Origin of the sequence: Streptomyces sp. NPDC048420 (genome assembly GCF_040651535.1) — a bacterium.
GTDB lineage: Bacteria > Actinomycetota > Actinomycetes > Streptomycetales > Streptomycetaceae > Streptomyces.
In genome coordinates, this window is record NZ_JBEZKG010000020.1 from 54,914 (window position 1) to 159,516 (window position 104,603).

At 69.8% G+C, this 104,603-nt stretch carries 96 protein-coding genes, 1 tRNA gene and 3 pseudogenes (1 of these 100 cut by a window edge); 68 read left to right on the forward strand and 32 right to left on the reverse strand.

Going from position 1 to position 104,603, the window contains the following annotated elements; translation table 11 throughout:
• The 10 genes from AB0D34_RS33230 to AB0D34_RS33275 form a co-directional block, all read left to right on the forward strand.
• Positions 1 to 1,519 carry the 3' portion of an FtsK/SpoIIIE domain-containing protein gene (locus AB0D34_RS33230; RefSeq protein WP_362668356.1) on the forward strand. The gene continues 722 nt to the left of window position 1, outside the view, so 1,519 of the gene's 2,241 nt are visible here — the last part of the coding sequence; its start codon lies off the left edge, out of view; it ends in the stop codon at positions 1,517 to 1,519.
• Between the two features lie 140 nt (positions 1,520 to 1,659).
• The gene (locus AB0D34_RS33235; protein WP_362668358.1) at positions 1,660 to 1,911 is read left to right on the forward strand and encodes a hypothetical protein; all 252 of its coding nucleotides are present in this window, start codon (positions 1,660 to 1,662) and stop codon (positions 1,909 to 1,911) included.
• 25 nt (positions 1,912 to 1,936) lie between these two features.
• Positions 1,937 to 2,125, forward strand: a complete 189-nt coding sequence (locus tag AB0D34_RS33240) for a hypothetical protein (RefSeq protein ID WP_362668361.1) — start codon at positions 1,937 to 1,939, stop codon at positions 2,123 to 2,125.
• 8 nt (positions 2,126 to 2,133) lie between these two features.
• Positions 2,134 to 2,736, forward strand: coding sequence for a hypothetical protein (locus tag AB0D34_RS33245; RefSeq protein WP_362668363.1), 603 nt, complete (start codon positions 2,134 to 2,136; stop codon positions 2,734 to 2,736).
• Positions 2,733 to 3,110, forward strand: a complete 378-nt coding sequence (locus AB0D34_RS33250; protein ID WP_362668365.1) for a MazG-like family protein — start codon at positions 2,733 to 2,735, stop codon at positions 3,108 to 3,110. Before AB0D34_RS33245 ends, AB0D34_RS33250 begins: the two co-directional genes overlap by 4 nt.
• Positions 3,111 to 3,197: 87 nt before the next feature.
• The gene (locus AB0D34_RS33255; RefSeq protein WP_362668368.1) at positions 3,198 to 3,935 is read left to right on the forward strand and encodes a class I SAM-dependent methyltransferase; all 738 of its coding nucleotides are present in this window, start codon (positions 3,198 to 3,200) and stop codon (positions 3,933 to 3,935) included.
• Entirely contained in the window at positions 3,932 to 4,822 is an 891-nt protein-coding gene (locus AB0D34_RS33260; RefSeq protein ID WP_362668370.1) for a bifunctional DNA primase/polymerase, read from the forward strand. Before AB0D34_RS33255 ends, AB0D34_RS33260 begins: the two co-directional genes overlap by 4 nt.
• A 346-nt stretch (positions 4,823 to 5,168) precedes the next feature.
• Positions 5,169 to 6,563 carry a phage/plasmid primase, P4 family gene (locus AB0D34_RS33265; protein ID WP_362668372.1) on the forward strand — a complete coding sequence of 465 codons (1,395 nt, stop codon included), beginning with the start codon at positions 5,169 to 5,171 and terminating at the stop codon, positions 6,561 to 6,563.
• 272 nt (positions 6,564 to 6,835) lie between these two features.
• Positions 6,836 to 7,030 carry a helix-turn-helix domain-containing protein gene (locus tag AB0D34_RS33270; RefSeq protein WP_362668375.1) on the forward strand — a complete coding sequence of 65 codons (195 nt, stop codon included), beginning with the start codon at positions 6,836 to 6,838 and terminating at the stop codon, positions 7,028 to 7,030.
• Between the two features lie 224 nt (positions 7,031 to 7,254).
• Positions 7,255 to 8,508: a site-specific integrase gene (locus tag AB0D34_RS33275; RefSeq protein ID WP_362668377.1), complete on the forward strand. Its 1,254-nt coding sequence runs from the start codon at positions 7,255 to 7,257 to the stop codon at positions 8,506 to 8,508.
• Positions 8,509 to 8,649: 141 nt separating this feature from the next.
• Here the strand turns inward: AB0D34_RS33275 and AB0D34_RS33280 are convergent.
• Positions 8,650 to 8,721, reverse strand: a tRNA-Arg gene (locus tag AB0D34_RS33280).
• A gap of 208 nt (positions 8,722 to 8,929) precedes the next feature.
• Between AB0D34_RS33280 and AB0D34_RS33285 the strand changes: the two genes are divergently transcribed.
• The 26 genes from AB0D34_RS33285 (at position 8,930) to AB0D34_RS33410 (ending at position 36,646) form a co-directional block, all read left to right on the forward strand.
• The gene (locus AB0D34_RS33285) at positions 8,930 to 9,370 is read left to right on the forward strand and encodes a response regulator (protein ID WP_362668380.1); all 441 of its coding nucleotides are present in this window, start codon (positions 8,930 to 8,932) and stop codon (positions 9,368 to 9,370) included.
• Positions 9,371 to 9,503: 133 nt separating this feature from the next.
• Positions 9,504 to 10,628: an ArgS-related anticodon-binding protein NrtL gene (gene nrtL, locus AB0D34_RS33290; RefSeq protein ID WP_362668382.1), complete on the forward strand. Its 1,125-nt coding sequence runs from the start codon at positions 9,504 to 9,506 to the stop codon at positions 10,626 to 10,628.
• 16 nt (positions 10,629 to 10,644) lie between these two features.
• Positions 10,645 to 12,036, forward strand: a complete 1,392-nt coding sequence (lysA, locus tag AB0D34_RS33295) for a diaminopimelate decarboxylase (protein WP_362668384.1) — start codon at positions 10,645 to 10,647, stop codon at positions 12,034 to 12,036.
• 141 nt (positions 12,037 to 12,177) lie between these two features.
• Complete coding sequence (locus tag AB0D34_RS33300) at positions 12,178 to 13,470, forward strand: homoserine dehydrogenase (RefSeq protein WP_362668387.1); 1,293 nt, start codon at positions 12,178 to 12,180, stop codon at positions 13,468 to 13,470.
• A 6-nt stretch (positions 13,471 to 13,476) separates the two neighbouring features.
• A complete protein-coding gene (gene thrC / locus AB0D34_RS33305; protein WP_362668390.1) occupies positions 13,477 to 14,535 on the forward strand; it encodes a threonine synthase in 1,059 nt (352 codons plus the stop codon).
• Between the two features lie 247 nt (positions 14,536 to 14,782).
• Positions 14,783 to 15,712 (forward strand): homoserine kinase, encoded by a 930-nt coding sequence (gene thrB, locus AB0D34_RS33310; protein ID WP_362668392.1) that lies wholly within the window; start codon positions 14,783 to 14,785, stop codon positions 15,710 to 15,712.
• 409 nt (positions 15,713 to 16,121) lie between these two features.
• Positions 16,122 to 18,182, forward strand: coding sequence for a transcription termination factor Rho (rho, locus tag AB0D34_RS33315; RefSeq protein WP_362668395.1), 2,061 nt, complete (start codon positions 16,122 to 16,124; stop codon positions 18,180 to 18,182).
• A gap of 133 nt (positions 18,183 to 18,315) precedes the next feature.
• Positions 18,316 to 20,118 carry a trypsin-like serine protease gene (locus tag AB0D34_RS33320; protein ID WP_362668576.1) on the forward strand — a complete coding sequence of 601 codons (1,803 nt, stop codon included), beginning with the start codon at positions 18,316 to 18,318 and terminating at the stop codon, positions 20,116 to 20,118.
• A gap of 207 nt (positions 20,119 to 20,325) precedes the next feature.
• A complete protein-coding gene (locus AB0D34_RS33325) occupies positions 20,326 to 21,435 on the forward strand; it encodes an LCP family protein (protein WP_362668397.1) in 1,110 nt (369 codons plus the stop codon).
• A 130-nt stretch (positions 21,436 to 21,565) separates the two neighbouring features.
• Entirely contained in the window at positions 21,566 to 21,784 is a 219-nt protein-coding gene (gene rpmE / locus AB0D34_RS33330; RefSeq protein ID WP_079311057.1) for a 50S ribosomal protein L31, read from the forward strand.
• A gap of 103 nt (positions 21,785 to 21,887) precedes the next feature.
• Positions 21,888 to 22,964 (forward strand): peptide chain release factor 1, encoded by a 1,077-nt coding sequence (gene prfA / locus AB0D34_RS33335; protein ID WP_362668399.1) that lies wholly within the window; start codon positions 21,888 to 21,890, stop codon positions 22,962 to 22,964.
• A gap of 41 nt (positions 22,965 to 23,005) precedes the next feature.
• Positions 23,006 to 23,851, forward strand: coding sequence for a peptide chain release factor N(5)-glutamine methyltransferase (gene prmC / locus AB0D34_RS33340; protein ID WP_356589158.1), 846 nt, complete (start codon positions 23,006 to 23,008; stop codon positions 23,849 to 23,851).
• A 52-nt stretch (positions 23,852 to 23,903) separates the two neighbouring features.
• Positions 23,904 to 24,551, forward strand: coding sequence for an L-threonylcarbamoyladenylate synthase (locus AB0D34_RS33345; protein ID WP_362668402.1), 648 nt, complete (start codon positions 23,904 to 23,906; stop codon positions 24,549 to 24,551).
• Positions 24,548 to 25,222: a protein-tyrosine-phosphatase gene (locus AB0D34_RS33350; protein WP_362668404.1), complete on the forward strand. Its 675-nt coding sequence runs from the start codon at positions 24,548 to 24,550 to the stop codon at positions 25,220 to 25,222. Before AB0D34_RS33345 ends, AB0D34_RS33350 begins: the two co-directional genes overlap by 4 nt.
• Positions 25,223 to 25,291: 69 nt before the next feature.
• The gene (glyA, locus tag AB0D34_RS33355) at positions 25,292 to 26,533 is read left to right on the forward strand and encodes a serine hydroxymethyltransferase (RefSeq protein WP_362668406.1); all 1,242 of its coding nucleotides are present in this window, start codon (positions 25,292 to 25,294) and stop codon (positions 26,531 to 26,533) included.
• A gap of 129 nt (positions 26,534 to 26,662) precedes the next feature.
• Entirely contained in the window at positions 26,663 to 27,970 is a 1,308-nt protein-coding gene (locus AB0D34_RS33360) for an MraY family glycosyltransferase (protein ID WP_362668409.1), read from the forward strand.
• A gap of 309 nt (positions 27,971 to 28,279) precedes the next feature.
• The gene (locus AB0D34_RS33365; protein WP_362668412.1) at positions 28,280 to 28,711 is read left to right on the forward strand and encodes a hypothetical protein; all 432 of its coding nucleotides are present in this window, start codon (positions 28,280 to 28,282) and stop codon (positions 28,709 to 28,711) included.
• A gap of 210 nt (positions 28,712 to 28,921) precedes the next feature.
• Positions 28,922 to 29,767, forward strand: a complete 846-nt coding sequence (gene atpB, locus AB0D34_RS33370; RefSeq protein WP_362668414.1) for a F0F1 ATP synthase subunit A — start codon at positions 28,922 to 28,924, stop codon at positions 29,765 to 29,767.
• A 77-nt stretch (positions 29,768 to 29,844) separates the two neighbouring features.
• Positions 29,845 to 30,075, forward strand: coding sequence for an ATP synthase F0 subunit C (gene atpE / locus AB0D34_RS33375; RefSeq protein ID WP_006381669.1), 231 nt, complete (start codon positions 29,845 to 29,847; stop codon positions 30,073 to 30,075).
• A gap of 42 nt (positions 30,076 to 30,117) precedes the next feature.
• Complete coding sequence (locus tag AB0D34_RS33380; RefSeq protein WP_030320299.1) at positions 30,118 to 30,669, forward strand: F0F1 ATP synthase subunit B; 552 nt, start codon at positions 30,118 to 30,120, stop codon at positions 30,667 to 30,669.
• Positions 30,666 to 31,481, forward strand: coding sequence for a F0F1 ATP synthase subunit delta (locus AB0D34_RS33385; protein ID WP_362668416.1), 816 nt, complete (start codon positions 30,666 to 30,668; stop codon positions 31,479 to 31,481). Before AB0D34_RS33380 ends, AB0D34_RS33385 begins: the two co-directional genes overlap by 4 nt.
• Positions 31,482 to 31,606: 125 nt before the next feature.
• A complete protein-coding gene (gene atpA, locus AB0D34_RS33390) occupies positions 31,607 to 33,199 on the forward strand; it encodes a F0F1 ATP synthase subunit alpha (protein WP_362668418.1) in 1,593 nt (530 codons plus the stop codon).
• Positions 33,200 to 33,219: 20 nt separating this feature from the next.
• Positions 33,220 to 34,134, forward strand: a complete 915-nt coding sequence (locus AB0D34_RS33395; protein WP_362668420.1) for a F0F1 ATP synthase subunit gamma — start codon at positions 33,220 to 33,222, stop codon at positions 34,132 to 34,134.
• Positions 34,134 to 35,570: a F0F1 ATP synthase subunit beta gene (gene atpD, locus AB0D34_RS33400; protein ID WP_362668422.1), complete on the forward strand. Its 1,437-nt coding sequence runs from the start codon at positions 34,134 to 34,136 to the stop codon at positions 35,568 to 35,570. Before AB0D34_RS33395 ends, atpD begins: the two co-directional genes overlap by 1 nt.
• Before the next feature lie 110 nt (positions 35,571 to 35,680).
• Positions 35,681 to 36,055 (forward strand): F0F1 ATP synthase subunit epsilon, encoded by a 375-nt coding sequence (locus AB0D34_RS33405; RefSeq protein WP_362668425.1) that lies wholly within the window; start codon positions 35,681 to 35,683, stop codon positions 36,053 to 36,055.
• Positions 36,056 to 36,199: 144 nt separating this feature from the next.
• Positions 36,200 to 36,646 (forward strand): DUF2550 domain-containing protein, encoded by a 447-nt coding sequence (locus tag AB0D34_RS33410; RefSeq protein ID WP_359033581.1) that lies wholly within the window; start codon positions 36,200 to 36,202, stop codon positions 36,644 to 36,646.
• A gap of 5 nt (positions 36,647 to 36,651) precedes the next feature.
• On the opposite strand, the gene AB0D34_RS33415 is transcribed toward AB0D34_RS33410, so the two are convergent.
• The 3 genes and pseudogenes from AB0D34_RS33415 to AB0D34_RS33425 all read right to left on the reverse strand — a co-directional run bounded on the left by AB0D34_RS33415 (position 36,652) and on the right by AB0D34_RS33425 (position 40,400).
• Entirely contained in the window at positions 36,652 to 38,472 is a 1,821-nt protein-coding gene (locus AB0D34_RS33415) for a glycoside hydrolase family 18 chitinase (protein ID WP_362668428.1), read from the reverse strand.
• 120 nt (positions 38,473 to 38,592) lie between these two features.
• A pseudogene (locus tag AB0D34_RS33420) lies at positions 38,593 to 39,234 on the reverse strand (response regulator transcription factor).
• Positions 39,231 to 40,400 (reverse strand): histidine kinase, encoded by a 1,170-nt coding sequence (locus tag AB0D34_RS33425; RefSeq protein WP_362668430.1) that lies wholly within the window; start codon positions 40,398 to 40,400, stop codon positions 39,231 to 39,233. Before AB0D34_RS33425 ends, AB0D34_RS33420 begins: the two are co-directional and overlap by 4 nt.
• A 152-nt stretch (positions 40,401 to 40,552) precedes the next feature.
• Here AB0D34_RS33425 and AB0D34_RS33430 point away from each other — a divergent pair, with 152 nt between their 5' ends.
• Positions 40,553 to 41,083, forward strand: coding sequence for a hypothetical protein (locus AB0D34_RS33430; protein WP_362668432.1), 531 nt, complete (start codon positions 40,553 to 40,555; stop codon positions 41,081 to 41,083).
• Here the strand turns inward: AB0D34_RS33430 and AB0D34_RS33435 are convergent.
• Positions 41,080 to 41,652 (reverse strand): cob(I)yrinic acid a,c-diamide adenosyltransferase, encoded by a 573-nt coding sequence (locus AB0D34_RS33435; protein WP_362668435.1) that lies wholly within the window; start codon positions 41,650 to 41,652, stop codon positions 41,080 to 41,082. The genes AB0D34_RS33430 and AB0D34_RS33435 overlap by 4 nt on opposite strands.
• Before the next feature lie 13 nt (positions 41,653 to 41,665).
• Positions 41,666 to 41,869, reverse strand: a pseudogene (locus AB0D34_RS33440) (ABC transporter permease); the annotation flags it as partial.
• Positions 41,870 to 41,979: 110 nt separating this feature from the next.
• Here AB0D34_RS33440 and AB0D34_RS33445 point away from each other — a divergent pair.
• From AB0D34_RS33445 to AB0D34_RS33460, 4 genes and pseudogenes are all read left to right on the forward strand, one after another.
• Positions 41,980 to 42,420: pseudogene (locus tag AB0D34_RS33445) on the forward strand (TetR/AcrR family transcriptional regulator); the annotation flags it as partial.
• Positions 42,421 to 42,557: 137 nt separating this feature from the next.
• Positions 42,558 to 43,406 carry a 3-hydroxyacyl-CoA dehydrogenase family protein gene (locus tag AB0D34_RS33450; protein WP_362668437.1) on the forward strand — a complete coding sequence of 283 codons (849 nt, stop codon included), beginning with the start codon at positions 42,558 to 42,560 and terminating at the stop codon, positions 43,404 to 43,406.
• Positions 43,407 to 43,594: 188 nt separating this feature from the next.
• Positions 43,595 to 43,918: an STAS domain-containing protein gene (locus AB0D34_RS33455; protein WP_030574316.1), complete on the forward strand. Its 324-nt coding sequence runs from the start codon at positions 43,595 to 43,597 to the stop codon at positions 43,916 to 43,918.
• A gap of 229 nt (positions 43,919 to 44,147) precedes the next feature.
• The gene (locus AB0D34_RS33460; RefSeq protein ID WP_362668440.1) at positions 44,148 to 46,682 is read left to right on the forward strand and encodes an ATP-binding protein; all 2,535 of its coding nucleotides are present in this window, start codon (positions 44,148 to 44,150) and stop codon (positions 46,680 to 46,682) included.
• Positions 46,683 to 46,760: 78 nt separating this feature from the next.
• On the opposite strand, the gene nucS is transcribed toward AB0D34_RS33460, so the two are convergent.
• Complete coding sequence (gene nucS, locus AB0D34_RS33465) at positions 46,761 to 47,432, reverse strand: endonuclease NucS (RefSeq protein ID WP_037721480.1); 672 nt, start codon at positions 47,430 to 47,432, stop codon at positions 46,761 to 46,763.
• A gap of 256 nt (positions 47,433 to 47,688) precedes the next feature.
• On the opposite strand from nucS, the gene AB0D34_RS33470 reads away from it, so the two are divergent.
• Positions 47,689 to 48,081: an SCO5389 family protein gene (locus AB0D34_RS33470; protein ID WP_362668442.1), complete on the forward strand. Its 393-nt coding sequence runs from the start codon at positions 47,689 to 47,691 to the stop codon at positions 48,079 to 48,081.
• 91 nt (positions 48,082 to 48,172) lie between these two features.
• Here AB0D34_RS33470 and AB0D34_RS33475 read toward each other — a convergent pair whose 3' ends face one another.
• Positions 48,173 to 49,201, reverse strand: a complete 1,029-nt coding sequence (locus AB0D34_RS33475) for an LLM class flavin-dependent oxidoreductase (RefSeq protein WP_362668445.1) — start codon at positions 49,199 to 49,201, stop codon at positions 48,173 to 48,175.
• 223 nt (positions 49,202 to 49,424) lie between these two features.
• Between AB0D34_RS33475 and AB0D34_RS33480 the strand changes: the two genes are divergently transcribed.
• Complete coding sequence (locus tag AB0D34_RS33480) at positions 49,425 to 49,766, forward strand: ATP/GTP-binding protein (protein WP_362668447.1); 342 nt, start codon at positions 49,425 to 49,427, stop codon at positions 49,764 to 49,766.
• A gap of 7 nt (positions 49,767 to 49,773) precedes the next feature.
• Here the strand turns inward: AB0D34_RS33480 and AB0D34_RS33485 are convergent, their stop codons facing one another.
• The 5 genes from AB0D34_RS33485 to AB0D34_RS33505 all read right to left on the reverse strand — a co-directional run bounded on the left by AB0D34_RS33485 (position 49,774) and on the right by AB0D34_RS33505 (position 55,391).
• A complete protein-coding gene (locus AB0D34_RS33485; RefSeq protein WP_362668449.1) occupies positions 49,774 to 50,643 on the reverse strand; it encodes an ABC transporter permease in 870 nt (289 codons plus the stop codon).
• On the reverse strand, positions 50,640 to 52,040 hold the full coding sequence (locus AB0D34_RS33490) for an ABC transporter ATP-binding protein (RefSeq protein ID WP_362668451.1): 1,401 nt from the start codon (positions 52,038 to 52,040) through the stop codon (positions 50,640 to 50,642). Before AB0D34_RS33490 ends, AB0D34_RS33485 begins: the two co-directional genes overlap by 4 nt.
• Positions 52,041 to 52,313: 273 nt before the next feature.
• The gene (locus tag AB0D34_RS33495) at positions 52,314 to 53,084 is read right to left on the reverse strand and encodes an ABC transporter permease (RefSeq protein WP_362668453.1); all 771 of its coding nucleotides are present in this window, start codon (positions 53,082 to 53,084) and stop codon (positions 52,314 to 52,316) included.
• 2 nt (positions 53,085 to 53,086) lie between these two features.
• Positions 53,087 to 54,043, reverse strand: coding sequence for an ABC transporter ATP-binding protein (locus AB0D34_RS33500; RefSeq protein ID WP_362668455.1), 957 nt, complete (start codon positions 54,041 to 54,043; stop codon positions 53,087 to 53,089).
• Between the two features lie 10 nt (positions 54,044 to 54,053).
• Positions 54,054 to 55,391: an MDR family MFS transporter gene (locus tag AB0D34_RS33505; RefSeq protein WP_362668457.1), complete on the reverse strand. Its 1,338-nt coding sequence runs from the start codon at positions 55,389 to 55,391 to the stop codon at positions 54,054 to 54,056.
• A gap of 94 nt (positions 55,392 to 55,485) precedes the next feature.
• Here AB0D34_RS33505 and AB0D34_RS33510 point away from each other — a divergent pair, with 94 nt between their 5' ends.
• Entirely contained in the window at positions 55,486 to 56,046 is a 561-nt protein-coding gene (locus AB0D34_RS33510; protein WP_362668458.1) for a TetR/AcrR family transcriptional regulator, read from the forward strand.
• Between the two features lie 67 nt (positions 56,047 to 56,113).
• Here the strand turns inward: AB0D34_RS33510 and AB0D34_RS33515 are convergent, their stop codons facing one another.
• From AB0D34_RS33515 to mce, 3 genes are all read right to left on the reverse strand, one after another.
• A complete protein-coding gene (locus tag AB0D34_RS33515; RefSeq protein ID WP_362668461.1) occupies positions 56,114 to 57,049 on the reverse strand; it encodes a cellulose-binding protein in 936 nt (311 codons plus the stop codon).
• Positions 57,050 to 57,232: 183 nt separating this feature from the next.
• Positions 57,233 to 61,144, reverse strand: coding sequence for a polarized growth protein Scy (gene scy, locus AB0D34_RS33520; RefSeq protein ID WP_362668463.1), 3,912 nt, complete (start codon positions 61,142 to 61,144; stop codon positions 57,233 to 57,235).
• Positions 61,145 to 61,376: 232 nt separating this feature from the next.
• Positions 61,377 to 61,817, reverse strand: coding sequence for a methylmalonyl-CoA epimerase (mce, locus tag AB0D34_RS33525; protein WP_020136539.1), 441 nt, complete (start codon positions 61,815 to 61,817; stop codon positions 61,377 to 61,379).
• Positions 61,818 to 61,967: 150 nt separating this feature from the next.
• On the opposite strand from mce, the gene AB0D34_RS33530 reads away from it, so the two are divergent.
• The 3 genes from AB0D34_RS33530 (at position 61,968) to AB0D34_RS33540 (ending at position 65,510) form a co-directional block, all read left to right on the forward strand.
• The gene (locus tag AB0D34_RS33530) at positions 61,968 to 63,170 is read left to right on the forward strand and encodes an acetyl-CoA C-acetyltransferase (protein WP_362668465.1); all 1,203 of its coding nucleotides are present in this window, start codon (positions 61,968 to 61,970) and stop codon (positions 63,168 to 63,170) included.
• A 25-nt stretch (positions 63,171 to 63,195) separates the two neighbouring features.
• Positions 63,196 to 64,152: a methylmalonyl Co-A mutase-associated GTPase MeaB gene (gene meaB / locus AB0D34_RS33535; RefSeq protein ID WP_362668467.1), complete on the forward strand. Its 957-nt coding sequence runs from the start codon at positions 63,196 to 63,198 to the stop codon at positions 64,150 to 64,152.
• Between the two features lie 125 nt (positions 64,153 to 64,277).
• Positions 64,278 to 65,510 (forward strand): MFS transporter, encoded by a 1,233-nt coding sequence (locus tag AB0D34_RS33540; protein WP_362668469.1) that lies wholly within the window; start codon positions 64,278 to 64,280, stop codon positions 65,508 to 65,510.
• 134 nt (positions 65,511 to 65,644) lie between these two features.
• On the opposite strand, the gene AB0D34_RS33545 is transcribed toward AB0D34_RS33540, so the two are convergent.
• Entirely contained in the window at positions 65,645 to 66,292 is a 648-nt protein-coding gene (locus AB0D34_RS33545; RefSeq protein WP_362668471.1) for a PepSY domain-containing protein, read from the reverse strand.
• A gap of 324 nt (positions 66,293 to 66,616) precedes the next feature.
• Between AB0D34_RS33545 and AB0D34_RS33550 the strand changes: the two genes are divergently transcribed.
• Genes AB0D34_RS33550 through AB0D34_RS33560 form a run of 3 tightly spaced genes read left to right on the forward strand, consistent with a single transcriptional unit; the run spans position 66,617 to position 69,965 of the window.
• Positions 66,617 to 67,858 carry a transposase gene (locus tag AB0D34_RS33550; protein ID WP_362668473.1) on the forward strand — a complete coding sequence of 414 codons (1,242 nt, stop codon included), beginning with the start codon at positions 66,617 to 66,619 and terminating at the stop codon, positions 67,856 to 67,858.
• Positions 67,859 to 67,896: 38 nt separating this feature from the next.
• The gene (locus AB0D34_RS33555; protein WP_362668475.1) at positions 67,897 to 68,565 is read left to right on the forward strand and encodes a response regulator transcription factor; all 669 of its coding nucleotides are present in this window, start codon (positions 67,897 to 67,899) and stop codon (positions 68,563 to 68,565) included.
• Entirely contained in the window at positions 68,562 to 69,965 is a 1,404-nt protein-coding gene (locus tag AB0D34_RS33560) for a HAMP domain-containing sensor histidine kinase (protein ID WP_362668476.1), read from the forward strand. Before AB0D34_RS33555 ends, AB0D34_RS33560 begins: the two co-directional genes overlap by 4 nt.
• Positions 69,966 to 70,051: 86 nt before the next feature.
• On the opposite strand, the gene AB0D34_RS33565 is transcribed toward AB0D34_RS33560, so the two are convergent.
• From AB0D34_RS33565 to AB0D34_RS33580, 4 genes are all read right to left on the reverse strand, one after another.
• A complete protein-coding gene (locus tag AB0D34_RS33565; RefSeq protein WP_362668478.1) occupies positions 70,052 to 70,528 on the reverse strand; it encodes a MarR family transcriptional regulator in 477 nt (158 codons plus the stop codon).
• A 92-nt stretch (positions 70,529 to 70,620) separates the two neighbouring features.
• Positions 70,621 to 71,418, reverse strand: coding sequence for an AIM24 family protein (locus AB0D34_RS33570; protein ID WP_362668480.1), 798 nt, complete (start codon positions 71,416 to 71,418; stop codon positions 70,621 to 70,623).
• A complete protein-coding gene (locus tag AB0D34_RS33575) occupies positions 71,415 to 72,065 on the reverse strand; it encodes an AIM24 family protein (protein ID WP_356246761.1) in 651 nt (216 codons plus the stop codon). Before AB0D34_RS33575 ends, AB0D34_RS33570 begins: the two co-directional genes overlap by 4 nt.
• A 1-nt stretch (position 72,066) precedes the next feature.
• The gene (locus tag AB0D34_RS33580) at positions 72,067 to 72,699 is read right to left on the reverse strand and encodes an AIM24 family protein (RefSeq protein ID WP_359033719.1); all 633 of its coding nucleotides are present in this window, start codon (positions 72,697 to 72,699) and stop codon (positions 72,067 to 72,069) included.
• Positions 72,700 to 73,408: 709 nt separating this feature from the next.
• Here AB0D34_RS33580 and AB0D34_RS33585 point away from each other — a divergent pair.
• The 9 genes from AB0D34_RS33585 (at position 73,409) to AB0D34_RS33625 (ending at position 80,364) form a co-directional block, all read left to right on the forward strand.
• Positions 73,409 to 73,753 carry a DUF3817 domain-containing protein gene (locus AB0D34_RS33585; protein WP_362668483.1) on the forward strand — a complete coding sequence of 115 codons (345 nt, stop codon included), beginning with the start codon at positions 73,409 to 73,411 and terminating at the stop codon, positions 73,751 to 73,753.
• Positions 73,750 to 74,046 (forward strand): MTH1187 family thiamine-binding protein, encoded by a 297-nt coding sequence (locus AB0D34_RS33590; protein WP_362668485.1) that lies wholly within the window; start codon positions 73,750 to 73,752, stop codon positions 74,044 to 74,046. Before AB0D34_RS33585 ends, AB0D34_RS33590 begins: the two co-directional genes overlap by 4 nt.
• Before the next feature lie 140 nt (positions 74,047 to 74,186).
• Positions 74,187 to 74,939, forward strand: coding sequence for a hypothetical protein (locus tag AB0D34_RS33595; protein WP_362668488.1), 753 nt, complete (start codon positions 74,187 to 74,189; stop codon positions 74,937 to 74,939).
• The gene (locus AB0D34_RS33600; protein WP_362668490.1) at positions 74,936 to 75,625 is read left to right on the forward strand and encodes a DUF4166 domain-containing protein; all 690 of its coding nucleotides are present in this window, start codon (positions 74,936 to 74,938) and stop codon (positions 75,623 to 75,625) included. Before AB0D34_RS33595 ends, AB0D34_RS33600 begins: the two co-directional genes overlap by 4 nt.
• A complete protein-coding gene (locus AB0D34_RS33605; RefSeq protein WP_362668493.1) occupies positions 75,622 to 76,272 on the forward strand; it encodes a TetR/AcrR family transcriptional regulator in 651 nt (216 codons plus the stop codon). Before AB0D34_RS33600 ends, AB0D34_RS33605 begins: the two co-directional genes overlap by 4 nt.
• 27 nt (positions 76,273 to 76,299) lie before the next feature.
• Complete coding sequence (locus tag AB0D34_RS33610) at positions 76,300 to 77,205, forward strand: SMP-30/gluconolactonase/LRE family protein (RefSeq protein WP_362668495.1); 906 nt, start codon at positions 76,300 to 76,302, stop codon at positions 77,203 to 77,205.
• Between the two features lie 468 nt (positions 77,206 to 77,673).
• Positions 77,674 to 78,183: a MarR family transcriptional regulator gene (locus AB0D34_RS33615; RefSeq protein WP_362668498.1), complete on the forward strand. Its 510-nt coding sequence runs from the start codon at positions 77,674 to 77,676 to the stop codon at positions 78,181 to 78,183.
• A gap of 66 nt (positions 78,184 to 78,249) precedes the next feature.
• Positions 78,250 to 78,588, forward strand: coding sequence for a DUF3817 domain-containing protein (locus tag AB0D34_RS33620; RefSeq protein ID WP_362668500.1), 339 nt, complete (start codon positions 78,250 to 78,252; stop codon positions 78,586 to 78,588).
• Positions 78,589 to 78,663: 75 nt separating this feature from the next.
• Positions 78,664 to 80,364, forward strand: a complete 1,701-nt coding sequence (locus AB0D34_RS33625) for a methylmalonyl-CoA mutase family protein (protein ID WP_362668502.1) — start codon at positions 78,664 to 78,666, stop codon at positions 80,362 to 80,364.
• 116 nt (positions 80,365 to 80,480) lie between these two features.
• Here the strand turns inward: AB0D34_RS33625 and AB0D34_RS33630 are convergent, their stop codons facing one another.
• On the reverse strand, positions 80,481 to 81,107 hold the full coding sequence (locus AB0D34_RS33630; protein WP_362668504.1) for a TetR/AcrR family transcriptional regulator: 627 nt from the start codon (positions 81,105 to 81,107) through the stop codon (positions 80,481 to 80,483).
• 230 nt (positions 81,108 to 81,337) lie between these two features.
• On the opposite strand from AB0D34_RS33630, the gene AB0D34_RS33635 reads away from it, so the two are divergent.
• From AB0D34_RS33635 to AB0D34_RS33650, 4 genes are all read left to right on the forward strand, one after another.
• Positions 81,338 to 82,315, forward strand: a complete 978-nt coding sequence (locus tag AB0D34_RS33635) for a tetratricopeptide repeat protein (protein ID WP_362668507.1) — start codon at positions 81,338 to 81,340, stop codon at positions 82,313 to 82,315.
• A 663-nt stretch (positions 82,316 to 82,978) separates the two neighbouring features.
• Positions 82,979 to 83,632, forward strand: coding sequence for a DUF6230 family protein (locus tag AB0D34_RS33640; RefSeq protein ID WP_362668509.1), 654 nt, complete (start codon positions 82,979 to 82,981; stop codon positions 83,630 to 83,632).
• Between the two features lie 131 nt (positions 83,633 to 83,763).
• Positions 83,764 to 84,327, forward strand: a complete 564-nt coding sequence (locus tag AB0D34_RS33645) for a DUF6114 domain-containing protein (RefSeq protein WP_362668511.1) — start codon at positions 83,764 to 83,766, stop codon at positions 84,325 to 84,327.
• A complete protein-coding gene (locus AB0D34_RS33650) occupies positions 84,317 to 85,648 on the forward strand; it encodes a hypothetical protein (protein WP_362668513.1) in 1,332 nt (443 codons plus the stop codon). The genes AB0D34_RS33645 and AB0D34_RS33650 overlap by 11 nt, the downstream gene beginning before the upstream one ends.
• A gap of 97 nt (positions 85,649 to 85,745) precedes the next feature.
• Here the strand turns inward: AB0D34_RS33650 and pyk are convergent, their stop codons facing one another.
• From pyk to pta, 3 genes are all read right to left on the reverse strand, one after another.
• Entirely contained in the window at positions 85,746 to 87,173 is a 1,428-nt protein-coding gene (pyk, locus tag AB0D34_RS33655) for a pyruvate kinase (protein WP_362668515.1), read from the reverse strand.
• 73 nt (positions 87,174 to 87,246) lie between these two features.
• Positions 87,247 to 88,452: an acetate kinase gene (locus tag AB0D34_RS33660; protein ID WP_362668518.1), complete on the reverse strand. Its 1,206-nt coding sequence runs from the start codon at positions 88,450 to 88,452 to the stop codon at positions 87,247 to 87,249.
• Positions 88,449 to 90,557 (reverse strand): phosphate acetyltransferase, encoded by a 2,109-nt coding sequence (pta, locus tag AB0D34_RS33665; protein ID WP_362668520.1) that lies wholly within the window; start codon positions 90,555 to 90,557, stop codon positions 88,449 to 88,451. The genes AB0D34_RS33660 and pta overlap by 4 nt, the downstream gene beginning before the upstream one ends.
• 209 nt (positions 90,558 to 90,766) lie before the next feature.
• Here pta and AB0D34_RS33670 point away from each other — a divergent pair, with 209 nt between their 5' ends.
• Positions 90,767 to 91,792, forward strand: a complete 1,026-nt coding sequence (locus AB0D34_RS33670; RefSeq protein WP_362668523.1) for an ATP-dependent 6-phosphofructokinase — start codon at positions 90,767 to 90,769, stop codon at positions 91,790 to 91,792.
• Positions 91,793 to 91,804: 12 nt separating this feature from the next.
• Here AB0D34_RS33670 and AB0D34_RS33675 read toward each other — a convergent pair whose 3' ends face one another.
• Positions 91,805 to 92,509 (reverse strand): helix-turn-helix transcriptional regulator, encoded by a 705-nt coding sequence (locus tag AB0D34_RS33675; protein ID WP_362668525.1) that lies wholly within the window; start codon positions 92,507 to 92,509, stop codon positions 91,805 to 91,807.
• A 187-nt stretch (positions 92,510 to 92,696) separates the two neighbouring features.
• On the opposite strand from AB0D34_RS33675, the gene AB0D34_RS33680 reads away from it, so the two are divergent.
• Entirely contained in the window at positions 92,697 to 93,170 is a 474-nt protein-coding gene (locus AB0D34_RS33680; RefSeq protein ID WP_362668527.1) for a PPOX class F420-dependent oxidoreductase, read from the forward strand.
• Here the strand turns inward: AB0D34_RS33680 and AB0D34_RS33685 are convergent.
• The 5 genes from AB0D34_RS33685 to AB0D34_RS33705 all read right to left on the reverse strand — a co-directional run bounded on the left by AB0D34_RS33685 (position 93,160) and on the right by AB0D34_RS33705 (position 99,065).
• Positions 93,160 to 94,002 (reverse strand): carbohydrate ABC transporter permease, encoded by an 843-nt coding sequence (locus AB0D34_RS33685; protein WP_362668529.1) that lies wholly within the window; start codon positions 94,000 to 94,002, stop codon positions 93,160 to 93,162. The two genes, AB0D34_RS33680 and AB0D34_RS33685, sit on opposite strands and share 11 nt — an antisense overlap.
• A 2-nt stretch (positions 94,003 to 94,004) precedes the next feature.
• The gene (locus tag AB0D34_RS33690; RefSeq protein ID WP_362668531.1) at positions 94,005 to 94,865 is read right to left on the reverse strand and encodes a sugar ABC transporter permease; all 861 of its coding nucleotides are present in this window, start codon (positions 94,863 to 94,865) and stop codon (positions 94,005 to 94,007) included.
• Positions 94,862 to 96,235, reverse strand: a complete 1,374-nt coding sequence (locus tag AB0D34_RS33695) for an extracellular solute-binding protein (RefSeq protein WP_362668533.1) — start codon at positions 96,233 to 96,235, stop codon at positions 94,862 to 94,864. Before AB0D34_RS33695 ends, AB0D34_RS33690 begins: the two co-directional genes overlap by 4 nt.
• Positions 96,236 to 96,333: 98 nt before the next feature.
• Complete coding sequence (locus tag AB0D34_RS33700) at positions 96,334 to 97,023, reverse strand: response regulator (protein WP_362668535.1); 690 nt, start codon at positions 97,021 to 97,023, stop codon at positions 96,334 to 96,336.
• A complete protein-coding gene (locus AB0D34_RS33705) occupies positions 97,020 to 99,065 on the reverse strand; it encodes a sensor histidine kinase (RefSeq protein ID WP_362668537.1) in 2,046 nt (681 codons plus the stop codon). The genes AB0D34_RS33700 and AB0D34_RS33705 overlap by 4 nt, the downstream gene beginning before the upstream one ends.
• Before the next feature lie 151 nt (positions 99,066 to 99,216).
• Between AB0D34_RS33705 and AB0D34_RS33710 the strand changes: the two genes are divergently transcribed.
• Entirely contained in the window at positions 99,217 to 100,596 is a 1,380-nt protein-coding gene (locus tag AB0D34_RS33710) for a cation:dicarboxylase symporter family transporter (RefSeq protein WP_362668539.1), read from the forward strand.
• A gap of 365 nt (positions 100,597 to 100,961) precedes the next feature.
• Here AB0D34_RS33710 and AB0D34_RS33715 read toward each other — a convergent pair whose 3' ends face one another.
• Positions 100,962 to 101,579: a TetR/AcrR family transcriptional regulator gene (locus AB0D34_RS33715; protein WP_362668541.1), complete on the reverse strand. Its 618-nt coding sequence runs from the start codon at positions 101,577 to 101,579 to the stop codon at positions 100,962 to 100,964.
• Positions 101,580 to 101,689: 110 nt separating this feature from the next.
• Here AB0D34_RS33715 and AB0D34_RS33720 point away from each other — a divergent pair, with 110 nt between their 5' ends.
• Together AB0D34_RS33720 and AB0D34_RS33725 are read left to right on the forward strand one after the other, a co-directional pair.
• The gene (locus tag AB0D34_RS33720) at positions 101,690 to 103,360 is read left to right on the forward strand and encodes an MFS transporter (protein ID WP_362668542.1); all 1,671 of its coding nucleotides are present in this window, start codon (positions 101,690 to 101,692) and stop codon (positions 103,358 to 103,360) included.
• 76 nt (positions 103,361 to 103,436) lie between these two features.
• The gene (locus AB0D34_RS33725) at positions 103,437 to 104,204 is read left to right on the forward strand and encodes a DUF2127 domain-containing protein (RefSeq protein WP_362668545.1); all 768 of its coding nucleotides are present in this window, start codon (positions 103,437 to 103,439) and stop codon (positions 104,202 to 104,204) included.
• Positions 104,205 to 104,603: the final 399 nt, after the last annotated feature.

Genomic DNA, 104,603 nt, shown 5'->3' on the forward strand with positions numbered 1-104,603 from the left:
GCTGGCCACGCGTGCGGTCATCAAGACCGAGGTGCAGAAGCTGACCAGCGACATCGTGGTCAAGGCCATGGCGTCGATCGGCATCGGGCAGATCGCCTCCGCGGTCGCCAAGGGCCAGGACGGCATCCGGTTCGTCGCCCCGATCACCCGCGAGGGTCCGGGCTGGCGCGCGGACATCGACCTGCCCTTGGGCGTGACCGTGGCGGACGTCGCCGACCGGCGTGCCCGACTCGCCTCCGGCCTGCGCCGCCCGCTCGGGTGTGTGTGGCCCGACGCGGACCCCAACGAGCACGAGGGACGGCTCATCCTGTGGGTGGGGGACCGGGACCTGTCCAAGACCGGCATCGTCAAGTGGCAGCTGGCAGGCGCCCGTCGGCACGACATCTTCAAGCGCAACCCGTTCGGCATCGACCCGCGAGGGCGCGCTCAGTCGGTGCCGATGATCCAGCACAACATCCTGATCGGCTCGCTGCCCGGCCAGGGCAAGACCGCCTCGGTGCGGGTGCTGGCCTGCGGTGCCGCCCTGGATCCGTCGGTGGAACTGTGGCTGCACGAGAACAAGGGCACCGGTGACCTGGACTCCCTCGAATGCGTCAGCCACCGGTTCGTCTCCGGCATCGACGACGACTCCATCAAGTACGCGGCCGACTCGCTGAAGCTGCTGCGTGCGGAGGTCATGCGCCGCGCCAAGGCGATCAAGATGCTGCCGCGGGACCTGTGCCCGGACAAGCGCATCACCCGTGCCATTGCCGACAAGCGGTCGCTGAAGCTGTGGCCGCTGGTCGGGGTGTTCGATGAGTGCCAGAACCTGTTCGCGCACCCCAAGTACGGCAAACAGGCTGGTGAGGACGCTGAGTTCATCATCAAGCTCGGGCGTGCGCTGGGTGTGATCCTGGTGCTGGCCACCCAGCGCCCGGACAAGGACTCGCTGCCGACCGGGATCAGCGGCAACGTGTCCATCCGCTTCGCGCTCAAGGTCGCGGGCCAGGTCGAGAACGACATGATCCTTGGCACGTCCGCGTACAAGAACGGCGTGCGCGCCACCTCGTTCCGCCCCGAGATCGACGCAGGCAACGGCTACCTCGCCGGAGCCACCGCGCTGCCGGTCGTGGTGCGCACCGCCTACCTGGACGACAACGCCACCCACGCCATCGCGCAGCGTGCGCACGCGCTGCGCAAGGCCGAAGGGACGCTGTCCGGGCACGCTCTCGGAGAGGAAGCCGAAGCCGCGTCCGGCCCGTCGTACGACCTGCTCGCCGACGTCGCCGCGGTCGTGCCCGCGAGTGAGGAGCGGGTGTGGAACGAGCGCATCGCCGTCCGGCTGGCGGAGCTGCGGCCGGAGGTCTACGACGGCTGGAAGGGCGAGAACGTCACCTCCGCGCTCAAGCCGCACGGCATCGCCACCCGCGGTGTGGCCGGGATGACCGACGAGGGCGAGCGCACCACCCGCCGCGGCATCGTCCGGAACGACCTCACCAAGGCGATTGCGGAGCGTGACGAAAGTCGGGGCGCCGCCTAGCCCCGGGTGACTGCTACCGGTAGCGGGGTGACCTGCTACCGGTAGCACCCCCGCTAGCACCCCAAACCGCTTCCCATCAGCGATCTAGCAAATAGCACCCCACCTGCAAAAATCCCGGAAACCGGCCCGGAGGGACCCTCGTGACCCCCATCGCCCTTGCTATCGCCTGCCTGGTGCTCGTCACGCTCTGTTACGTGAGCGTGTGTGCGGGCAGCCCGTTCGGCACCTGCCGCAGGTGCCGCGGCTTCGGCTTCGCCACGACCACCGACCGCAAGGGACGGCCCAAGCGCGGCAAGCAGTGCCGCCGCTGCAAGGGCCGCGGCAAGCGCGTCCGTGCCGGTCGCTGGCTCTACAACCGCGCCTCCCGAATCTACCGCGACGGCACCCGCTGACCCCCTCGGAAGGAGACCCGCCGGCATGGCCGTGACCGTCTCGCTCCTGCTCATCTTCGGCGTCCTGCTCGTCATCCTGCTGCGCTCCAAGGCGCTGGGCTTCGGCTCCGCGTTCGTGGCCGTGATGTTCGGCTTCTACCTCGCCACGAGCGGCGCCGCCACCACCGTCAACGCCCTCATGCGCGCCCTCGTGGCCGCGCTGCCCAACCTGTGAGGTACGCCGTGAACGAACCCATCGTCGCCCGGCACTGGCTCGCCATCGCCGCCCCCAAGGCCGCGCCCGCTCTTGCCACCACGACCGTGCTCGCTCTCGCCCGGATCTGGAACGCCAACGGCGCCGAACACTCCGTCGGAAACGCCGTCCTCATGGGCGCCCTGTCCCTGGGAGCCGCCGCCGCGGGCGTGGCCGCGGGCAACCACACCGGCGACTCCGTCCTGGTGGGCACCGCGTTCGCCGCCTCCGGCGCGCTCGCCTTCGCGGGCGTGGCCGGATACGCCGACGGCATGCCGCTGCCGCTGCTGCTGTGGTCCCTGGCCACCACCGGCGCCTACGCCCTCGCCGCCCGCTACTGGCGCACCGACCGCCGCGAGACGCTCGCCCACGAGCGGGACATGACCGACCGGCGCGAGGAACGCGCCCACATCGAGCGCGTCGAAACCCTCCGCGCCACCACCCAGGTTGAGGTGGCCCGCACCGGCGCCGCCTACGCCGAACAGCTCGCCGCCGCCCTGGTCCACCGCGCCACGCTGCCCGGCTTCGACCCCGCCGCCCTGCAACGCACGGGGCTGCCCGAACTCCCCACCACCGAGAGGAAGTCCGCATGAGCGCGATCCTGTGGCCCGTCGTCGGCCGCATCGTCACCGCCCTGAACGCCGCCAACGGCACAGGCGAGCACGAGAGGGCGATGCGCCTGATCAAGGTCGTTGAGGAAGCGGGCGAGGCATCCGCCGCCTACATCGGCATGACCGGCCAGAACCCCCGCAAGGGCACCACCCACACCCCGGCGGACGTGGCCGACGAACTGTGTGACGTCATCATCGCCGCCGCCGTCGCCCTGCACGCCTTCAGCGACGAACCGGCCGCCGTTCTGACCGCCAAGCTGGACGCCGCTGCCCGGCGCCTCACCCGCGATGCGGAGCACAACGCACTCGCCGCACTCGGCTACTCCGGCCCGACCGACGCCGACGACGACCTGTAGCTACGCCCGGGGCGGGCGCCGTCTCACCACAAGCCTGCGCCCGCCCCGGTCCTCCAGTCCCTCCAAGAGAGCAGGAGAACTCCCAGCATGACCCAACCCCCCGACATTCGGCGAGCACCCGCCGCGTTCCGCCCCTTCCGGGTCCTGGACGGCTGCTGCATCGGCGGCGCCACCGAGGGCTACCGGCGAGCGTTCGGCCCGAACTGCCACATCACCGGCGTGGACATCGAGCCCCAACCCGACTACCGGGGCGACGCCTTCCATCAGGGCGACGTCATCGAATTCATCCGCGCCCACGGCCACCAGTTCGACTTCATCCACGTCTCTCCGCCCTGCCAGGGCGAGGGCGCCCCCACCAAGGGCACCAACGCCGCGCGCAACGCGGCGATCGGCCGCACCTACCCCCGGCTCATCGCCCCCACCCGTGCCGCCCTGGAGACCACGGGCCAGCCGTACGTGATCGAGAACGTGGCCGGCTCCGAGGTGCGCAAAGACGTCCGGCTGTGCGGCGAGATGTTCGGCCTCGCCGTGCTCATGCACCGCTACTTCGAACTAGGAGGCTGGACCACCCTCCAGCCGACCCACCCCCGCCATCGGGGCCGCGTGCGCGGCTGGCGCCATGGCGAGTACTTCGACGGCCCCTACGTCGCCGCGTACGGCAAGGGCGGCGGCAAGGCCACCGTGGAGGAGATCCGCGCCGCCAAGGGCATCGACTGGTCCACCGATCACCTGAGGCTGCGGGAAGCGTTGCCGCCCGCCTACACGGAATGGATCGGAGCAGCGTTCCTCGCCTCGCTCGCCCCCACGCTCGGGGTGGCCGCATGAACAAGCACCTGCTGAATGCCGCGCTGGCCGCCGCCGCGCGCGGCTGGTACGTCTTCCCTCTGCGTCCCGGCACCAAGCGGCCCGCCCTGCACGGCGAGGCATCCTGCCCCCGCACCGGACCGTGCGCGAGCGGCCACCGGAAGTGGGAGCAGCGCGCCACCACCGACCCCGAGCACATCCGCGCCGCCTGGTCGCGGGCCCAGTTCAACGTCGGCATCGCCACCGGTCCCTCCGGGCTGGTCGTCGTCGACCTCGACATGCCCAAGGACAGGGGCAGTGCGGACGCGCCTTGCGGCGCGGCAACCTTTGGGGCGCTCTGCGAGCGCGCCGGCCACCCCGTTCCCGACACCTATCGGACGCGGACCGCGAGCGGAGGGACGCACCTGTACTTCGCCGCCCCGCCTGCCATCCGGCTGGCCAACACCGCAGGAACCATCGGCGAGTTGGTCGACACCCGCGCGTGGGGCGGCTACGTCGTCGCCGCGGGCAGCACCACCGACACCGGAGCGTACGAAGCCGTGAGCGACTCCGTGGCGGCTCCGCTGCCCGAATGGCTACAAACCATCCTGAACCCTGCTCCCGCGCGCTCTGCGGGGCCGCTGAGGCTGCCTGTAGTCGACGGGAGCCGCGCGGCCCTGTCCGCGCTGGAAGCTGAGTGCGCCGTCGTGTCCGCGGCGCCGGACAAGCAGCGCAACACCACGCTCAACCGGTGCGCCTTCAAGGTGGGGCGCTTCGTCGCGTGGGGCGACATCCCCCGGCACGTGGTGGAAGAGGCCTTCCAAGCGGCGGGGGAAGCGCGGGGACTCACCGCTGCCGAGTGCCGCGCCACCATCGGCAGCGCTCTGGACAGCTCCATCCGTAAGGCCCGGCCCCGGGAGGCGGCATGAACGCCCCCCGGTCCTCCCCCTTGGAAGGCCAACCCCCCGTGAGCGGAGGGAGTGTCGCCGAACTCGCCTCGCTCGCATCGGCCGTGGGCGACCCGAAGGGCGTCGCCGAAGGCGTCCGAACTGTCCTTGGCACTGACCCGCACGGCGACGACGGGCGCCGCCCCATCGCGTGGCTGAACATCAGGGCGCCCGGTCGCGGCACCATCCCCACCGCCACCTCGTGGTGCGCGTGCGGACACGACCGCTCGGCCGTCGGCATCCGCCGCGTAAACGCTCTGATCGCCGACCACACCGCCCACCGCGACGCATGCCCGCTCCGTAACCCTCAGGAAGGGAGGGCCGCCTCATGACGGACCACCCCGCCCCCGAGACCGAGGAACTGCCCCCACCCTCCAACCCGTTGGCCGTCGCCCGCCGCCTCCTGCCCGACTGGAAGAACGGGGACGGACAGCTTGTGTGCCGGCGCTGGCGCGGATCGTGGATGCGCTGGACCGGTGCCCACTGGCGGGAGATCGACGAAGCTCAGGTACGCAAGGCCATGTACGAGCGCCTGGAGCACGCCGTCTACCTCGCCCCGGTCAAGGACGGGGAGTTCGAGCAACGCGACTGGGCACCCACGAAGCAGAAGATCGGCAACCTGCTCGATGCGCTCGGAGCCATCACCCTGGTGCCCACCGACACCGACGCCCCCACCTGGATCGACGGACAGGGCGAGCGCGACGACGGGCCGATCGTGGCCTGTGAGAACGGGCTGTTGCGCATCCGGGACCGCGCCCTACTGCCCCACACCCCCGGCCTGTTCAACCTGGTCTCCGTACCCTTTGCCTACGACCCCGCGGCGAGCGCGCCGACCTGGGATCACTTCCTGTCCCAGATCTGGCCCGACGACCCCGACGCCATCGCCGCGGTGCAGGAGTGGTTCGGCTACGTCCTGTCCGGCCGCACCGACCAGCAAAAGATCCTGCTCATGGTCGGCCCGTCCCGTTCCGGGAAGGGCACCATCGCCCGCGTCCTCAAAGAGCTGGTCGGCAAGGAGAACCTCGCCGGACCGACCCTCGCCGGGCTCGGCACCAACTTCGGGTTGTCCACCTTGATCGGCAAGCCGCTCGCCGTCATCGCCGACGCCCGGCTGGACGGCAACAGCAACAACAGCCAGGTCGTCGAACGGCTGCTGACGATCTCCGGTGAGGACACGATCGACATCGACCGCAAGTACCGCGAGGTGTGGACAGGCAAGCTCCCCACCCGGCTGGTGATCCTGTCCAACGAGCTGCCGCACTTTGGCGACTCCTCCGGCGTCATCGCCCGCCGCTTTGTCCTGCTCAACATGCGGGTGTCCTGGCTCGGCAAGGAAGACCCCACCCTCTTCGACCGACTGGTCGCGGAGATGCCCGGCATCCTCAACTGGGCACTGGAGGGCCTCGCCCGACTCCAGCGCACCAAGCGGATCACGGAACCGGCCTCCAGCCGGGAAGCTGTCACGACCATGCAGGACACGGCCTCGCCCACATCCGCGTTCGTCCGCGAACGCTGCACCACCGGGCCGGCATGCAACGTGTCCGTCGACGCTCTGTGGAACGTCTGGCGGGAGTGGGCCGAAGACAACAACGTCCGGCCCGGCACGAAGCAGGTGTTTGGCCGCAACCTGCTCTCCGTCGTCCCGCAGCTCAACCGCTCCCGCCCCCGCGCCCCTTCGGGCGAGCGGATCGCCACGTACCACGGGATCGCCCTCAGCGGTTGAGCCCACAATCCGCAGGGTCGCGGCCCACCGCGACCCACGCTCCCTGACCTGGGGCTTTCCTGGACTCCGACCGCGGCCCATCGCGGCCCATCGCCTACAGGGGTTGGGCCGCGATGGGCCGCACAGAGGCTGCACAAAAGCCCAGGTCACAGCTTTGGGCCGCGATGGGCCGCGACCCACAGCATTGTGGCGGCAATGGCACGCCGCTGGGAGGTCCGGGCAGGGAGCCACCTCGCTTTGCTCCACATCACAACAAAAGAGAGGACGCCGGCATGAGTGCCCGCGTAGAGGACGAAAAGATGACCCTGAAAGAGGTCATCACGGATCTGAAGGTTCCTCCGTCGACCTTTTACCGATGGCGCCAACTCGGCAAAGGTCCCCGCTCCATAAAGCTCCCGAATGGTGACGTACGGATCCGGCGATCGGAATACGAGCGTTGGCTTACGGAGCGGGAGGATGCTGCGTGACCGAGAGCACGACTGGCGCGACTCAGGGCGCTCGTGGAAGTGAGAGCCCTGAGGGAAGTCAAGAGCGCATCTTCTCTAGTGACGTCCGAATCTGGGGTGTCAGTAAGGTAAGGAGTAAGAGCGCCCCCTATCAACTCCGTTGGCTCGTTGCGGGTAGTCGCTGCTATGCATCGTTTGCCACCTCTGCGCTTGCTGACAATCGCCGTACAGAATTGCGGCAAGCCATGCGGAGAGGTGAAGCGTTCGATGTGGAGTCGGGCCTTCCTGAGTCGGAGATCCGGCGAGCCGAAGCCGCGGCCGCGATGGCTGAAGAGAAGCCGGACCCCACTTGGTGGGAGTTCTCTCGGGAGTTCATGAAACGGCGTTGGCGTACGGTAGCGGCAAAGACCAGGGAGGGCTTTGCGGACAGCCTCGCCTCTGCCGCTCTGGGGATGATGGCGGACAAGCCTGGCGCCCCGGAGCTTCTTCAGGTGCGGCGGGCTGTGCGGTGGGTTGCCGTACCGGCTCACGAGGATGAGGAGCCCCCGGTGGACCTGGAAAAGGTCTGCGCGTGGCTCACGGAGAACACCCTCCGCTTGTCGGCGCTGAGAACATCCAGCATCGCCGAGGATGTTCACTACCGTCTGGCTTATAAGCTGGACGGGAAGCTGGCTGCCAAAGATACCTATAAGCGCCGCCGGCGTGGCTTCAATGCGGCGATCGCGTACGCAATCCAGAAGGGGTATCTGGACGAAAACCCGCTCGCCGGATTGGAGCGGCCTACTACTGCCGCCACCGGTCCTATCGACCCACGTGTCCTCATGAACGCAGTGCAGGGGCGTGAATTCCTCACTGCCGTCTCGTACGTCGGATCTGTACATCGAAACCGGGGGAGACGGTTGGTCGCTTTCTTCGGGTGCATTCTCTATGCCGCTATGCGCCCGGCGGAAGTCGTAGGTCTGCGGCTGGATGACTGTTACTTGCCAGAGGAGGGGTGGGGTGTGCTCACTCTCAAGGAAACACGCCCCGTTTCCGGCAAGAAGTGGACCGACTCCGGTAAGCGGCACGACAGGCGCGGGCTGAAGATGAGGGACCCCGAGACGGACCGTCCGGTACCCATTCCGCCCATTCTGGTGGCGATGCTCCGGGCGCATGTAAAAGAGTTCGGTACCGCCGCCGACGGGCGGGTGTTCCAGAACGAGCGTGGCGACCTGGTGGGCACCTCCAGCTATTGGCGCGTCTGGCAGGAGGCACGCCAGTACGCCTTCCCGCCTCACAAGGTGGCCTCACCTCTTGCCGGAAAGCCCTACGACGGGCGGGCTAAGTGCATCACGGACTGGCTCCGTTCCGGCCTCCCGGTGGCGGAGGTGGCCCGCCGCGCGGGCACCTCACCAGAGGTCATCGATCGCCACTACGCCGGCTGCCTCGACAACAGCGTGGAGGAGGACAACAGGAAGATCGAGAAAACCATGGGGTGGGCGTCCCCGGACTCTGAATGAGGGGTGCGTGGCTCACGCACCCCTCACGCACAACCAGTGAGAGACAGTGAGAAAGGGCGGGAGTCAGTGAGACTGACTCCCGCCCTTTTCTGTCGGCATCCGCCCTGGTCAGACCGTAGTTTTGAGTCTGTGACCGGCGAGTGCCCCCGGCAGGATTCGAACCTGCGCACACGGCTCCGGAGGCCGTTGCTCTATCCCCTGAGCTACGGGGGCGTGTCGGGCGCGGAGCTGGTGGCTCGCGGCGACGGGTAGAACACTACCAGCTCGCTCGGGGTGATCAGGAACGGGTTTCGTGGGGCGTCGGGGCGGTGCGTGCGGTGGGTGTCCCCCGGCCGGGGTGGAAGTGGGGAAAAGCCGGACGCGGTGGCCGGTCCGCACCTACTCTCGAGTTGTGCCAGGCGCGTCGGGTCGGGTGCTTGTTGTGGACGACAACAAGGTCATCCGGCAGTTGATCAGGGTCAATCTCGAGCTGGAGGGTCTCGAGGTCGTGACCGCGGCCGATGGTGTCGAGTGTCTGGATGTCGTGCATCAGGTGCAGCCCGATGTCGTCACCCTCGATGTGGTCATGCCCCGACTGGACGGGCTGCGGACCGCCGCGCAGTTGCGATCCGATCCTCGGACGTCCCATCTGCCCCTCGCCATCGTCAGCGCCTGTACGCAGTACGAGGTCGACAGCGGTCTCGACGTCGGCGTCGACGCCTTCCTCGCCAAGCCTTTCGAGCCCGCCGAACTGGTACGGCTCGTACGGCAGTTGATGGAGCGGAGTGAGGAGCAGCGGGGTGCGGCAGAAGGGGACAGCCCGCTTGTCGGGGGTGTCCTCGGGGGTGGAGAGGCCGAGCGGGCCGGTCACGCCGGCGCTTGATCGCTCAGAAGACCGGCCGCCAGCACACCAGCCGTCAGCCCGCCCGACCCCGCCGCACACCCACCGTCCACATCCCGGACCCCTGCCCAAACCCGCTCGCCCTCCCACCCCCCTCCTCCCATACGCTTGTCCCGTGACCCCCGTCGAGCTCTCCCGTACCGTGCTGCGCGCGGTGCGTCGTGCTGTTGATGGCGGGGAGCTGGACGTGGTCGTGCCGGGGCGGGCCAAGGTCGTGCCACCTGGTCCGGGTGGGTGTGGGGACTACGCCACCAACGTCGCCCTCCAGCTCGCCCGGCCGGCCGGACAGCCGCCGCTGCGGGTCGCCGAGATTCTCCGGCAGCACCTCGCGCAGGCCGACGGCATCGGTGACGTCGTCGTCACCGGGCCCGGGTTTCTCAACATCAGCCTGAGGGGGAGCCAGCCGGCCCTCGTGCGGGAGATCCTGCGGCGGGGGTACAGGTACGGCCACGCAGACCACCCCACCGGGCAGCTCGTGCAGCTGCACGCACCCCATGAAGTCCGTGCCGTCGTCGTGATGGACGTCGTCGCCCGTGTCCTCCGCTCCCAGGGCGCCCTCGTCCGCACCAGCTGCACTGAACCCCCCGCGCCCGAGTGGACCGACCTCCTCGGTGTCGACATCGATGCGTACGGCACCCCCGAGGGCCCTGTTTCTGCTCCCGCCCCGCTCCACGTCAACCTCCGGCCTGTGCCGGCGTCCCTCGACCCCCTCCACCTCGGCCGTGACGCCGCCCGCTGGGCCCTGCTCCACCCCGCCGCCCACGACCGCCCCCGCATCGCCGCCGACCACCTCGTCCAGCGCGAGAGCAACCCTCTCTTCCGCGTCCGTTACGCCCACGCCCGCACCCGGGCCCTCAGCCGCAACGCCGCCGACCTGGACTTCCACGCCGAGCCCGGCGACACGGTCACCCCGGGTCACCCGCACGCCGAGCCCGGCACTGCACACGCTGCCGGTACCGCCGTACAAAAGACGCAAGACATCAGGGCCCTCGAAACCGCGCTCGCCGATCACCCCCGGATCCTCGCCCGGTCGGCCGCGCACCACGCGCCCGACCTGCTCGCCCGGCATCTCGTCGCCGTCGCCGATGCCGTGCTGCCCCTCCTTGTCACCGTCCTTCCGCGCGGTGCGGAGAAACCCTCGGCCGCCCACCGTGCCCGGCTCGCGCTTGCCGAAGCCGCCGGGGCGGTGCTGGCCGGTGGCCTGTCCCTGCTCGGTATCGACGCACCCGAACACCTCTAGAGAGCCAGTCAAGAAGATGAGCCGTTCCGCACACCCCGCCGGGCCCCGTCACGCCGATGTCCTTCCTGAGGGGCATTACTCCGCTCCGCCCGCCGACCTCAACACCCTCGACCCCAAGGTCTGGGCGCAGACGGTCACGCGCGACGCCGACGGTGTCGTCACCGTCGGCGGCATTCCGGCCACCCGGCTCGCCGAGGAGTACGGCACCCCCGCCTACATCGTCGACGAGGCCGACTTCCGGGCCCGGGCGCGGGCCTGGCGCACCGCGTTCGGCCATGACGCCGACGTCTTCTACGCCGGCAAGGCCTTCCTCTCCCGTGCCATCGTGCGCTGGCTGGACGAAGAGGGGCTCAACCTCGACGTCTGCTCCGGCGGCGAACTCGCCACCGCCCTCTCCGCCGGTATGCCCGCCGACCGCATCGCCTTCCACGGCAACAACAAGTCCACCGAGGAGATCCGCCGCGCGATCACCGAGGGGGTTGGGCGGATCGTCCTCGACTCCTTTCAGGAGATCGTCCGCGTCGCGCACATCGCGCAGGAACTCGGCAAGCGGCAGCGCGTCCAGATCCGGATCACCGTCGGGGTGGAAGCGCACACGCACGAGTTCATCGCCACCGCCCACGAGGACCAGAAGTTCGGCATTCCGCTGGCCGGAGGTCAGGCCGCCGAGGCGGTGCGGCGGGCGCTGAAGCTCGACGGGCTCGAGCTCATCGGCATCCACTCCCACATCGGGTCGCAGATCTTCGACATGTCCGGCTTCGAGGTCGCCGCGCACCGTGTGGTCGGGCTGCTCAAGGACGTCCGTGACGAGCACGGCGTCGAGCTGCCCGAGATCGACCTCGGGGGCGGCCTCGGGATCGCGTACACCAGCGACGACGACCCCCGTGAGCCGCACGAGATCGCCAAGGCGCTGACCGAGATCGTGACGAGGGAGTGCGAGGCCGCCAAGCTGCGCACCCCCCGTATCTCCGTCGAGCCCGGGCGGGCCATCGTCGGGCCCACCGCCTTCACGCTCTACGAGGTCGGCACCGTCAAGCCCCTCGACGGGCTGCGCACCTACGTCTCCGTCGACGGCGGCATGTCCGACAACATCCGCACCGCGCTCTACGACGCCGAGTACAGCGTCGCCCTGGTCTCCCGCACCTCCGACGCCGAGCCCATGCTCACCCGCGTCGTCGGCAAGCACTGCGAGAGCGGGGACATCGTGGTGAAGGACGCCTTCCTCCCGGCCGACCTGGCACCGGGTGACCTCATCGCCGTACCGGCGACGGGCGCCTACTGCCGGTCCATGGCGAGCAACTACAACCACGTGCTGCGCCCGCCGGTCGTCGCCGTCAACGACGGTGAATCCCGGGTCATCGTCCGCCGTGAGACGGAGGAGGACCTGCTGCGGCTCGACGTCGGCTGAAAAACACCGGGGGTGGAAGATCTACGGTCTTCCACCCCCGTACAAATGAAATAGATGTCTCATCATCCGGACGAGGGGCAGAAACTCCCGTCCGGTGAGTGAGACTGGTTCCACCGTGACGGTATGAGGAAACGAGGTCGGATGATGCGTACGCGTCCGCTGAAAGTGGCGCTGCTGGGCTGTGGAGTGGTCGGCTCAGAGGTGGCGCGCATCATGACGACGCACGCCGACGACCTCGCCGCCCGGATCGGTGCCCCCGTCGAGCTCGCAGGGGTCGCGGTACGGCGGCCCTCCAAGGTCCGCGAGGGCATCCCGCAGGAACTCGTCACCACCGACGCCACCGCCCTCGTCAAACGCGGGGACATCGACGTGGTGGTGGAGGTCATCGGGGGGATCGAGCCCGCCCGTTCCCTCATCACCACCGCCTTCGAGCACGGGGCGTCGGTCGTCTCCGCCAACAAGGCGCTTCTCGCCCAGGACGGGGCCGCCCTGCACGCGGCGGCCCTGAAAGCCGACAAGGACCTCTACTACGAGGCCGCCGTCGCCGGTGCCATCCCGCTGATCCGCCCACTGCGCGAGTCCCTCGCCGGCGACAAGGTCAACCGGGTGCTCGGGATCGTCAACGGGACGACGAACTTCATCCTCGACAAGATGGACTCCACGGGGGCCGGTTACCAGGAGGCCCTCGACGAGGCCACCGCCCTGGGATACGCCGAGGCCGACCCGACCGCCGACGTCGAGGGCTTCGACGCCGCCGCCAAGGCCGCCATCCTCGCCGGGATCGCCTTCCACACGCGCGTGCGCCTCGACGACGTCTACCGCGAGGGCATGACCGAGGTGACGGCCGCCGACTTCGCCTCCGCGAAGAACATGGGCTGCACCATCAAGCTGCTCGCCATCTGCGAGCGCGCCGAGGACGGCCGGTCCGTCACCGCGCGCGTGCACCCCGCGATGATCCCGCTCAGCCACCCGCTGGCCTCCGTGCGCGGCGCGTACAACGCCGTGTTCGTCGAGTCCGACGCCTCAGGACAGCTCATGTTCTACGGCCCGGGCGCCGGCGGCGCCCCCACCGCCTCCGCAGTGCTCGGCGACCTCGTCGCCGTCTGCCGCAACCGGCTCAGTGGCACGACCGGACCCGGTGAGTCCGCGTACACCGCCCTCCCCGTCTCGGGCATGGGCGAGGTCGTCACGCGCTACCACATCAGCCTGGACGTGGCGGACAAACCGGGTGTTCTCGCCCAGGTGGCCACCGTGTTCGCCGAGCACGGAGTGTCGATCGATACCGTTCGGCAGCAGGGGAAGGACGGCGAGGCGTCCCTCGTCGTCGTCACGCACCGCGCGTCCGACGCCGCCCTGAACGGCACCGTCGAGGCGTTGCGCAAGCTCGACACCGTGCGGGGTGTCGCCAGCATCATGCGGGTTGAAGGAGAGTAACCAGCAATGACCCACCAGTGGCGCGGAATCATCGAGGAGTACCGGGACCGGCTGCCCGTCTCCGACACCACGCCGGTCGTGACGCTCCGCGAGGGCGGCACGCCCCTCGTGCCCGCGCAGGTGCTCTCCGAGCGCACCGGGTGCGAGGTCCACCTCAAGGTGGAGGGCGCCAACCCCACCGGGTCCTTCAAGGACCGCGGTATGACCATGGCCATCACGCGGGCCAAGGAGGAGGGTGCGAAGGCGGTCATCTGCGCCTCCACCGGCAACACGTCGGCGAGCGCCGCCGCCTACGCCGTACGCGCGGGCATGGTCTCGGCCGTTCTCGTCCCGCAGGGCAAGATCGCGCTCGGCAAGATGGGCCAGGCGCTCATCCACGGCGCGAAGATCCTCCAGGTCGACGGTAACTTCGACGACTGCCTCACCCTGGCCCGCGCGCTGAGCGACAACTACCCGGTGGCGCTGGTCAATTCGGTCAACCCGGTGCGCATCGAGGGTCAGAAGACCGCCGCCTTCGAGATCGTCGACATGCTCGGCGACGCGCCCGACATCCACGTCCTGCCGGTCGGCAACGCCGGCAACATCACGGCGTACTGGAAGGGCTACAAGGAGTACGCCGCCGACGGCGTCGCCGCCAGGACCCCCCGGATGTGGGGCTTCCAGGCCTCCGGCAGTGCCCCGATCGTGCGCGGCGAGGTGGTCAAGGACCCGTCGACCATCGCCACCGCGATCCGTATCGGCAACCCCGCCTCCTGGCAGTACGCGCTCGCGGCGAAGGAGGAGTCCGGCGGCTTCATCGACGAGGTGACGGACCGTGAGATCCTGCGCGCCTACCGGCTGTTGGCCGCTCAGGAGGGCGTCTTCGTGGAGCCCGCCTCCGCCGCCTCCGTGGCCGGTCTGCTGAAGGCCGCCGAGCAGGGCAAGGTCGACCCCGGCCAGCGCATCGTCTGCACGGTCACCGGCAACGGTCTGAAGGACCCCGACTGGGCCGTCGCGGGCGCCCCGCAGCCCGTCACCGTCCCGGTCGACGCGGCGACGGCGGCCGAGCGCCTCGGTCTGGCCTGAGGCGGAACCCCGGGTTCGACCGGGGAATCCCCGTAAGGGGTGCACAGGGGGCTTACGACACGCATCGTGCGCCTCCTGTGCGCCCTATGTCGCCACAGAACCTTCCTTCGATAGGCTGTACCGAACCCGCCCCCTGCATATGCCTCCGCGCATGGCAGGGAGCCGCGTAGTCTCCGCGGCCTGAGGGTCTTCAGGTACCTATCGAACGTCTTCGACAATCACGCAGCTCAAGGAGAGTCATCGAGAGATGGCCGGTCCCGCCTTCCGTGCCGCCGCCGTCCGGGTGCGCGTCCCCGCCACCAGCGCCAACCTCGGCCCGGGCTTCGACGCCCTGGGCCTCTCGCTGGGGCTCTACGACGACGTGGTCGTCCGGGTGGCCGACTCCGGGCTGCACATCGACATCGCGGGGGAGGGGAGCGAAACACTCCCGCGTGACGAAAAGCACCTTCTCGTACGCTCCCTGCGCACCGCCTTCGACCTGCTGGGCGGTCAGCCGCGCGGTCTGGAGATCGTCTGCGCCAACCGCATCCCGCACGGCCGGGGCCTCGGCTCCTCCTCGGCCGCCATCTGCGCCGGTATCGTCGCCGCTCGTGCCGTGACCATAGGCGGCGAGGCCCGCCTCGACGACACCGCGCTGCTGGAGCTGGCCACCGAGATCGAGGGTCACCCCGACAACGTGGCCCCGTGCCTGCTCGGCGGGTTCACGATCGCCTGGATGGAGGCCGGAGCGGCCCGGGCGATCAGGCTGGAGCCCGCCGATTCAGTCGTTCCGGTGGTTTTCGTGCCCGGGAAGCCGGTTCTGACCGAGACGGCGCGCGGACTGCTCCCGCGCACCGTGCCGCACGTCGACGCCGCCGCCAACGCCGGCCGCGCAGCCCTGCTCGTCGAGGCCCTCACCAGGCGCCCCGAGCTACTGCTGCCGGCCACCGAGGACCGTCTCCACCAGGACTACCGCGCTCCCGCCATGCCGGAGAGCGCCGCGCTGGTGGAGCGGCTGCGGGCCGACGGAGTCCCGGCAGTCATCTCAGGAGCAGGGCCCACCGTGCTCGCGCTGGTCGACGCCGACAGCGCCGACAAGGTGGCCCATCTGGCGGGCCCGGGGTGGGCCGCCAACCGGCTCGATCTCGACGCCCAGGGCGCCGGCGTGCTGCCGCTCGCGGCGGCCAGTGACATCTGAAGTCCGGCGTGTGCCGGATTTCGAGAGGGGGAATGTTTGTTGGATCCGGTAGTGTTAATCTCAAGTCTGCACCCGACCCCACCATGGCGAGGTGCTTCACGTCCCCGTCCGGGACAGACATTCTTCCGGGAGCCTCCCAAGCCGCACTGCGTTCCGTACGACGTACATGGGCAGTACCTCGTACGCGAGCACTGAGCGACTTGCCGGGCACGCTCCGGAACCGGTGCGACCAAGCCAACGTGACACGGACACTCAGTGCCACGGCTCTCGGAAGCGCCGTCACCACATTCCTCCGCCGTTCAGGCGGACCACCGCCCCGGCACGGTCCACAAGGATGGGACCGACGTCGGACAGCACAAACGGTCGCCGAGCCAGACAGGCCGACGTCCGCTCCAGGGAAGGACCCTTCGTGAGCGACACCACCGATCTGATGGGCGCACGTGTCGAGGAGACCGCTGCCGCGCCCGACACGGACGCCTCCGCGCCTGCCACCGGTGCAGGCTCCCGGCGGCGCCGCGGTACCGGCCTCGAGGGCATGGTGCTGGCCGAGTTGCAGCAGGTCGCATCCGGCCTCGGCATCAAGGGCACGGCGCGTATGCGCAAGAGCCAGCTGATCGAGGTCATCAAGGAGGCGCAGGCCGGGGGAGGTGCCGCGGCTCCCAAGGCGGAGACCGCCACCGAGACCAAGCCCAAGCGCCGCGCCACCTCCAAGGCCCGCACCGGCGAGGCCGCCGAGAAGAAGGCGGACGCCAAGGCCGAGGCCCCCGCGGAGAAGGCCGAGAAGGCCGTCGCCCAGCAGCAGATCGAGATTCCCGGTCAGCCGGCCCGTGCCGCCGAGACCGAGCGTGCGGCGGAGGACGCCCCCGTCGAGCGTCGCCGGCGCCGCGCGACCGCCGAGGCCGGTGCCCCGACGGGCAGCGCCGAGACGATCGTGGCCGAGGCGAAGAGCGAGCCCAAGGCCGAGACGCCCGCGCAGGCGCAGCAGCAGCCGCAGGGCGACGCCGGTGACGGCGACGGCCGTGGCCGCCGCGACCGCCGGGACCGTGACCGCGGCCGTGACCGCGGGGACCGTGCCGAGCGCGGTGACCGTCGCAAGAGCGACGACCAGCAGGGGCAGGGCGGCGGTCAGCGCCAGCAGCAGAATCAGCAGGGCGGCGGCCGTCAGGACCGCCAGGACCGTCAGCAGCGTGACAACGGTCCGCGGGCCGATGAAGACGGGGACGACTTCGAGGGCGGCCGCCGCGGTCGCCGGGGCCGTTACCGGGACCGCCGTGGCCGTCGTGGCCGTGACGAGATCGGTGGCGCGGGCGAGCCGCAGATCAACGAGGACGACGTCCTGATCCCGGTCGCGGGCATCCTGGACATCCTCGACAACTACGCCTTCATCCGTACGTCGGGCTACCTGCCCGGGCCGAACGACGTGTACGTCTCCCTCGCCCAGGTCCGCAAGAACGGCCTGCGCAAGGGCGACCACATCACCGGTGCGGTCCGTCAGCCCAAGGAAGGCGAGCGGCGCGAGAAGTTCAACGCGCTGGTGCGGCTGGACTCCGTCAACGGCATGGCGCCCGAACACGGCCGTGGCCGCCCGGAGTTCAACAAGCTCACCCCGCTGTACCCGCAGGACCGCCTCCGCCTGGAGACGGACCCGGGCGTGCTCACCACCCGCATCATCGACCTCGTGTCGCCGATCGGTAAGGGCCAGCGCGGTCTGATCGTGGCCCCGCCGAAGACCGGCAAGACCATGATCATGCAGGCGATCGCCAACGCGATCACGCACAACAACCCCGAGTGCCACCTGATGGTCGTCCTGGTCGACGAGCGTCCGGAAGAGGTCACCGACATGCAGCGGTCGGTGAAGGGCGAGGTCATCTCCTCGACCTTCGACCGCCCGGCCGAGGACCACACCACGGTCGCCGAGCTCGCCATCGAGCGCGCCAAGCGTCTGGTGGAGCTGGGTCACGACGTGGTCGTGCTGCTCGACTCGATCACGCGTCTGGGCCGTGCGTACAACCTCGCCGCGCCCGCCTCCGGCCGCATCCTGTCCGGTGGTGTCGACTCGACCGCCCTGTACCCGCCGAAGCGCTTCTTCGGTGCGGCCCGCAACATCGAGGACGGCGGCTCGCTGACCATCCTCGCCACCGCCCTGGTGGACACCGGGTCCCGCATGGACGAGGTCATCTTCGAGGAGTTCAAGGGCACCGGCAACGCCGAGCTCAAGCTCGACCGCAAGCTCGCCGACAAGCGGATCTTCCCGGCGGTGGACGTCGACGCGTCCGGCACCCGTAAGGAAGAGATCCTGCTCGCCCCCGACGAGCTCGCCATCGTCTGGAAGCTGCGCCGGGTGCTGCACGCGCTCGACCAGCAGCAGGCGGTCGAACTGCTCCTCGACAAGATGAAGCAGACGAAGTCGAACGCCGAGTTCCTCATGCAGATCCAGAAGACGACGCCGACGCCGGGCAACGGCGACTGACGTCCAGCGTTCGCGAAGAGGGCCGCCCCTTGTCACCGGGGGGCGGCCCTCTTCGGTTTAAGATCACGCTCTTCGGTCGGATTTTCGATCGCTGAGTTTTGAATCCCTAGGGGGGACTTGCATGGGCATATCCATGTCCGGAGGCGCCGGGCGTCTCAGACGCCGTGTCCGGATCGCTCTGCCCGTCGCCGTGGCCGCCGCGCTGCTGGCCACGTCGGCGAACGCAGCCACCGTCGTACCCGAGCCGCAGGCGCCGTCCGCGCCCGCCGCCGCGTCCACGCCGTCGCAGGCCGAGCTGAAGCAGCGGATCACCGAGGCAGCCGCGGCCGAGGACACCTCCCGCACGGTGACCCGGACGGCGAGCGGTGGCACGGTCGACTCCACCATCTCGCCCATGGTCATCGGCGGAACGACGACCACCATCAGCTCCGCCCCTTGGATGGCCCAGCTCTGGTACGTCGACAACAAGGGCACCACGGACACCAGCGACGACACCGGCTTCTTCTGCGGCGGAGCCGTCATCGCCCCGACGAAGATCCTCACCGCCGCGCACTGCGTGAAGGGCGCCACCTGGGCCAAGGGGGGCGTGGTGGTGACCGGAGCCACGCAGCTCCTCTCGGACGACGGCGACCTGCACGGCGGCGCCGCGGCCGGCGTGCTGCGGCAGTGGTACCACCCCTTGTACAACGAGGACACCATCGACAACGACATCGCGGTGCTGACCCTGGCGAAGCCCGTCAAGGCCACCCCGATCCGCATGACGACGTCGACCGACACCGCCTCGTACGACCCCTCGACGACCGGCGCCAAGAGCGCCAAGGTCTACGGCTGGGGCCGTACCAGCTCCACCAGTGACGCCGTCTCCCAGACGCTGAAGACGGCCACGCTGCCCATCAAGTCGGACGCGACCTGCGCCGCGGCCTACGGCTCCTGGTTCATCAAGGGGCACATGACCTGCGCCGGGCCGCCCGCCAGCGGCCGCGACTCCGGTACGACCGCGATCTGCAGCGGTGACTCCGGCGGACCGCTCGTCGTGAACGGCCGGATCGTCGGCGTGGTCTCCTGGAACGTCACGGACTGCGTCGCCAAGGGCGCCTACAGCGTCTTCACCAAGGTCAGCAAGTACGTCGGCGCCGCCTACCCGCGCATCGACGACACCAACCTGAACCTCGACCACAAGGCCGACGTGTGGGTGCGCAAGTCCTCCGACAAGGTGGGCTACGAGCTGGACTCCAAGGGCACCACCTTCGGCGCCAGGGTTTCCTGGGGCGACGCGAACGGGTTGAACCTCGTCCGGCAGACCGACCTCAACCGGGACGGCTACCAGGACCTCCTGTACCGCGTCTCCGCCACCGGTGACGTCTACTGGCTGCGGTTCGTCCCGCCGTCCGACGGGACCACCGGTTCTTGGGCCGCCCCGAAGAAGGTCTTCACCGACTGGAGGACCCGCACCCGGATCCTCACCCCCGGCGACGTCACCGGCGACTACAAGCCCGACCTGCTCTCCGTGGACTCCGCGGGCGTCCTGTGGATCTACCCCGGCAAGGGCGACGGCAGCTTCGCGACCCGGGTGCGGGTCGGCGGCGGGTGGAGCCAGTACAACCAGCTGCTCGGCCACGGCGACTTCACCGGCGACGGCAGGGCGGACGTGCTCGCCCGCAACAAGAGCACCGGCGACCTCTACCTGTACAAGGGCACCGGCAAGTCCGGCACCGGCGTCTTCGCGGCCCGGGTCAAGGTGCGCAGTAACTGGAGCGGCTACAACGCCTTCGACGCCGTCGGTGACATCACCGGCGACGGCAGGGCCGACCTGCTCGCCCGCACCCCGGGCGGCACGCTCTACCTCTACAAGGGCACCGGCAAGGCGACCAGCGAGATCTTTGCCACAAGGATCACCGTTGGTACCGGTTTCCAGCAGTACGACATCTTTGGCTGAAACCGCTGGTGAACAGGGCTCGCCCTGAGTCTCCTGTCACGTGCTGTGACCATCGCTTCACGGCGATGGTCACAGCGCGTTGTGCAACCCTTTCTCGAGTTTCGCCGTCTGACCAGGCGGAGCGAACATGGTGCGGTACGGGTCTTTTGTGACCACGTCTGACCCTGAAAACAGGGGGTAACCGACCGGACGAGATTCGAGGAGCGCATGTCAGCCGAGAGCACGCCGATACCCGGGAAACCGGGCGGCAAGGGACGCCGTCGAAAGCCCCGCAGCAAGGGACGCAAAGGCCTGCTCGTCACGGCCTGGGTCGCCGCGGGGATCGTGGTGCTGGGCGGCACCGGAGCCGGCTACCTGTACTTCAAGCTCAACGGCAACATCAAGAGCGTCGACATCGACCAGGTCCTCGGCAGCGAGCGCCCCGAGAAGGTCGACAACGGCTCCGAGAACATCCTCGTCCTCGGTTCGGACACCCGCTCCGGCTCCACCAACAAGGAACTCGGCGGCGGCGCCGACGACGGCAGCGCCCGCTCCGACACCGCGATGGTCATCCACGTGTACAAGGGCCACAAGAAGGCCACCGTGGTCTCCATCCCGCGCGACACCCTGATCGACCGCCCCGAGTGCACCGACACCGACGGCAAGGAGCACGACGCCGCCTCGGACGTCATGTTCAACTCCGCCTACTCCACCGGCGGCGCGGCCTGCGCGGTCAAGACCGTCGAGTCCATGACCGGCATCCGCATGGACCACTACCTGGAGGTCGACTTCAGCGGCTTCGAGAAGCTGGTCAACGAACTCGGCGGGGTCACGGTCACCACGACCAAGGACATCAAGGACACCGACAGCCACCTGGACCTCAAGGCCGGCACGCACGAGCTCACCGGCGCCCAGGCCCTCGGTCTCGTCCGCACCCGGCACGGCGTCGGCGACGGCAGCGACCTCGGCCGTATCCAGCTCCAGCAGGCCTTCATCAAGGCGCTGGTCAAGCAGGTCAAGGAGGTCGGCCTGCTGACCAACCCCAAGAAGCTGTACGACCTCGCCGACACCGCCACCAAGGCCGTCACCACCGACTCCGACCTCGGCTCGGTCAACTCCCTGGTCTCCTTCGCGAGCGGCCTCAAGGGCATCAGCCCCGAGAACATGACCATGGTCACGATGCCGGTCCGGTACGACCCGGCCGACCCGAACCGCGTGATCGTGCAGGAGACCAAGGCCCAGCAGATCTGGACGGCCCTGGAGAACGACCGGACGATCCCGAGGTCGGCCACGGAAGGCACGGCGACGGGCCAGGCCAAGGGCGTCGTGACCTCCTGAGGAATAGATCGGGGTGACCCCTGGTTTTGGGGGATGGCCCCAGTCCTGGCAGACTGGTACGTCGGCCCCGGTTCACGCCCCCGCAGCCCGCGGACGGCGACCCGGTGCCCTCCCGAAACTAGGAGACACCTTGAAGCGCGACATCCACCCCGAGTACGTCGAGACGCAGGTCAGCTGCACCTGTGGCGCGTCGTTCACCACCCGTAGCACGATCGAGAGCGGCACCATCCGTGCCGAGGTCTGCTCCGAGTGCCACCCGTTCTACACGGGCAAGCAGAAGATCCTCGACACCGGTGGCCGTGTGGCCCGCTTCGAGGCCCGCTTCGGCAAGGCTGCTGCCAAGAAGTAGCGAGCCACCAGCGCCGGTCCACGCCGCACTCCTCGGAGTGCGCCGGGACCGGCGTTTTTGGTCGCCCGCCCTCCCTCTTTCTTACGCAGTTCAGGAGCCCAAGATGTTCGAGGCCGTCGAGGAACTCGTCGGTGAGCACGCCGACCTGGAGAAGAAGCTCGCCGACCCGTCGGTCCACTCCGACCAGGCCAACGCGCGCAAGCTGAACAAGCGCTACGCCGAGCTCACCCCGATCGTCGCCACGTTCCGCTCCTGGAAGCAGACCGGCGACGACATCGAGACCGCGCGCGAACTGGGCGCCGACGACCCGGAGTTCGCAGCCGAGGTCAAGGAGCTGGAGAAGTCCCGCGACGAGCTGACGGAGAAGCTGCGGCTTCTCCTCGTCCCGCGCGACCCCAGCGACGACAAGGACGTCATCCTCGAGATCAAGGCGGGCGCGGGCGGCGACGAGTCCGCACTGTTCGCGGGCGACCTGCTGCGCATGTACCTCCGCTACGCCGAGCGCGTCGGCTGGAAGACCGAGATCATCGACGCCACCGAGTCCGAACTGGGCGGCTACAAGGACGTCCAGGTCGCCGTGAAGACCAAGGGCGGCCAGGGTGCCACCGAGCCCGGCCAGGGCGTGTGGGCGCGCCTCAAGTACGAGGGCGGCGTGCACCGCGTGCAGCGCGTCCCGGCGACCGAGTCCCAGGGCCGTATCCACACGAGCGCGGCCGGTGTCCTCGTGACCCCCGAGGCCGAGGAGGTCGACGTCGAGATCAACCCCAACGACCTCCGCATCGACGTCTACCGCTCCTCCGGGCCCGGCGGACAGTCCGTCAACACGACCGACTCCGCCGTGCGCATCACGCACATTCCCACCGGAGTCGTCGCCTCCTGCCAGAACGAGAAGAGCCAGCTGCAGAACAAGGAGCAGGCCTTGCGTATCCTGCGCTCCAGGCTGCTCGCGGCGGCGCAGGAGGAGGCGGAGCGCAATGCCGCCGACGCCCGCCGCAGCCAGGTCCGCACCGTCGACCGCTCCGAGAAGATCCGCACGTACAACTTCCCGGAGAACCGCATCTCGGACCACCGCGTCGGCTTCAAGTCGTACAACCTGGACCAGGTCCTGGACGGCGACCTCGACGCGGTGATCCAGGCCTGCGTCGACGCGGACTCGGCAGCGAAGCTGGCAGCCGCGTAAGAGGTACCTACGCACGACCGAGTACGACACGGAGGACTTGCGTGAACCTGCTGCTCGCAGAGGTGGCCCAGGCCACCCAGCGGCTGGCCGACGCCGGCGTGCCCTCGCCGCGCAACGACGCGGAGGAGCTCGCCGCGTTCGTGCACGGCGTGAAGCGGGGCGAGCTGCACTCCGTGAAGGACGCGGACTTCGACGCCCGCTACTGGGAGACCATCGCGCGCCGTGAGCAGCGCGAGCCGCTCCAGCACATCACCGGCCTCGCCTACTTCCGCTACCTCGAACTCCAGGTGGGCCCCGGGGTGTTCGTGCCGCGTCCCGAGACCGAGTCCGTGGTGGGCTGGGCCATAGACGCCGTACGCGCGATGGACGTCGTCGAGCCGTGCATCGTCGACCTGTGCACCGGCTCCGGCGCCATCGCGCTCGCCCTCGCCCAGGAGGTCCCGCGCTCCCGCGTGCACGCCGTGGAGCTGTCCGAGGAAGCGCTCAGGTGGACCCGTAAGAACGTCGAGGGATCCCGGGTCGACCTGCGCCAGGGCAACGCCCTCGACGCCTTCCCCGACCTCGACGGCCATGTCGACCTGGTCATCTCCAACCCGCCCTACATCCCGCTCACCGAGTGGGAGTACGTCGCCCCCGAGGCGCGGGACTACGACCCCGAACTCGCCCTGTTCTCGGGGGAGGACGGCCTCGACCTCATCCGCGGTCTGGAACGCACCGCACACCGGCTCCTGCGCCCCGGCGGTGTCGTCGTCATCGAGCACGCCGACACCCAGGGCGGCCAGGTGCCGTGGATCTTCACCGAGGAGCGGGGCTGGGCCGACGCGGCCGACCACCCCGACCTCAACAACCGCCCCCGGTTCGCGACGGCCCGCAAGGCGATGCCGTGAGCCACTTCCCCAAGACTTCAGAGCAGTACGTGTACGAGGAGGCCCGCTAGACATGGCTCGGCGATACGACACCAACGACGCGACCGACCGCACGACCGGTCTGCGCGAAGCCGCGTCCGCCGTCCGCCGTGGCGAGCTCGTGGTCCTCCCGACCGACACGGTGTACGGCATCGGCGCCGACGCGTTCTCCTCCGAGGCCGTCCAGGACCTCCTGGAGGCCAAGGGCCGCGGCCGCAACATGCCCACGCCCGTGCTGATCGGCTCCCCGAACACCCTCCACGGTCTCGTCACCGACTTCTCCGAGCTGGCCTGGGAGCTGGTCGACGCCTTCTGGCCGGGAGCGCTCACCCTGGTCGCCAAGCACCAGCCGTCCCTGCAGTGGGACCTGGGCGACACAAGGGGCACGGTGGCCGTCCGGATGCCCCTGCACCCCGTCGCCATCGAGCTGCTGACCGAGGTCGGCCCCATGGCGGTCTCCTCCGCCAACCTGACGGGCCACCCGTCCCCGGAGGACTGCGACGCAGCCCAGGAGATGCTCGGCGACTCGGTCTCCGTCTACCTCGACGGCGGCCCGACCCCCGGCAACGTGCCGTCCTCGATCGTCGACGTCACCCGTGAGGTGCCCCTGCTGCTGCGCGCGGGCGCGATCTCCGCGGACGAGCTCAGGAAGGTCGTACCCGACCTCGAGGTGGCGAATTGACGGCCCCTGACGCGGGGCGTGGCATATGGGACGGGGAAGAGACGCGGACCTTCACAGGGCTCCCGCGTGACAGCTTCCGCATCCTCCACGTCAGCACCGGCAACGTGTGCCGCTCGCCGATCACCGAGCGGCTGACCCGGCATGCCCTGGCGGACCGGCTCGGCGACCCGCTGTGGGGCGGGGTCGTGGTGGAGAGCGCGGGGACCTGGGGGCACGAGGGCGCGCCCATGGAGGCCAACGCGGAGGCGGTCCTGGCCGACTTCGGCGCGGACGCCTCCGGCTTCACCGGGCGCGAACTCCTCGACGAGCACGTCATCATGGCCGACCTGGTCCTGACCGCGACCCGCGACCACCGTCAACAGGTCATCTCCATGGGCCACTCGGCGGGCCTGCGCACCTTCACCCTGAAGGAGTTCACCCGCCTGGTGAAGGCGATAGACCCGGCGACCCTGCCGCCCCTGGAGGACGACGGCCTGGTCATCCGCGCCCGAGCCCTGGTCCGCGCGGCAGCGGCTCTACGCGGGTGGCTCCTGGCCCCCACCGCCGAGGCCGACGAGGTCTTCGACCCGTACGGCGCCCCCCTGACCTTCTTCCGCTCGATCGGGGACGAGATAAACGAGGCGCTGGATCCGGTGGTCACCGCTCTCACAGGTGTACCTGCAAGGGCGTAACGACCGAGCACCCCACCGGCCCCGGGCCTACATTGGGTGTACGTCATCGTCGACGCCCCGGAGCCCACCATGTCGGTCACCCATGCCCCTGAAACCGCCGACGTCCTCGCGCGGCAGGACCCCGAGCTGGCCGAGATCCTGCTCGGGGAGCTCGACCGGCAGTCGTCGTCGTTGCAGTTGATCGCGGCCGAGAACTTCTGCTCGCCCGCGGTGCTGGCCGCGCTCGGCTCGCCGCTGGCCAACAAGTACGCCGAGGGCTATCCGGGCGCCCGTCACCACGGCGGCTGCGAGATCGTCGACGTCGCCGAGCGGCTCGCGGTGGGCCGCGCGAAGTCCCTGTTCGGCGCCGAGCACGCCAACGTGCAGTCGCACTCCGGTTCGTCGGCCGTCCTCGCCGCCTACGCCGCTCTGCTGCGCCCCGGCGACACCGTCCTCGCCCTCGGCCTGCCCTACGGCGGCCATCTCACCCACGGCTCGCCCGCCAACTTCTCCGGCCGCTGGTTCGACTTCGTCCCCTACGGCGTCGACGCCGAGACCGGGATCATCGACTACGACCAGGTGCGCACGCTCGCCCGCAGTCACCGGCCCAAGGCCATCGTCTGCGGCTCCATCGCCTACCCCCGGCACATCGACTACGCCTACTTCCGCGAGGTCGCCGACGAGGTGGGCGCGTATCTCATCGCCGACGCCGCCCACCCCATCGGGCTCGTCGCCGGGGGAGCGGCGCCGAACCCGGTGCCGTACGCCGACGTCGTCTGCGCCACCACGCACAAGGTGCTGCGCGGCCCCCGCGGCGGGATGATCCTCTGCGGGAGCGAGCTGGCCGAGCGGGTCGACCGGGCCGTCTTCCCGTTCACCCAGGGCGGCGCGCAGATGCACACCATCGCGGCCAAGGCGGTCGCGTTCGGCGAGGCGGCGACGCCGGCGTTCACGGCGTACGCCCATCAGGTGGTCGCCAACGCGCGGGCCCTCGCGGCCGGGCTCGCGGGGGAGGGCCTGGTCGTCACCACGGGCGGGACCGACACCCATCTGGTGACGGCCGACCCGGCGCCCCTCGGCGTCGACGGACGGACCGCGCGCGGCCGGCTCCTGGCCGCCGGGATGGTGCTCGACTGCTGTGCTCTGCCGCACGCGGACGCCCGGGGCCTGCGTATGGGCACCGCCGCGGTGACCACGCAGGGCATGGCCGAGAAAGAGATGGCGCAGATCGCCGCACTGCTGGCAGGGGTGCTGCGGGGCGAGACGGAGACCACGCGGGCTCGTGAAGAAGTGCGGGATCTCGTCGGCGGATTTCCGCCGTATCCGGCCTGAGCGGGGGTAGTTGCACCAGGGTGCACAGGCATACGTGCAACCATCGGCCCTACCCGGAAGTCCACAACCATATGCGAGCGTCGCTAGGGTGTGGTGCTGAGATGGCCAGCGAGACCTGTGGGGAAGCCCGTGCGTGAATACCTGCTGACGCTCTGCATCACGGCCGCGGTGACGTATCTGCTGACAGGGCCGGTACGGAAGTTCGCGATCGTGGCCGGAGCGATGCCGGAGATCAGGGCCCGTGACGTGCACCGGGAACCGACTCCGCGGCTCGGCGGTATCGCCATGTTCTTCGGACTGTGCGCGGGCCTGCTGGTCGCCGACCACCTGACCAACCTCAGCGAGGTCTTCGAGAAGTCGAACGAACCGCGCGCGCTGCTCTCCGGCGCCGCCCTGATCTGGCTGATCGGCGTCCTGGACGACAAGTTCGAGATCGACGCCCTGATCAAGCTGGGCGGCCAGATGATCGCCGCCGGCGTGATGGTCATGCAGGGTCTGACGATCCTGTGGCTGCCCATCCCCAGCGTCGGCTCGGTCGCGCTGACCCAGTGGCAGGGCACCCTGCTGACGGTGGCGCTCGTCGTCATCACCATCAACGCGGTGAACTTCGTCGACGGCCTCGACGGCCTCGCGGCCGGCATGGTCTGCATCGCGGCGGCGGCGTTCTTCCTGTACGCCTACCGGATCTGGTACTCGTACGGCATCGAGGCGGCCGCCCCGGCCACGCTGTTCTCGGCGATCCTCATGGGCATGTGCCTGGGCTTCCTGCCGCACAACATGCACCCCGCGCGGATCTTCATGGGCGATTCCGGCTCGATGCTCATCGGCCTGGTCCTGGCCGCGGGCGCGATCTCCATCACCGGGCAGATCGACCCGGACGCACTGAAGCTGTTCGCCGGGTCCGAGAAGGCGGCCGTGCACCAGACGGTCCCCGTCTACATCCCGCTGCTGCTGCCGCTGACCATCATCGCGGTGCCGGCCGCCGACCTGATCTCGGCGATCGTGCGCCGCACCTGGCGCGGCCAGTCGCCGTTCGCCGCCGACCGCGGCCACCTGCACCACCGGCTCCTGGAGATCGGGCACTCGCACAGCCGCGCGGTGTGGATCATGTACTTCTGGTCGGCGCTGATCGCGTTCGGCTCGCTCGCCTACTCGGTGAACTCCGCGTCCATGTGGATCGTGCTCGGTGTGGTGTTCCTCAGCGCCATCGGGCTCGTGCTGCTGCTCCTGCCGCGCTTCACCCCGCGCGCCCCGATGTGGGCCCAGCACATCGTGCCGCCGCGCTACCGGCGCAGGCGTCCCGCGCTCGCGGAGGCCGTGGCGGAGGCGGAACAGCGCACCCCGGTCGCCGTGGGAGTGGCGGGAGTCAACGGCGCGACCGCTCTCAGCGCCCGTTCACACGTCCCGGAGAGGCGTAAGGCCGGATCGTCGCGCTGACGCCCAAGGTAAGAATCTGACTAAAGCATTGCCAACGCGTGGGAGTTCGGCGGGACGACAAACCGCCCTTATACCAGACAAGTCGACCGCGTTTCTGCACAGACGGGCGCGTTCACTCTCATGTGTGACAGCAAGCACACCTTCTAGGTAAAGACCGCATCAAATAGTTTGTGATACGGTTCACGAGAACCCAGGGCGGAGCCGAAGGACCGTGGTGCGACGGTCCATTGGCGTGAGGGTCACCCTCAGCCCGGGACTACGCTCGTCCATGACGACACCCTGCCCCCCTTTGAAAGCGGAGTTGCCGCCATGCCGTCCAACGACGTCCGGATCCTGGCTCAGGCCGCCGTGCCCACGGCTGCCGTCGGCGCTGTCGCCGCCGTCGTCAGTGGTGTGGTCGCCGGTGGCAAGGGGGCGATCGGGGCGGGTGTGGCGACGCTGATCGTCATTCTCTTCATGGGAATCGGCCTTTACGTCCTGCAGCGCACTGCCAAATCGCTTCCGCACCTCTTCCAGGCGATGGGCCTGATGCTGTACGCGGCTCAGATCCTGCTGCTGTTCGTCTTTGTCGCGGCGTTCAAGAACACCACGCTGTTCCACCCCAAGGCTTTCGCTCTCACGCTGGTCGTCGGCACCCTCGCCTGGATCGCCGCACAGACCCGCGCCCACATGAAGTCCAAGATCCTCTACGTCGAACCCGATTCGGGCACCAAGCCCGAAAAAACGGGGCACTCGTCGTGAGAGGTAGGGCCGGGATAAATGCGACCGAGAGACCCTGCTATCGTCCGGTGCCAACTGCGGCATCGCGGGCGCGGGCATCCGAGCTGACGCCTGCTCGAACGCGAGGCTCGATGCCCCCCGGCCGCCCCCACATCCGTTACACCAGTCCCGTGCCGAATCGCGGTCATGCGCCGCGCCGACACAACGAGGTTGCCGTTCCTATGCGCCACGATGAAGGAGCCCGCGGTGAGTGCTGACCCGACGCAGACGCTCGCTTTCGACACGAGCTGTCACCTGTTCGACGGGTGTGGCTTCGACACGGTCGCTCCGGGCCTCCACTCGTTCCTGTTCGAGCCGCTCATGGGCGACGCGGACGGCAGCGGCTTCTACTTCAACAAGCCGATGTTGCTGGCCCTGCTCGGCTCGGTCATCATCGTGGGCTTCTTCTGGGCCGCGTTCGCCCGCCCGAAGATCGTCCCCGGCAAGCTCCAGATGGTCGCCGAAGCCGGCTACGACTTCATCCGCCGAGGCATCGTCTACGAGACGATCGGCAAGAAGGAGGGCGAGAAGTACGTTCCGCTCGCCGTCTCGCTGTTCTTCTTCATCTGGGTGATGAACCTCTGGTCGATCGTGCCGGTCGCCGCCTTCCCGGTGACCTCGATCATCGCCTACCCGATGGTCCTCGCCGCGATCGTCTACATCCTGTGGGTCTCGCTGACCTTCAAGCGCCACGGCGTGGTCGGAGCCTTCAAGAACTTCACCGGCTACGACAAGTCGCTGGGCGCGGTGCTCCCGCTGTCGATGACCATCGAGTTCGCGTCGAACCTGATCGTCCGTCCGTTCACGCACGCGGTGCGACTCTTCGCGAACATGTTCGCCGGTCACACCCTGCTGCTGCTCTTCACCATCGCCAGCTGGTACATGCTGAACGGCATCGGTATCGCCTACTCCGGCGTCTCGTTCGTGATGGTCATCATCATGACGGCCTTCGAGCTCTTCATCCAGGCAGTGCAGGCGTACGTCTTCGTCCTCCTGACCTGCACCTTCATCCAGGGCGCGCTCGCCGAGCACCACTGAGCACCGCCCCCGCAACACCCCTAGAGACATCCGGTGGCCAACCCCCACCGGTCACTGAAAGAGAAGGAAGAACCGGCATGTCCGCTCTCCAGACCCTCGCTGCGGTCGAAGGCAACCTCGGCTCCATCGGTTACGGCCTCGCCGCGATCGGCCCGGGCGTCGGCGTCGGCATCATCTTCGGTAACGGCACGCAGGCTCTCGCCCGCCAGCCCGAGGCTGCCGGCCTCATCCGCGCCAACCAGATCCTCGGCTTCGCGTTCTGTGAGGCGCTGGCCCTCATCGGCCTCGTCATGCCGTTCGTCTACTAAGACGAACCACGACGACAGCCCCATTCGACGAAAGGCACTGATGTGAACCACGCACTGGTTCAGCTGGCGGCCGAGGCGGAGAAGGAGAATCCCCTCATTCCGCCGTGGCCGGAGCTCGTCATCGGCCTGATCGCCTTCGTCATCGTCTTCGGCTTCCTCGCCAAGAAGCTCCTCCCGACCATCAACAAGGTTCTGGAAGAGCGTCGCGAGGCCATCGAGGGCGGTATCGAGAAGGCCGAGGCCGCGCAGACCGAGGCCCAGAGCGTCCTTGAGCAGTACAAGGCACAGCTCGCCGAGGCCCGCCACGAGGCAGCGCGACTGCGCCAGGAGGCGCAGGAGCAGGGCGCCACGCTCATCGCCGAGATGCGCGCGGAAGGCCAGCGGCAGCGCGAGGAGATCGTCGCCGCCGGTCACGCGCAGATCGAGGCGGACCGCAAGGCCGCGTCCTCCGCGCTCCGCCAGGACGTCGGCAAGCTCGCCACCGACCTGGCGGGCAAGCTCGTCGGTGAGTCCCTTGAGGACCACGCCCGGCAGAGCCGCGTCATCGACCGCTTCCTCGACGACCTCGAGGAGAAGGCCGAGGCCGCGCGATGAACGGAGCGAGCCGCGAGGCCCTGGCAGCCGCACGCGAGCGTCTCGACGCGCTGACGGACAACACGTCCGTGGACGCCGGCTCGCTCGCCGACGAGCTGGCCGCCGTCACCGCGCTGCTCCACCGCGAGGTGTCGCTGCGTCGGGTCCTGACCGACCCGGCGCAGGCCGCCGAGGCCAAGGCCGACCTGGCCCAGCGCCTGATCGGTACGCAGGTCGGCGGCCCCGCCGCGGACCTGGTGACCGGCACCGTGCGCTCCCGCTGGTCGCAGTCGCGCGACCTGGTGGACGCGCTGGAGGAGCTGGCGAACATCGCCGACCTCACCGCCGCGCAGCGGCGGGGCACGCTCGACAACGTCGAGGACGAGCTGTTCCGGTTCGGCCGGATCGTCGCCTCGAACACCGAGCTGCGCGCCGCGCTGACCAACCGCGCCGCGACGGCCCTGGCCAAGGGCGAGCTGCTGCGCAGCCTGCTCGGCGGCCGTGCCGATGCGACGACCGAGCGTCTGGTGACGCGCCTTGTGGCCGCGCCCCGGGGACGTAGCCTGGAGTCGGGACTCGAGTCCCTGTCCAAGCTCGCCGCCGCGCGCCGGGACCGCATGGTGGCCGTCGTCACCTCGGCGGTTCCGCTGAGCGACCAGCAGAAGCAGCGTCTGGGCGGTGCCCTGGCGAAGCTCTACGGCCGCACGATGCACCTCAACCTCGACGTGGACCCCGGGGTCGTCGGCGGGATCCGGGTGCAGGTCGGCGACGAGGTCATCAACGGCTCGATCGCGGACCGCATCGAGGACGCCGGCCGCCGCCTGGCGGGCTAGCAGCAACTTCATAGCAGTACGTACTTACGACGGCCCTGGTTGGGCCGTACATGAAGAATCCTGGGGGTCGCCCCCAGACCCCCAAAGTGAAACTTCGGGCCCAACAAGGAGAGCAGGGAACCCAGATGGCGGAGCTCACGATCCGGCCGGAGGAGATCCGGGACGCACTGGAGACCTTCGTCCAGTCGTACAAGCCGGACGCGGCCTCGCGCGAGGAGGTCGGTACGGTCACCCTTGCCGGCGACGGCATCGCGAAGGTCGAGGGTCTGCCCTCGGCCATGGCCAACGAACTGCTGAAGTTCGAGGACGGCACCCTCGGCCTCGCGCTCAACCTGGAAGAGCGCGAGATCGGCGCCATCGTCCTCGGTGAGTTCAGCGGCATCGAGGAGGGTCAGCCGGTCTCCCGTACCGGTGAGGTCCTCTCCGTGGCCGTCGGCGAGGGCTACCTCGGCCGCGTCGTCGACCCGCTCGGCAACCCGATCGACGGCCTCGGCGAGATCGAGACCAGCGGTCGACGTGCCCTTGAGCTGCAGGCTCCGGGCGTCATGGCCCGTAAGTCGGTGCACGAGCCGATGGAGACCGGCTACAAGGCCGTCGACGCGATGACCCCGATCGGCCGTGGCCAGCGTCAGCTGATCATCGGTGACCGTCAGACCGGCAAGACCGCCCTGGCCGTCGACACGATCATCAACCAGCGCGACAACTGGCGCTCCGGCGACCCGAAGAAGCAGGTCCGCTGCGTCTACGTCGCCATCGGCCAGAAGGGCTCGACCATCGCCTCCGTGCGTGGCGCCCTCGAAGAGGCCGGCGCGCTGGAGTACACGACCATCGTCGCCGCCCCGGCGTCCGACCCGGCCGGCTTCAAGTACCTGGCGCCGTACACCGGTTCGGCCATCGGCCAGCAGTGGATGTACGAGGGCAAGCACGTCCTCATCATCTTCGACGACCTCTCGAAGCAGGCCGACGCCTACCGCGCCGTGTCCCTGCTGCTCCGTCGTCCGCCGGGCCGTGAGGCCTACCCGGGTGACGTCTTCTACCTGCACTCCCGTCTGCTGGAGCGCTGCGCGAAGCTCTCCGACGACCTGGGCGCCGGCTCGATGACCGGTCTGCCGATCGTCGAGACCAAGGCCAACGACGTCTCGGCGTTCATCCCGACCAACGTCATCTCCATCACCGACGGCCAGTGCTTCCTGGAGTCGGACCTCTTCAACGCCGGTCAGCGTCCCGCGCTGAACGTCGGTATCTCCGTCTCCCGAGTCGGTGGTTCCGCGCAGCACAAGGCGATGAAGCAGGTCTCCGGCCGTCTGCGTCTGGACCTCGCCCAGTACCGTGAGCTGGAGGCGTTCGCCGCCTTCGGTTCCGACCTGGACGCCGCGTCGAAGGCGCAGCTGGAGCGCGGTCAGCGTCTGGTCGAGCTGCTCAAGCAGCCCCAGTACCAGCCGATGGCCACCGAGGACCAGGTCGTCTCCGTGTGGGCAGCCACCACGGGCAAGATGGACGAGGTTCCGGTGGGCGACATCCGCCGCTTCGAGAAGGAGCTGCTGGAGTACCTGCACCGCAAGGAGCAGGGCCTCATGACCTCCATCAAGGAGGGCGGCAAGATGTCGGACGACACGCTCACCGCCATCGCCGACGGCATCGCGGACTTCAAGAAGCAGTTCGAGACCTCGGACGGCAAGCTTCTCGGCGAAGACGCGCCGGCCGCCACGGCCAAGTGACGACGGAAGGGACCTGACTCATGGGAGCCCAGCTCCGGGTCTACAAGCGTCGCATCCGATCCGTCACCGCGACCAAGAAGATCACCAAGGCGATGGAGATGATCGCCGCCTCGCGCGTCGTCAAGGCGCAGCGCAAGGTGGCGGCCTCCACGCCGTACGCGCAGGAACTGACGCGTGCGGTCACGGCGGTCGGTACCGGCTCGAACACGAAGCACCCGCTGACCACGCAGGCCGAGACGGTCGTGCGGTCCGCGGTGCTGCTCCTGTCGAGCGACCGTGGTCTCGCGGGTGCCTTCAACTCCAACGCCATCAAGGTCGCGGAGCGGCTGACCGAGCGTCTTGAGGCCGAGGGTAAGGAGGTCGACACGTACATCGTCGGCCGCCGCGGTCTGGCCCACTACAACTTCCGCGAGCGCAAGGTCGTGGAGTCGTGGTCGGGCTTCACCGACGAGCCCAGCTACGCGGACGCCAAGAAGGTCGCGGCTCCGCTGATCGAGGCCATCGAGAAGGACACGGCCGAGGGCGGCGTGGACGAGCTCCACATCGTCTTCACCGAGTTCGTCTCGATGATGACGCAGACGGCGCTCGACGACCGACTGCTTCCGCTCAGCCTCGAAGAGGTGGCCAAGGACGCCCCCCAGGGCGAGATCCTTCCGCTGTACGACTTCGAGCCCTCGGCGGAGGACGTCCTCGACGCCCTGCTGCCGCGGTACGTCGAGAGCCGTATCTACAACGCACTGCTCCAGTCGGCTGCCTCCAAGCACGCCGCCACGCGCCGCGCGATGAAGTCGGCCACCGACAACGCGGGAGACCTGATCACCAGCCTCTCCCGACTTGCCAACGCGGCCCGCCAGGCCGAAATCACCCAGGAAATCAGCGAGATCGTCGGTGGCTCCGCAGCCCTGGCCGACGCGACCGCGGGGAGTGACAGGTAATGACGACGACAGTTGAGACGGCCGTTGCCACGGGCCGCGTCGCCCGGGTCATCGGCCCGGTCGTCGACGTGGAATTCCCCGTCGACGCCATGCCCGACATCTACAACGCCCTTCACGTCGAGGTGGCCGACCCGGCCGAGGACGGCGCGAAGAAGACGCTGACCCTGGAGGTCGCCCAGCACCTGGGTGACGGCCTGGTCCGCACCATCTCCATGCAGCCCACCGACGGTCTGGTCCGTCAGGCCGCGGTCACCGACACCGGCACGGGCATCACCGTCCCGGTCGGCGACTTCACCAAGGGCAAGGTGTTCAACACCCTCGGTGAGGTGCTGAACTCCGACCAGAAGTACGACGGCGAGCGCTGGTCCATCCACCGCAAGGCCCCGAACTTCGACGAGCTCGAGTCGAAGACCGAGATGTTCGAGACCGGCGTCAAGGTCATCGACCTTCTCACCCCGTACGTCAAGGGTGGAAAGATCGGTCTGTTCGGCGGTGCCGGCGTCGGCAAGACGGTGCTCATCCAGGAGATGATCTACCGCGTCGCCAACAACCACGACGGTGTCTCCGTGTTCGCCGGTGTCGGTGAGCGCACCCGTGAGGGCAACGACCTCATCGAGGAGATGGCCGACTCGGGCGTCATCGACAAGACCGCGCTGGTCTTCGGCCAGATGGACGAGCCCCCGGGCACCCGTCTGCGCGTGGCCCTGGCCGGTCTGACCATGGCGGAGTACTTCCGCGATGTGCAGAAGCAGGACGTGCTGTTCTTCATCGACAACATCTTCCGCTTCACCCAGGCCGGTTCCGAGGTCTCGACCCTGCTCGGCCGGATGCCCTCCGCGGTGGGTTACCAGCCGAACCTGGCCGACGAGATGGGTCTCCTCCAGGAGCGCATCACCTCGACCCGTGGTCACTCGATCACCTCGATGCAGGCGATCTACGTCCCCGCGGACGACCTGACCGACCCGGCCCCGGCCACCACCTTCGCCCACCTCGACGCGACGACGGTTCTCTCCCGTCCGATCTCCGAGAAGGGCATCTACCCGGCCGTGGACCCGCTGGACTCCACGTCCCGGATCCTGGACCCGCGCTACATCACGGCGGACCACTACAACACGGCCATGCGTGTCAAGGGTGTCCTCCAGAAGTACAAGGACCTCCAGGACATCATCGCCATCCTCGGCATCGACGAGCTCGGCGAGGAGGACAAGCTGGTCGTCCAGCGTGCCCGTCGCGTGGAGCGCTTCCTGTCCCAGAACACCCACGTCGCCAAGCAGTTCACCGGCGTCGACGGGTCGGACGTCCCGCTGGACGAGTCGATCGCGGCCTTCAACGCGATCATCGACGGCGACTACGACCACTTCCCGGAGCAGGCGTTCTTCCTGTGCGGTGGCATCGAGGACCTGAAGGCCAACGCCAAGGAGCTGGGCGTCTCCTGAGCCTCGCGCTCGTCTGAGGGGGCGGGGCACGTCCCGCCCCCTCATTCACGCCCACTAGACTTGTAACCAACACCCGGCAGACCCGCCGGGTGGTGACCCGAGGAGCCACCTTGGCTGCTGAGCTGCACGTCGCGCTGGTCGCGGCCGACCGAGAGGTCTGGTCCGGCGAGGCCACCCTGGTCGTCGCGCGCACCACGTCCGGCGACATCGGCGTCATGCCCGGTCACCAGCCGCTGCTCGGTGTGCTGGAGTCGGGCCCGGTGACCATCCGTACGAGTGACGGTGGAACGGTCGTCGCCGCGGTGCACGGCGGTTTCATCTCGTTCGCCGACAACAAGCTGTCGCTGCTGGCCGAGATCGCCGAACTGTCGGACGAGATCGACGTCCAGCGCGCGGAGCGCGAACTGGAGCGTGCGAAGGCGGAGGGCGATGCCTCCGCCGAGCGTCGCGCCGACGTACGACTGCGTGCGGCGGCGGGGCGCTAGAGGCGCACGGAGCTGTATGACGTCACTCAGCCGCGACTGGCACCGGAGCGATCCGGAGCCGGTCGCGGCTGAGGCAGATCTGGATGTTTTTTCCGTTCCGTTACCTATTTCGAAGGTACCTAGGAGACGAGGAGGTCGGTGTCGATGGTCCTCGCTCTGACTGTGTGCGGAATTGTCGTGGCCCTGGTGGTACTGGGCCTGTTCGTCTTCGGTCTGCGCCGCAGACTCATCCAGCGCTCCGGCGGCACCTTCGACTGTTCCCTGCGCTGGGACGTCCCGGAGAAAACCGACACCAGCGGCAAGGGCTGGAGCTACGGCGTCGCCCGCTACAACGGCGACCGCGTCGAGTGGTACCGCGTCTTCTCCTACGCCTACCGCCCGCGCCGCGTCCTGGAACGCGCCGCGATCGAGGTCGCCGGGCGTCGCCTCCCCGAGGGCGAGGAGGAGCTGGCGCTGCTCTCCGACGCCGTCATCCTGACCTGTCTGCACCGGGGCACGCGTCTCGAACTCGCCATGAGCGAAGACGCGCTGACCGGTTTCCTCGCGTGGCTGGAGGCAGCCCCGCCCGGTCAGCGAGTCAACGTGGCCTGACAGGCTTACCGCAGCCCGCTGTTGATGGCGCTCACCAGCTCGCCATTGCCGGTGTCACCGCTGAACTCCCAGAAGAACGCGCCGCCCAGGCCCTGGTTCTTGGCCCAGGTCATCTTGCCGGCGATCGTGGCGGGGGTGTCGTAGGACCACCAGTTGTTGCCGCAGTAGGCGTACGCGGTGCCCGCGATGGTGCCGGTGGCCGGGCAGGAGTTCTTGAGGACCTTGTAGTCCTCGATGCCGGCCTCGTAGGTGCCGGGTGCCGCGCCGGTCGCCGAGCCGCCGGGGGCGGCCTGGGTGACGCCGGTCCAGCCGCGGCCGTAGAAGCCGATGCCGAGCAGCAGCTTCTTCGAGGCGACGCCCTTCGACTTCAGCTTGGCGATCGCGTCGGCGGAGTTGAAGCCCGCCTGCGGGATGCCGGCGTACGAGGTCAGCGGGGAGTGCGGGGCGGTCGGGCCGTCCGCGTCGAAGGCGCCGAAGTAGTCGTACGTCATCACGTTGTACCAGTCGACGTACTGGGAGGCGCCGCCGTAGTCGGCCGCGTCGATCTTGCCGCCGGAGGAGCCGTCGGCCGTGATGGCCGCGGTGACCAGGTAGTTCGGGCCGAACTGCGCACGCAGCGCCGACATCAGGTTCTTGAAGGCGGCGGCCCCACTGGTGTCACAGGTCAGACCGCACGCGTTCGGGTACTCCCAGTCGATGTCGATGCCGTCGAAGACGTCGGCCCACCGCGGGTCCTCCACCACGGACTTGCAGGAGGCGGCGAACGCGGCCGGGTTGGCGGCGGCCTGCGCGAAGCCGCCCGAGTAGGTCCAGCCGCCGAAGGAGTAGAGCACCTTGATGTGCGGGTACTTGGCCTTGAGCTGGCGCAGCTGGTTGAAGTTGCCGCGCAGCGGCTGGTCCCAGGTGTCGGCGGTGCCGGAGACCGACTGGTCGGCGGTGTAGGCCTTGTCGTAGGCGGCGTAGGTGTCGTCGACGACGCACTTGCCGTCCTTGACGTTGCCGAACGCGTAGTTGATGTGCGTGATTTTCGAGGCGGAACCCGAGGTCACCAGGTTCTTGACGTGGTAGTTGCGGCCGTAGACGCCCCACTCGGTGAAGTAGCCGAGCTTGACCTTGTTTCCCGGAGGGGGTTCCGTGGTGCCGCCGGTGGTGCGCACGGCGACCGCGCCGCTGGCGGGTCCGGTCTGGTCGGCGGTGTCACGGGCCTGCACGGTGTACGAGTAGTCGGTGCCTGCGGTCAGCCCGCTGTCCGTGTACGAGGTCGTCGTCACGGTCGCCACCTTGGCACCGTCGCGCAGCACGTCGTAGTTCTTGACGCCCTTGTCGTCGGTGGCGGAGCTCCAGGCCAGCTTCACCGAGGTGTTGGTGATGGCGGAGGCGGTAGGGGTGCCGGGCGCGGACGGCGCCGCGTCTCCCGGGGTGGAGCCGCCGTCACAACTGCCGCCGTTCAGCTTGCAGCCCGCGGGAGAGCCGGAGCCGGTGCCGTTGAAGCCGAAGGAGACGGAGGCGCCGGGGGCGAGGGTGCCGTTCCAGGACTTGTTCTTGGCGGTCCAGTGGGTGCCGGAGGAGGTGACATCGGCGTCCCAGGCGGAGGTGACGGAGGTGCCGGAGGGGAAGTCCCACTCGACGGTCCAGGAACTGAGGCTGGTGGTACCGGTGTTCTTCACCGTCCACTTGCCTTCGAAGCCGGTGCCCCAGTCCTGGGTCTTGGCGTAGGTCGCGGTGGCGGAGGTCGCGGCCTGGGCGGGGCTCGCGAGGCCGACCAGGCCGGCGAAGGGGAGCAACAGTGTCGCGAGTCCTGCTGCGGCTCTGTGTCTGAAGCGCATCGTGCGCCTCCTCGGGGAGTTGGGGGCGTGACTGAGCCTTCACGCCCACGGTGCCGCGAGAATAGAAAGGTCTGGACCACAGGTCAATAGGTCTGGACCACTCTGGTACGGAGGGCCGTTCTAAACCCCCAACTCCTGTGCCAGCACGGCCGCTTGCACCCGGCTCCTCAGCTCCAGCTTCCCCAGCAGACGGCTGACGTGCGTCTTCACCGTCGCCTCCGCCATGTCGAGGCGGGCCGCGATGTCCGCGTTGGACAGGCCCTCGCCGAGACAGGAGAGCACCTCGCGCTCGCTTCGGGTGAGGGCGTCGAGGACGGCGGGATCGGCGGCCGGCTCCCGTACCGGCCTGGCGGCGAACTCCGAGATCAGACGGCGGGTCACGGCGGGCGCGATCAGGCCCTCCCCGCGCGCCACGGTCCGCACCGCTTCCAGCAGATCCCTGGCCTCCGTGTTCTTCAGCAGGAAACCGGCGGCACCGGCCCGCAGGGCTCCGAACACATACGCGTCGAGGTCGAAGGTGGTCAGCACGAGAACGTCCGCGAGCCCTTCCCGGACCACCTCCCGGGTCGCCGACACCCCGTCCAGACGCGGCATCTACACGTCCATCAGCACCAGGTCGGGCCGAAGCTCCCGGGCCAGCGACACCGCCTGCTCACCGTCCGCCGCCTCACCGACCACCTCGATGTCCGGGGCGCTGCGCAGGATGAGGACGAGCCCGGCGCGGACGGCGGACTGGTCCTCGGCGACGAGGACGCGGATCATTCGGATTCTCCTTCCGACACGGGGAACGTGGCGTGTACGGCCCACAGCGCGCCCCGCGGACCGGCCCGGAACGTGCCGCCGAGGAGCGCCGCCCGCTCCCGCATCCCGGCGAGGCCGGCGCCCGAACCGGGGGCCCGCGGGCCGTCCTGGTGGCCGTAGGGGCTGATCACCCTGACGTCGAGCAGACCGTCCCGGCGGGCGAGGGCGACCGTGACCCGGCCGGGGCAGGCGTGCTTGAGGGCGTTGGTCGGGGACTCCTGGACGACCCGGTACGCGGCGAGTTCGACCGGCGCGGGCACCCTGACTTGCTCGTCGGTGTCGAGGTGCACGTCGAGGCCGTTGGCGCGGGCGCCGTCGACCAGCGCGGCGAGACCGTCGAGGGTGGGTGCGGCGGCGGGCTCGGTGTCGCCGCCGGCGTCGCGCAGGATGCCGATCAGCCGCCGCATCTCGGCGAGGCCCGCCACGCTGTTCTCCCGGATGACGGACAGGGCCTGCTTCGAGGTGGCCGGTTCGTCGAGCGACAGCGCGGCCGTGGAGTGGATGGCGATCGCCGACAGGTGGTTGGCGACCATGTCGTGCAACTCCCGTGCCATGCGCGCGCGTTCGGCGGTGACGGCCTGGGCGCGGTCGATCTCGGCGAGCAGCGCGGTCTGTTCGGCGCGCAGCCTGGCCGCCTCGGCCGCGTCACGGTGGTTGCGCACGATCCACCCGGTGGCGGCGGGCGCATAGGCCACGACCCCGACGACCACACCGATCAGCAGCGCCTCCGCCGTCCGCCACACCGCGAACGGCACCAGCGTCCCGGCCACGGTGAGCAGCCCGGTGATCCACTGGATACGGCGGGCCGAGGCGAGCGGGCCGTACAGCACGGCCGCGTAGACGACGTCGGTGAACATCAGGAGCGTGGCGATGTTCCCCTGGGTCACCAGGTCGGCGCAGATCTCGGCGGTGCCGGTGAGCAGGGCCGTGCGGGGGGCCGTGCGGCGCAGCAGCTCGCAGCCGGCCAGCACGGTGAGCGGTACGAGGACCGGCCAGGGACCGTCGAAGAGCGTCATCGGGTCGCTGGACCTGCGGGTGCCCAGGCCGACGCCCGCCAGTAACAAGCCGCCGAGCAGCCCGCCGGCCGCGATGTACACGTCGAAGCGGTGCGGGCGGGGGAGGGCCATGACTCCATCCAACACGGTGTCCGCGCCCCGCGCCTGATGCCGGGGAACGGTCCTGGACTGCATCTTTCGATGTACGGCGACTTCGTCACCGCCGACGACGAAAGCGGCGGGCCCCGGCGCGAGCCTGGAAGGGTGAGTGAGAGGAGCGAGTCGTGATCGTCGGACTGATCGTCGCGTGCGAGGTGGCCTTCTGGGTACTGCTGGCCGCCGGACTGACCTTCCGCTACGGGCTGCGGATGCCGCGGGTAGGGCTGGCCCTGCTGCTGTGCGAGCCACTGCTGGAGCTCGTGCTGTTCACGGTCACCGCGATCGACCTGAAGAACGGCGCCGAGCCCGACTGGAAGCACGGTCTGGCCGCCGTCTACATCGGCTTCACCGTGGGCCTCGGGCACTCGACGATCAAGTGGGCGGACGCCCGGGTCGCCCACCGGTTCGCGGGTGGTCCGCCACCGGTGAAGCCCCCGAAGTACGGCATGGCCCGCGCCGTGCACGAGTGGAGGGTCGCGGGCCGCTGGATCCTCGCCGCACTGGTCGCCGCGGCCCTGCTGCAGGCCGCGGTCTGGTACGTCGGCGACGGGCAGACCGACTCGCTGCGGGCCTGGCAACAGCGCATGCTGTGGCTGATCGGCATCAATGTGGTGATCGCCGGCAGCTACACGCTGTTTCCCAAGCGCGCGCGTTAGCGCTCCCCGCCCGGCACCCAGAGCACATCCCCGACATCCTTGTTCGCCGTGCGCGCCAGAATGAACAGCAGGTCCGACAGCCGGTTCAGGTAGGTCGCCGTGAGCGGGTTCATGTGGTCGCCGTGGACCTCCAGGGCCGCCCACGTCGAGCGCTCGGCCCGCCGTACGACCGTGCAGGCCTGGTGGAGCAGGGCCGCGCCCGGGGTGCCACCCGGGAGGATGAAGGAGCGGAGCTTCTCCAGCCGCTCGTTGAAGCGGTCGCAGTCCGCCTCCAGCTTGTCGACGTAGAACTGCTCGACCCGCAGGGGCGGGAACCCGGGGTTCTCGACGACGGGTGTCGACAGGTCGGCCCCGACGTCGAACAGGTCGTTCTGCACCCGGGTGAGGACCTTGACGACCTCCTCCTCCAGACCGCCCAGGGCGATCGCCGTGCCGATCACCGCGTTCGCCTCGTTGGCGTCCGCGTACGCGGAGATCCGCAGATCGGTCTTGGCGACCCGGCTCATGTCGCCGAGGGCGGTGGTGCCCTGGTCGCCGGTCCTGGTGTAGATGCGCGTCAGATTGACCATGAGGTCAGCGTAGTTACGCCCCGGCCGTCCGGAACACGCGTGTGCCGACCGTCACGGCGAGCACCGTGAGCCCGACGGCGACCAGGACGCCGTACAGCATGTGATCCGTCGTGTACGAGCCGACGTACGCGACCCGCATGGCGTCCACCAGATGGCGGAACGGCATGAGGTGTGAGAGGACGTCCAGCCGGGCCGGGCCCAGGGTGAGAGGCCAGACGGGCCGGCTGTGCACCGCCACGCGCATAGCCGCGCCGACGGGCCTGCTGGGGCCCACCGCGTTCCGCTCGGGCACTGGAAGGGGCGACGGGTGAAGCCAGCCCGCGTTTCTATACCTACTTCCCGGCCAAGGAGGACCTCTTCCTCGACCGCTCCGCCGGTGTGGTCGAACGGCTCGCCCGGTGGGTGCGCGGCCGCGGCAAGGGGGAGTCGGCCGCCGCCGCGGCGCTGCGCGAGGAGGTCGAGGCGGTCTCACCGCGGGTCGGACTGATGTCCGGCTACGCCGCCTTCATTCGGGTCATCGAGAACGCGCCCGCCCTGCGCTCCCGGCTGTGGGCGATCGGGCAGGAGGTCGAGGCGAACCTGGAGGCGGCTCTGCGGGAGGAGGCCGGTGCCGACGGCGACCAGCCGATGCCGGGACTGATCGCCGGTCAGATCGGCAAGCAGGACGAACCGGACGAAGTATCACGAGAGACACCGGCGCTTCTCGACGGCTTGGAGGAGCTGTTGAGCGATAAGGTGCTCAACTACGCCGTACGAGACCACTCGTGACAGCTACTGGTGTGATGTCCGTCAGATGAGACGTGACGCGCATTACTAAGCGGTCACACAGCCCCTCACGAGCGCTAGGGTCCGCCGAAGAGGCAACCTGAAAAGGGTGTAAGGCGTTTCAAAGGGGAGTCGCAACAGTGGCACGGAAGCTTGCCGTCATCGGCGCCGGCTTGATGGGTTCCGGCATCGCCCAGGTCTCCGCCCAGGCGGGCTGGGACGTGGTGCTCAGGGACGTCACCGACGAGGCGCTGAAGCGCGGTACCGACGGCATCAAGGCTTCGTACGACAAGTTCGTGAGCAAGGGCAAGCTGGAGGCGCACGACGCCGACGCCGCCCTCGCCCGGATCACCGCGACCACCGATCTGGAAGCGGCCGCCGACGCCGACATCGTCGTCGAGGCCGTCTTCGAGAAGCTCGAAGTCAAGCACGAGATCTTCCGCACGCTCGACAAGATCGTCCGCGAGGACACCGTGCTGGCGTCCAACACCTCCGCGATCCCGATCACCAAGATCGCGGCGGCCACCGAGCGCCCCGAACGGGTCGTCGGCGTGCACTTCTTCTCGCCGGTGCCGATGATGCAGCTCGTCGAGCTGGTCCGCGGCTACAAGACGAGCGACGAAACCCTCGCCACCGCGCGGGAGTTCGCCGAGTCCGTCGGCAAGACCTGCATCGTCGTCAACCGGGACGTGGCGGGGTTCGTGACCACCCGTCTCATCTCCGCCCTCGTCGTCGAGGCGGCCAAGCTCTACGAGTCGGGCGTCGCGACCGCCGAGGACATCGACCTCGCCTGCAAGCTGGGCTTCGGCCACGCCATGGGCCCGCTCGCCACGGCGGACCTGACCGGCGTCGACATCCTGCTGCACGCCACCAGCAACATCTACACCGAGTCCCAGGACGAGAAGTTCGCCCCGCCGGAGCTGATGCGCCGGATGGTGGACGCCGGTGACATCGGACGCAAGAGCGGGCAAGGCTTCTACAAGCACTGAGGCCTCTACAGGCACGGGCGGCTCTTTCCGCCGCCGTAACCGCACAAGCCCCTCGGGTTTCACACTCGGGGGTGAATTCGGTATCGGTTCGCTTACAGACGGCAACCTCCGACCGCCCAACGCAGTCAGAGGTGTCATCACTGGACATCACATTCGTGGAGTACTACACGCAGTCACGGGGAGCGCATATGTACATCAGGGGCGACCACGCCGAGCTGGTCGTCGGGGGCCGCCTCGACGTCCGCAGCGCGGCGGACGCCCGTACGGTCCTGCACTCGGCCGTCGACGACGGAGTCGGCGACCTGGTGCTCGACCTGTCCGAGCTGGATTCCTGGGACGCCACGGGCCTCGGGGTGATCATGGGAGTGCACCGCAGGGCCGGCCGCTGCGGCCGCCGCCTGGTGCTGCGCGACGTACCGCCGCAGATGCAGCGCCTCCTGGTCGCCACCCGACTGCACCGGATCCTGGCGGTCGAGGGCGGCATCGGGGTGGAGTCACTGCCCCGCGTCTGACCCGCACGCCCCGGCGAAACGCATGGCACGCGCAATTCTCACGAGACTGTGACGTCTCGGACGGCGCGGTACCCCGGGCTGTCGTAGATACTGTGCGAAGGTTTAGGGTTCGGTCGCCCGCTGTCTGCATCCCTTCCAGCGGGCCCGGACCAGAAGCGACAGCGCAGTGTGCTGCAGGCCGGGAGGGGCCACTGACGGCACACAAGACGCTTTTGGGGGGCTTGAACCTATGGACCCGAACAACCGGGGACCCGAGGAGTACGGCCATGACGACGACGGCAGTCCGCCGCGTCAGCGCCCTCCCAGGGACTCCCTCACATCCGACTTCGGCCAGCACACGCCCGCGCTCGCCCGCACCGTGCAGCTCGTCGCCGGTGACTTCCTGCTCACCGTCAACCCCGTCGACGGCAGCGAGATAGAGGCCTGCCCGCCCGGGGAACGCCCGGGGCGACCCGAGAAGTTCAGCGCCACCGAACGCGCAGAGGTGGACCGCGCGGCCCGTCCGCCCGTCCCGCCCGGCCCCACCCGCACCGCGCTGCCGCTCCTGGCCCGCCAGGACGAGCGCGAACGACTCGTACGACTGCTCGCGCGTGGCCGCTCGGTACGGCTGACCGGCCCCGCCGGCTCCGGCCGCACCAGCCTTCTCGACCTGGTCGCCGAGGACTGCTCGGACCTCGCCCCCGACGGTGTCGTCCGCCTCTCCGGCTTCCACCGCACGCCGGGCGAGCTGCTGTACGACCTCTACTACGCCGTCTACAACTCGCCCCTGCACCGCCCGGACCGTGACGCGCTGCTCTCCTGTGTCCGGGAGGTCGGCGCGGTCGTCGTCCTCGACGACATCGAGTTCGGCGGCGCGGGCCTGGAAGAACTGCTCGACGCCACGCCCGAGTGCGCGTTCGTGATCGGCGCGACACCCGACGTGCCCGCGCCCTCCGCCGACTCCGCCGTCGAGGAGGTCTTCCTCGGTGGCCTGGAGCGCGCCGACGGGCTGGATCTGCTGGAGCGGTGCGTCGGCCGGGTGCTGACGGAGGAGGAGTCGAACTGGGCGGGCGACCTCTGGTTCGAGTCCGAGGGCCTGCCGCTGCGCTTCGTCCAGGCAGGCGCCCTGCTCAGACAGCGTGACCGGCAGCGGGCCGGAGCGAGTGCCGTCGACGAGTTCGGCGTCTTCGCGGACGCGACCCCGATCGACATGCCCCTGGAGGCGGACCAGGGCGAGGAGATCCCCCTGCCCGCACTCGGCGAGGCCGCCGCGCCGGCCCCGCTGCTCGCCTCCCGGCTGAGCGAGTCCGCGCGCGCCACCCTGCGGTTCGCCGTCGCGCTCGGCGGCGAGGTGCCCCACCAGGCGCACCTGCCCGCCCTGGTCGGCGACACCCACGCGGACGCGGCGCTCGGCGAGCTCGCCGCCTCGGGCCTGGTCTCCCCGGTCGGCTCCCGCTACCGGCTCGCCGCCGGGGTCCTCACCCAGCTGGAGGCCGCCGGATACGGTGACGACACCGAGGCCCGCGCCCTCACCGCCGCCCAGCACTACGGCTGGTGGGCCGGACACCCCTCGGTCACCCCCGAGCGGGTGTGCGCCGAGGCGGACGCCCTGCTCGCCGCCCTCACCGTGCTGACCCCGGCCACCACCGCGCCCGCCGAGGGCGAGGAGGCGGCCACCGTGCAGCTGGCCCGCACGGCGGCACCCGCGTTCGCCGCCGGCGGCCACTGGGGTGCCTGGGAGCGTGCTCTGCGGACCGGTGCCGAGGCCTCCCGGCTCGCCGGTGAGGTGTCCGAACAGGCCTACTTCCGCCACGAACTCGGCATCCTCGCGATCTGCGGCGGACAGCTCGACCGGGCCCGCTCCGAACTGGAGACCTCCATCGGCCTGCGCGGGGCGCTCGCCGACAAGCGCGGCACCGTCGCGGGCCGCCGCGCCCTCGCCCTGGTCTCCGACCGGGACGGGACCGCGCCCGGCCTGGCCGGCCTCGGCGCGATGGCGGGCGAGGAGGTGCCCGACGCCCGGTACGACGAGTCCGCCTCGCCGCCCGGCGGGGTCCCCGCGGCCTTCCCGCCGCTCCAGCCGCCGGGGGACTCGCAGACGATCGTCGTCCACCGCTCGCCGTCCACGCCCGCGCCCTCCCGCAAGGCCCGGGGCGGACTGAAGGGCCTCGCCAAGCGCAACCTCGTGGCGGCCGGCGCGGGTGCGCTCCTCGTGGCGGTGCTCGGCACGGTCGTGACCTTGGGCGCCACCTCCGACCACGACCCGAACGACCCGTCCACCCAGGTCGGCGTCAACCCGTCGGCCAGCGTCGGCATCGACGACGGCAACCTCGGCGCGGAGGCTCCGCAGGACGGCGACGACAAGGGCGACACGGGTACGGCGACATCCCGGCCGACCGATCCCGGCCCTGACGGCACGTACGGGACCTCGGACGATCCGACGCCCACGAGCGAGGCGAAGCCGTCCGACGATCCGAGCGGGACGCAGGGCGACCGTCCGTCCAGTTCGTCCAGGCCGTCGTCGCCGCGGCCGACGAACACGTCGAGGCCGCCGACCTCGCCGACCGGGAACCCGAGCGGCACCGGCTCCTCGTCACCGACGACGTCCGAGACACCGGACCCGTCGGTCACACCCACGCCCACGTCCACGTCCACCCCGACCGACACGACCCCGAGCAACTCCACCTCGGCCAGTGGCCCCGCCTCCACCGCCCCGGTGGAGACCAGTTCGGCCAGCGCCCCGGAGAGCAGCACCGTGAGCTCGCCGAGCGGGTCGGTCATCTAGAAACCTCACGCGACACAGGAGGGCCGGGTCCATGAAAAAGCGGACCCGGCCCTCGTCGTCGTAGAAGAAGCGGCGCTGTCAGAACAGCCGCAGCTTGTCGTCCTGGATGCCCCGCAGCGCGTCGTAGTCCATGACGTGGCAGCCGATACCGCGGTCGGTGGCCAGGACGCGGGCCTGGGGCTTGATCTCCTGCGCGGCGAAGATGCCGCGGACCGGGGCGAGATGGGGGTCGCGGTTCAACAGGTCGAGGTAGCGGGTGAGTTGCTCGACGCCGTCGATCTCGCCGCGCCGCTTGATCTCCACCGCGACGGTCTGCCCCTCGGCGTCACGGCACAGGATGTCGACCGGGCCGATGGCCGTCATGTACTCGCGGCGGATCAACGTGTAGCCGTCGCCGAGTGTTTCGATGCGGTCGGCGAGCAACTCCTGGAGGTGTGCTTCCACGCCGTCCTTGATCAGGCCAGGATCCACGCCGAGTTCGTGCGAGGAGTCGTGGAGGACTTCCTCCATCGTGATGATGAGCTTCTCGCCCGCCTTGTTGATGACGGTCCAGACGCCCTCCTCGTCGCCGGTGCCCTCCTTCAGTGTGCAGGGCGGCGACATCCAGTTCAGAGGCTTGTAGGCGCGGTCATCTGCGTGGATGGAGACGCTGCCGTCGGCCTTCACCAGGATCAGACGGGGGGCCGAGGGCAGGTGGGCGGTGAGCCGGCCCGCGTAGTCGACGGAACACCGGGCAATGACGAGACGCATGGTCGGCAACGCTACTCGACGGGCGCATGTCCACGCGATTCGGCCCGTAAGGCTGTGGAGAAACCCTGTTCACTTGTGGCCGATTGTGAGCCTGTAGGGAGTGCCCTTTGTTCGCATTCTCCTGGTGCCGTCACCGTCCGTTGCCTACCGTAGTAAACGGGAGGTCGCGAGGCATGTACTCAGAGTGTCCGGCAGCGCGAACTCCCTTTATCTGTCCGGCAACCCCTGAGGAATCAGGGGTGCGAGAGGAGAACCCATGTCGCTCGACGTCTCACCGGCCCTACTCGAGAAGGCCGAGCGAGGCGAGGTCGACGAAGCAGAATTCGTCGACTGCGTCCGGAACTCCCTGCCCTACGCATGGGAGATGATCAGCTCCCTGGTGGCCCAGCTGAAGGTCGACGGCGGCAACTTCGCCGACAACCAGACGCCCCCGCCGGACGAGCAGGCACGCGGTCAGCTGCTGCGTGCGCTTGCGAGTGACGCGATACGCGGCGCGCTGCAGCGGCACTTCGGTGTGCGGCTGGCCTTCCAGAACTGCCACCGGGTGGCGGTGTTCCCGCTGGACGCCTCGGTAGACGAGACGCTGGCCCGTTTCACCTCGGTGCGCAGCCAGTTGCTCAACCAGTCCCCCGAGTTCAGGGACTGCTGAGCGGTATGCCGCTTGCTTGCCGCTCCGTACGCGGGAGGTGCATCAGTACCGGGGCGGCAAGCTCCAGCCGGGCAAGGGTTCCTGTGCCACTTCAGGTCAGATGCGGGAGCACCTCCGCACCCAGCCGCCGTACGTTCTCCTCGGTCGCCGCCAGATCTCCCGAGCCCTCGACGAGCAGGGCGAAGCGGGAGACACCCGTGCGTTCGCTGGTGGCCGCGAGGCGGTCGGCGCACAGCCGCGGGGTGCCCACCGGGTGCAGCCCGCAGAGCAGTTCGGTGTAGGCCACCGGGTCGCGCATCTGGCGCTCCCGGCCGTCGACCGTGACATGGGCGCCGAGCCCCTGCCGGAGCCAGCCCGGCATGGCCTTCACCAGAGCTTCCACGGCGTCCGTACGCCGGTCCGCGATCTGGCAGACACCCGCCGAGACATGGGGCGCGTCCAGGACCTTCTCCGGCGCGTGTCCGGCCGCGCGCGCCTGCCTGCGCCACAAGGCCACCATCTCCGCCTTCTCCTCGTCCCCGACATGCATCCCCAGCAGCATCGGCAGCCCGCGCTCGGCGGCCAGCCGGACGCTCGCGGGGGAGGTGCAGGCGACGATCACCTCGGGCCCGGCCGCCTCCGTGAGCGCCTCCGAGGGCCGCGGTACGACGGGCACCTCACGGAACCGGAACCGCTCGCCGTCGGCCCCGACGGAGGCCTCGCGCAGCCAGCGCACCAGCAGATCGAGTGATTCCGGGAACCCCTTCTCGTACGCCTGCAGACCCGAGCCGAACACCTCCAGATCGACCCACGGACCGCCGCGCCCCACGCCCAGCGAGAAGCGCCCGCCGCTCGTCATGTGCAGCAGCGCGGCCTGCTCGCCGAGGGCGACGGGGTGGACGGTGGGCAGCACGCTCACGGCGGTGCCGACCCGGATGCGCTGGGTGCGGCCCAGCAGTAAGGCCGCCAGGGTGATCGCGGACGGGCAGGTGCCGTACGGCACGAAGTGGTGTTCTGCCAGCCAGACCGCGTCGAGTCCGGCCTCCTCCGCGACCTCCGCCGAGCGGACCGCGCGGTACAGCGCCTCTGCCTGGCCCTGCCCCGGGAACTGGGCCGCCAACACGAATGTTCCTACGTGCATGTGCTTTTCCTGCTTCCTTGGCTCCGACACGGAGCTCCCCCACCCGGCATAACCGTCTGACACGTGCCGAGGACACGGCTTGGCGAAGAGATTTGCCGATTGTCTGCAGAATGGGTCGCCCCGGAGGGGGCCTTGTGGGGGTTGGTTCCCTACGCCTACCCCGCCTCCCGCCGCGTAGGCTGGACACGGTCCCTGCTTCCTGTATAGCCCCGTGAGGTGTCCTGTGTCCCCGCGTCGCAACCGACCCAAGGGTTCCGGTTCGTCGGACCCGTCCGGCCGTGGCGCCGAGGACGACCGGTCGGGTCGCTACGGCGGCTTCCAGTCCTCGACGAACTGGCAGGGTGAGGACTGGAACGTCCGGCATGTGGCGGGCGCGAGCGCGCAGGGCAAGACATACCGCTGCCCGGGCTGCGACCAGATGATCCCGGACGGCGTCCCGCATGTGGTGGCCTGGCCGGACCACTCGGGCGTCGACGAGCGTCGGCACTGGCACAAGGCGTGCTGGAACGCACGGGACCGCCGCACCACGCGGGTGCAGCGGTCCCGTAACGCGCCGAGGTTCTAGGGCGGTTCTACACGTCCCGGCTCTCCAGGAGCGCGAAGGCGCCGGCGAACGCGGCCGCCGTCACACCGATGATGATCCACAGCGGGTCCCAGCCCGAAGGGCCCGACTCCGTGAGGGAGTTGGAGTAGAACACGCTGAGCTGGTTCGGGATGGAGTACTCGAACAGCGCCTGGCGCACGTCCTCCAGGGACTGCGAGAACATGAACAGCGCGATGACCAGCGGGGCCAGCACGACGCCGATCATGATGGTGATCGCGCCTGCCGAGTGCCGGATGATCGAGCCGATGATCAGCGAGAGCAGGCCCAGCAGCGCGATGTAGAGCGAGATGCCGAAGGTGCCCTTCAGCCACTCCTGGCCGGTCGGGGTCCGCGCGTCCAGCAGGGCCACGTCGATGAGGGCGACGACCAGGACCGAGACCAGGGTGGTCACGAAGGCGACGGCGAAGAACACGACCGACTTCGCGGCGAGGACCCGGCCGCGGGAGGGACAGGCGACCATCGTCGTACGGATCATGCCGGTGCCGTACTCCGAGGCCGTGGTCAGCACGCCGAGCGTGATGACGCACATGTTGCCGATCAGCAGCCCGAAGAAGCCGAACGACAGCGGGTTCTCGTCCCGCAGGCTGTCCTGGGACGCGTTGGCCGCGAGCAGCGCGGCGACCGCGAGGCCGATCCCGACGTTGAGCACGACGAACACACCCAGCGTCCAGATCGTCGACCGCACGGAACGGATCTTCGTCCACTCCGACGCGATCGCGTGCCCGAGATGCGTCCGCACGACGGGGATCGGCGAGGTGTAGCCCGGGTACGACGACCCGGCGGGCGCCTGCCAGTTCGGTGCGGCGGCCTGCGGCATCGGGGGCTGCGGGGTGCTCATCGGGCGTCCTCGGGCTGGGTCGGGGCGGGTCCCTGCGGGGCGGAGGCGGAGGCCTGTGCGGAGGCGTGCGGCTGCGGCGCGGGCGGGGCGGTCGGTGGCTGAGCAGCCGGAGCCTGCGCCGACGGCAGGTGCGCCGGAGCGGCTGCCTGGGCGGCGGGCGACGCCGGTCCCTGCGGGGCGGGCGCGGAACCCTGCGGCGCGGGCACGGGGGCCGCAGGCGGCTGGGCTGCCGGAGCGGCTGCCTGGCCCGCGGCCGACGCCGGTCCCTGCGGGGCCGCCGGGCCCGTCTGGGCGTACGGGTTCGGCGTGCCGGGACCGCCGTACGGGAGCGGCTGTGCCTGACCCTGTGGACCCCCGAAGGGCTGACCGCCCTGCTGCGGTGGTGCCGGTGGGTACCAGTCGGGCTGGCCCTGGCCGGGGACCGGCATGGGGGGCTGGGCGCCGGGCGGGAGGGGCTGCATGAGCCCCGACTTCTGGTCGGTGGTCGAGCGGTAGTCCACGGCACCCTGTGTCATCCGCATGTACGCCTCCTCCAGCGAGGCCTGGTGCGGGGACAGCTCCCACAGGCGTACGTCCGTGTCGTGGGCGATGTCGCTGATGCGGGGGAGCGGCAGCCCCGTCACCCGCAGCGCCCCGTCCTGCTCGGGCAGGACGTGCCCGCCCGCCTCCGTGATCGCGGCCGACAGCTTCTCGCGGAGCTGCGGCTCGGTGTCGGGCGTCCGCACGCGCGCGAAACCCGCGGAGTTCGCCGCGATGAAGTTCTGCACGCTCATGTCGGCGAGCAGCTGCCCGCGCCCGATCACGATGAGGTGGTCCGCGGTCAGCGCCATCTCGCTCATCAGGTGGGACGAGACGAAGACCGTCCGCCCCTCCGCCGCCAGCGCCTTCATCAGGTTGCGCACCCACAGGATGCCCTCGGGGTCGAGCCCGTTGACCGGCTCGTCGAAGAGCAGCACCTGCGGGTCGCCGAGCAGCGCGGCCGCGATCCCGAGCCGCTGCCCCATACCGAGCGAGAAGCCCTTGGAACGCTTCTTCGCCACGTCCTGGAGACCGACGACACCGAGCACCTCGTCCACCCGCCGGGCCGGAATCCCGGACAGCTGGGCCAGACAGAGCAGATGGTTACGCGCGGCCCGGCCGCCGTGCACGGCCTTCGCGTCGAGCAGCGCACCGACCTGCCGGGGCGCGTTCGGCAGCTTGCGATACGGATAGCCGCCGATCGTCACCTGCCCCGAGGTGGGATTGTCGAGGCCCAGGATCATGCGCATGGTCGTCGACTTGCCCGAGCCGTTGGGGCCCAGGAAACCGGTGACGGCACCGGGACGCACCTGGAAGGAAAGGTTGTACACAGCGGTCTTGTCGCCGTAGCGCTTGGTCAGGCCGACTGCCTCGATCATGCTCCGCACCCATCGCAAGGTTCAGGACAGCGGGGCACACGCCCCCCGTAAGGGTTAGGAGCTTATCGGGGCGCTGACGGTTCCGCTCAAATGAAAGCAAAGCCCAGTTCCTGCCGACGGCCGAGCGGAGGACGCGGGGCCGGTACACAGCTCTCCGGCGCCGTCGCCGACAGCCTGGACTCGACGCCCTCCGGTGGGGACAGCCTCGCGCGGACCGTCGTCCCGCTCACCCGCGCTTCTCGGGCGACGCGGCGTGATCCGCTCGGCCGCGGGCTACGCGTCCCGCTTCTTCAGCAGGACATAACCGCCGATCAGCGCCACCGCCACCCACAGCGCCATGATCCCGAGCCCGCCCCAGGGGCCGTAGGGAGTGTCGTCGTCGATCGGGGTGACCACCTGCATGATCTTGCTGCCGGCCTGGTCGGGCAGGAACTGGCCGATCTTCTTCGTCGCCGAGACGTTGCCCAGGATGTTGGAGATCAGGAAGAAGAACGGCATCAGGATGCCCAGCGACAGCATCGGTGAGCGCAGCATCGCGGCGACGCCCATCGAGAACATCGCGATGAGGGTCATGTAGATGCCGCCGCCGATGACCGCGCGCAGCACCCCGGTGTCCCCGATCTCCGCCTTGTGCGAGCCGAGCATCGCCTGGCCGAGGAAGAAGGTGACGAAGCTGGTGAACAGGCCCACGACGAGGCAGAGCCCGGTCGCCACCGCGATCTTGCTCACCAGGAAGGTGGCGCGCTGCGGGACGGCGGCCAGCGAGGTGCGGATCATGCCGGTGCTGTACTCGTTCGAGACGACGAGCACCCCGAACACGATCATCGCGAGCTGGCCGAGGCTCATCCCGGCGAAGCTGATGAAGGTGGGGTCGAAGGAGAGCTTGTCCTGGCGGCTCATGTTGTCGAACTCGTTCTTCGACAGGGCCGAGATCAGGATGCCGAGCCCGATGGTGACGACCACGGCGAGGGAGAGCGTCCACACCGTGGAGGCCACCGAACGGATCTTGGTCCACTCGGAGCGGATGACCTGGGTCGCCGCCATGGTCAGTTCCCCTTCCAGCCGTCGCCCCAGGCCTGTTGCTGCTCGGGCGGCGCGTCGCTGTGTGCGTGGTACTCGACCGACTCCGCGGTCAGCTGCATGAACGCCTCCTCCAGGGAGGCCTGTTGGGGACTCAGCTCGTGCAGCACGATCTGGTGCTGCGCGGCCAGCTCGCCGATGTACTCGGACTTGCTGCCGTCCACCTCCAGCGTGCCGTTGCCGGTCTCCACCACGGTCACCCCGGCCGCGTGCAGCACGTCGAGCAGCCGCTCGCGCTGCGGGGTGCGGATCCGGACGTACGACCGGGAGTTCTGCGCGATGAAGTCGGCCATGGAGGTGTCGGCGAGCAGCCGTCCCTGGCCGATGACGACGAGGTGGTCGGCGGTCAGCGCCATCTCGCTCATGAGATGCGAGGACACGAAGACCGTACGGCCCTGCGCGGCAAGGGACTTCATCAGGTTGCGGATCCAGTGGATGCCCTCGGGGTCCAGTCCGTTGACCGGCTCGTCGAACATCAGGATCCGCGGATCGCCGAGCAACGCGCCCGCGATGCCGAGCCGCTGGCCCATACCGAGCGAGAAGCCCTTGGCCTTCTTCCTCGCGACCGCGGTGAGACCGACCGTGTCCAGCACCTCGTCGACCCTCTTGCGGGGAATGCCGTTGCTCTGCGCGAGACACAGCAGGTGGTTGAAGGCGCTGCGCCCGCCGTGCATGGCCTTGGCGTCCAGCAGGGCGCCGATGTACGTCAACGGGTCCTTGAGCTGGTCGTAGTGCTTGCCGTCGATGCGCACGTCCCCGGCGGTGGGCCGGTCCAGGCCCAACATCATGCGCATGGTGGTCGACTTGCCGGCGCCGTTGGGCCCGAGGAAGCCCGTGACGATGCCCGGTCTGACGGTGAAGGTCAGGTTGTTGACCGCCACCTTCTCGCCGTAACGCTTGGTCAGCCCCTCGAGCTCGATCATGCCCACCACGCTAGGGGTGCGCTCCTGCGGATGCCACTCCTATGGGCAAACGGAGACCGACGAGCGCGGCAAGAATCGTGAAAGCCGTCGACCACGCGAAGGCGGAGGGGAAACCGCCGTGCGCCAGTACGGCGGCGAGGACCGCGGTACCGAAGGAGCCGCCGAGTTGCTGCACGATCCGTACGGCGGCACTGGCGTGCGGGAGCCGGTCGGGGCTCAGGTGCCGGTAGGCGCCGACGTTGACGGCGAGGTTGGCGGCGCTCATGCCCAGACCCCGGACGACGAGGGCGACGGGCAACAGCGCGGCCGTCGGGTGGGGGAGGGCGAAGGGGAGCGTGCCCAGCGCCGAGAGCAGCATGCCCCCGAGGACGACCGGGCGCGGGCCGATCCGGTCGGTGAGCGGCCCCGTCGCCCGGGACAGCAGACTCCCGAGGCCCTGCGGTGCGAGGAGCAGCCCGGCGGCGACCACGCTCTCGCCGCGCTCCTGCTGGTAGTAGAGGGGGAGCAGGAACATCCCGCCGTACAGGGCGAGTCCGTTGAGGAACATCAGCACCGAGGCGGTGGAGAAGGCGCGGTCGCGGAACAGCCGCAGATCGACGAGGGGCCGCGTGGAGCGCAGGGCGTGGGCGCCGAACGCGGCCACGAGTACGGCGCCCAGGGGGACCGCGGTCGCCCGCGCGACGCCGGTCTCCGTCAGGCCGTAGACGAGGACGGCGAGCCCGGGGGAGAGGAGCAGCAGCCCGGTCAGGTCGAGGCGGTGGCCGGGACGGGGGCTGTCCTTCGGCACGCCCCGGTGGGCCAGGGCGAGGGCGAGCAGGCCGAGCGGCAGGTTGACGTAGAAGATCCAGCGCCAGTCGAGGTGACCGACGATCAGACCGCCGAGGACGGGGCCGAGGATCGGTCCGAGGAGTGCGGGCAGGGTGATCACGGCCATCAGCCGGCCCAGGTTCCGGCCGCCCGCGGCCCGCATCACCAGGGTCTGCAGGACGGGCAGGAGCATGCCGCCGCCGACGCCCTGGACGACCCGGAAGGCGACCAGTGAGCCGATGTCCCAGGCGAGCCCGCACAGCACCGACCCGGCGAGGAAGAGGCCGAGCGAGCCGAGCCACACCCGGCGGGCGCCGTAGCGCTCCGCGGCCCAGGCGGAGACCGGGACGACGGACGCGAGGGCGAGCAGGTAGGCGGTGCTGACCCACTGGACCGTCGCCGTCGGGGCGTTCAGGTCGCGGCCGAGGGTGTGGAGGGCGACGGAGACGATCGTGCTGTCCAGCAGCGGGGCGATCGCGCCGAGGACGAGGATGCCGGCGAGCCTGAGGACGGCGGGGTCGAGGCGGGTCCTGGTGGACATGGGAAAGTACCCCCTTTGGAGACGTTGCGTCTCTTAAGCTCACGATAGGCTCGCCGGAGTAGGAGACGCAAGGTCTCTTAAAGGGAGGTGTGCGGTGACCACACGGCGGCGCGGCGCCGCGCTGGAGGCCGACCTGCTGGACGCGGCCTGGGCGGAGCTGGGGGCGGTCGGCTACGCGCGGCTGACCATGGAGGGGGTCGCCGCGCGGGCCCGCACCGGGAAGCAGGTCCTGTACCGGCGCTGGAGCAATCGCGCCGAACTGGTCATCGCCGCGATGCGCCACCGCACGGGCTCGATCGCGGACCGGGTGCCGGACACGGGGTCACTGCGGGGGGACGTACTGGAGGTGCTGCGGGCGGGTGCCGAACGGCAGCGCCAGATCGGCCCGGACACGCTGCACGGGTTGCTCGCGGAGGCGCGGGATGTGGATCCGGCGTTCTTCGGGATCATGCGGGGGGTGCTGCGGACCGTGGTGGAGCGTGCCGCTGAGCGGGGGGAGATCCCGACGGCCGATCTGCCGGGGCGGGTGCTGACGTTGCCCGCGGATCTGCTGCGGCACGAGATCCTGCTGAGCCGGGAAGCGGTTTCCGACAGGGGGCTGGAGGAGATCGTGGACGACGTGTTCCTGCCGCTTGTCCTGCCCCGGGCCCCTTGAGCCGGTTCGCGCCAAGAGGCCCGCACCCTCGGGGGAGATGGTGCGGGCCTCTGGAACGCGCTACTGACTACCGGGACTGCTGAGCCGGCACCCCACGGGAGATCGGCTCGTCCTCGACCGGGGAGCTGGCGGCGGCCACCGCGGCACCCGTGAGCGTGGCGAGCATCTCGCGGACGTTCGTCAGCTGAGCGTTGATCGAGTCGCGGCGGTTGGTCAGCGCAGCGAGCTCGCGCTCGGATTCCGAACGGATGCGGTCGGCCTTGGCGTTGGCGTCGGCCACGATGTCCTCGGCCTGGCGCTGAGCCGTCTCCACCGTCTGACGGGCGCGGCGCTCCGCGTCGGTGCGCAGCTTCTCGGCCTCCAGGCGCAGCTGCTCCGCGCGGTGCTCGATCTCCGCGAGGCGCTTCTCCGCCTTCTGCTGACGGGACGCCAGGTCGCGCTCGGACTGCTCCCGGCGCTTGGCGAGGTTCGTCTCGAAGTCGGCGGCGGCCTGCGCGGCCTTGGCGCGGGTCTCCTCGAAGAGGGCGTCGGCCTCCTCGCGCTTCTGCTGCGCGTCCTTCTGCGCCTCCTGGCGCAGCTGGGAGGAGTCGCTCTTGGCCTTCTCGACGATCCGGACGCCCTCGTCCTCGGCCTTGGCCTTGCGCTCCGCAGCGAACGATTCTGCGTCGTTACGGACCTGCTGGGCCGCCGACTCGGCGAGTTCGCGGTGCTGCTCGGCCGCGCGACGGGCCTCCTCGCGCAGGTCCTTGGCCTCCTCCTCGGCGAGGCGGAGGATCTTCTCGACACGCGCGCCGAGGCCGGCGTACGACGGCTCGGCGTCGCTTACCTGAGCCTGGGCGTTCTGCGTCTCGAGGTGGAGCTCCTCGATGCGCTTTTCCAGGGCGGTGATGCGGGAGAGAGCGCTGTCACGGTCGGAGACGAGCTTGGAGATCCGTTCGTCCACCTGAGCGCGGTCGTACCCACGCCGCACAAGCTCGAAGCCGTAGGGGGAAGTGTCGCTCATGGGGTTCCTGTCAAATGAGACCGGTGAGGTGATAGGGGGAATCCTAGGGGCCGAAGCGGTGTGTCATCGAGCGGATACGTGTTTGATCTGGAGAATGACACCCCTTTTGAGTGGCTAACCCTGGGACGGCTTGCCAAAAACTTGGTCAAACGCCGCAGACGGCACCGGATTCCGACCAGTCGGTCAGCTGTCCGACGGCTTACCCGATCGAGGGGCCCCGACCGCTGCGCCCGCCTTGACGCCGCCGTCCTTGCCCGCCGCTGGAGCCTCAAAGGACTCCAACGCCTCCAGGACGTCCTGGACACGGGAGATCTCGGTGTTGATGTCCTCGCGGCGGCGGACGAGCACTTCGAGCTCGCGCTTGCCCTCCTCGACCGTGCGCTTGGCCTCACGGATCGCCTCGGCCTTGAGCTCCTCGGCCTCCCGGACCAGGGTGGCCTTCTTCTGCTCGGCCTCCTTGAGGAGCCCCTCGGCCTTCTTGACCGCGGCGATCCGCACCTTCCCGGCCTCCGAGTTGGCCTCCGAGACCAGCTCCTTGGCCTTCGCCTGCGCCTTCGCGAGCTGCTCCTCCGCGGCCTTGATCAGCGCGTCGCAGCGGTCGCCGGTCGACTTCATGGTCTCCGCGGCCTCACGGCGGGCCCGGTCGTGCAGCGCCTCGATCTCGCTGGTGATCCGGTCGCGCAGCTCCTCCGCGCGCTCCCTTATGGCGGTCGCGTCCCGGCGGGCGCCGACGAGCAGCTCGTCCGCGTCCGTGCGGGCCTTCTCCACGCGCGCGTTGCCCTCGACCGTCGCCTCGGACACCAGCCGGTCGGCCTCCTTGCGGGCCGCACCCACCATGGTGTCGGCCTGCGCCTCCGCCTCGGCGGTGGTCTTCTGCGCCTGCTGCTGCGCCTCGGTGAGCAGCTTGTCCGCCTCGGCGGCGGTCTCCGTGATGAGCGTGTCGACCTGCTCGGCGACGTCCTGCCGACGCTTGTTGGCCTCCTTGCGGACCTCGTCGAGGGTCCGGTCGGCCTCCTCGCGCGCGGAGTTGACCAACTCCTCGGCCGCGGCAGCCGCCTCCGCCCTGACCCGCTCCGACTCGCTGCGGATCCGCTCGGCGTGCTGCTGCGCCTGCCCGACGGTGTCGGCGGCCTCGGCACGCAGCCGCTCGGCGTCCCCGGTGGCCTCCCCGATCAACTGCTCGGCCTGGGCGAGCGATTCGACCCGTACGCGATCGGCCTCGGCGACCGAAGCGGCGCGGACCCGCTCCGCCTCGGCGACCGTCTCGGTGCGCAGCCGGTCGGTGTCGGCGATGGTCTCCTCGGTGAGCCGCTCGGCTTCGTTGCGCGCCTCGGTGATGAGGGTGTCGGCCTGTGTCGCCGCGTCCGACCGGATGCGGTTGGCGTCCTCGCGGGCCTCCGCCCGGGCGCGGGAAGCGTCCTGGTCGGCCTGCGCGATGGTGTCCGAGGCCTCCGTACGCGCCCGCTGGGCGTGCTCCGAGGCGTCCGACCGGAGGCGCTCCGCCTCGGCGATCGCCTCCGATACGGTGCGCTCGGCGAGGGACTTGGCGGCGTCCGTCTCCTCGGCGGCCTCCCGCCGGATCCGGGCCGCGTCCTCGCTGGCCCGCTCCCGCTCGGAGTAGGCGTCCCCGCGAACCCGGTCGGCCTCCTCCTGCGCCTCGCGCCGGGTGCGCTCGGCCACGTGCTCGGCGGCGGAGCGCAGCCCGGTGATCTCCTCCTGGGCCTGCTCGTGCAGCCCGGCGACCGAGTCCCGCACCTGCTGGGCGTGCTGTTCGGCGCCCGACACCATCTCGGTGGCCCGCCGGTCCGCCTCCTCGACCAGCCGTACGGCCTCGGCCTGGGCCTCCTCGACCCGGTTGCGGGCGGAGGCGAGGAGCTCCTCGCTCTGCTCACGGGCCCGCTGGCGCTCCTGGTCGGCCTCCTGGCGGGCCGAGCCGAGGTACTCCTCGGCCTCGCGGCGGCGCCGGTCGGCCTCCTCCTGGGCGGCGGCCAGCGTCTCGGACGCCTCGGTGGCGAGCCGCTCGGCGGCGGCCCGCGCCTCCGCACGGACCCGGTCCGCGGTGTCCTGCGCCTCGGACTTGAGCCGCTCCGCCTCCGCGGCGGCCTCGGACCGCAGCCGTACGGCGACGGCCTCGCCCTCGGCACGGGAGGCGGACGCGTCGGACGCGGCCTCGGTGCGCAGCCGGTCGGCCTCGGCCTCGGCCTGCTGCTGCAGGGTACGGATCCGCTCGGCGGCCTCGCTGCGCAGCCGGTCGGTCTCCTCGGCGGCCTCGCGGCGGATCCGCGAGGCCTCCTCACGGGCCTCGGTGAGGGCCTGTTCGGCGGCGGCGAGGCGCTCCTGGGCCTCGGTGTGCAGCCGGGTCAGTTCCTCGGCGGCCTCGGTGCGGCGGGTCTCTATCGCCCGCTCGGTCTCCTCGTGCAGCTCGCGGGCGGCCCGCTCGGCGTCGGCCTTGATGCCCTCGGCCTGCTCGACGACCTCCTCGCGGTGCCGCTCGGCCTCCTGACGGGTGCGCTGGAGCGTCTCCTCGGCCTGCCGGCGCAGCGTGGTGGCGCGCTCGATGGCCTCGGTGCGGACCTTCTCGCTGTCCGTGGTGGCGGTCTGGCGCAGCTCGTCGGCGTCCGCCTTGGCCTTGGAGAGCAGCTCCTCGGCGGTCTTGGCGGCCTCCTCGATCTGCTGGACGGCCTCCTTGCGGGCCTCCGCGCGGATCTTCTCGCCCTCGGCGACCGCGTCGGCGCGCAACTGCTCGGCCTCGCCGCGCAGCCTGCGGGCCTCCTCCTGCAGCTCGACCGTCTTGGCGCGGTACTCCTTGGTGTCGTCCTTCGCCGAGCCCTTGAGCTGCTCGGCGATGTCGTGCGCCTCGGCCCGCAGCCGGTCCGCCTCGGTCTCGGCCTCGCGGCGGATCCGCTCGGCCTCCTCGGCGGCGGCCTTGGTGGTGCGCTGCGCGTCCTCCTGCGCCTTGTTGAGGACGTCCTCGGCGGTCTTGGCCGCCTTGGACAGCTGGGTCGCGCTCTCCTCGGCGGTGAGCGTGCGGGCCTTCTCGGAGGCCTCGGCGACGATCTTCTCGGCCTCGGCGCGGGCGTCCGCGACGATCTGCTCGGCGGCCTCCTTGGTCGCCTCGGCCTCCTGGCTGGCCTCGCTGACCAGCCGGGCGACCTGCTCCTTCGCCGTGCGGGTGCGCTGTTCGTTGGCCGACTCGGCGCTCGCGAGGGTCTTCTCGGCGGCCGACTTCGCCTCGCTGAGGACCTTCTCGGCCTCGGCCTGCGCCTTGCGCAGCGCCTCCTCGGCCTCCGTCATCCGCTGCTCGGCGGCCCGGCTGAGCTCGGTGGCCTGGCGGCGGGCGCTGTCCGACTCGGTCGCCGTGGACGTGCGCAGCTGCTCGGCGTGGTCGGTGGCCTCCTGGGCCTGCGTGGAGGCCGCGTTGATCAGACGCTCGGCGTCGGTGCGGGCCCGCAGCAGGAGCTGCTCGGCCTCCGCGCGCGCCGCCTCGGCGTCGGCGGTGAGCCGCTGCCGGGCCTCGGTGGTGAGCCGCTCGGCCTCCGCGCGGGCGGCCGCCATGGCCTGCTCGGCCTCCGCGCGGGACTCCTCCAGGAGCCGGCGGGCCTGTGCCTCGCTGCGGGCACGCAGCTGCTCGGCCCACGCCACGTTCTCGTTGACATGTGACTCGACGGTCTGCCGGCGCTCGGCCAGCTCCTGGTCGAGCTGCTGACGACGGGTGACCGCCTCCTGGTGCAGCTCCGCCTGCAGACGCGCGGCCTGCTCGGCGTGCTCCTGGAGGATGCGCTGGGTCTGGGCGCGGACCTGGCTCAGTTCGCGCTCGGCGTCCTGGCGCAGCTGGTCGGCCTGGATCTGCGCGTTCCGCAGCAACTGCTCGGCCTGGTAGCCGATGTCACCGCCGCCGAATTCGGGCCGGGACATGAGGGTGCGCCGCGCCTCGTGCAACTTGGCGCGCAGCACCTCGACCTGGTAGCCGAGGTCCTCGGCGTGCTGGATCGCCTTTTCCCGCTCGGTCTTCAGCCGATCCATCTCGGCCTCGAACCGAGAGAGGTGGTCGACGTCAGCCGCCGGCTCTCGCTCCTGGCGTTCGTAGCCCCGCACTGCGCGGTCCCATCCGTCCCCTGGTCGCAAGTCTTTCCGTACGAGCCCTGTCCATCCGCCGAACGGGGCCCCCGGGGAATGGTGTCAGATCAACGGCGGAGCATGGACTGCTGCCCACTGCTCGTCCCCCGAAACCCGGACCCCGGCACGGTTCTGCCGCCATGGGCAGGACCCGGTCGCCCTGGGAAGAGCGGCGACCGCCCCCAACCCTACCGGCCCATATGTACGAGGGTCAGTGCTCAGGTGACTCAACAGGCGCCGAAGTGACCAGTTCTGTCAGTACGCCATGGCAATCCTTCGGGTGCAGGAAGGTGATCCGTGACCCCATGGAGCCGCGTCGCGGCTCCTCGTACAGAACGCGTACGCCCTTGTCCTTGATGTCCGCGGCCTCCGCATCCACATCCGCCGTACCGAAAGCGATGTGGTGGACACCCTCGCCGTTCTTGTCGAGCCACTTCGCGACGGTGGAGTCCGGGCGTGTGGGTTCGAGAAGCTGCAGGTAGGAGGCGCCCCCGTCGGAGGTTTCGTTGATCTTGAGCATGGCCTCGCGGACGCCCTGCTCCTCGTTGACCTCGGAGTGGAAGACCTCGAAGCCGTATGTGGCCCGGTAGAACTCGACGGTCTTGTCGAGGTCGAAACAGGCGATCCCGATGTGGTCGATTCGCGTCAGCATGTAGTCAGTGCAGCGCTCGCGAAACGGTTACGCAACGTGCGCGCGATCACACCGACGGCCGGGTGACGGCACGGAGTGCCACTCAGTACATTCGAAGTAAACCCTCGTTCACACTCCTCGGCAGTGCAGCCGGTAAGGGGATCGCAGCTCATGTCTGGATCGAACAGCACGACCTCGGTGATCGTCGCGGGCGCGCGTACGCCCATGGGACGGTTGCTGGGCTCGCTGAAGTCCTTCTCCGGAACCGACCTCGGCGGATTCGCCATCAAGGCCGCCCTCGACCGTGCGGGGATCGGTGGCGACCAGGTGCAATACGTCATCATGGGCCAGGTGCTCCAGGCCGGGGCAGGGCAGATCCCGGCACGCCAGGCCGCCGTGAAGGCCGGCATCCCGATGAGCGTCCCGGCGCTCACCATCAACAAGGTGTGTCTCTCCGGCCTCGACGCCATCGCGCTCGCCGACCAGCTCATCCGCGCGGGCGAGTTCGACGTGATCGTCGCGGGCGGCCAGGAGTCCATGACCAACGCCCCGCACCTGCTGCCGAAGTCCCGCGAGGGCTTCAAGTACGGCGCGATCGAGATGCTCGACGCCATGGCGTACGACGGTCTGACCGACCCCTGGGAGAACATCCCCATGGGCGAGTCGACGGAGAAGCACAACGCGCGCCTCGGCATCGCGCGCCCCGAGCAGGACGAGTTCGCCGCCCTGTCCCACCAGCGCGCCGCAGCCGCCCAGAAGAACGGCCTGTTCGAGGCCGAGATCACCCCGGTCGAGGTTCCGCAGCGCAAGGGCGAGCCGGTCGTCTTCAGCCAGGACGAGGGCATCCGCGCCGAGACCACGGCCGAGTCCCTGGGCAAGCTGCGCCCGGCGTTCACGAAGGACGGCACGATCACGGCGGGTTCGTCGTCCCCGATCTCCGACGGCGCCGCCGCGGTCGTCGTGATGAGCAAGGCGAAGGCGCAGGAACTCGGTCTGGAGTGGATCGCGGAGATCGGCGCCCACGGCAATGTGGCGGGCCCGGACAACTCTCTGCACTCACAGCCCTCCAACGCCATCCAGCACGCCCTGAAGAAGGAGGGCCTGGACGTCTCCGACCTCGACCTGATCGAGATCAACGAGGCCTTCGCGTCGGTCGGGCTGCAGTCAATGAAGGACCTCGGGGTGTCCTCCGAAAAGGTGAACGTGAACGGCGGCGCCATCGCCCTCGGCCACCCCATCGGCATGTCCGGCGCCCGTCTCGTCCTGCACCTGGCACTGGAACTGAAGCGCCGCGGCGGAGGCGTCGGCGCGGCCGCGCTGTGCGGTGGTGGCGGCCAGGGTGACGCGCTGATCGTGCGGGTACCCAAGGCCTGAGTCCCTCTCGGTGAACGGAGCTGTGATGCAGGACGTTTCCACCCTGGTGGCCCAGGCCAGGGAGGGCCGGCCGCGCGCCGTGGCCCGGCTGATCTCCCTGGTGGAGGGGGCGTCCCCGCAGCTCAGGGAGGTCATGGCGGCGCTGGCCCCGCTGACGGGCAACGCGTACGTGGTGGGCCTGACGGGCTCACCCGGCGTGGGCAAGTCCACCTCGACCTCCGCCCTGGTGACCGCGTACCGCAAGCAGGGCAGGCGGGTCGGCGTCCTGGCCGTCGACCCGTCGTCGCCGTTCTCGGGCGGCGCCCTGCTCGGCGACCGGGTGCGGATGTCGGACCACGCCTCCGACCCCGGCGTCTACATCCGCTCCATGGCGACCCGCGGCCACCTCGGCGGTCTCGCCTGGGCCGCCCCGCAGGCCATCCGGGTCCTGGACGCGGCCGGCTGCGAGGTGATCCTGGTCGAGACGGTCGGGGTGGGCCAGTCGGAGGTGGAGATCGCCTCCCAGGCCGACACGTCCGTGGTGTTGCTGGCCCCCGGCATGGGCGACGGCATCCAGGCCGCCAAGGCCGGAATCCTGGAGATCGGCGACGTCTACGTCGTCAACAAGGCCGACCGGGACGGGGCCGACGCCACCGCCCGCGAGCTCAACCACATGCTGGGCCTGGGCGAGTCCCGCAAGCCGGGCGACTGGCGTCCGCCGATCGTCAAGACGGTCGCCGCGCGCGCGGAGGGCGTCGACGAGGTCGTGGAGGCGCTGGAGAAACACCGCGCGTGGATGGAGGAGCACGGCGTCCTCGCCGACCGCCGCCGCGCCCGCGCCGCCCACGAGGTCGAGACGATCGCCGTCACCGCCCTGCGCGAACGCATCGGCGACCTACGCGGCGACCGGCGCCTGGACGCCCTCGCCGAGCGGATCGTCGCCGGCGAGCTGGACCCCTACCGGGCGGCGGACGAACTGGTGGAGGGCCTGACGCAGGGCTGAGCCGCTGATACGTTGACCGACATGTTCCTCTCCTTGGCGTAGGGCGCACACCGGCCGCGGTCCGAGCACTCCGCTCCCGTGGCTCCTCGGTGTCCCCTCTTCCGCCTCTCTTCGAGGAACTCACCATGTCCGCGTCCTACGCGCGCGTACTGCGCATTCCGCATGCCCGCCGCACCTTCGCCAACGCCCTGCTCGGCAGGCTGTCGTACAGCGTCGTCCCGCTCTCCGTGATGCTCGCCGTGAACCGGGCCTCGGGCTCGTACGCGGTGGCGGGCGCGGTGATGGCGCTCTTCGGCGCCACGGTCGTCTTCCTGGCCCCCGCGAGGGCCGCGCTGATCGACCGCCACGGCCCGCGCCGAGCGCTGATCCCCCTCCTCGCGGCCTACGTCCTACTGCCCGCCCTGCTCACCGCGGCCCTCTGGCGCCCGGGCGCACCCCCCGTCCTCCTCGGTACCCTCACCGCCCTCGCGGGAGCCTGCGTCCCCCCGCTCGGGCCGACCATGCGGGCCGTGTGGTCGCGCCTCGCCCAGGACGACAAGGCGCTGCTCCAGCGGGCGTACAGCCTCGACGGGGTCGCCGAGGAACTGCTCTTCGTGTCCGGGCCGCTGCTGGTGGGCGTCCTCGTCGGGGTCGCCGCGCCGACCGCCGGGATCGTCGTCGGGGCGGCCCTGATGGTGGCGGGGACGGCCGGGTTCGTGCGGTCGCCGGCGGTAGGGGCGGTGCCTCCCGCCGGTCCTTCCTCGGTACGGCGGGACAGGGGCCGTCGGCGCGTGCTGCGCCGGGTCGGCCGTCCCGTAGGTGCCGCCGCGGCCGTCGGCCTCGCGCTCGGCGTGCTCGACCTGCTGGTGGTCGTCTTCGCGGAGCGGCACCACCTCGGTGGCGCGAGCGTGGCCTGGGTGCTGGCCGCGCTGTCCGCCGGAAGCGCGGCCGGGGGGATGCTCAACGGGGCCGTGAACTGGACCCTTCCCGCCCGGACCCGGCTCGCTCTGCTGACGGCCTGCCTCGGCCTCGCCCTCGTCGGCGCCGGACTCGCCCCCGGCCTCGGCACGCTCGCCCTGGTCGTGGCGGGCGCCGGGTTCTTCGTGTCGCCGGCCATCACCACGGCGTACCTCATCGCCGACGACGCGGTCGTCCCCGAGGCCCGCACCCTGGCCGGCGCGTGGGTCAACACGGCCGTCAACGCGGGGAGTACGGCCGGGACGGCGGTGGCCGGAGCCCTGGCGGGGTCGTTGCCGGTGGCCGTGTGCTTCGCGGTGACGGGCGGGGTGGTCATGGTGGCGGCGACTGTGAGCATGCTGCACGGCGCCTCTCGTGGCAGTGCGATCCGTGAACGGAACGCCACCACACCTGCCGGGTGACGCGGGGGGCCGAATGGTCTCGCGCCTCGCCTCATGTGCGGGCGGGCGAGGGCCCGGGCGGCCCTCGGCCGTCATGTCACCCGCGTACGGCGGGCGCGGACGCGCGGTGTGCGCCCGCCTCGTGGTCCCCTGCGTCAGGAGTCGTCGCGCTCGTCGGCCTGGTCGGTGTCCGTGCGGTCCGCGGTGACCTTGGCCGAGTCCAGGGCGACCTTCCATTCGCCCTGCTTTCCGTCCTTCACGGTGTCCACGTCCCAGGCCACGGTGGCGTTGTCGTCGTCGAGGCCGACCTCGGTCACGGTGCCCTTCGCGGCAGCGGCCAGCGCGGCCTCGCGGGCGTCGGTCTGCGCGCCCTTCACCGCGGCGAGTTCGGCGCGGTCGTCGGCGTCGTTGTCGTCGTCCGTGTCGCGCTGGGCGCCGAGGACCTTGCCGGAGTCCGGGGCGATCCGCACGTCGTACTCGCTGCCGTCGCCCTTGACGACGGTCACCTCCCAGGCGTCGGCGCCGTCGTCGTCCAGGTCGGCGGAGAGGGCGGTGCCCGGGGTGTGCTTAAGGGCGGCCGCGATCGCGTCGGCCGCGGTGAGGCTGCCGCTGCGGACCGTCGTACGGTCGTCCGAGGCGTCGTCGTCCGGGTCGTTTCCGTGGTCTGCCTCCACCTGTGCGCTCGTGTTCGCCTGGTGCTGCGTCGCCGTGGCGTCGTCGTCACCCGCCGCGAAGGCTGCGACCGTGCCGCCGGTCGCCAGGGCCGCGGCGGTGAGGGTGGCGATGACGATGTTGCGCTTCATGGGGATTCCTCCAAAGCCGTTCTGCTTCGTTCGCTTTCGACGACCACCACGCTGCCGGAGAGGAGCTGAAGCCGACCTGAAGCCTCCTGAAGGCGTCTTCAGCGAGATTCTTGCGAGGAACCCCAGACGTTCAAGCCTGGGAGGAATCGCATCGAGTGGGGCGACGCGGAGCGTTGCTGTGTCCGGGGGTTCGGGTGCGGAGCGCGCGCAGGGCTGTCCGGCGGAGCCGGACGGAAGGGAACGCGCGAACGAGTGATCACCAATTCGTGGCCAGTTGTGCGAGAGTTGCCCGTTTGTGCGGACGGCTGCGTAACGTCGGGTCCTGTGAAGCTCACCGTGCAGGTCAAACTCCTGCCGACGCCCGTGCAGGCGGCGGCACTTGAGGCGACCCTGCGCGCCTGCAACGAGGCGGCGACCTGGGCGAGCGGGGTGGCGTTCGAGAAGGATGTGAAGCGGAACTTCGGGCTGCGCGAGCACACCTACGCCGAGATCAAGCAGGGCTGGGGGCTGGGCGCGCAGGCCGCCCAGCACGTCATCAAGAAGACCTGCGACGCCTACGCCACGCTGGCGGCGAACCTGAAGGCCGGGAACCTGGGCAAGCCGTGGTCGAAGCGGTACCGACGGGCGGTGGACAAGCCGGTCGTCTTCCGGCCCGAGGGCGCCCAGCCGTACGACGACCGGATGCTGTCCTGGCAGATCCCGGACCGCACCGTCTCCGTCTGGACCCTGTCGGGGCGGGTGAAGGGGGTGGCGTTCACCGCCTCCCCGGAGCAACTGGCCCGCCTGGCCCTGTACCGCAAGGGCGAGTCCGACCTGCTCTACCGGGACGGCATGTGGTTCCTGAACGCCACCTGCGAGATCCCCGAAGCGGAACCGAACACGGATCCGGCCGGCTTCCTCGGCATCGACCTGGGGATCGTGAACATCGCCACCACCAGCGACGGCCAGATCATGGCCGGGCGCGCCCTGAACCGAGGCCGAGTGCGCGAACGCACGCTCCGGACCAAGCTGCAGAAGAAGAAGAACACCCCCTCCGCCAGGCGCCGGCTGAAGAAGCGGCGGCGCAAGGAGGCGCGGCGGGCCAAGGACATCAACCACAAGATCGCGAAACATGTGGTGGCCGAGGCTGAACGCACCGGTCGCGGAATCGCCCTGGAAGACCTGGGCGGTATTCGTGAGCGGGTACGGCTTCGCAAGCCCCAACGGGCCACCCACTCCAGCTGGTCGTTTCGCCAGCTGGGGCAGTTCATCGCGTACAAGGCCCGCCGGGCGGGGGTGCCGGTGGTGTACGTCGATCCGGCGTACACCTCCCGCACCTGCGCCGAGTGCGGCCACATCGACAAGGCGAACCGGGTCTCCCAGGCCTGGTTCGCGTGCCGGTCCTGCGGATTCGTTGATCACGCGGACCGGAACGGCTCCCGCAACATCCGACAACGTGCGGAAGAGTTGTGGCGATGCGGGGCGCAGTCAATCGCCCCAAACCCACCCCCGACACCCGAGGGCGGGACAGGACGCAAGCGCAGCACCACAACCAGTGGTGCCCGCTGTGCAAGCCCGTCGCTTTAGCGACGGGTCGTTGACGTTCGGTTTGCCACACTGTCCGCATGCGCCTGTTGATCGTCGAGGACGAACGCCGCCTCGCCCTGTCCCTCGCCAAGGGCCTCACCGCCGAGGGCTACGCCGTCGACGTCGTGCACGACGGCCGGGAGGGACTGCACCGGGCCACCGAGGGGTCGTACGACCTGGTGATCCTCGACATCATGCTGCCCGGCCTCAACGGCTACCGGGTCTGCGCCGCCCTGCGCGCCGCAGGACACGAGGTGCCGATCCTGATGCTCACCGCCAAGGACGGCGAGTACGACGAGGCCGAGGGCCTGGACACCGGCGCCGACGACTACCTGACCAAGCCCTTCTCGTACGTCGTCCTCGTGGCCCGCATCAAGGCCCTGCTGCGGCGGCGCGGAAACGGCGCCGGGGCCTCCCCGGTGCTCGAACTCGGCGGGCTCAGGATCGACACCGCCGCCCGCCGGGTCTTCCTCGACGGCACCGAAGTCACCCTCACCGCCAAGGAGTTCTCCGTCCTGGAGCAGCTCGCCGTGCGGGCCGGCGAGGTGGTGTCCAAGGCGCAGATCCTGGAGCACGTCTGGGACTTCGCGTACGACGGCGACCCGAACATCGTCGAGGTGTACGTCAGCACCCTGCGCCGGAAGCTGGACGCCGGGCTGATCCGGACGGTCCGCGGCGCCGGGTACCGGCTGGAGACCGGGAGATGAGGCGGCTGTTCGGGTCGGTACGGGCGCGGGCGACCCTCGGCGCGACGTTGGTGGTGGCCGTGGCGCTGGTCGCGGCGGGGGCGGCCGTGCTGCTGTCGCTGCGGTCCGATCTGATCGACCAGGCGGGCACCCAGGCGGAGCGGACCGCGCGGAACGTGGCCGCCAACCTCGCCGCCGGGACGCCGTACGCCGACCTGAAGCTCGACGACGACGAGGAGCCGGTGCAGGTGGTCGACGCCCGCGGCACGCTCGTCGCGGCCAGCGAGGACCTGCAACGCATCACCGGCACGGGCACCGGTGCGGTGAAGCCGCGGGCACCGCAGGGCGCCACAGGCTCCGACGACGATGACGATGACGACGACTCCGCCCTCGAACCCGGTGAGATCGCCGACGAGGTCACCCTCACCAACGGCTCGGCCACCATCGACGGCGAGTCCGCCGACTACCGCTTCGCCGCCCTCGAGGTCGAGGTTCAGGGCCAGGGCACGCTCACGGTGTACGCCGGTGCCTCCCTGGACGCCGAGCAGGGCGCCGTCGGCACCGCGCAGACCGTCATGCTGATCGGCTTCCCGCTGCTGCTCGGGGTCGTCGCGGCCGTGACCTGGCTGGTCACCCGGCGTGCGCTGCGGCCGGTCGAGGGCATCCGCGCGGAGATGGCCGCGATCACGGCCTCCGAGGACCTCGCGCGCCGCGTTCCGGTGCCGGACACGCACGACGAGGTGGCCCGCCTCGCCCGCACCACCAACGAGACCCTCGCCGCGCTGGAGACCTCCGTGGAACGCCAGCGCCGGTTCGTCGCCGACGCCTCCCACGAGCTGCGCAGCCCGATCGCCTCGCTGCGGACGCAGTTGGAGGTCGCCGCCGCGCATCCTGAGTTGCTGGATCTGGAGGGGGCGGTGGAGGACACGGTTCGCTTGCAGCGGCTTGCGGCGGACCTGTTGTTGCTGGCCCGGCTGGACGCGGGGGAGCGGCCGCAGGGCGCCCGGTTCGACCTGGGTGCGGTGGTCCGGGAGCAGGCGGAAGGCCGCGCGAACGTGACCGTCGACGCCGTGGGTGTGGAGGTGGCCGGGTCGAGGGTGCAGTTGGAGCGGCTGCTCACCAATCTCCTCGACAACGCCCAGCGACACGCCCGTTCGCGGGTCGCCGTGGTCGTGCGGCGGGACGGGCGGCAGGCGGTGGTGGAGGTCGCCGACGACGGGGACGGGGTGCCCGCGGCGGATCGGCAGCGGATCTTCGAGCGGTTCGTGCGGCTGGACGAGGCGCGGGCGCGGGATGACGGGGGTGCGGGGCTCGGCCTTGCCATCGCCCGGGATGTGGCTGTGCGGCACGGGGGGACGTTGACGGTGCGGGACGCGGCGGCAGGCGGGGCTCTGTTCGAACTCCGCCTGCCGGTGGTGTGACGCCTACGGGCGTGCCTCGCTGTGTCGTTCGGCGGCTGCTTCGCCGTCGTGGCTGGTCGCGCAGTTCCCCGCGCCCCTAAGGCCCCTTAGGGGCGCCCCCGATGCCCCCGCAGATGCTCCGCGATCGGCTTCAGGGCCTTGTCCAGTTCCGTCAGGGACTCGGGCGGCACGAGGTCGATGAAGTGCCTTCGCACAGACGCCACATGATGGGGCGCGACCTTCTTCATCGTCTCCATGCCGTGCTCGGTCAGGACCGCGTACAGGCCGCGGCGGTCGGACTCGCAGTTCTCGCGCCGGACCAGGTCCGCGTTCTCCATGCGGGTGATCTGGTGCGAGAGCCGGCTCTTGGACTGGAGGGTGGCGGAGGCGAGGTCGCTCATCCGCATCCGTACGCCCTCCGACTCGGAGAGATTGACCAGGATCTCGTAGTCGTTCATCGTCAGGCCGAACGGCTGAAGGTCCCTCTCCAGCTGATACGTCAACAGCCTGTTGACCTCCAGGTGGGTGCGCCAGGCGCACTGCTCCGCATCGGTCAGCCAGCGTGTGGCCGTCTCGGTCTCCATGAATGAAGTCTACCTAAAAGGTTGAAAGGCGAACTAATGAGGGTGGTGTGACGGCGCGCACACGTTCGACGTCACACTCCGCAGACTACCGCTCACAGCCCGAAGCGACGCTGGAGGTCTCCCAGCTGTCCGGGAAGGCGCGGTGCCCCCGGCTGCTGTGACTGCCCTGTGGGTGCCCCGTAGCCGCCGGGCACTCCGGGCTCGGACGGAACCACCCCTGTGGCCTGCTCGGCCATCAGGACCTCGGTCGATTGGAGCAGTACGGTGCCGGCCCCCACGAACTCGAACTGGTGCTCCTCGCCGGAGGCCCCGCCGAGGCCCGTCATCGCACGTAGACCGCCCATCAGGCCGGTCATGTAGCCGTGGTCGTAGTGGTGGCACGGGGAGGGGCAGTCGGCCCAGCCCACAAGCGCTTGCGGGTCCACCCGGATCGGAGGCTCCATGAATACCACCGGGCCGTTGGAGGCGGCGACGAACTTTCCGGTTCCGATGAGGGTCAGGAAGCCGGGCACGATCGACTGCTTGAGCGCGAGACTTGGCTGAAAAGCGAGCAGGTTGCCGGAGCGAATGGTCAGGTTGCCGTCTTCGAGGTCGTACGAATTGACGTCGAAGGCCCGGTCGGCGAGGAGCATCTTGCCCGAGCCCTGGGCCACGACCCAGTCGCTCGCGTGCAGAGGCGAATGGAAGGAGGTGCGGACGAGGCCGTCGAGTCGGCCGTGTCCGATGCCGTTGAATTCCATCTGGCCGTAGTAGGCGATCATCTTCCCCTTCTGCAGGAACCACTGGCTCCCCTTGAGCTCCACGCAGAAGGTGTAGTTGTTGATGTTGTCGTCCGACGGCAGCGTCATCGGGTCGTACACGGTGGGGCCCGCGCCCGGGTAGTGGCTCACAGCTTCTCCTCCGAGGCCTGGACGTACACCGCGCCGTTCCCACTGAGCTCCAGCTGGAAGGCCTCGCCTGAGCCGCGGCCCACCATGTCGCGCCAGCCCAGCGCCGTCGACAGCTTGTTGCGGACGTCGCCGTGGTGGGCGACGTAGGCCTGTGGATCGACGTGGACCGGGCGCTGCGGGGTGATCGGGACCTCGAAGACGCCGCCGTGGGCCATGACGGCGACCGAGCCGTGGCCCTTGAGCGTGGTCGTGAACAGGCCCTGGCCGCTGATCTGGCCGCGGACCATGCCCATCACGCCGCCCTGAGAGCCCATGAACATGGTGCCCTGCTGGAGGGTGCCCTCGAAGGCGAGCAGGCGGTCCGCCTCGACGTAGAGGGTGTCGCCGGTGAGGTTGATGACGGTGACGTGGTGGCCGCCGTGCCCGAAGAGGACGGTGCCGCTGCCCTCGACGGTCATCAGGGGCGTGTCCTCGTTGGCCACCCGGCGGCCGATCATCGACATGACGCCGCCCTGGCCGCCCTGGATGTTCGGCGTGAAGGACACCTCGCCCTTGTACGCCAGCATCGCGCCGCGCTGGCTGAACAGGCGCTGGCCGGGGAGGACGGTCGCCTCGACCATCTTGGAGTTGATCTCACGGAAGGGCATGTCACACGTCTCCCGCGATCGTGTTCCGCTCACTGGGCTGGACGTACACCAGGCCGTCGCCCTCGAAGCGGATCTGGAAGGCCTCGCCGCCGCCCTCGCCCATGAAGGTGCGGAAGGTCACGCCGGACTGGAAGGACTGGTTCAGGTTGCCCTGGTGCGCGATGTACGCGCCGGGGTCGACGGTGAGCGGGTACTGGCGGCTGACGCGCAGGACCACTGCGGGGCCGTCGGACATGATCGCGGCCTGGCCGTGGCCCTCGACGGTGGTCGTGAAGAGGCCGTTGCCCTGTGAGGCGCCGCGCAGGCCGGTGAAGCTGGTGCCGGTCCTCAGGCCCGCGTCGGTCGCGAGCAGGTTGCTCGACTCCACGTACAGCTTGTCCCCCTGGAGACTGACGAGGTTGATCTCCGAGGCACGGTCCGCGAACCAGCACGTGCCGTGCCCCTGTACCTCCATCACGGTCATCTGCTCGCCGGTGATGCGGCGGGTGACCATGCCGCGGATGCCCTCACCGCCGCCGCTGAGCTTTTTGAACTGCATCTGTCCGTCGTACGCGACCATGGAGCCGTTCTTCGCCTTCACGGCGTCTCCGGTCATGTCTACGGCGAGCACTTTGCTGCCTTGGAGTCGAAACATCGCCACGAGGTGAAGGTAGCTGGCCGAGAGGCGTTCCCGACAGGTTGGGGTGGGGTGGGTTGTGGTTTGTTTGGGGGGTGCCTCCGGCGGTTGGGCGGGGTTCGGTTGTTGGTTGGGTGCGGGCCGGTGGGGGCTGGTGTTTTTGCGCAGTTCCCCGCGCCCCTGGATGCCTGCGGCGGCCTGTTGCGGTTCGGTGGGGGTGTGTGTAGCGCGTGCGGTGTGTTGTGGGTCGGGGCCGGGGTGGGGGGTATCCGTCCTCGGTCCGGCGGCTCGGCCCCTTGAGCAGTACTGGATAACGGACGCCGGCCGCTGCGGGCGGACACCCCCCACCCCGTCCCCTTGGCGCCGTACGCGGCTGACGGCCCATCGTGGCGCGCGGGGCGGGGAACGGTCCGTCGCGGCGCGGGGGAGCGGGGAACGGTCCGTCGTGGTGCGCGAGGTGGTCGGCGGTCCGTCGGGGCGCAGGCCGGCTGCAGCTCCTTAGGGGCGCGGGGAACTGCGCGACCAGCCCCCACCGGCCCGCACCCGCCCTGCGACCCTGCCCGGCACCCCCTCAGGCGCCCGGCTCAAGCCCAGCGCAGGCCGCACTCCGGCCCGTCCCCCACGCAGCAGCAGCCGACCCCCCAGCCCGGGTCCACGGGACCGTTTGTCACAATGGGCGAACGCTTGTGCGCTCGTTCACAAACCGTCCTCCCACCGAAGGTGACCCGTGGACCTCAAGACAGCCTCCGCCATCCGACGCCTCCGCCTGGTCTCCGCTCCCGAGGCGATCTCGTTCCTGATCCTGCTCGTCTGCTCGGTGCTGAAGCGGACCACGGACTTCGACGCCGTGCGGCCGATGGGCATGATCCACGGCGTTCTGTTCATCCTGTACGTGATCTTCTGGCTGGACGCCTGGAACCGCACCAAGTGGTCCGCGAAGACCGGCATCTGGTACTTCGTGCTCTCCGTCCTGCCCACCGGCGGCTTCTTCGCCGAGCGCAAGCTCAAGCGCGAGGCCGAGGATGCGGTGATCGCCTCCCGCGCCCGCAAGGAAGGGACCGTGAACGCATGATCGTCGCCTTCTCCGTGACCCCGCTCGGGGTCGGCGAGGACGTGGGCGAGTACGTCGCCGAAGCGGTGCGTGTCGTCCGTGAGTCGGGTCTGCCCAACCGCACCGACGCCATGTTCACCTCGATCGAGGGGGAGAACTGGGACGAGGTGATGGACGTGGTGAAGCGTGCCGTGGCCGCCGTCGAGGCGAGGGCCCCGCGGGTGTCCCTGGTCCTCAAGGCGGACATCCGCCCCGGAGTGACGGACGGTCTGACCTCCAAGGTGGAGACGGTGGAGCGCCACCTCGCAGGCTGACTCGCGACAGACGAACCCCGGCCCGCGCGGGCCGGGGTTTTCTCGTGCCTGATGATTGAGCGATCGCTCAAAACAGTGTACGTTCCCGCCAGGAATGTTTGAGCAGTCGCTCAAACTGCCGTGCTCACCTGGGGGAATCAATGGGGCTCTACATCGAGGCACGCATCCGTGCCGATCTCGACGACCTCTGGACCCGCACACAGGACCCCTCACAGCACCAGCGCTGGGACCTCCGCTTCACCCGGATCACCTACCTCCCGCGCGCGGAGGGCGAGCCACAGCGCTTCCGGTACGCCACGCGCGTGCTGCCCGGTCTCACCGTCGCCGGCACCGGAGTCTCCGCGGGCGAGCGGGAACGCCCCGACGGCACCCGCACCTCCGCCCTGCGCTTCTCCTCCCCGCACCCGCTCTCGCTCCTGGCCGAGGGCAGCGGCTACTGGCGTTACGTCCCCGACGGCGACGGCGTCACCTTCCTCACCGGCTACGACTACCGCCCCCGCTGGGGCCGCGTCGGCGCGGTGGCCGACCGGCTGCTCTTCCGCCCGCTCATGGGCTGGGCGACGGCCTGGTCCTTCGACCGTCTGCGTCTGTGGCTCGAGCGCGGGATCACCCCCGAGCGGGCGCTGTGGAACTGGCTGGCCGAACTCCTGGTACGCGCCCTCGTCGTCACCGTCGGCTGCACCGGCCTCGGCCAGGAGCGTTTCCTGCACCTCTTCGGCCCGCTGGCCGCGTCGCTGGCGTACGTGTGGCCGCTGCTGCTCGCCGTGGCCATCTCGCTGGCCCTGTTCACTTCACCCCTGCCCTCCACCCCCGCCGCCCGCCGCTGTCTGCGTCAGCCGCTCACGCGCGTGCGTGCCCCGCGTGTCCTGCGGACCCTGGAGAACCCCCGATGACCTCACCCACCTCGATGTTCCGCACGGTGATGGGCGCCGACTTCGACCGCCTCCACCCCCAGCTCCGGCGCCGCTTCTCGGTCGGTCTGGGGACCGGCGAGGCATGCACCGGCCGTGGCGTGATGGACCGGATCTGGCACGGCGGGGCATTCGTGAAGCCCTTCCTGGCCCTCGGTGCGACCCGCAACATCCTGGTGCCGAGACCCGGGCGATGCGTGCCCTTCGTGATCGAGAACGTGCCCTACGTGGACACCTACGGCCGTGAGACGGTGACCTTCGTGCGCACCTTCCACCTCCCCGGCCGCCCCCGCCGCTTCGACGCCCAGATGGTGCTGAGCCCCAAGGGCGACCGCATCCTCGACTACCTCGGCACCCACCAGCACCTGGCCAGCGAGCTCCACTTCCACGCCGAGCCCGACGGCTCGCTGCTGATCCGCTCCGGGGAGCACCGGTTCCGGGAGGGCGTGGTGGACGTCCGGGTGCCCGAGCTGATCGGCGCGACGGCGGAGGTCAGGGAGTCGTACGACGACAAGGCCCGCCGCTTCCGCATCCAGGTCCGGGTCGTCAACCAGTACTTCGGCCCGCTCTTCGGCTACGAAGGCTCCTTCGCGGCGGCGTACACCGACATCGCGGCCCACGGAGTGCGCCCCGGGCTGCGCCCCGTCCGCGAGGAGGCCCGCGCATGAGCCCGGAGAGCGCCAAGTCCCTGGAGACGAAGACCAAGCTCCTGGAAGGCGCCCTGCGCACCCTCACGGAACAGGGCATCGCCAAGACGTCCGCCCGTACGGTCGCGGCGACGGCCGGTGTCAACCAGGCGCTGGTCTTCTACCACTTCGGCTCGGTCGACGAGCTCCTCGCGGCGGCCTGCCGCTACGGCGCCGAGCGCACGGTGTCCCGCTACCGGGCGCGCCTCGCCGCGGTGACCTCGCTGTCCGAACTCCTTGCGGTGGGACGGCAGGTCCACGAGGAGGAGCGCGCCGGAGGACATGTCGCCCTGCTCGGCCAGCTGCTGGCCGGCGCCCAGACCCACGCCACCCTAGGCCCGGCCACCGCGGCGGGCCTTCAGCTGTGGATCACCGAGATCGAGCAGGTCCTCACCAGGGTCCTCGCGGCCACGCCCTTCGGGGAGTTCGCGGACCCGGCGGGCCTGGCCCGGGCGGTCGCCGCGTCCTTCGTGGGCATCGAGCTGTACGAGGGCGTCGACGCGCCGGGCGCCTCCGCCGCCCTTGACGCGCTGGAGCAGCTCGGCGTGCTCGTCGCCGCGCTGGAGGACCTGGGCCCGGTGGCCCAGCGCGCGGTGCGCCACCACCTCCGCAGAACAGGCCGCCGCTGATCCCTCCACCCGACCCGAGAGGACCCCATGCCCGGCTCAGACAGCCTCTACGAGATCCTGGACGACCGCTTCCGCGCCTGCGCCAACGGCGACAGCAGGCTGGAACTCCTGTACGACGACTGCCGCTGGGCCGAAGGCCCGGTCTACCTGCCCGCCTGGCGCCAGCTGATCTGGAGCGACATCCCGAACGACCGCCTCCTGCGCTGGGACGAGGCCACCGGCACGGTCGGTGTCTTCCGCACCCCCGCAGGCAACACCAACGGCAACACCGTCGACCCCCAGGGCCGCCTCGTCAGCTGCGAACAGGGCAACCGCCGCGTCACCCGCACCGAGCCCGACGGCACGGTGACGGTCCTCGCCGAGCGGTACGAGGGCAAGCGGCTCAACAGCCCGAACGACTCGGTCGTACGCTCCGACGGCACGATCTGGTTCTCCGACCCGGACTTCGGGATCCTCAGCGACTACGAGGGGCACCGGGCCGAGTCCGAGATCGGCACGTGCGATGTGTACCGGATCGATCCTGCCTCGGGCGCGGTGTCGCTGGCCGCGGGTGGCCTGTCCGGCCCGAACGGGGTCATCCTGTCGCCGGACGAGAAGCAGCTGTACGTCTCCGACTCGCGCGCGGCCATGATCCACCGGTACGACATCCGGGCGGACGGCACGCTCTCCGACGGCGAGATCTTCGCCCAGGCCCCTTCGGGCGTCCACTTCGACAACATCCGCTTCGACGACGAGGGCCGCCTGTGGGCTGCCGCCCTGGCCGACGGGGTCCACTGCTACGCCCCCGACGGCACCCTCATCGGCCGACTGCGGGTGCCTGAGCCGGTGGCGAACGTGACCTTCGGCGGCCCGAAGCGGAACCGGCTGTTCATCGCGGCCACGACGTCTGTGTACTCGCTGATGATGTCGGTTACGGGGGAGCCGAGGGTGTAGGCCGGGCGCCTATGGGGGTGCCGGGTTCGGTCGTTGGACGGGTGCGGCCCGGTGGGGGCTGGTCGCGCAGTTCCCCGCGCCCCTGAGGAGCTACAGGCGGCCTGCGCCACGACGGGCCGCCAACCACCCACGAGTACGACTTCTTCGCCTCGGTCGACACCGACCACGTCCCGCTCCCCAACTTCCTGGAACGGATGATGGGTTACTTCCGGGACCCGGACGTCGCCTTCGTCGTGGGACCGCAGATCTACGGCAACTACCGCCACCCCGTCACCAAGGCCCGAGCACCGCGAGCGCCGCGAGGGTGTGGATCAGCCGGGGCATGCTGCTCCCTGGGGCGGAGGTGACAGCCGGTCACCAATCGTTGCATAAGGTGATGAAATGTCCTGGAAGGGACATGGTCCGGCCGTGAGACCGAAGGGCGAGACGGTGCTGACCACGATGTGACCGGCCGGTAAGGTCGGTGCCGTGCCGAAGCCGCTCAGTCTTCCCTTCGACCCCATCGCCCGCGCCGACGAACTCTGGAAGCAGCGCTGGGGAAACGTGCCGTCCATGGCCGCGATCACCTCGATCATGCGGGCGCACCAGATCCTGCTCGGCGAGGTCGACGCGGTGGTCAAGCCGTACGGGTTGACGTTCGCGCGGTACGAGGCGCTGGTGCTGCTCAACTTCTCCAAGGCCGGCGAGCTGACCATGTCGAAGATCGGCGAGCGGCTCATGGTGCATCCGACGTCCGTCACCAACACCGTGGACCGGCTCGTGAGGTCCGGTCTGGTGGACAAGCGCCCCAACCCCAACGACGGCCGCGGCACCCTCGCCTCCATCACCGACAAGGGGCGCGAGGTCGTCGAGGCGGCCACCCGTGACCTCATGGCGATGGACTTCGGGCTCGGGGTCTACGACGCCGAGGAGTGCGCGGAGATCTTCGCGATGCTCAGGCCGCTCAGGGTCGCCGCGCACGACTTCGACGAGGACTGACCCGGGGCCCCGGGGAGGTGCGACCCGGGCCAAGATCTCCCGGAACGGGTCGTTACGCTCGTACGCATGAAAAAGAGCGTGCTGACCCGCTACCGCGTCCTGGCCTACGTCACCGGTGTGCTGCTGGTCCTGCTGTGCCTGAGCATGATCGCCAAGTACGGCCTGGACATCGACGGTGCCGCGGACGTCACCCGCGTCGTCGCCATCGCGCACGGCTGGCTGTACGTGGTCTACCTCGTCTTCGCCTTCGACCTGGGCTCCAAGGCGCGGTGGCCGATCCTCAAGCAGGTGTGGGTGCTGCTCGCCGGGACGATCCCCACGGCCGCCTTCTTCGTCGAGCGGAAGATCAGCCGCGAGCTGGAGGGCAAGATCGTCGACGGGACCCCGGCGCCCGTCAAGGCGTAACCCCCACCGCCGTACGGCATGCGTACGGCGGTCGTCCTTCGGCATTTACTTTGACGTCCTAGTACCGTCGATGGTATGGACGCTGACGCCATCGAAGAGGGCCGCCGACGCTGGCAGGCCCGGTACGACGCCTCGCGCAAGCGCGAGGCGGACTTCAGCACGCTCTCCGGGGACTCCGTGGAGCCGGTGTACGGGCCGCGGCCCGGGGACGCGTACGAGGGCTTCGAGCGGATCGGGTGGCCGGGGGAGTACCCCTTCACGCGCGGGCTGTATCCGACCGGCTACCGGGGGCGGACCTGGACCATCCGCCAGTTCGCCGGGTTCGGGAACGCCGAGCAGACCAACGAGCGGTACCGGAAGATCCTCGCCAACGGGGGCGGTGGCCTCTCGGTCGCCTTCGACATGCCCACGCTGATGGGGCGGGACTCCGACGATCCCCGCTCGCTCGGGGAGGTCGGGCACTGCGGGGTCGCCGTCGACTCGGCGGCCGACATGGAGGTCCTGTTCCGGGACATCCCGCTGGGTGACGTCACGACGTCCATGACGATCAGCGGGCCCGCCGTGCCCGTCTTCTGCATGTACCTGGTCGCGGCGGAACGGCAGGGTGTGGACCCGTCGGCGTTGAACGGCACGCTCCAGACGGACATCTTCAAGGAGTACATCGCCCAGAAGGAGTGGCTCTTCCAGCCCGAGCCGCACCTGCGCCTCATCGGTGACCTGATGGAGTACTGCGCGGCCGGCATCCCCGCCTACAAGCCGCTGTCCGTCTCCGGCTACCACATCCGGGAGGCCGGTTCGACGGCCGCGCAGGAGCTGGCGTACACGCTCGCGGACGGCTTCGGCTACGTCGAGCTGGGACTGTCACGCGGCCTGGACGTCGACGTCTTCGCCCCCGGCCTCTCCTTCTTCTTCGACGCGCACGTCGACTTCTTCGAGGAGATCGCCAAGTTCCGTGCGGCGCGGCGCATTTGGGCCCGCTGGATGCGGGACGTGTACGGGGCGCGGTCCGAGAAGGCGCAGTGGCTGCGTTTCCACACCCAGACCGCGGGTGTCTCGCTGACCGCGCAGCAGCCGTACAACAACGTCGTGCGTACCGCGGTGGAGGCGCTCGCGGCGGTGCTGGGCGGCACCAACTCCCTGCACACCAACGCGCTGGACGAGACGCTGGCCCTGCCGTCGGAGCAGGCCGCGGAGATCGCGCTGCGCACGCAGCAGGTGCTGATGGAGGAGACCGGGGTCGCCAACGTGGCCGATCCGCTGGGGGGTTCGTGGTTCGTCGAGCAGCTGACGGACCGGATCGAGGCGGACGCGGAGAAGATCTTCGAGCAGATCAGGGAGCGGGGGCTCAGGGCTCATCCGGACGGGCGGCATCCCATCGGTCCGATGACGTCCGGGATCCTGCGGGGGATCGAGGACGGCTGGTTCACCGGGGAGATCGCGGAGGCGGCCTTCCGGTACCAACAGGCCCTGGAGAAGGGGGAGAAGAGGGTCGTGGGGGTGAACGTCCACCACGGGTCGGTCACCGGGGACCTGGAGATCCTGCGGGTGAGCCACGAGGTGGAGCGGGAGCAGGTGCGCGCGCTGGGCGGTCGTAGGGCGGCCCGGGACGAGGTCGCTGTGCGAACCGCTCTGGAGCGCATGCTCGTTGCCGCGCGGGACGGGTCCAACATGATCGGGCCGATACTGGACGCGGTGCGGGCGGAGGCGACGCTGGGGGAGGTCTGTGGGGTGCTGCGGGAGGAGTGGGGGGTGTACACGGAGCCGGCGGGGTTCTGAGTGGTGCGGTAGCGGTGCCGACCGGGGGTGGGTTTCGCTGACGGTGGTCGTAACCCACCCAGGGGCGCGGGGAACTGTGCGATCAGCCCCCGCCGGGCCGCAGTCGACGACGTGCCTCACTTCGGAGGATCTCCCGCCAGACCCGTCAACAAGACCTGCGTGAGGCCGTGCACCCACGCCTCGTCCGCCGGTTGGGCGCTGACCAGCGTGCGGTGGACCACCGCTCCGGCGACCATGTCGAGGATCAGGTCGACCGTGCGGGCCGCCTCGACGGGGTCGGTCACCGGCGGGAGTTCGCCGCGGGACTGGGCGCGGGAGCGGCCCTCCAGCACCAGTCGCTTCTGCCGTTCGACGATCGACTCGCGGATACGTCCTCGTAGGGCGTCGTCCCGTGTCGACTCCGAGATCACGGCCATGAGACCGCTCTGCGCCTCCGGGCGCGCCAGGATCGCCGCGAACTGGAGGACCACGCCCTCGATGTCCGCGGCGAGGGTGCCGCTGTCGGGGAGTTCCAGTTCGTCGAAGAGCTCGGCGACCGCGTCGACCACGAGTTCGTTCTTGCCGGCCCAGCGGCGGTAGAGGGTCGTTTTCGCGACCCCGGCACGGGTCGCCACGTCTCCGAGGGTGAGCTTCGACCAGCCCAGCTCCACCAGCGCGTCCCTCGTCGCCGCCAGGATCGCGGTGTCCGCGGCGGCACTGCGCGGGCGCCCTGGGGCGCGTGGGGCGGGGGTGCGGCTCTGCATCCCACGACCATAACGGCCGGTTCTCGCGGCGCAGTGAGGGAGATCACCGGGGTGAGGTACCGGGCGGGCACCCAGTGCCATTACGCTACGACCCGTAGCGAAAGCTCGCGACGGACGTACGCGAGTGACGGAACACGGCGCGGGGTGGGGACCCGGCGTCAGGACCGCGCTGCGCGACCGGCTTTCACAACGCTTTTCACAGACGCGGGCCAACGGGGGAGGATAGACGCATGCAGCCACGGAACATGTCCATGAGCGGAGTCGTCGACCTCGCCGCGGTGAAGGCGGCCCAGGAGGCCAAGGCGAAGGCGGAGCAGGCGCGCGCCGAAGCGGCCCGGCAGGGCGGCGGCACCGGTGCCCTCTCCCCGGCCGATCTCGTCATCGACGTCGACGAGGCCGGGTTCGAGCGCGATGTCCTGCAGCGGTCCACCGAGGTCCCGGTCGTCATCGACTTCTGGGCCGAGTGGTGCGAGCCCTGCAAGCAGCTGAGCCCCGTCCTCGAGCAGCTCGTCGTCGAGTACAACGGGCGCCTGCTCCTCGCGAAGATCGACGTCGACGCCAACCAGATGCTGATGCAGCAGTTCGGGGTGCAGGGCATCCCGGCCGTCTTCGCCGTCGTCGCGGGCCAGGCCCTGCCGCTCTTCCAGGGAGCCGCCGGCAAGGAGCAGATCCAGCAGACCCTGGACCAGCTGGTGCAGGTCGCCGAGCAGCGCTTCGGGCTGACCGGACTCCAGGTCGACCCCGACGCCGAGCCGGGCGCGGCCCCGCAGCCGGCAGCCGTGCCCGCGGGGCCGTACGACGCCCTCCTCGAAGCCGCCGTACAGGCCCTGGACGCCGGGGACTTCGGCGGTGCCGTCCAGGCGTACAAGAACGTACTGAGTGACGACCCCGGCAACAGCGAGGCCAAACTGGGGCTCGCCCAGGCCGAGTTGCTCCACCGGGTGCAGAACCTCGACCCGCAGCAGGTGCGCAAGGACGCGGCCGAGAAGCCGGGTGACGTGCCGGCGCAGATCGCCGCCGCCGACCTGGATCTGGTGGGCGGCCATGTCGAGGACGCCTTCGGGCGGCTCATCGACACCGTGCGGCGCACGGCCGGGGACGACCGGGATGCCGTACGGCTGCGGCTGCTTGAGCTCTTCGAGGTCGTGGGGGCCGAGGATCCGCGGGTTTCGGCCGCCCGCAGGGCGCTGTCGCGCGCCCTGTTCTGAGCGCGGGAGCCGAGCGGGGCGGGGGCCCGGTTCTGACCAGTCGCTAAACATGACGGCATGTGGTGCCGGAGTGAAAGATTTGCCGTCGAAGGTTCACTGCGGCCGCGCTTTACCAAAACTTGGTAATCGCGGCCGCTGTTACTTCCAGTAAGGCAGAGGCGTTGATCTGTCGGATTCTGTCCATCGATCAACCGCTTTGACCTCCCCCTGTCTGCCACCCAGCGTCGTCGACCGAGACCGGTGGGTCGTTGTTCGGTTATCCGGCCGTTACTACCGAGTAACGAAGCCCCTTGTGCGGGCGGCGAGAATGCACCACGATCGGCGACGCTCGGTCCTTTCCCGTACCCCGACAGCCGGTCGGGCGACGGGATTCCCTGGGTCCCCACCGAGCAGGGTCGGCGGCAGGTGCGCCGGCTCTTGGACAGGGGGGTCTTCGCTCATCCGGCGAAGCCTGTCCAGCAAGGTTGTGCGTGATGCGTGTCAGGCGCGACCAGTGGTTGTCGCTCGGGGGTGATCGCCGGTGATCGGTGCGCAGTTCGCGCCTCCGAGTGCAGGCGCTCCCCTTCCCGAGGACGTAGCACTTCTCCCATCCCTGCCCGGCTGAGCCTCCTTTTCGACAGGGGAAGTCAGGGTCAGGAGATGTACGTCCGAGAAGGAGGAAATATGGAGTCCCAGGTGCGTGGCGGGACAAGATGGAAGCGGTTCGCTGTGGTCATGGTGCCCAGCGTTGCCGCCACGGCTGTGATAGGTGTCGCCCTCGCACAGGGCGCGCTTGCCGCGTCGTTCAGTGTGTCGGGGCAGGAGTTCAAGGTCCGGGCCGGCAAGCTCGTCGGCTACGACATGAACCAGTACGGCGCCATAGACTCGGGCAAGAGCCTTGAGGGCAAGGACGAGGCGCACCCGGTGTCGGTTTCGGCGTTCAGCCGCGCCAACATCACCGACATGTGTCAGTCCGTGGTCACCCCGGTCCCGTTCCTGAACAAGTCGGTCACCCTGAAGCTGACCGCGGGTGACAAGGGCACGGATGTAGTAGCCGACAACATCTACATCGATGTCGCTCAACTCGACTCGGCAGAGGCCGTGTTCGAGGACATCAACATCGGCGTCCCCGCCGGGACCACCAGCGGGAAGACCCCGAAGCCCAAGATCGCGGACGGGGAGAAGTCCAACCCGTTCGGGTTCGCCCAGCAGGCCGACAAGGCCACGCTGACCGATGTGAAGCAGACGGCGTGGGCCACCACGGCCGGCACCTTCAAGCTCTCCGGCCTCCACATGGAGCTGAACTGGGGCTCGGGCTCGAAGGTCGAGTGCTACTAGGCGCTCAGTGACGGGCGGGGGAGCCGTTACGGTCCCCCGCCTGCCATCTCTGGCCCGTCGCCTTCACATCCCCCACATTCTTCGCGATACACCCTCATCAAGAGCAACGCCGCACCAGGGAGCTGTTTTCCATGAGCGCCGAGAGTCCTGCCGCGCCCGGCCAGTTCGCCCACCGGAGGCAGCAGTTCCGCGCCTGGCGGGGCAACCGCCCGTTCTGGGCGGGGCTGTTCGTCATGTTCAGCGGCTTTCCGATCATGTACTTCCCGTACGCGCACATCCAGCTCGGTGGCCTGACCGTGGCCATGGCCACCACGGCGGGCGCGGGATCCCTGATCATCGGCGTACTGCTCGTCGTCCTGGGCTTCACCCTCTGGTTCCAGAGGCACGTACGCACCTTCGCGGGTATCGCTTCGATCCTGCTCGGGCTGGTGTCCCTCCCCGTCTCCAACTTCGGCGGCTTCATCGTCGGCTTCCTCTTCGCGTTGTTCGGCGGGGCGATGGCCGTGGCATGGGCACCGGGCGTACCGCCCGCGGAGGAGCCGGCCACGCAGGACACGACCGGTGAGGGCGGCGCGCCCGAGGCCACGGACTACGACACCACGCTCCTGCGGCCGGTGAACCCGGTGGGCGAGCCGAACGATCTGTCAGGAACGAGCCCGGTCAACGGGGCGAACGGGAGGCACAGTGCCGGCTGACGAGGCGATCCACGGGGCTGACGTGGACGCGTCCCGTGCGAGATCCGGGCCCCGCCACGCGGCACCCAAGAAGCCGCTGTTCAACAGGTTCCACGTGCCCGCGGGCAAGGCGATAGCCATGGCGGCGATGCCGACAGCGGTCCTCATGGGAATGGGCTTCACACCTACGCTCGCGCTGGCCGCTGACTCGCCGACCACGAAGAGCCTGACGGCGGACGAGTACAAGGACTGCGTCGCGGCACTGGACGGCAGCGCCTCCCCGTCCGCGTCGGCGAGTTCGTCCTCCGACGACTCGGACGACGCTACGGCGACGCCGTCCCCGTCGGCCTCCTCCGGCTCCGGGTCGGACTCCGGTTCGGGATCCGACTCCGGCTCGAACGGCTCCTCCTCGTCGGATTCGGGTTCCGACGACAAGGCCACGCCGACGCCCACGCCGTCCGCGTCCGCCTCCGCGAGCAAGGAGGAGAGCAGCTCCTCCGGCGCCGCCACGCCGTCCCCGTCGGCCTCCGCGAGCGACGACGGCAACCTCCTCACGGACATCGGCGACGCGATCACCGGGATCTTCACAGGTGGCTCCGGTTCCGGCGATGCGTCCAGTGCAAGCCCTACGCCGACCCCCTCGGCCTCGGCGTCCAAGAGCGCGGACGACAGCGCCGGCGACACCGTCAAGGAGACGACCGACAAGGTCACCGACACGGTGAAGAACACCGTGAAGGACACGACCGACACGGCGTCCAACGCGGCGAAGGACACCACCAAGGCCGTGGAGGACACCACCGAGGCGGCCAAGGAGGCGGCGGCGGACGCCACGGCCTCCCCGAGCCCGTCGGCGAGTTCCAGCACGGACCCGGAGGACTGCCCGGCCGCCACGGACGATGTGGGCGACACCGAGCCCGGTGTGACGGTGGGGGACACCACCTGGACCCTCAAGGCCAGTTCGCTGCTCCTGAAGGGCGCGGACTACCAGGGCGTCGTCAAGGTCAAGACGGCCGGCGGCAAGACCAAGAAGGTCCTGAAGTACGTCATCTCCGACGGCACCGAGATCGGTGACCTCCACCAGATCGTCACCGAGGGCGGCACGACTTACCATGTGGAGGCGGGCAAGGGCACGACGTCCACGATCACCGGCGGCAAGACGATCATGTACACCGAGAGCATCTCCGGCAACCTGCTGGGGCTGATCCCGCTCACGTTCAGCCCGGACAGCCCCCCGCCGCTGAACATCCCGCTGATCTACTTCACCAATGTGACGGTCCAGCAGGCCGCCCAGTACGGCGGGACGCTGACGGTCCCCGGGATGCACCAGTACTCCGAGGGCTGACCACGTCCTCGCATGAACCTCTCCGGGAGCCGCAAGAACTGTGCCCCGCCGGGTCTCGACCCGGCGGGGCACAGCTGTGAGAGGTCACCGGCACGGACTACTGCGCGGCGCCGCCGATGTGGTGGACGCGGAGCATGTTGGTGGTGCCGGGGACGCCGGGGGGCGAGCCGGCGGTGATGATGACGATCTCGCCCGGGTTGAAGCGGTTGATCTTGGCGATCTCCTGGTCGACCATGTCGACCATCTCGTCCGTGGTGTTCACGAACGGGACCACGTGGGACTCGACGCCCCAGCTGAGCGCCAGCTGGTTGCGGGTGTTCTCGTCCGTCGTGAAGGCGATGATCGGCTGCTGGGCGCGGTAGCGCGACAGGCGGCGGGCGGTGTCGCCGGACTGGGTGAAGGCCACCAGGCCCCGGCCACCGAGGAAGTCGGCGATCTCGCAGGCCGCGCGGGCGACCGAACCGCCCTGCGTGCGCGGCTTCTTGCCGGGGACCAGCGGCTGCAGGCCCTTGGAGAGCAGCTCCTGCTCGGCCGCGGTGACGATCTTCGACATCGTCTTCACGGTCTCGATCGGGTACGCGCCCACGCTCGACTCCGCCGACAGCATGACCGCGTCCGCGCCGTCCAGGATCGCGTTGGCCACGTCGGAGGCCTCGGCGCGGGTCGGACGGGAGTTGGTGATCATCGACTCCATCATCTGGGTCGCCACGATCACCGGCTTGGCGTTGCGGCGGCACAGCTCGATGAGGCGCTTCTGCACCATCGGGACCTTCTCGAGCGGGTACTCGACGGCCAGGTCACCGCGGGCCACCATGACGGCGTCGAACGCCATCACGACGTCCTCCATGTTGTCCACCGCCTGCGGCTTCTCCACCTTGGCGATGACGGGGACCCGGCGGCCCTCCTCGTCCATCACGCGGTGGACGTCGTCCACGTCCTTGGCGTCCCGCACGAAGGACAGCGCGACCATGTCGCAGCCCATGCGGAGGGCGAAGCGGAGGTCCTCGACGTCCTTCTCGGACAGCGCCGGGACGTTCACCGCCGCGCCGGGCAGGTTGATGCCCTTGTGGTCGGAGACGACACCGCCCTCGATGACGATCGTCTTGACCCGCGGGCCCTCGACGTCCAGGACCTTCAGCTCGACGTTGCCGTCGTTGATGAGGATCTGGTCGCCGCGGGAGACGTCACCGGGCAGGCCCTTGTAGGTGGTCCCGCAGATGGTCTTGTCACCGGGGACGTCCTCGACGGTGATGACGAACTCGTCACCGCGCTCCAGCTCGACCGGCCCCTCGGCGAAGGTCTCCAGGCGGATCTTCGGGCCCTGGAGGTCGGCGAGGACACCGATGGCCCGGCCGGTCTCCTTGGCGGCGGCACGGACGCGGTCGTACCGGCCCTGGTGCTCGGCGTGCGAGCCGTGGCTGAAGTTGAAACGGGCCACGTTCATGCCGGCTTCGATCAGCGAGACCAGCATCTCGTGGGAGTCGACCGCGGGGCCGAGAGTACAGACGATTTTCGAACGGCGCATGGGGCGATCCTATCGGTTTGTTTCGCTACGGAATATTCCGTCTGGCGGAAGAAACAAATGAGGGGAGGGGTGCTCAGTTGTCTCCGACCAGTGCGTAAGTCTGGGTCGCGATTTCCAATTCTTCGTCGGTCGGCACCACCGCGATTGTTACTCGCGAGTTTTCCCGCGAGATCAGCCGCGGCCCGTCCGCGCGTACGGCGTTCCGCTCCGGGTCGAGGAGCAGTCCCAGCTCCTCCAGGCCCGCCACGGCGGCCTCCCGCACCGGCGCCGCGTTCTCCCCGACCCCGGCCGTGAACGCGATCGCGTCCACGCGGCCGAGCACCGCGTAATAGGCGCCGATGTACTTCTTCAACCGGTGAATGTAGATGTCGAATGCGAGCTTCGCCTGTTCGTCACCCTCGTCGACCCGGCGGCGGATCTCCCGCATGTCGTTGTCCCCGCACAACCCGATCAACCCGCTCTTCTTGTTGAGAAGAGTGTCGATCTCGTCCGTGGACATTCCGCCAACGCGCATCAAATGGAAGATGACGGCAGGGTCCATGTCTCCCGAGCGCGTACCCATCACGAGTCCCTCCAAAGGCGTCAGCCCCATGGAGGTGTCCACACACCGGCCGCCCCGCACGGCCGAGGCGGACGCGCCGTTGCCCAGGTGCAGCACGATCACGTTCACCTCTTCCGGTGACTTGCCAAGCAGCTTCGCCGTCGCCCGGGAGACGTACGCGTGTGAGGTGCCGTGGAAGCCGTAGCGCCGGATGCGGTGGGCGTCGGCGGTCTCCACGTCGATCGCGTAGCGCGCGGCCGACTCCGGCATCGTGGTGTGGAACGCGGTGTCGAACACGGCGACCTGGGGGAGGTCCGGGCGCAGTGCCCGCGCGGTGCGGATGCCGGTGAGGTTGGCCGGGTTGTGGAGCGGGGCGACCGGGATGAGCCGTTCGATCTCGGCGAGCACGGCGTCGTCGATCACGGTCGGCTCGGTGAAGGTCTTGCCGCCGTGCACCACGCGGTGGCCGATGGCGGCCAGCTCGGGGGAGTCCAGCCCGAGCCCGTCCTTCGCCAGTTCTTCCGCCACGGCCTTCAGGGCGGCGTCGTGATCGGCGATCGCGCCGGTCCACTCCCGGGAGTCGCCTGAGGCGAGCGGCGTGTGCTTGAGCCGCGAGGACGGCTCGCCTATGCGCTCGACGAGCCCCTGCGCCAGCCGATCGCCGTCCCGCATGTCGAGCAGCTGGTACTTCACCGACGAGGAGCCGGAGTTGAGGACGAGGACGCGGGTGGCGCTCACTGGGCGGAAGCCTTCTCTGTCGAAGCGGTCGCGGTGGTCGGGAGCTGGGCCTGGATCGCCGTGATGGCGACCGTGTTGACGATGTCCGAGACGAGAGCGCCCCGGGACAGGTCGTTGACGGGCTTGCGCAGACCCTGCAGCACCGGGCCGACGGCGATCGCGCCGGCCGAACGCTGCACGGCCTTGTAGGTGTTGTTACCCGTATTGAGGTCCGGAAAGATCAGAACCGTTGCCTGACCGGCCACTTCCGACTCCGGCAGCTTGGTCTCCGCCACGGTCGGCTCGACGGCCGCGTCGTACTGGATCGGCCCCTCGATCTTGAGGTCGGGCCGCCGCTGCCGTACCAGCTCGGTGGCCTCGCGCACCTTGTCGACATCGGCGCCCGAGCCCGACGTACCCGTGGAGTACGACAGCATCGCGATCCGCGGCTCCACACCGAACTGCTCGGCGGTCGCCGCCGACTGGATGGCGATGTCGGCGAGCTGCACGGCGTTCGGGTCGGGGTTCACGGCGCAGTCGCCGTACACCAGCACCTTGTCGGCGAGGCACATGAAGAAGACGGACGACACGATGTCGGCGTCTGGCTTGGTCTTGATGATCTCGAAGGCCGGGCGGATGGTGGCCGCCGTGGAGTGCACCGAACCCGACACCATGCCGTCGGCGAGCCCCTCCTGGACCATCAGGGTGCCGAAGTAGTTCACGTCGGAGACGACGTCGTAGGCGAGCTCGACCGTGACGCCCTTGTGCGCCCTGAGGGCCGCGTACTTCTCGGCGAAGGCGTCGCGCAGTTCGGAGGTCGCCGGGTCGATCAACTGGCAGTCGCCGAGGTCGATGCCGAGGTCGGCGGCCTTCTTGCGGATCTGGTCGACCGGGCCGAGCAGGGTGAGGTCGCACACGCCCCGGCGCAGCAGGACCTCGGCGGCGTGCAGGACACGCGGTTCGCTGCCCTCGGGGAGCACGACCCTGCGCCTGTCGGAGCGGGCCGTCTCCAGGAGCTTGTGCTCGAACATCATCGGGGTGAGACGGTCGCTGCTCGGCGCGGAGACCCGGCGGGCGAGGTCGGCGGTGTCGGCGTACCGTTCGAACAGGCCGAGCGCCATCTCCGCCTTGCGCGGAGTGGCCGCGTTCAACTTGCCTTCCAGGGCGAAGAGTTCGGCGGCGGTGGGGAAGCTGGTGCCGGGCACCGAGAGCACCGGGGTGCCGGGGGCGAGGCGGGCGGCGAGGGTGAGGACCTCGTCGCTCGGGACCTCGTTCAGGGTGAGCAGCACCCCGGCTATCGGCGGGGTCCCGGCGCTGTGCGCAGCGAGCGAGCCGACGACCAGGTCCGCGCGGTCGCCCGGGGTGACCACCAGGCAGCCCGGGGTCAGCGCGTTCAGGAAGTTCGGCAGCATCGCGCCGCCGAACACGAAGTCCAGGGCGTCCCGGGCGAGCCCGGAGTCGTCGCCGAGGATCACCTTCGCGCCGAGGGACTGGCCGATCTGGGAGACGGTGGGCGCGGCCAGGGCGGGCTCGTCCGGTACGACGTAGCAGGGCACGGGCAGCCGGCCGGCGAGCCGCTCCGCGATCTCGTCCCGGTCCTGGCGGGCCACCCGGTTGGTGACCATGGCGAGGACGTCGCAGCCAAGGCCCGCGTAGGCCCGGTAGGCGTTGCGGGTCTCGGCGAGCACCGACTCGGCGGGCTGCGTGCGACCGCCCACCACCGGGATCACGGAGGCCCCGAACTCGTTGGCGAGCCGGGCGTTGAGGGAGAGCTCGTCCGGTAGCTGGGTGTCGGCGAAGTCGGTGCCGAGGACCAGGACGACGTCGAAGTCGCGGGCCACCAGGTGGAAGCGGTCCACGAGGGTGGAGACCAGCTCGTCGGTGCCCCGCTCGGCCTGGAGCGCGGAGGCCTCTTGGTAGTCGAGGCCGTAGACCGTGGCCGGGTCCTGGGAGAGCCGGTAGCGGGCCCGCAGCAGCTCGAACAGCCGGTCGGGACTGTGGTGCACCAGCGGCCGGAACACCCCCACCCGGTCGACCTGGCGGGTCAGCAGCTCCATGACCCCCAGCTCGACGACCTGGCGGCCGTCGCCGCGGTCGATCCCGGTCACGTACACGCTGCGGGTCACGCGTGATCTCCGTTCCATCGCCTACGTCCATCGACTACGAAAAGTCGCTGTCATGAAAATCGCCCACCGAGGTGAGCGGAAACCCTCTTGACAGTACCCCGGTCGATGGATAAGGCGCCCACCAGCATCGGAGGCGACGGCCCTGTGCGGGACGTGGAACAATCGGAATTGGCTCACCGGTATCAACAGCGAGCAGGAGACACAGCACGATGCGCATCGGAGTTCTCACCGCAGGCGGCGACTGCCCGGGGCTGAACGCAGTGATCCGGTCGGTCGTGCACCGAGCGGTCGACAATTACGGCGACGAGGTCATCGGCTTCGAGGACGGCTACTCCGGCCTCCTGGACGGCCGCTACCGCGCCCTCGACCTGGAGAGCGTCAGCGGCATCCTGGCCCGCGGCGGCACCATCCTCGGCTCCTCCCGCCTGGAGCGCGACCGGCTGCGCGAGGCGTGCGAGAGCGCCTCCGACATGATCCACGAGTTCGGCATCGACGCGCTGATCCCGATCGGCGGCGAGGGCACCCTCACGGCCGCCCGCATGCTGTTCGACGCCGGTCTCCCGGTCGTCGGCGTCCCGAAGACGATCGACAACGACATCTCCTCCACGGACCGCACCTTCGGCTTCGACACGGCGGTCGGCGTCGCCACCGAGGCCATGGACCGCCTCAAGACCACCGCCGAGTCCCACCAGCGTGTGATGGTCGTCGAGGTCATGGGCCGGCACGCGGGCTGGATCGCCCTGGAGTCCGGCATGGCCGCCGGCGCCCACGGCATCTGCCTGCCCGAGCGCCCCTTCGACCCGGCCGACCTGGTCAAGATGGTCGAGGAGCGCTTCGCCCGCGGCAAGAGGTTCGCCGTGGTCTGCGTCGCCGAGGGCGCCCACCCCGCCGAGGGCAGCATGGACTACGGCACGGGCGAGATCGACAAGTTCGGCCACGAGCGCTTCCAGGGCATCGGTACGGCCCTCGCGTACGAGCTGGAGCGCCGGCTCGGCAAGGAGGCCAAGCCGGTCATCCTCGGCCACGTCCAGCGCGGTGGCGTACCCACCGCGTACGACCGGGTCCTCGCCACCCGCTTCGGCTGGCACGCGGTGGAGGCCGCGCACCGGGGCGAGTTCGGCAGGATGACCGCGCTCAAGGGCACCGACATCGTGATGGTGCCGCTCGCGGAGGCGGTCACCGAGCTGAAGACGGTCCCGAAGGACCGGATGGACGAGGCGGAGTCGGTCTTCTAGGTCCTTCCGGGCTTACGGCCGTCTCCCGACCGCTTCCCAGAAGAGCTCCACGATCCCGTCCAGGAAGTCCCGGCCGCTCTCACCAGCGTTCTCGCCGCCCCCGCCCCAGCTCAGGGTGGACACCATCTGCCCCTGGTACTGCCGGTGCAGTTCCTGGAGGGTGTCCTCCACCAGGCGCCGGTCCAGGGGCACGATCTTCGCGACCTGACGGACGTAGGCCTGCCAGCGGGTGCTGACCGCGCCGCGCAGACACTCGGCGAGCCGCTTCTCGCGTCCCGTGACGGCGACGAAGTCCGGCAGGTTCAGCTCCAGCAGCTCGGCGAGGGCGGTGGACTGGCGGTCGGTGCCGCGCCACTCGTCGTGTTCCTCCATGCCGAGGTAGGCGAGCAGTTCGAGGCCCACGGCGCGGGCCACGTCCTCGGGGGCGATGCCGCGCGCCACGCGGTGCTCGCGCAGGGTGCGGGGGCGGCCGATGAGTTCACCGGGGGAGCACCACAACACGCCCGCGAGAGCGGTGAGTTCCGGACTGGTGGGGCTCACGATCCCGCGCTCCCAGGCGAGCACGAGATCCGGGGTGACGTAGGGGAGCCCGTACGAGACACACAGCCCGTAGGCCACGTGCTCGGGTCCCATGCCGAGAGCGACACGGAGTCTGCGGGCGCTGAGGTTGTCGAAGGGCGGTCCGGACTGGTTCGGGAGAGCTGGGGGGCGGCGCACGGCCCACAAGTTAGGGAAGCGACCAGTCGGTGACTACGGTCTGTTCGGCCAACAACACGGATTGTAGGAATCTACGGTTTCGAGTGCGGGTTCGGGCTGGCCGAAGATCGTCTGTCGGTGGTGCGGGCGGGGTGGTGAGGATGGCGCCGGGTGCCCGGACGGGTGGCCGGAAAGAGGTGCGATCTTCGTGTACGAAGTGAATGGCAAGGTAGAGGGGCATATTCGCGAGCGGCTTCTGGCGCCGAACTTCTGGCATCTCGCGACGGTCGGTCCGGACGGAGCGCCGCAGGTCTCGCCCATGTGGGCGGATCTCGAAGGTGAGTACGTCATGGTCAACACGGCGATCGGACGTGTGAAGGAGGAAAACCTGCGGCGCAATCCGAACGTTTCCCTCTCCCACCACGACCCCGACAACCCCTACGACCGCGTCGAGATCCGGGGCCGGGTCGTCCGCTTCGTCGAGGGCGAGGAGGCGGAACGCTCCATGGACCGGCTCACCCAGAAGTACATCGGCGAGGAGCGCTACCCGTGGCTGCTCGAAGGGGAGCGACGGGTGATGCTGCTGATCGAGCCGGTGCGGGTGCGTCGGGTGGTGGGGGTGGAGCCGTTCCGGCCGGGGCGGCCGGGCGCGGTTCAGTACGGGGGCCGACTCACCCCTTGACCGCCCCGCCCAGGGCGAAGCCTCCTCCCAGTCGCCGGGTCACCAGTACGTACAGCAGGATCACCGGGGTCGAGTAGACGATCGAGAACGCGGCGAGCTGGCCGTACGCCACCATTCCGCGGTTGCCGAAGAACTCGTTGATGCTGACGGAGGCCGGCATCTGGTCGGGGGTCAGCAGCAGCATGAACGGTACGAAGAAGTTGCCCCACATCATGACGAAGGAGAAGACGGTCACGACCGCCACTCCCGGGCCCATGAGGGGCAGCACGATCCGGAGCAGGGACTGGAGTGAGTTCGCGCCGTCGGTCCAGGCGGCCTCCTCCAGCTCCCTCGGTACGCCGTCCATGAAGTTCTTCATCAGCCAGATGGCGAAGGGGAGTTGGGAGGCGGCGAAGAAGAGGATCGCACCCCGGAGGGTGTCGATCAGGTCGACCCGTACGAAGAGGGCGTAGACCGGGACCATGATCGCCGTGATGGGGAGGCTGGTCGCGAAGAGCACCGACAGCAGGAACGGGCGGTTGAGGCGGGAGTGGAAGCGGGACAGGGGATAGGCGGCGAGGGCCGCGCAGACCACCGTCAGGAGGGTCCCCCCGCCGCACAGGAGCAGGCTGTTGAGCAGCGGGGTGAAGGTGATGTCGTCGGTCAGGATCGCGTCGAAGTTGTCCAAGGTGACCCCGTCGGGGACCTTCACCCGCAGGTCGGCGTGCGGGTCGAGCGCCGACAGGACAACCCAGGCGAGCGGCAGCAGAAAGGCCGCGGCGACCGCCAACAGCCCCGCGTCGGCGGCCAGTCGGCGGTTCCGGCGGCGGTCGTGGAAGCGCGTGGCGGCCATGGTCACACCTCCGTCCGCAGCAGGCGCATGTAGACCACGGAGAACAGCGACCCGACCAGGAGCAGCAGCAGCGCCACCGCGGTGCCGTACCCGATCATGCTGTTCTGGAAGGCCTGTTCGTACATGAACAGCGGCAGCGTCTGGCTCCTGTCGCCCGGCCCGCCCCTCGTCATCACCCAGATCAGCCCGAACACCGACAGCGTTTGCAGGGTGTTGAGCATCAGGTTCGTGCCGATGGAACGGCGGATCATCGGCAGGGTGATGTGCCACATCCGGCGCCAGCCGCCGGCGCCGTCCACCTCGGCGGCCTCCGTGATCTCCTTCGGGATCTCACCCAGCGCCGCCGTGTAGACCAGCATCGAGAAGGCGGTGCCCCGCCAGACGTTCGCGAAGGACACCGCCAGGATCGGAAGCGTGAACAGCCAGTTCTGGGAGGGGAGATGGAGCTGGTCCAGGATGGCGTTCAGGGTGCCCTCCTTGCGGAAGAAGGCGTAGAGGAGGAAGCCCGCGACCACCTCCGGGAGCACCCACGCCGTGATCACGATGCCGCCGGTGAGGGTGCGCACGGGCTTCGAGGCGCGCTGCATGAGCGCCGCGAGCGCCAGGCCCAGGGTGTTCTGCCCGATCAGCGACGACACGACCGTGAACACGAGTGTCAGCCATACGGCGTTGAGGAACTCCTCGTCCTGGAAGGCCGTACGGAAGTTCTCGAAGCCGACGAACGACGACTCGGCCTGGCCGGTCAACTGGAGGTCGGTGAAGGCGATCCAGGCGCAGTAGGCGATGGGCCCTGCGAGGAAGAGGAGCAGGAGGACGAGGGCGGGGGTCAGGGGGAGGGCTCGGGTGAGGGAGCGCGGGTTCACTTTTCGACCACTTGGTTGTCCGTGGCCTCCTTGAGCGCGTCGTCGTAGCCCTTGGCCGCCTCCTCGACGGGGGTGTCCCCGGTCGTCACGCCCTCCATGGCCTCCTGGATGGCCGTGGAGACCTTCGGGTACGCCGGGTAGGCGGGCCGGTAGTGGGTGCTGGCGACGAGGTCGGTGAAGAACTCGATGCCGGGCTGGGCCTTGGCGTACGCGGGGTCGTCGGCGACGTCCTTGCGTACCGCGATACCGGAGTTGGCGACGTACCACTTCTGGGCGTTGGCCTTGGTCTGCATGGTCCTGACGAACTCGAAGGCGAGGTCGGGGTTGGCCGCCTTCGCGGGAACCGCCCAGGCCCAGCCGCCGGACATGCTCACCTTGCCGGGAGCCTGGCCGTGCTGGGTCGGCATGTACGCGAGGCCCAACTTGCTTGACCACTCGGGCCATTCGTGGCCGCTGCCCTCAAGCCAGTCCTGCGGGAGCCAGGACCCGTCGAGGTTGATGCCGAGCTTGCCCTTGGGGAGCAGGTCGCCGCGGACGATGGTCTGGATGTTGGGGTCCAGGGCGGTGGAGACGTCCGGGCCGAGCTTCTCCCGGTAGACCGTCTCGACGAAGGCCAGGGCGTCCTTGAAGCCCTGGCTGCCGGCGATCCACTTCTTGGCGGTGTCGTCGTACAGGGGGTCGCTCCGGCCGTCGCCGGTCCCGTAGAGCAGCATCTCGAAGCCCTGCATGGCGGCGGCCTCGCCCGCGGGTTTGCCGGTGTACACGTTGAGGGGCGTGACGTCCGGGACCCTGCGCTTGATGGTGCGGGCCGCGTCGAGGACCTCGTCCCAGGTCTTCGGCTGCCAGTCGGCCGGCAGACCGGCCTTCGCGAAGATCCCCTTGTCGAACCAGAGCCCGCGGGTGTCCGTCCCGTCCGGGACGCCGTACGTCTTCCCGTCCTCGGCCTTCGCGGCCGCCTTCGCGGTGTCGATGAACTGGTTCCAGTCCGGCCACTTGGCGAGATAGGCGTCGAGGGGCTTCAAGTACCCGCTGGTGATGTCGGAGTTGATGAGGAAGGTGTCCTCGTAGACCAGATCGGGGGCGGTCTTGGGGGAGCGGAGCATCTGCTGGAGCTTGGTGTAGTACTCCGAGTCCGGGGCCTTGATCGGGACGAGCTCGACCTTCTTGCCGGGGTTCGTCCTCTCGAACTGCTTCTTGATGTCCGCGAGATAGTCGTCCATCACATGGATCGAGTTGTCCGTGGACTGCTTGAACGAGACCTTCACGGTGTCCGGATCACTGCCGGAACCGCCGCCGCAGGCGGTGAGGGCGGATGCGGCGAGGGCGGTGGCGAGCAGGGAGGGGAGTACGGCGGTGGGGCGCACGGGCATGACCTCCTACGGGCTCACGTCGTTGTGGCCGGGACGGCTGCCGTGTGAACGTAAGAGGAGTGGTCTAGTCCCGTCAATGAGCGTGCACCAGCTCGGACTTACGGGTTCTTGACCCACCGGTACTGCAACTCCGGCCGCCCGACCGTCCCGTACTGCGGGCTGCGTGCCGCCCGGCCCGCGTCGACCAGGTGTTCCAGGTAGCGGCGGGCGGTGATCCTGGAGATGCCGACCACCTCGGCCAGGCCGGTCGCCGTGAGCCCTTCCGTGTTGTCCCGCAGGGCCGACGTCACGCGCTCCAGGGTCGGGGCGCTGAGCCCTTTGGGCAGGGCGGCCGGGCCCGGTGCGCGGAGGGTGGCCAGCGCGCGGTCGACCTCGTCCTGTCCGCTGGCCTCGCCGGCCGCGGCGTGGAACTCGGAGTACCGGATCAGCCGGTCGCGCAGGGTGGCGAAGGTGAACGGCTTCAGTACGTACTGCACGACCCCCAGCGAGACGCCCTCGCGGACGACCGTCAGGTCCCGGGCCGACGTCACCGCGATCACGTCCGCCTGATGCCCGGCCGCGCGCAGCGTACGGGCCAGCTGGAGACCGTGCCCGTCCGGCAGATGGAGATCGAGCAGCAACAGGTCCACGGCCGTCCGGTCCAGCAACCGCCGAGCCTCCGCCCCGGTGTGCGCCTTGCCCACGGCCGTGAACCCGGGGACCCGGTTGACGTACATGACATGCGCGTCGGCCGCGACGGGGTCGTCCTCGACGACCAGGACACGGATGGGCTGCGGAGTGTTCGTCATAGGTCGCCTCCGGGGACCGTGGCGCCTTTGGGGGTAGGGGGATCGGCGGTGTCACCGGGGCTATCGGGAGCGACGGGGTTCCCCGGACTGCCGGGACTGCCGGGACTGCTGGAGCCATTGGGCTCGCCGACGTGGTCGGGGCGGGCGAGGTTGCCGGGGCGGACGATGCTGCCGGGGGTGTTGGGGTTGCGGGTGCTGCTGGGTCCGGCGGGGCCATGGGGTACATCGGAACCACCAGAGCCGCGGGAACCGCCAGAGCCGCCGGAACCATCAAAGCCGCCGGAACCGCCAGAGCCGCCGGAACCGCCAGAGCCGCGGGAACCATCAAAGCCGCGGGAACCATCAAAGCCGCCGGAACCACCAGAGCCGCCGGACCCACCCGGCGCTGCATCGACGCGAGGCCCGCCGGAACCGTCGGCGTCGTCCGGCTCACCTCCCAGCGGCAGCCGTACCTCGAACTCCGCTCCGCCTCCGGACGCCTCCGTCACCGTGAGGGTTCCCTTGCAGCGGGTCACCGCCTGGCGGACCAGGGCCAGGCCGAGGCCGCGGCCGCCGGGGCCTGCCGGTTTCGTGGAGAAGCCGCGCTGGAAGACCGCCTCGGCGTGGGTGGGGTCGACGCCCGCGCCGGTGTCGGTCACGCGTAGGACCAGTCCGGGGCCGGCCGTGCTCTCCGTGTACGCCGTCACCGTCACCCGCGCCGGCACGCTCCCCTGCGCCGCGTCCACCGCGTTGTCGATGAGGTTGCCGAGGATGGTCACCAGGTCCCGGGCCGGGAGGGAGGGCGGCAGCAGGCCGTCGTCCAGGCGGCTGTCCTCCGACACCACCAGATCCACGCCCCGCTCGTTCGCCTGGGCCGTCTTGCCCAGCAGCAACGCGGCCAGCACCGGTTCGCCCACCGCCGCCACCACCTGGTCCGTCAGCGCCTGCGCCAGCTCCAGTTCCGCCGTCGCGAAGTCCACCGCCTGTTCCGCGCGGCCCAGTTCGATCAGGGAGACGACGGTGTGGAGTCGGTTCGCCGCCTCGTGGGCCTGCGAGCGCAGCGCCTGCGTGAAGCCGCGCTCCGAGTCCAACTCACCCATCAGGGACTGGAGTTCGGTCACATCGCGCAGGGTGACCACGGTGCCGCGCTGTTCTCCGCCGGAGACGGGGGAGGTGTTGACGACCAGGACCCGCGACGACGTCAGATGGACCTCGTCGACCCGTGGCCCCGAGGCGAGCAGCGCACCCGTCAGCGGTGCCGGCAGCCCGAGGTCCGCCACCGAGCGCCCGATCACCTCGTCCTGCGACGACACACCCAGCAGCTCCCGTCCGCCGTCGTTTATCAACGCGACACGGTACTGCCCGTCCAGCATCAACAGCCCCTCGCGCACCGCGTGCAGAGCCGCCTCGTGATAGTCGTGCATCCGGCTGAGCTCGGCCGCGTTCATGCCGTGGGTGTGCCGGCGCAGGCGCGCGTTCACGACGTACGTACCGACGGCACCCAACGCGAGCGCGCCCCCCGCGACGTAGAGCAGGGCCGCCAGCTGCCCCTGCACCCGCTTGCTGATCTTCTCGACCTGGATGCCCGCGCTGACCAGGCCGATGATGTGCCCCTTGCCGTCCTCGACCGGGGTGACCGCGCGGACGGAGTAGCCGAGCGTGCCCTTGTAGGTCTCCGTGAAGGTCTCGCCCTTCAGCGCGCGCTCGATGTTGCCGAGGAAGTGCTTGCCGATCTGGTCCTTGTCGGGGTGGGTCCAGCGGATCCCCCGCGGGCTCATGATCGTGACGAAGTCGACGTCGGTGTCGGCCATGACCCGGAGTGCGTACGGCTGGAGTTCGACCGTCGGATTCGGCGTACCGATCGCCTCCCGCACGGACGGGGAGTCCGCGACCGCCCGCGCCACCGCCCTGGCCTGATCCCGCGCCGCGTCCTCGGCCTGCCCCCGGTCGCTGACGTATGTGAACAGCGCGTATCCCGCCACGACCACGGCGATCAGCACGGCCTGCATGGCGAAGAGCTGGGCCGCCAGGCTGCGGGGTCTCGGTACGGCGGGGATGCGCATGTCGTCAGTCTGCCTCCATGGCCGATTGTGAACTAAATGAACGGAAGGGTGACCACCCTCACAGGGCAGGAGATAGTCACGGCATTCCTTAAACAGCCCGGACGTGAGCCGCACGCCGGTCATGCCGACGAAGACGTCAAGGAGGGCAGCCGTGGCCGCCAGTACCCCCGATACGGCACCGCAGGTCAAGAAGGACCGCACCCACTACCTGTACATCGCGGTGATCGTCGCGGTCGCCCTCGGCATCACGGTCGGTCTGGTCGCCCCCGACTTCGCCGTGGAGCTCAAGCCCATCGGTACGGGCTTCGTGAACCTGATCAAGATGATGATCTCGCCGATCATCTTCTGCACGATCGTGCTCGGCATCGGATCGGTGCGGAAGGCCGCCAAGGTGGGCGCGGTCGGCGGTATCGCCCTCGTCTACTTCATGATCATGTCGCTGGTCGCGCTGGGCATCGGCCTGGTCGTCGGCAACATCCTGGAGCCGGGCACCGGTCTCGCCGTCACCGACGCGATCAAGGACGCCGGTCACGCCCAGGTCGACGCGGAGGCCAAGGACACCACCGAGTTCCTGCTCGGCATCATCCCGACCACCTTCGTCTCCGCCTTCACCGGCGGTGAGGTCCTCCAGACCCTGCTCATCGCCCTGCTGTGCGGTTTCGCCCTGCAGGCCATGGGCAACACCGGCGCGCCGATCCTGCGCGGTGTCGAGCACATCCAGCGGCTCGTCTTCCGTGTCCTCGCGATGGTGATGTGGGCCGCCCCGGTCGGTGCGTTCGGCGCGATGGCCGCGGTCGTCGGGTCCGCCGGTGTCGACGCCCTGAAGAGCCTCGCCGTGCTGATGCTCGGCTTCTACGTCACCTGTCTGCTGTTCGTCTTCATCGTGCTCGGCACGCTGCTGCGGATCGTCGCCGGCCTGAACATCCTCACGCTCTTCAAGTACCTGAGCCGTGAGTTCCTGCTGATCCTGTCGACCTCCTCCTCCGAGTCCGCGCTGCCGCGGATCATCGCGAAGATGGAGCACCTGGGCGTCAGCAAGCCGGTGGTCGGCATCACCATCCCGACCGGCTACTCCTTCAACCTCGACGGCACCATGATCTACATGACCATGGCCTCGCTGTTCGTCGCCGACGCCATGGGCACGCCGATGGCCGTCAGCGAGCAGATCCCGCTGCTGCTGTTCCTGTTCGTCGCCTCGAAGGGCGCCGCCGGTGTCACCGGCGCCGGTCTCGCGACCCTGGCCGGTGGTCTCCAGTCGCACAAGCCCGCCCTGGTGGACGGCATCGGCCTGATCGTCGGCATCGACCGCTTCATGAGCGAGGCGCGCGCCCTGACCAACTTCGCGGGCAACGCCGTCGCCACCGTCCTGATCGGCACCTGGACCAAGGAGATCGACCGCGAGCGGGTCGACCAGGTGCTCGCGGGCCACATCCCCTTCGACGAGAAGACGCTCCTCGACAACGGCGACGAGCCCGCGGCCGAGGCGGACGTCCCCGAGCAGGGCGGCGAGAAGGAGCTGGCCAAGGCCTGAGCGGCCCCCAGAGCGGGGTCGGGCCCGACCTGAACCCGGGCCCGGCTCACCCACCCCGGGCGGCCGAGTACTCCCCCGTAGCTCGGCCGCCCGGACCCATCTCAGAACCGGTTCAGTTGCTCAGCCTGGCGACCAGTGCGGTGGCCAGAGAGGCGGGTACGCCCGCCGCGGTCAGAGTCGTGACCGCGGCGGGCGTACCCGCCTCTTTCGCTGTCTGCTTTCGTGCCGGTTCAGTTGCTCAGCTTGGCCACCGGTGCGGTGGCCGGGGAGGCGGGTACGCCTGCTGCGGTCAGGGTCGTGACCGCGGCGGTGCGGCCCGTCTCTTCGGCTGCGAGGGGGTCGTCGTGGTCCGCCTCCGTGCCGGTTCAGTTGCTCAGTTTCGCGACCAGTGCGGTGGCGAGGGAGGCGGGTACGCCTGCTGCGGTCAGAACCGTGACCGCGGCGGAGCGGCCCGCCTCTTCCGGTGCCAGGTGGCCGTCGTTGACCGCCTCCATGACCGCGAACAGCATCTGCTCGTGGACGTACGCCAGCGCGGGCGCGGGCAGTGGTGAGACGAAGACGCCCTCGTCGAGGCCGCGCTGGAGCAGCTCGGTGCAGGCCTCGCGCACGGGGGCCAGCCGCTCGCGGATGCCCTGCATGGTGACACTGCGCTGCGCGAGCGCGACCAGGATGCGGTAGCGGTCGGCGACCTCCCAGACCGAGAGCACGGAGCCCGCCACGGCCTGCGCCAGGTCCTCGGCCCCCTCGCGCCCCGCCGCGTGCGCGGCCGCCACCGCCTCCACGGCACCGTCGACGAGCGTGCTGATCAGCGCCTCACGGCTCGGGAAGTGGCCGTACACGGTCCGCCGTACGACGCCCGCGGCGCGCGCGATCTGGTCCATGGACGCGTCGGGGTCGCGCAGCAGCTCGGCGAGTGCCACATCGAGGATGCGGCGGCGATTGGCGTCTGCGCGACTGGTGTGGCCCGTGGTCATGGCCGCCATTGTGCCCCTCCCGGCTGGACTTGCACAGCATTGTGCATCAGGCGTACATTGCACAGTGTTGAGCAAATGCACGCCACTGTGCAAGTCTGCCGAGGAAGGCCACCCCTGCCATGCGACTCGTCATGACCGAACCGGTCGAGAAGATGGAGCGCCCCTACCCCCGCCGCTGGTGGGCACTTCTCGTCCTCTGCCTCAGCCTGCTGATCATCGTGATGGCGAACACCGCCCTCACGGTCGCGGCGCCCGCGATGACCGAGGACCTCGGTCTGTCCAGCGCCGACCTCCAGTGGGTCATCGACGGCTACACCGTCCCGTACGCCGCGCTGATGCTGCTGTTCGGGGCGATCGGCGACAAGTACAGCCGTCGCGGCGCGCTTCTGCTCGGCCTCGGGGTCTTCGGCGGCGGCGCGGTCTTCGGGTACTTCGCCGACAGCGCCACGACCGTCATCGCGGCCCGCGCGGTGATGGGCACCGGCGCCGCGATGATCATGCCGGCGACGCTCTCCCTGCTCGCCGCGACCTTCCCGCGCGGTGAGCGCGCCAAGGCGATCACCGTGTGGACGGCCACCTCCGGAGTGGCGATCGCGGCCGGACCGCTGGTCGCGGGCGCGCTCCTGGAGAACCACGCCTGGACCTCGACGTTCCTGATCAACGTCCCGATCGCCGCCGTCGCCATCGTCGCCGCCCTCGCCCTCGTCCCGCCGTCCAAGGCCGCCCAGCACGGCCGTATCGACTACGTCGGCGGACTGCTGTCGGTCGTCTGGATCGGCTCACTGGTCTACATGATCATCGAGGGTCCGCACTTCGGCTGGCACGCCAAAGCGATCGCGGCCGCGGTGGCCGCCGGCGTCGGCCTCGCGCTCTTCGTCGCCTGGGAGCTGCGCCACCCGCGCCCCCTCATCGACGTCCGCCGCTTCACCGACCGCGGCTTCGCGGGCTCCAACCTCGCCGTCGCCCTGTTCTTCCTGGCCGTCTTCGGTGCCTTCTACTACCTGACCCAGCACCTCCAGTTCGTCCTCGGCTACAGCGCCCTGGAGACCGGCCTGCGCATGCTGCCGCTCGCCGGCGCGGTCTTCGTCGGCTCGGCCCTGACCGGGTTCCTCACCCCGCGGGTCGGCATGAAGTGGACGGTCACCGCGGGCATGGTCGGCGGCACGGCGGCCCTCGCGCTGCTCACCCGGGTCGACGCGAGTTCGTCGTACGACGATTTCGTCGCACCCCTGATGGTCCTTGGCCTGGCGATCGGCCTCGCCCTCTCGCCCGCCACGGACGCGATCATGGGCGCCTTCCCCGAGTCCGAACTGGGCGTCGGCGGCGCGGTGAACGACACCTCCATCGAACTCGGCGGCTCGCTGGGCATCGCGATCCTGGGCTCGCTGCTGGCGACCTCGTACTCGGACCACCTCTCGGACGCCACCGGCGGAAGCAGGCTGCCCGCCGCCACGCTGGAGACGGCCCAGGACTCCGTCGGCGCCGGGTACACGGTCGCGCAGGGCATCGGTGAGAGGGCGCAGCAGGTCGCCGCGCAGGCCGCGCAGTCCACCGACCCACAGCAGGCCGCCCAGTTGAAGGCGCAGGCCGAGCAACTGGCCACCGGCGCCCAGCAGATGGCGGAGGCGGTCGGCTCGTCCTTCTCGGACGCGGTGGCCCACACCAGCCTGATCGGGGCGGTCGTGCTGGGCGTCGGGACGGTTCTGGTGGCGGTGCTGCTGCCCGGCCGGAAGTCCGCCGAACCGACTCCGCAGGCCGAGAAGGAGAAGGAACTCGTCGGCGCTCGCTGACTCACCGAACTCTTACCTCGCCCCACTAGCGTGCCGTTCCCGGACGGCACGCTTTTTCATCGGAGGCACACGGGGGATGAAGATCGACTGGGACCGGCGGACCTGCGCGCGCCGCGGACATGTGACGTACGCGCCGGACGAACCCCGCCTGCGGGAGCGGCTGCTGGCCGAGACCGCCCTGGGGGACGCCTGGCGTTGCCTGCGCTGCGGCGACTTCGCCCTCGGCGACCCGCACGGCTCGGGACCCGCAGGCCACGCGCCCCTCGTGCCGCGCGGCAAAGTCCTGCGGGACCTGTTCGTCCTGCGCTTCCTTGCGGTCGAGCGGGCGGTGCGCGGGGTGTTCATCGTGCTGGCCGCGGTGGCGGTGTGGAGGTTCAGCAACAGCCAGGACGCGGTGCGCAGGCTCTTCGACGAGTATCTGGACGTCTTCCGCCCGGTGTTCAGGCACTTTCACTACGACCTCGACCACTCGCCGATCGTGGACACCGTCCAGAAGACCTTCGGCTACCGGCACAACACCCTGGTCCTGGTGGCCGTACTGCTGCTGGCGTACGCCCTCATCGAGCTCGTCGAGGCCGTCGGCCTCTGGTACGCCAGGCGCTGGGCGGAGTACCTGACGGTGGTCGCGACCGCCGCGTTCCTCCCGCTGGAGATCTACGAACTCACCGAACACATCAGCTGGTTGAAGATCGCCACGCTGGTCCTGAACATCCTGGCCGTCCTCTACATCCTGCTGGCCAAGCGCCTGTTCGGCCTGCGCGGCGGCCACCGGGCCTTCGAGGCGGAACGGGAGAGCGCGTCTCTGCTGGAGGTGCGGGAGGCGGCGAAGGCGGTTGCCGTCTAGCGTCGCCCGCGTGGTGGCGTGCACGGCCGCCGGTCCGGGGCGAGGAGCCGCAGGGCGACCGACCGGCGGGCTGGTGACGCGGGACCTGGCCCGCGACTCCGCCGATTCGGCCCCGCCGGCACCGCGCAGCCTGACCCCGCCGCGCATCGCGGGGCCTCGCGGTGGTCGGAGCCGTTGGCGTCGAGGGTCGTGACTGTGTCGAGGCGCTCGCGGCGTAACTGCTCTGCGGCGGGCGCGCGTTGGGCCCTGCCGGTCGGCAGGTGCGGGTGGCGTCAGCCTCCGGAAATGTCCCGGTGGCGGCGAGTCGTGACTGTGTCGAGGCGCTCGCGGCGTAACTGCTCTGCGGCGGGCGCGCGTTGGGCCCTGCCGGTCGGCAGGTGCGGGTGGCGTCAGCCTCCG

Coding starts and splice junctions, on each gene's coding strand:
- AB0D34_RS33240 (WP_362668361.1), top strand. CDS start 1,937: ATGGCCGTGACCGTCTCGCTCCTGCTCATCTTCGGCGTCCTGCTCGTC.
- AB0D34_RS33250 (WP_362668365.1), top strand. CDS start 2,733: ATGAGCGCGATCCTGTGGCCCGTCGTCGGCCGCATCGTCACCGCCCTG.
- AB0D34_RS33255 (WP_362668368.1), top strand. CDS start 3,198: ATGACCCAACCCCCCGACATTCGGCGAGCACCCGCCGCGTTCCGCCCC.
- AB0D34_RS33260 (WP_362668370.1), top strand. CDS start 3,932: ATGAACAAGCACCTGCTGAATGCCGCGCTGGCCGCCGCCGCGCGCGGC.
- AB0D34_RS33265 (WP_362668372.1), top strand. CDS start 5,169: ATGACGGACCACCCCGCCCCCGAGACCGAGGAACTGCCCCCACCCTCC.
- AB0D34_RS33270 (WP_362668375.1), top strand. CDS start 6,836: ATGAGTGCCCGCGTAGAGGACGAAAAGATGACCCTGAAAGAGGTCATC.
- AB0D34_RS33275 (WP_362668377.1), top strand. CDS start 7,255: ATGCGGAGAGGTGAAGCGTTCGATGTGGAGTCGGGCCTTCCTGAGTCG.
- lysA (WP_362668384.1), top strand. CDS start 10,645: ATGAGCCGTTCCGCACACCCCGCCGGGCCCCGTCACGCCGATGTCCTT.
- AB0D34_RS33300 (WP_362668387.1), top strand. CDS start 12,178: ATGATGCGTACGCGTCCGCTGAAAGTGGCGCTGCTGGGCTGTGGAGTG.
- thrC (WP_362668390.1), top strand. CDS start 13,477: ATGACCCACCAGTGGCGCGGAATCATCGAGGAGTACCGGGACCGGCTG.
- thrB (WP_362668392.1), top strand. CDS start 14,783: ATGGCCGGTCCCGCCTTCCGTGCCGCCGCCGTCCGGGTGCGCGTCCCC.
- AB0D34_RS33320 (WP_362668576.1), top strand. CDS start 18,316: ATGTCCGGAGGCGCCGGGCGTCTCAGACGCCGTGTCCGGATCGCTCTG.
- AB0D34_RS33325 (WP_362668397.1), top strand. CDS start 20,326: ATGTCAGCCGAGAGCACGCCGATACCCGGGAAACCGGGCGGCAAGGGA.
- prfA (WP_362668399.1), top strand. CDS start 21,888: ATGTTCGAGGCCGTCGAGGAACTCGTCGGTGAGCACGCCGACCTGGAG.
- AB0D34_RS33345 (WP_362668402.1), top strand. CDS start 23,904: ATGGCTCGGCGATACGACACCAACGACGCGACCGACCGCACGACCGGT.
- glyA (WP_362668406.1), top strand. CDS start 25,292: ATGTCGGTCACCCATGCCCCTGAAACCGCCGACGTCCTCGCGCGGCAG.
- AB0D34_RS33365 (WP_362668412.1), top strand. CDS start 28,280: ATGCCGTCCAACGACGTCCGGATCCTGGCTCAGGCCGCCGTGCCCACG.
- atpB (WP_362668414.1), top strand. CDS start 28,922: ATGAAGGAGCCCGCGGTGAGTGCTGACCCGACGCAGACGCTCGCTTTC.
- atpE (WP_006381669.1), top strand. CDS start 29,845: ATGTCCGCTCTCCAGACCCTCGCTGCGGTCGAAGGCAACCTCGGCTCC.
- AB0D34_RS33385 (WP_362668416.1), top strand. CDS start 30,666: ATGAACGGAGCGAGCCGCGAGGCCCTGGCAGCCGCACGCGAGCGTCTC.
- atpA (WP_362668418.1), top strand. CDS start 31,607: ATGGCGGAGCTCACGATCCGGCCGGAGGAGATCCGGGACGCACTGGAG.
- AB0D34_RS33395 (WP_362668420.1), top strand. CDS start 33,220: ATGGGAGCCCAGCTCCGGGTCTACAAGCGTCGCATCCGATCCGTCACC.
- atpD (WP_362668422.1), top strand. CDS start 34,134: ATGACGACGACAGTTGAGACGGCCGTTGCCACGGGCCGCGTCGCCCGG.
- AB0D34_RS33410 (WP_359033581.1), top strand. CDS start 36,200: ATGGTCCTCGCTCTGACTGTGTGCGGAATTGTCGTGGCCCTGGTGGTA.
- AB0D34_RS33415 (WP_362668428.1), bottom strand. CDS start 38,472: ATGCGCTTCAGACACAGAGCCGCAGCAGGACTCGCGACACTGTTGCTC.
- AB0D34_RS33425 (WP_362668430.1), bottom strand. CDS start 40,400: ATGGCCCTCCCCCGCCCGCACCGCTTCGACGTGTACATCGCGGCCGGC.
- AB0D34_RS33435 (WP_362668435.1), bottom strand. CDS start 41,652: ATGGTCAATCTGACGCGCATCTACACCAGGACCGGCGACCAGGGCACC.
- AB0D34_RS33455 (WP_030574316.1), top strand. CDS start 43,595: ATGTACATCAGGGGCGACCACGCCGAGCTGGTCGTCGGGGGCCGCCTC.
- AB0D34_RS33460 (WP_362668440.1), top strand. CDS start 44,148: ATGGACCCGAACAACCGGGGACCCGAGGAGTACGGCCATGACGACGAC.
- nucS (WP_037721480.1), bottom strand. CDS start 47,432: ATGCGTCTCGTCATTGCCCGGTGTTCCGTCGACTACGCGGGCCGGCTC.
- AB0D34_RS33470 (WP_362668442.1), top strand. CDS start 47,689: ATGTCGCTCGACGTCTCACCGGCCCTACTCGAGAAGGCCGAGCGAGGC.
- AB0D34_RS33475 (WP_362668445.1), bottom strand. CDS start 49,201: ATGCACGTAGGAACATTCGTGTTGGCGGCCCAGTTCCCGGGGCAGGGC.
- AB0D34_RS33485 (WP_362668449.1), bottom strand. CDS start 50,643: ATGAGCACCCCGCAGCCCCCGATGCCGCAGGCCGCCGCACCGAACTGG.
- AB0D34_RS33490 (WP_362668451.1), bottom strand. CDS start 52,040: ATGATCGAGGCAGTCGGCCTGACCAAGCGCTACGGCGACAAGACCGCT.
- AB0D34_RS33495 (WP_362668453.1), bottom strand. CDS start 53,084: ATGGCGGCGACCCAGGTCATCCGCTCCGAGTGGACCAAGATCCGTTCG.
- AB0D34_RS33500 (WP_362668455.1), bottom strand. CDS start 54,043: ATGATCGAGCTCGAGGGGCTGACCAAGCGTTACGGCGAGAAGGTGGCG.
- AB0D34_RS33505 (WP_362668457.1), bottom strand. CDS start 55,391: ATGTCCACCAGGACCCGCCTCGACCCCGCCGTCCTCAGGCTCGCCGGC.
- AB0D34_RS33515 (WP_362668461.1), bottom strand. CDS start 57,049: ATGAGCGACACTTCCCCCTACGGCTTCGAGCTTGTGCGGCGTGGGTAC.
- mce (WP_020136539.1), bottom strand. CDS start 61,817: ATGCTGACGCGAATCGACCACATCGGGATCGCCTGTTTCGACCTCGAC.
- AB0D34_RS33530 (WP_362668465.1), top strand. CDS start 61,968: ATGTCTGGATCGAACAGCACGACCTCGGTGATCGTCGCGGGCGCGCGT.
- meaB (WP_362668467.1), top strand. CDS start 63,196: ATGCAGGACGTTTCCACCCTGGTGGCCCAGGCCAGGGAGGGCCGGCCG.
- AB0D34_RS33540 (WP_362668469.1), top strand. CDS start 64,278: ATGTCCGCGTCCTACGCGCGCGTACTGCGCATTCCGCATGCCCGCCGC.
- AB0D34_RS33545 (WP_362668471.1), bottom strand. CDS start 66,292: ATGAAGCGCAACATCGTCATCGCCACCCTCACCGCCGCGGCCCTGGCG.
- AB0D34_RS33555 (WP_362668475.1), top strand. CDS start 67,897: ATGCGCCTGTTGATCGTCGAGGACGAACGCCGCCTCGCCCTGTCCCTC.
- AB0D34_RS33560 (WP_362668476.1), top strand. CDS start 68,562: ATGAGGCGGCTGTTCGGGTCGGTACGGGCGCGGGCGACCCTCGGCGCG.
- AB0D34_RS33565 (WP_362668478.1), bottom strand. CDS start 70,528: ATGGAGACCGAGACGGCCACACGCTGGCTGACCGATGCGGAGCAGTGC.
- AB0D34_RS33575 (WP_356246761.1), bottom strand. CDS start 72,065: ATGCCCTTCCGTGAGATCAACTCCAAGATGGTCGAGGCGACCGTCCTC.
- AB0D34_RS33580 (WP_359033719.1), bottom strand. CDS start 72,699: ATGTTTCGACTCCAAGGCAGCAAAGTGCTCGCCGTAGACATGACCGGA.
- AB0D34_RS33590 (WP_362668485.1), top strand. CDS start 73,750: ATGATCGTCGCCTTCTCCGTGACCCCGCTCGGGGTCGGCGAGGACGTG.
- AB0D34_RS33595 (WP_362668488.1), top strand. CDS start 74,187: ATGGGGCTCTACATCGAGGCACGCATCCGTGCCGATCTCGACGACCTC.
- AB0D34_RS33600 (WP_362668490.1), top strand. CDS start 74,936: ATGACCTCACCCACCTCGATGTTCCGCACGGTGATGGGCGCCGACTTC.
- AB0D34_RS33605 (WP_362668493.1), top strand. CDS start 75,622: ATGAGCCCGGAGAGCGCCAAGTCCCTGGAGACGAAGACCAAGCTCCTG.
- AB0D34_RS33610 (WP_362668495.1), top strand. CDS start 76,300: ATGCCCGGCTCAGACAGCCTCTACGAGATCCTGGACGACCGCTTCCGC.
- AB0D34_RS33620 (WP_362668500.1), top strand. CDS start 78,250: ATGAAAAAGAGCGTGCTGACCCGCTACCGCGTCCTGGCCTACGTCACC.
- AB0D34_RS33625 (WP_362668502.1), top strand. CDS start 78,664: ATGGACGCTGACGCCATCGAAGAGGGCCGCCGACGCTGGCAGGCCCGG.
- AB0D34_RS33630 (WP_362668504.1), bottom strand. CDS start 81,107: ATGCAGAGCCGCACCCCCGCCCCACGCGCCCCAGGGCGCCCGCGCAGT.
- AB0D34_RS33635 (WP_362668507.1), top strand. CDS start 81,338: ATGCAGCCACGGAACATGTCCATGAGCGGAGTCGTCGACCTCGCCGCG.
- AB0D34_RS33640 (WP_362668509.1), top strand. CDS start 82,979: ATGGAGTCCCAGGTGCGTGGCGGGACAAGATGGAAGCGGTTCGCTGTG.
- AB0D34_RS33645 (WP_362668511.1), top strand. CDS start 83,764: ATGAGCGCCGAGAGTCCTGCCGCGCCCGGCCAGTTCGCCCACCGGAGG.
- pyk (WP_362668515.1), bottom strand. CDS start 87,173: ATGCGCCGTTCGAAAATCGTCTGTACTCTCGGCCCCGCGGTCGACTCC.
- AB0D34_RS33670 (WP_362668523.1), top strand. CDS start 90,767: ATGCGCATCGGAGTTCTCACCGCAGGCGGCGACTGCCCGGGGCTGAAC.
- AB0D34_RS33685 (WP_362668529.1), bottom strand. CDS start 94,002: ATGGCCGCCACGCGCTTCCACGACCGCCGCCGGAACCGCCGACTGGCC.
- AB0D34_RS33695 (WP_362668533.1), bottom strand. CDS start 96,235: ATGCCCGTGCGCCCCACCGCCGTACTCCCCTCCCTGCTCGCCACCGCC.
- AB0D34_RS33700 (WP_362668535.1), bottom strand. CDS start 97,023: ATGACGAACACTCCGCAGCCCATCCGTGTCCTGGTCGTCGAGGACGAC.
- AB0D34_RS33705 (WP_362668537.1), bottom strand. CDS start 99,065: ATGCGCATCCCCGCCGTACCGAGACCCCGCAGCCTGGCGGCCCAGCTC.
- AB0D34_RS33715 (WP_362668541.1), bottom strand. CDS start 101,579: ATGGCGGCCATGACCACGGGCCACACCAGTCGCGCAGACGCCAATCGC.
- AB0D34_RS33720 (WP_362668542.1), top strand. CDS start 101,690: ATGCGACTCGTCATGACCGAACCGGTCGAGAAGATGGAGCGCCCCTAC.
- AB0D34_RS33725 (WP_362668545.1), top strand. CDS start 103,437: ATGAAGATCGACTGGGACCGGCGGACCTGCGCGCGCCGCGGACATGTG.